We start from the raw sequence: 96,632 nt of genomic DNA, 5'->3' as shown, positions 1-96,632 counted from the left end.
AATGTGTATAAGTCATAGTGAAAAGTCTCCTTATTGATTGGTGTTGGAACCTCAATAATACACGATTTTTCACTAGGATGTTTTTTTATTTTTTAGGTGGCTAACTTGATTATAAAATTTGCGGATTTTATAAAGATGATAGATGGAGGGCGTATCTTGCATTCATTATCTTCTTTAATTGTTATTTTATCTTGATTAAATCCGCAGTTAAAAAGATGCGCATCTTCGTATTAGTGTATGATTCAAGCCTATAGAGGACACATTCTAATATCTTGATATGAATGTTTAGTGCTTCATTGGTAAGCTAGCAAGAGGGTATGCAATACTTTGATAAAATAAATGATAGTGTATTAAATCAGGAAAAATTTTCCGAAGCGAAAGAATAGTTGCCTGAGTCAATTCTTTTGAAGAAATTCAAGGTGGAAATCATGCAGAATTTGGAAGCTATGGTCAGTAAAACGAACCATTGAGCTTGAAATAAATAGTGATGAGCAGCAGAGAATTATCAGTAATTTACTTATTCAGCAGCGGTCTCAGTTGGTCGAAGCATAGAAATATAATTATTTAGCTGAAAACAATTCTAATTGAGTCCTCTTTATTTAATGAAGAAGAAAAAGACTGTCAAATTTCTTAAATCTATGAATACAAGTAAGTCTATTAAGCAAATTATATGGACAAATGTCAGTCTTTTTTTTCAATCTCTATTGCACGAACAGGACATTTGCGGTAAGCTTTGATCACGGCGTCCAGAGTAGCCTGGTCTGTGTTTGAAACATTTATTTCAAGCTGCTGCGGCTCATTTTTAAAAAGAACAATGCCTTCTTCTGTATAATCAAAAACAGAAGGAGCATAAATTTGGCAAAGTCCGCAGGCAATACATTTATCGGGGATAATTCTACACTTCAAAGAATCACACGTCCTATCTTATTTATTGGAGAGGCTGATCACTATGACAACTCTATTCATTTTATCCTTATTCAAGCAGGGATACAAGATAAAGATATCAACCCTTTTTCATCTTTTAAAAGGGAAACGAACTATTTCTGTTTTAATGAATGGATTTTTATATGAAAATTTAATTTTCTTTCAACTGTTTCCTGAACTGACAGAGGAAGAATTTCAAGCGACTCTTCAAAAGTTAGTTGCAGAAGGATTTTTAAGCCTTCAACAAGAAAATTTGGAAGCGGTTATCACTGAAAAAGGAAGAGATTGTATACAAAAATACAGCTTGCAGGCAGAAAAAGAAAGTCAATGGCTGAATAGTTACAGATATGGCAAAATCGATAACAAAATCTGGCGGCTGATTCAATTTTTTGTTCAGGTAACCTCTAATCTTTCTTATCAAAATAATACTTATTCTCCTTTGGAATCCTCTCCCTATTATCAATGGAAAATGAAGCAGCTTCTCAAGAATAATGACAGGAATACAATTGGCAACCGAGTAAGAGAGGAGCTGTTACTGGTGTTTGATCAGTTATCTAATGAAGAGAGTCAATTTTTCGCTTTGCAATTTTCTGGTTATCGCTGGAATGGGAAGGCTGAGCAGCAAGTAGTTGATTTATATCCTGCCTTTAAATCGGAATTAGTAAGAAGAAATGCTTGTCATCACTTTTTTAGAGTTATTGAATCAACTGATAAGGTCGTCATGCTAAAAAAAGTTGTGCTTGATGAAGTGGAAGCTGCCAATAATCAAAGTATGCTGGAGACAAAGAAGTTATTGCTTTCCGGAAATTCTTCTGAAAAAATCTGTGAAATACGTCAGATGAAGCAGAGTACAATAAATGATCATCTTCTGGAGCTGGCAATTCAGAATCCAATGTATTCGTTTGAACAATTGTTGTCAATTCAACATATTCATTTTTTTAAAGCTTTACCTGCAGCTTGTCAGGAATGGAGCTACACATCAGTAAAAGAAGAACTGCCTGATTTGGATTACTTCAGCTATCGAATGGCTCAGATTTTAACATTACATAAAGAACGTGGGAATCGATATGGATTTAAAAAAAATACTAAATCTGGAATTCGGGTTTTCGAACTTTAGAGAAGGCCAAGAGGAGATTATTTCTTCGCTGTTGCAGCAAAAGAACACCTTTGCCGTACTACCGACAGGTACAGGAAAGTCGCTCTGCTATCAGTTTGCAGGAAGGATGCTTGAAGGAACTGTACTTGTTGTTTCTCCTTTAATTTCCTTGATGGATGATCAGGTGAGACAATTACAAAAATCAGGAGAACGAAGAGTGATTGCCTTTAACAGCTCTCTATCATATAGCGAAAAGAAACATGTATCAGGTCGTCTTTCAGATTACAAATATTTGTTTATCAGTCCGGAATCATTGATGAATGAATCGGTAATGCAAAAACTAAAACAAATGAAGCTGGCTCTTTTTGTAATTGATGAAGCACATTGTGTGTCTCAATGGGGAGTGGATTTTAGACCAGAATATGTTAAAATAAAAGACGTGTTAAAAATCTTAGGATTTCCTTTGACTCTGGCATTAACAGCAACAGCTTCAGACAGTGTAAAAGAAGAAATCAGGCAGCACTTGTTTCAAGAAAATATAGAAATCCAACAATATTTTTATTCGGTAAATAGAAATAATATTTCATTAAGCGTGGAGATAACAGAAGATAAAGATGCTGTACTTTTTGAATTTCTGGATAAGTTTAACCAAAGCGGGATTATTTATTGTACCTCCAGAAAAACGACGGAGAGAATCAGCTGCTTGATAAATGAAAAGTTGGGAATCAGAACAGCATTTTATCATGGAGGACTTCCAACTGCTGAAAGAGGAAAAATCCAACAGCAGTTTGTTGATAATGATATTCAGCTGCTTTGTGCAACCAATGCATTTGGAATGGGAATAGATAAACCGGATATCCGGCTGATACTTCATTATGATTGTTCTGCAAGTCTTGAAAATTATGTTCAGGAAATTGGTCGGGCCGGAAGAGACGGAATGTCAAGTCAGGCTGTTCTTTTATATAGGCACGGAGATGAATTTATTCATCATTTTTTTCAAAATGAAGTAACTGAGGAGTTAAAAATACTGCAACGGCTTGTTCAGTCAGAAATGGATTTCTCTGAAGGACTTTTCAACTCATTAAGTGAGATTCAACAAAAATGGCTGGAAGGGTATCTGAATGGTTCATATACATTTGATCAATTAAGAAAACGACTAATTGAAAAAAGAATAGAGAGACAGTATCAGCTTCATCAGATGCTTGAATACATTCAGACGAAAAACTGTAGAAGGATATTTGTAATGGATTACTTTTCTGAAAAAGGAAAAGTCGGTCAAAAAGATAGCTGCTGTGACAACTGCGGACTGGAATTTCCAACTGCTGAAAATGATCAGAAATTGTCTGAATCCCCTGCAAATACTGAGTCTGGATGGCAGGAAATATTAATAAGATTATTTAAAGTTAATGAATAATTTAACTTTATCTCAGCAGATCCGAGGAAGCTGTGTTATAATAGCAAACGATATGATTTTAGGAGGAAATAGAGTGAGTAAAAAAGATAAATATAAGAAATCTGAAGCACGTGAACCTTGGGAACAATCGATTTATGACACTAAGGAAGACAATGGGCATTCAAGAATTGAAAAGAGACAGCATAGAAAAGGAAATACCGTCTTTTTAACTATTTTGGTTATCTTATTATTATTGATTATTGCTTTGCCTATAGGGACTTATTGGTGGGTAGCAAGAGATAAACCAAGCAGCAATGGAACAACACCTTCCTCCTCAATAGTAGTGTCATCAACAGAACAAAGTACGACTACAGCGCCTCCGGCAGAATCAAGTGTGCAATCTTCTGAGGCTCCGGCGGAAAGTACAGCACCTTCAGGTGAAGGCGAACAAACAGATACACCAACTGTTGATACAGTCGAACCATTATATACAGAGGTATTTGCTGGAGAAGGATTTAAGCAGGTTGCTGAGAGAAACGGAATAACTGTTGAACAATTAATGGAACTGAACGGATTAAGCGCAGATGCGATTATTCATCCCGGTGATTCATTACGTGTGCAATAAAAGTAAAAACTGGGACAAGGTTTTATTGTCCCGGTTTTTTTGAGAGAAAAATGAACAGTTGATTGAGCAGAAATGGTTGTTTCTGCATAATATTAAAAAAAGTCTGAAATAATAAAGAATATTTTTTTCAGTCGGCAGGAATGGAGAGAAAAATGAAAAAAATAAGTATTGCAATTGATGGTCCGGCATCATCAGGGAAAAGTACAGTAGCAAAAATATTGGCAAAAAAATTAAACTATATTTATTGTGATACAGGGGCGATGTACCGCTCTCTGACGTATCTGGCTCTTATTAACAATGTAACAATAGATAACGGCACTAAATTATGCGAATTGCTTTCAACACACACAATTTCCTTTAAGCAGGAGGAGAATGGTCAGCTGGTTTTTATTGATCAGCAAAATGTGACCGATTTGATTCGCCAGCCAGATGTTACCAACTCCGTTTCAGTCGTTTCAGCACACCGCGAAGTTCGTGAAAAACTAGTTGAGCTCCAACAGGACATTGGCAAAAAGGGTGGTATCGTAATGGATGGTCGGGATATCGGAACAACTGTACTGCCGCATGCTGAAGTGAAAATATTTCTTGTTGCCAGTGCAGAAGAACGAGCACAAAGACGATACAAAGAGAATGTTGAAAAAGGGATTGCTACAGATCTCGAGACATTAAAAAAAGAAATCGAACGTCGAGATGAGATTGATTCAACAAGAGAAGTTTCTCCGCTGGTTCAGGCGGCAGATGCAGTACGAATTGATACAACTGGAATGTCAATCTCGCAGGTAGTTGAACGAATTGAGTCGATTATTCGTGAAAAAGCGAATTAGAATCAATAAAATATGATTATTTAAGAGAAATCGCTTTATTTTTTCCTCCAAATCCCTTAATATTAGAGAAACGAGACTTTTTTTACGAATTTTTGTTGGCATAGGAGGATAAGTATTCATGACAGAAGATAATCTAGTAGAAAACAGCAATGAAACAATGGAAGACGCAATGAATAGCGTTCAGGAAGTTAACGTGGGGGATATCGTTAAAGGCGAGGTTCTTGCAATTGAAGACAAACAGGTAATTGTCGGAATTGAGGGAGCGGGTGTTGAAGGTGTTGTACCTGCGAAAGAACTTTCTACTTCTCAGGTAGAGGATATCAATGATTTAGTAAAAGTACATGATATTCTGGACTTGGTTGTTATTACTTCAATTGGCAAAGATAAAGAGAACGGCAGTTATCTATTGTCTAAGCGCCGTTTAGATGCAAAAAAAGTTTGGGAAGAGATCGAAACAGATTTCCAGGCAGGCAAAATTATTGAAGCACCGATTACAAACGTTGTAAAAGGGGGCTTGGTTGTTGATGTTGGGGTACGAGGATTCGTACCGGCTTCAATGGTCGAAGATCATTTTGTCGATGATTTTTCTGAATATAAAGGAAAAACAATGAGATTCAAAATTATTGAAATTGAACCTTCTGAGAATCGGTTGATTCTATCTCATAAAGCTGTAGTTGAAGCAGAGAAGGAAGAACACAAAAAAGAAATTCTTGCTGATCTGCATGACGGAGATGTTGTAGACGGGAAAATTGCAAGATTAACTGATTTTGGTGCATTTGTTGATTTAGGCGGAATTGACGGTCTGGTTCACGTTTCAGAAATCGCTCATCATCATGTTGATAAACCAAGCGATGTACTGAATGTAGGAGACGAAGTGAAAGTTAAAATTCTTTCAATCACTCCTGATGAAGAACGTATTTCATTATCCATCAAAGAAACGCTGCCTGGACCTTGGACAGATATTGAAGAAAAAGCTCCTGTGGGTGCTGTTCTTGATGGAATTGTAAAACGTTTGACAAGCTTTGGCGGATTTGTTGAAGTATTCCCAGGTGTGGAAGGACTTGTTCATATTTCTCAAATTTCTCACAAACACATTGCAACACCACATGAAGTTTTACATGAAGGTGACGAAATTAAAGTGAAGGTGCTCGATGTAAATGAAGAGGAGCATCGTATAGCTTTGAGTATTAAAGCATTAGAAGCGAAACCTGAAATGCAGGAAGAGCCTAAAGAAGTACAGGAATATGAATTACCTGAAGAAAATACTGGCTTCACCATGGGAGATATACTTGGTGATCAATTAAAAGCTCAGGAGACAGAGGACGAGTAATAGTGAAATAAAAGCTGCAGGAAACCCGATTGGTTTTCTGCAGCTTTTTTGTTAGTCAACTATCAAAATTGGATTTGGATGATTTTTGATAAAAAGTCAAAATTGAGCCATCCACTGTAGTTAATTCCACGTAATTTATTCCATCATCAGTACGTTTGATTACACAAGGCGTATTGTTAGAGGCTCTATTTACAAATGCAACTAGTTTATCTAATTTTATCGTAGGAATAATAGAGACAAGTTCTTTTCTTGGCTCTCCTTTAAATATATGGATTTTCACCGATTTTTGTGACCTATCGTAAAAATACTGGAAGGGAATCGTATAGGCTAAACCGTAAGCAGCTAAACCAGATGCATCTCTTTTTTCCACTTTTGTCAGCCAGCCGAGAAATGTATCAAACCAATGTAATGTCTTTTCTATATCAGAAGAATAATAGACCGCCTCTATACCTAGAGAAAGAGGACCTTCTGGCATGGTTGAATTTTCATCATTATTATACATACAAAACGCCCCCTTACTTAAAGTTTCTTTTATACTATCATTATAAGTAAAAAGCAACCTGTTTTCAAACAAGTAGAAAAAACTGACTTTTTTTTAAAACTGATTAGAAGTATTATTGATTAAGGATTTATTTTAAAAATACGATAAATTAATCAAATTAGTAAAATAAATTTTTGGAAATTGGTAAAAAGTATATATGAAAATATGTAAAATGAAAACAAACTAAAGATATTCATAGCATTCAATTAGAATGTTTTCGCATTCAAAAGAATGTGCAGTAAAAAAATAAGCTGGTGGTGAAATTAGCCTTCCTTTATAGCATGTCTGTGGCATCATCGATGAAATAGATAGAGATATTTGCTTTCTTTCAGAAATGGCATCAGGAATATTAATTTTAAGCTTTTTCCATTGGAAAAAGCTGTAACTTACTTACTAAAAAAATATTAGTTTTTTTTGATCATAAATATATAAGTGTATTCTATACCAGAAGAAATATAAAAAAATTTCTTGCATTTATTGACGATTATAATCTTTCAATTCATAATCTGACATGTTCTTTGAGTTTTTCTTGCATAATCATTGAATTATGAGGTAAACTAGACAAGATTGAAAACTGTCAAGGAGGTAGTTTTATATGGCAAATCCTACAATAGCAATTGTTGGTCGACCTAATGTCGGCAAATCGACAATTTTTAACCGTATAGCTGGTGAACGTATCTCAATTGTAGAAGATACTCCAGGAGTGACAAGAGATAGAATTTATGCAAAAGGTGAATGGCTTGGTCGTGAATTCAGCATTATTGATACTGGTGGAATTGATTTAGGTGATGAGCCTTTCATGGAGCAGATTAAGCATCAGGCTGAGATTGCGATCGATGAAGCAGACGTTATCATTTTAGTCGTCAGTGGTCGTGAGAGTGTCACAGATGCAGATGAAATGGTGGCAAAGATATTATATAGAAGCAATAAGCCGGTTATTTTAGCTGTTAATAAAGTTGACAACCCTGAAATGCGGGCAGAAATTTATGAGTTTTACGCTTTAGGACTTGGGGAACCGTTTCCTGTATCAGGCAGCCATGGCTTGGGAATCGGAGATGTTTTAGATGAAGCAGTGAAGCATTTCTCTACGGAAACGGAAGAAGAGGAAGAAGGGCTGATCAAATTCAGTTTGATTGGACGTCCAAATGTTGGAAAGTCTTCTTTAATCAATGCAATTTTAGGTGAAGATCGAGTAATAGTTTCAGAGATAGAAGGAACAACTCGAGATGCAATTGATACGTATTTTGAATCAGAAGATGGTCAGAAATTTTTAATGATCGACACAGCAGGTATGCGTAAACGCGGCAAAGTGTATGAGACAACTGAAAAATACAGTGTGATGCGGGCAATGCGGGCAATTGAACGGTCAGATATTGTTTTAATGGTTCTGAATGCCGAAGAAGGAATTAGAGAACAGGATAAAAAAGTTGCAGGCTATGCACATGAGGCTGGTCGCGGCATTGTGATTGTTGTCAACAAATGGGATACGGTTAAGAAAGAAACAAATACGATGCGTGAATTCGAAGAAGAAATTCGTGACGAGTTCCAATATCTTGATTACGCACCGATTATTTTTGTCTCAGCACTTACAAAACAACGGCTAAACAAATTGCCGGAGCTGATTGAAACAGTCAGTATGAATCAAAATCTGAGGATTCCATCAGCTTTACTGAATGATGTGATCATGGATGCGATAGCAATTAATCCAACACCAACAGACAAAGGCAAAAGATTGAAGATTTTTTATGCGACTCAGGTTGCGGTTAAACCGCCGACTTTTGTTATTTTTGTAAACGAAGAAGAACTGATGCATTTTTCATATGCTCGTTTTTTAGAGAATCAAATTCGAAATGCGTTCACCTTTGAAGGAACACCGATTAAAATTATCCCAAGAAGGCGAAAATAGTGCATTTTACCATAATGTCATCAAATGTTCAAACATATTGGAATATTTGATGATTTTTCAAAAAAAACTATTTAAATAGCGTTAAATCCCTTGCTATTACTAGTTTCCTATGATATCTTGTTAACAGAATATTGATCCGATTCAATATTTATATTTTGTCTTTGGACCACTCAAAGTCAAAATACATTTGATGTCTATTTTAGATATCCTATCCTTATGGAGGAGGTGAAATAATCCATGGCAAACAAAGCAGAATTAATCGAAAATGTTGCATCTTCAACTGGCTTAACAAAAAAAGACGCAACCGCAGCGGTAGATGCTGTATTTTCAACAATCCAAGAAACTCTTGCTAAAGGTGAGAAAGTTCAATTAATCGGTTTTGGTAACTTTGAAGTCCGCGAACGTGCTGCACGTAAAGGACGCAACCCACAAACTGGTAAAGAAATCCAAATCGCTGCAAGTAAAGTACCTGCGTTCAAACCAGGTAAAGCGTTGAAAGATGCTGTTAAATAGAGCAGTTCGGGGAACCCTTGATTTTCAAGGGTTCTTTATTTATTTCCGGGGAAAGTCAGTATCTGAACAAAATGATTAGAAAAATATTCCCTGCTTATAACCCAAATGATTTAAGTAATTTTTTCTCTCTATCCTGAAATAACTAGTTATTTAATTCTTAAATTTCATAATGATATCTATTGGTTTATTATTTTATTTGCTACAATAAATTTAAGCGTTTTCAACTAATCGATAATAAAAGTGACCAGTACTGAAGCGGCTGATCACTTTTTTATTTGCAGCAGGAAGCTGATTTTCCAGATTCAAAAAATAAATTCATTTTTTCTGTAACCATTTCAACACTGAGACGTATTTAGAGTGAAGGGGGTCAAAAGGTGGATGGGTTTGACGGGGATTTTACAAAGGAATTTAAAAGCTGTCAGCAAGAGCTTTTTCGCTATGCTTTTCATCTGACAAAAAACAGAGAACAGGCGGATGATTTAATTGGAAACGCCTGGTACAAGTATCTTTTGAATATTGAAAAGATCAACAGTTCCCAGAGAAAATTCTGGCTGCTTCGAGTGATTTATAACGAATTTATTGATTCTCAACGAAAAAAGAAAAGATGGCGGTTAACATCTCTTTCTAATAATAAAAAAAACAGTTTACTACAGACAGAATCAATTGAAGAAGCATTGGAAAAGAAAGTTGAGAAAGAGAATCTGTTGGCAATTATTGCCAGTCTGGAGTTTCCTTATCGCGAAGTTTTTTCATTTTTACTTTTCAGAAATGTCGGTTACGGAGCTCCAAGCCTTTTTTGGAATGAACAGCAGTCAAATAAAGACAATCTTGTACAGAGGACGCAAAAAGATAAAGGAGAGGATACTAAATGGGTGAACATGAGAATTTTAAAATACTTTTAGAAAAATATCAATATGGTCAGCTTTCTGAAGAAGAAAAATAATATGTAGAGGAAGAGTTGAAAAAAGCAGAAGCGATTCAGGACTACCTGTTTTCTTTGGAAGATTTACCGAAAAATAAAGAAATTCCGATTTTTGAGACGGAAGATGTTAAACATATTCAAAAAGTTATTCAAAAAAAATGGCTGAAGCAAGGGATAATTACAGGAATAATTGTTCTATTTGTCCTGTTGGGAGGATACTTTTTAGGGGGACCGCTGCTTAACCAGTTATACTTCAATCCATTGAAGGGGCAAAGTGAGAATACCTATAGTGATTTTGAATTGTATGAACGAATTAAGGATAGTCTGTCTCCGGATGGGCCTAATTTAACAAGTGTTAATATTCAACAGACTGGAATTGGTACCTATCAAGTAGATGGGCAGTATGTTGATGTTTTCAGAAATAACTATCAGCTGCAGTCCATCACAATTAAAAAAGATGAAATAGATTACCAGCCGGTAACCTCATACTATCATTCTTTTCTCCCTTCAAGCTGGATTTCAACAGAAAAGATGTTTGGCAGTAAACCAAACCCTGACTTAGCGGAACTAAAAGAACGAATCAATGGTATGCCTAAAAGCAGCTATTTAAAAATCAAATTGTATTTTGAACCTTATAAAAAAGTTGAATTGAATCAGGTTCAGTCGCTTGTAAAACAAAATGAGCTTGAGTATGTGCTGGGAGCTGGAATATTATCTACTGATTATTCCTATCTAGGTACTTCTAATTTTGGACTCAATTTTGGTAAAAGCTACTTGAGAATATTCAATCAGGAAGACGCAGTAAGTCATAGAGAACAACTGGAGCAGCTGAATGAAAAATATCCGGAGCTTTTTCCGTCAAATAATATCAGAATCAGCATGGATTCTGATAAGTTGGAGCAGCATTATTTATCCATGCTGAGTTATTTGATTGATCAGGAAGAGTTGGGAACCGAAATTGAAAAAGTCTACTTCCCTCAAGTATATAATCCTTCAACTGAGGAAGAAAAAGAGCTTTATGCCTCATATCCGAAATATATTGACAGCCTTAAAGAAGCAAAAACGATTGTTGAGAAAAATGGTCTGATTGTCAGTACCTTAACCATTGTTATTCAGCCGTATCAATTTGAATCCTTAATTGACGATGAGATAATTTCAGGAGTTGGACTTGAAGGTGTTGAAATTGAGAACAATTTTTTGTGGAGCGATTTATAGGGATAGCGTAATAATTACTCATAAAAAATGAAGCGTACAGTAGGGATGAGAACAAACTGTTTTCGCTTCATTTTCTTTTTATTCTATTATCCAAAGCATTTTGAACAAGGAGTCAACCCCATACTTTGAGCTGCCTCCAGACTAGCAGGTGTATATGTTCCGTTGCCGCATTTTCGTGTATGATAATGTGCGCCGGTTTTCGTTACTAAAACGGTTTGTTCATTGGTTTGTTCCTGCAGAGCCTCTTCTTTCTGCATTTCGGCTGCTGCCTGAACTTCCTGATTCCTAATATTTTCATCAATTGCATTTAGTCTGGCTGTCAAATCTGAATTGTGCGCAGGTAGTCCATTCACAGAAGCTAACGCAGCCTCATAATTTTCTCTCGTAAGATTTGCCTCTGCGGCAGCTACCGCAGAAAAGGCTTCAGCTGTCTGAGCTGCAAGTTCTTCTGCTTTTTTAGCCTCTTCATCTGCAATTCTTATTTCTTCTGCTTTCTTTGAAATGAAGGGGCCTGATGCAATTAGATCAACATAACTATAGTTGCCGATCCCATCTTTATCGACAGAAACTTTTACACTTGTATTCGAAGTGTTTGTGAGAGCATAATTATATTCAAAGTAGCCTTCTGAATCAGAAGTTATTTCGCTGATTGTTCCAATTTTGACAGTTGCATTGGGTTTTGTTGTACCACTTATTAAAATCAGACCCTCTTCATCTGATTCCAGCCTGCTTTCAATGACCAGTTCAAGGATTTTTGGCTCAGATAAACTTGACCTGGTTGTCGAAATAATCGTAGAATTTTTCCTGGATATATCTGGATTTTTCTCAACAGATTCATTTTCTTTTGGAACTGTTATTCCCAATAAAATAAAAGAAATAATCAGTATGCCGATAGAAATATTCCTCGATCGTTTATTCGGTTTTTTTCGAATAAAGTACCATGTAGCAAACGCACTGCAAATAATTCCCAACGCAAATAAATTATCCATTTTCTTTCCCCGTTCCGTGTTATAATACTAGTGCTCTGATCAAATTATAAATTACTATAAAAGATAGTCTGCAAATGATGTCAATGACAAGAGCAAGCAACTTCAAATAGCTTGACTCCAGTTAGGGATAAAATCGGTGTTTTCTTCCGAGTTGCTCCTGTGCTGGCTGCACGTTTCTTGAATTAGAAGCCTAACTTAGCTTTAAACTGGTCAACACAATAGCTGCAATCTATTCATTTATTTGTTATTCAAAATGCACCTCCTGTGATTCATTCCAACAGAATGTTTTTTTGCTGAATAAAATGGTCAATGTGTATCCTTTGAGTTTTTATTTCTGCTCCAAAGTATCTTATTGATGTACATTTGTATGTATAGCTTAACATAAATTGGAAATAATAGGAATAAAAAATAAGAAACTAAGATAATTGCGTATCTTTTAGCTTATAGTGAATACTCAGCAGAAAAGCAATCTCTGATTAAAAAATCAGTCTATTTACTTTTATTTCCTGCAGATTCTTTTTGAAAGAGCCTGGAATAACAATTTTTCGGGTGTTTAAAATATCTGTTGAAGGGGAAAGATGGTAGAATAAAATCAGGGAGGTGCTCTATGGAAGTTCTTTACGAAAAAGATGAGCAGCAAAGCCTGGTTGTTTATGGCGAGACAGTAGCATCATTATTAAAAGAAGAGCAGTTTGAAGAAAAGCATATTTTGCTGGTAACAAATCAAAAATATTACGACCTTTTTTCAGATAAGCTGATTCGTTTATTTAATCATCGTCAAAACCTTGACTGGTACATATGCAGTAATGATGCCCACTGTAATAATTTTAGTGAATTGGCATCTTTGTTGGCTTTTATTGGAGCATTTCCAATTTCAAAAGACTATATGCTGATTGGAATAGGAAATGAAGGAGTCATGCATCTTTCTTCTTTTATTGATCGAACAGCACCATTTAAAATAAATACATGGCAGCTTCCGCTTTCTCTGCAAGCCTTAAGTAAAGCAATTTCAGGTTATGGGCTAATAGAGCTGAATCGTCAGAAAGCATTGCAGTCTATTTCACTGGCAGAAAAAATTATCTATGATCAAACGATGATAAAAAAAGACGGTGATAGTCAGTTGGCTGATTTTATGGTATTTATTCAGTGCGGGATTGTTTGCAGCCATAATTTCTTAAGGGATCTGTTTCGGAATTTTTCTGACAAACAACGGTTGAATCAACAATCCTTTAACGGACTTTTAAATCCATTGCTTCAGTTTTATGAAAAGCAGGGGAATTCAATTCAGGAATTTGGCTATATTTTTGAAAAAGCATTTTACGCTGTAGATGGCGGACATCTTCTTTCGAACTACATGAAGCAGCTGCTGGGTATCTTATTACAGCTATTATGGTCCCAACAAAAAAATGGATTTTCGTTTCATTTTGAAAATTTCCTAATCTGGCTGATGCGTTTAGGCTATCCTGTTGAATTTCCGAAGCAAATATTTACCAGTGATTATGTGCAGGAGCTTTTGACCTGCAGCGAGAATTTTGGGAAATCTTTATTATTACAGGATATAGGGGTTCCTGAAGAGAAAGTAAACTTTGATGCAGAACAACTGCTTCTGACAGTAGAGGAATACAGGAAATTGATTGACAAGATAGAAAAAGGACAGTGAAAAAATGACATATAGTGAAAAGATGTTGCAGGCTCTGCATGCAGAAAATCTGGCAGAAGCACAGCTGATGCTGATAGAAGCATTGAAAAATGATGATGAAGATACCTTAGTTCAACTTGGAGAAGAATTGTTGTCTATTGGTTTTTTAGAAGAGGCAAAACTGATTTTTGAACAATTGCTTTCAAAATTTCCGAATGCAGAAGGTCTGAATTTACCATTAGCGGAAATTGCTGTAGAGAATGATCAGTTTGATGAAGCTCTTGCTTATCTGGAAAAAGTACCTGAAAACAGCCCAAGTTATCCTCAGGCTCTATTGATTTTAGCAGATCTTTATCAAGTGATGGGAATTCCGGAAGTTAGTGAAGCCAAACTCAGAGAAGCACAGCAGCTTCTTCCTGAAGAACCGCTGATTCAATTTGCGTTGGGTGAGCTGTATTTTGTGAACGGACAGTTCGCTGAAGCCGCAATACAATATGCAGAGCTGTTGGAACAGGGAGAGGAAAATGTTTCTGGGGTTTCGATCAATGAACGTTTAGGTACCAGTTACAGTATGCAGGGACATTTTGAAGAAGCTGTCCCTTTTCTGGAAAATAGTTTAAAAGAACAACAGACAGATGATCGTCTGTTTCAATTGGCCTTCACCTACATTCAGATGCACGAAAACCAAAAAGCTATTATTTTATTCCAGCAGCTCAGAGCCCTAAATCCGCATTATCAATCTCTTTATTTTTATCTGGGAGAAGCTCTTCAGGAAGAAGAATTACTGGAAGAGGCGCAGGAGGTCTTGGAGGAGGGAATCCACGAGAATCCGTTTCAGGTCGATCTCTATCAATTAGCTTCAGAAAATGCTTATCGGCTGCATGATATTGAAAAATCAGAAAAATTGTTGAAACAGGCAATTGAATTGGGAGAAAAATCAGATGAATCATTACTGACACTCAGCAATTTATATAGAACAGAAGAGCGTTTTGACGAAGTCATTCAGACTCTTGAAAAAATGGAAGAAAAGGGACACCCATACGCAGAATGGAATCTTGGGAATGCCTACAATGAACTGGAAAAGTTTGATCAGGCAAAACGCCATTACCAGCAGGCATATCAGGAATTGGCACATGAACCGGACTTCTTAAAAGAATATGGACTTTTTCTAAGAGAGGAAGGAATGCTTTCAGAAGCCAAAGATTTGTTCCAGCGCTATCTGACAATAGAACCAGGTGATAATGAGGTTTTATCTTTACTAGATGACATCGGGGAAGGTTAGGCGATATTATGGAAATTAATGTAGCAGAAAAAAAGAGTTTTTTGGTTTGGCTGGTGAACAATATTTCCTTTCCAAAACGTGAAGTAATCTGGATATTGAATTATTTGATTAATCATGAAGTGATTTTAAATAATGTATCATTTGTAGAGTATGCAAATAAAACAGATCGCGGGATTCAAATTGCTTCAGCAAGCGCAGATTATGAACCGATTATATTATATCTTCAAGGAAAAACCTTTACGGATACGGATCAGATTTTTCATGAGATCCGAATGAACTGGAAAGATCGTCTGTACCTTGAATGTATTTTTGATAAGGCATTCCAGAATACGGAGTATCTTTCTATACTTGAAGACAATCCTTTTTCCCCTTGGAAAGAGAATATCAGCGATGAAACGGTTCAAAAAATAAATGCTTATTTTGAGCATCAAGAACATACTGCCCGTATGGCGCTGCTTCGTTCACAGATTGATCAGTCATTGGAAGATGGAAACCACGAAGCCTTTCTAGAATTGTCTGATGAACTGAATCGAATGAAGCAGTTGTATCATTAAGAAGCTTTGATGTTTACAATACTAAAAAAGGAAGAGTTTGGGACAGAAATAAAGTTCCAAACTCTCTTCATATCTACACCCGAATAAACGGCGGTACAAAAGCAACTCCTTCGGAATTAAGCCGAACTATCCTGAAAATATGAGGAGCTATTTTCGGATATTCCTTCTTAATTCTCGGAGCTGATCGTTTTTGTCCCGACCTCTTCTTTTTTAGGCATTTTTCTAAATAGTTTCTTTTCAGGCTTTGCATAGGTAAAGCCTTCGCCAATCGCCTCGTGTACATTTGTAACGGAAATAAATGCTTTTGGGTCCAGTTCGTGAACGATTCGTTTAATCTCTATAATTTCACTTGGGCTGACAACAACATATAAGATCTTTTTGTCGATTTGAGAATAACCGCCTGTTCCGGAGAGATAGGTTACTCCCCGTTCCAGCATTGCCATAATCACTTCACCAATGTCTTCTGAACAGTTTGAAATGACTAACATTCCTTTGGCTGAATAAGCACCATCCAGGACTGAGTCCACAATTTTGCTGAAAACAAATGAAACAATTAGCGTATACATTATTCGTTTTACATCCAAATAGGTTAAGGATAATGTTAATACAAAGACATCAAAGAGAAGTAGAGAACGTCCCATACTGACTCCGAAATTCTTCTCTAGTATCCTCGCAATAACATCGCTTCCTCCAGTAGTTCCACCCACTCGATAAATCAAACCGCTGCCTGCACCTCCCGCCAGTCCTGCCAGCAAAGAAGCAATTAGAAGATCATGGTCTAAATTAATGGAAACTGGAAAGCGTTGAAAAATCCACAGAAAGGCAGAAAGTGAAAGTGTCCCGATAATCGTATAATAAAAGGCGTGCTTTCCCAATATTTTTCCGCCAATTAGAATCAGCGGGATATTAATAAGCAAAGTAGAATAGGCTGGATCAATGTTGAAGAGTGCCAGTAAAATCAGTGTAATACCGGTAACACCGCCTTCAGCAAGATCATTTGCGATATTTATATTTACAAGACCAAAAGCATAAAGTGCCGTCCCAAATAAAATAATAATACTATCTTTAACATAAAAACTTTTTTCTTCCATATGCTCACCTCCTTTTCCTTCATCACTGTATCACTCAATACAAAAAACAACAAGAAGAATCTTTTCAACTGAAAAAGTTTTTGATAAGATGTCAAAGAAGGAAGGTTGTGAATGAAATGACAGAAAAGTCAGAATCACTAAGAGCCATGCAGAAAGAAGTAGATACGTATATTCAACAGTTTAAAGCAGGTTATTTTTCACCGTTGAGCCAGATGGCCCGTTTAACAGAAGAAGTGGGAGAACTTGCCAGAGAGATCAATCATTACTACGGAGAAAAACTAAAAAAAACGGATGAACAGCTAAAAACAGTGGAAGAAGAACTGGGAGACGTCTTATTTGTCACAATGATTATGGCCAATTCTCTTGATATTGATCTGACAGAAGTGTTTAATAGAAATATGGATAAATTTAACAAACGGGACAACTACCGTTTTGAGAGAAAGGATGGAAAAACACATGATTAAAATAACAATAGCCGGATTTAAAGGGAAGATGGGGAGTACTGCACTGAATATGGTGTTAAATGACCCGGAGCTGGAACTGGTAAGTGTGTTGGACCCTTTTGCAGAAGAAAAAAATATTAATGAAATCCCTGAATACCGTTCGTTGGACATCCCTGTTTTTAAGACAAAAGAGGCATTGCTCCCCACAAAACCAGATGTCTGGATTGATTTTACAGTTCCGGCTGTTGCCTACGAAAATACGCTCTTTGCCGTTGAAAATAAGATTGCTCCAGTTGTTGGAACAACAGGCTTTACAGAAGAACAAATTGAGACCTTGAAAAAAAAGTCAGGAGAACTTAAAGTTGGCGGTTTGATTGCGCCTAATTTTGCAGTCGGAGCTGTTTTAATGATGCAGTTCGCCCAGAAAGCAGCTGAATATTTTCCGGATGTGGAAATTATTGAACTTCATCATGACTTGAAACTGGATGCACCTAGCGGAACAGCAATTAAAACAGCCGAAATGATGGCTGAGGTTCGCCAGGAAAAGCATCAAGGTCATACGGAAGAAAAAGAGCTGATTCCAGGAGCACGTGGAGCAGATTATGAAGGAATGAAGATTCACAGTGTACGGCTGCCAGGACTGATTGCCCATCAGCAAGTTCAATTCGGAGGAACTGGAGAAGGACTGCTGCTTCGTCATGATTCATATGACCGCAGCTCATTTATGACTGGCGTTGCACTGGCTTGTAAAAAAGTCGTTGGTTTAAATAAGTTGGTTTACGGATTGGAAAATCTATTATGAAATTGGATATCATGCCAGAAGAATTTGTCAAAGCACTTGGTGTTATTAAAGAAATTGAGCTTCATGGATTTGAAGCTTATTTTGTAGGCGGCAGCGTAAGAGATGCCTTGCTTGGGAAAAAAAGTCATGATGTCGATATTGCTACAAGTGCGTATCCTGAAGAAATCAAGAGAATTTTTAAGCGGACTGTAGATGTAGGTATTGATCATGGAACAGTATTAGTCTTATATGAAGATTCTCAATATGAAATTACAACCTTCAGAACGGAATCAACCTATCAGGATTTTCGAAGACCAGATAAAGTGACATTTGTCCGATCACTCGAAGAAGATCTAAAAAGAAGAGATTTCACGATTAATGCCTTGGCACTAGACAAGGAAGGTACAGTGATTGATCTGTTTCATGGATTGGATGATTTGAAAAATGGGGTTATTCGTGCAGTTGGGAATCCCAAAGAGCGATTTCATGAAGACGCGCTGCGTATGATGAGAGGGCTTCGCTTCGCCAGTCAGCTTGATTTTACGATTGAGACAGAAACGCTCAAAGCAATTTATACCTTCCATGCGCTGCTTTCCAAGATATCTGTAGAACGTATTTCTGTAGAGTTCTCAAAACTATTGTTGGGAAACAACAGACAAAAGGGGTTTAGCCCGTTTATAGAAACTGAATGTTATCGAAATTGTCCCGGTTTGGCAGAACATCTGAACGGCCTGCTTCGTTTTTCAGCGCTGCCGAATTTTCCAATAGAAGAAGAACGTCAGGCATGGGCGCTGCTGATTAAGGAGCTGCCAGTTCCCAATAAGGAGATTCGTCTGTTTCTAAAAAAGTGGAAGCTGTCGAATCAAATGATTCATGAAACAGCAGAACTGGTCTGCTTTTTGAATAAGAGGTTGGAAGGAGATTGGTTGCCGGAAGCTCTTTATCGTGCCGGTCTTGATCGGGCATTAGCGGTTGAAAAGCTATTGTCTTTTTATAATCTGAAAGGTAAACTAAAAGAGACGGAAGAACAATTTTTAGCGTTACCAATCAAAGAAAGAAAGCAGCTGGCAATTACAGGGAACGATTTAATGACAATTATTGACAGGAAGCCTGGAAAATGGCTGGGTTTATTGATTGATTATCTTGAGAAATCTGTTATCAATAACGAGATTTCAAATGATAAAGAGATGCTAATTTCTTGTTCAAAAAAAATTATTGAGCAGCAGGATTTTCAAGGCTGAGTATTTATCGCTTCAATTTCACCTTGAAAATTATTTTGTTGCCAATTTTACAGGTAATGAAACAAATTGTTTTTGAAAATAAAAGGAGTGGAAGAAATGGATACTTTTTCCAAAAAATTTGTTGTTAAAGAAGAACACACTGCTAAAAATGCTGGGTCCGGTGATCTGGATGTACTTGCAACACCGGTAATGATTGCTATGGTAGAAAATACTGCAAAGGATTTTCTGGGAAAAGAATTGGCTGACGAAGAAACAAGTGTTGGGACTTCAATTAATGTGAAACATTTACATCCATCAAAAGTAGGGACTGAGATTACTGTTAATGTAAAATGTACAGAGCAGGAAAAAAATAAAATCGGCTTCTCTTTTGAAGTGATGGATGAAGATAAGCTTGTTGCAACAGGTGAGCATTATCGTGCAGTGATATTAACAGAAATTTTTCTGAGCAAACTGGGTTAGCACAACAAAGCGTTTTTTTAGTCACTTGTCCGTAAATATGCTAAACTGAAAAGTGTGTTAAGACTATTTTTTAAGGAGATAATATTATGGCAAGAGAAATGACCGGGTTAAAATTTTATTTTAGAAATGGCGAGACTTGGACAATTAACCGCCGCTACATTGGAGATTTGTGGATCAAACAGATAACTACAAGCTTTGGACGTATCAATGGCAGTGAATTTGTAGAAATTCATCCATGTGCCGGTTTTAAAATCGAGATTTTTCAGGAAGGCGATCATGTTCAAACCCATGATATCAACATGGGCGGCTTAGAATCAGGAATGTTCGCACGAGCTTTGAAATACGAAGATATCGAACGTATGGAAATTTTATACAAAAGCGGTACGCCTGATTTAGTTTACTTCCCATACAAAGACAAAAGTGATGAAGGCTTGGATAATGTTTATCAATCAACAAAAATCAGTGAAAAAACAAACAGTCTGTACATTGTAATTGATCCAACTCAAACGGTTGATGATATTTACGCATCTGAATTATAATTCAATATTCTATTTGGACACCTCTTCTGACGGAGGTGTCTTTTTATTAACGGTTTTAGTCGGTTTTAATCAATAAAGATGCTGAACAAAAATATGCGTAACTGCATGTGGTAAAGTGTTAAGTCATCAACAGTTAATCGGAAATTATATTCTTAGACAGTTCATACACTAACCCTCTGAATTTAAAAGCATAATTAAAAAGAACTTTTCTTTTTTTAATTTATTTGTTGACAATGGTTATAGATAAGCTTATACTTATTTCAATTCTTAAAAACAGTAGTGGAGTGATTGACATGAAAAAAGCAATTAAGAAACATTCACAACTGAATAAGTATTACTTTAGCTATTTTAGATGAGTTTGTATTCATGAGTATCATGGGTGCAAACAGTGCAAAACGCAAGTTTGTATCTATGATGGCTAAAGAATTTCAACATGACTTTCAAGCCGCGTAGATGAAAATCTATAGTGGCTTTTTCTTTAATTTTTTTTGCGAGGTACTCACTGTAGATTTTCTGTAAAATTTCAGTGGGTATCTCGCTTTTTATTTTGATTTTATGGAGGTTGAAGGATGGAGAACAAGATTACAGGACACACCCGATTGGTCGGATTATATGCAACTCCGATTCGACACAGTGTTTCACCTATGATTCAGAACACAGCATTCCAGGCACTCGGGATCGATGCAGTATATCTGGCATTTGAGCTTGGAACGGATCGTCTGCCGCAGGCGATTGATTCAATACGTAATTTAGACATGCTGGGTGCAAACCTGTCCATGCCGAACAAAATGGCTGCAGTTCCTTTGATGGATGATTTAAGTGAAGCAGCCAAGCTGGTTGGCGCTATCAATACGATTGTTAATGTGAACGGTAAGCTGACTGGTCATATTACAGACGGTACTGGATTTATGCGAAGCTTAAAAGACATGGACATCGATATCATCGGACGAAAGATGACACTTATAGGAGCAGGCGGGGCAGCAACAGCAATTATTGTACAAGCTGCACTTGATGGTGTGAAAGAAATTGCCGTTTATAATCGCAGAGATGAATTTTTTGAAAAAGTAAAAGAAAAGCTGACTTATATAAAGCAGCAGACAGACTGCAATATTCATTTGCATGATTTGGAAAATGAAAGCGAGCTGGCAGCAGACGTAAAAGACAGTACATTGCTGGTTAATGCTACAGGGGTAGGAATGAAGCCGGATTTGGAAGCTGCTCCTATCAGTGATTTTTCAATCATCACAAAAGATCTGGCGGTATTTGATGTCATCTATACTCCAAGAGAAACTCGATTGTTGAAAGAAGCAAAAGCCAGAGGCGCAAAAACAGCCAATGGACTTGGGATGCTTTTGTATCAGGGCGCCGCAGCATTTGAGCTTTGGACGGGTAAGGAAATGCCAATAGAAACAGTAAAATCTATTATTGAAAACAGCTAATAAAACATACAAAGAAAACTCAGGAGGAATTTAATTATGATTGTTATTATGAAAGCTAATGCAACGAAAGAACAGGTAGATTCAATTATCAATAGAGTCAAAAAAGAGGGATTGGATGTTCAGATTAATCAAGGAAAAGACCATGTAGTTATCGGACTTTTAGGAGATACCAGAAAAATGCAGGATGTTGCTTTTAACAGCTATGAAGGGGTAGAAAACACCGTTCGTATTTCCAATACTTACAAACTGACATCAAGAGAGTTTCATCCACAGGATACAGTTGTTGATGTAGATGGTGTTAAGATCGGAAATGGCGAATTTGTCACAATGGCCGGTCCTTGTTCCATTGAAGGATTGGATCAGATTAGAGAATGTGCAAGAATTGCTAAAGCAGGAGGAGCTCAGATTTTACGAGGGGGAGCTTTTAAACCGCGGACGTCTCCATACGCTTTTCAGGGACTGGAAGAAGAAGGGTTGAAATTCATTCGTCAGGCAGCAGATGAGCTCGGAATGAAGGTTATTACAGAAGTAATGGATGAAGCCCATATTGACATGGTTGCTGAATACAGTGATATTTTGCAAATTGGCGCCCGCAATATGCAGAACTTTAAACTGTTGGCATCTGTCGGGAAGACAGGAAAACCAATTGGCTTAAAACGCGGAATTTCAGGTACAATTGATGAGTGGCTGAATGCAGCGGAATATATCGCTGTTCAAAACAATAATAATGTGATTTTTATTGAACGGGGAATCCGCACCTACGAAACAGCAACACGAAATACATTTGACTTAAGCGCAGTTCCATTAATAAAAAAACTGAGCCACTTCCCAATTATTGTAGATCCAAGCCATGGAACAGGAATTTGGGATCTGGTGCCGCCTATGGCTCGCGCAGGAGTTGCAGCAGGAGCAGACGGTATGATTGTGGAAATTCATCCAGATCCGGCAAATGCATGGTCTGACGGACCTCAGTCATTGAACGAAAAAACTTACCTGCGAATGATGGCAGAAGTTCAAATAATGGAAAAAGCGATGAAAGAGATTCGAAATCTGGACAAATAAATCAGCATCGCTTCAATGAATGAGTATAAAAGAAAGCAGGGATTATATGTTAACAGTTACCCTTCCAAATCACAGCTATGAGATTATCATTGAAAAAAACAGTCTGTCTCGTCTGGGAGAGTGGGTTCAGCAATTATGGAAACCTCAAAAAATCGCAGTAATCACAGATCGTACAGTAGATAAAATTTATAGTTCAACGGTACTTGAGCAATTATCAGTTGCAGGGTTTGATGTTACTAAATTTGTAGTACCGGCAGGAGAACCCAGTAAAAATTTAACAAATACTGAAAAAATCTATGATCATCTGGCTGAAAATCAGTTTACTCGAAGTGATGGAATTATTGCACTTGGAGGTGGTGTGATTGGTGACCTGGCAGGTTTTGCTGCTGCGACATATATGCGTGGTATTCATTTTCTGCAGGTACCAACTACACTACTTGCTCAAGTTGACAGCAGTATCGGAGGAAAAACGGGTGTTAATACTAACCGAGCAAAAAATTTAGTTGGTGCATTTTGGCAGCCGGACGGTGTCCTGATTGATCCTGAAACATTGAAAACGTTAGAAAACAGACGTTTGAAGGAAGGGATTGCTGAAATCATAAAATCTGCAGCAATCGCCGATAAAGAGCTCTGGGGAAAACTGCAGCAGTTAAAAGATGAACAGGATCTGCTGCAGCATGCTTCTGAAATTATTACTGATTGTTTAAAGGTAAAAAGAAAAGTTGTAGAAGAAGATGAACTGGACAATGGCATTCGGCTGATCTTAAATTTTGGTCACACGATTGGTCATGCCATTGAAAATACAGCTGGTTATGGTGTTGTCAGTCATGGGGAAGCCGTAGCAATAGGAATGGTTCAGATGAATCAAATTGCTGAAGAAAAAGGGTTGACTCCAAAAAATACGACAAACCAGTTAATTGAGTTAATAGAAAAATTCGGTTTACCTGCTACTTATGACAATTGGCAGGAAGAAACATTGTTTCAAGCGCTGACTCATGATAAAAAAACCAGAGGTACATCAATAAAGATTATTTTACTTGAAACAATTGGTCAGGCAAAAATTGAAACAGTTAGCATTGAAGAGATGAAGGACTATTTGAAAAGGAGCTGAGCTTAGTGAGATTTATTACAGCAGGTGAATCACACGGACCTGAATTAACAGCAATTATTGAAGGACTGCCTGCAGGGCTTCCTTTAAGTGCAGAGGATATAAATTTTGAACTCGCCCGTCGTCAAACCGGCTATGGCAGAGGTGGAAGAATGCTGATTGAAAAGGATATGGTGCGTATCACATCAGGTGTTCGTCACGGAAAAACTCTGGGATCTCCAGTTACTATGATTGTGGAAAATAAAGACTGGAAAAACTGGCAGTCTGTAATGTCGGTTGAACCGGTGTCTGAAAAAGAAAAAAATATTCGCAGAGTCAATAAGCCAAGACCGGGGCATGCGGATCTGGTAGGGGGGATTAAGTACGAGCATGATGATTTGAGAAACGTACTTGAACGATCTTCAGCAAGAGAAACAACGATGCGTGTAGCAATTGGCGCTGTTGCCAAGAAGCTTTTGAAAGAGCTTGATATCGAGGTGGCCGGGCATGTTGTAGTACTTGGAGGAATTAAAGCCGAGATCCCTGAAAATATGACGATATCTGAAGTGAGAAACAGATCAGAGCAGTCAGAGGTACGAGTCGTTGACCCTTCAGTCGAGGAAAAAATCAAAACACTGATTGATCAAACTAAGAAAAATGGCGATACGATTGGTGGGGTTGTCGAAGTATTAGTTGGCGGTGTCCCTGTCGGATTGGGCAGCTATGTCCAATGGGATCGAAAACTTGATGCCAAAATTGCACAGGCAGTTGTCAGCATCAATGCATTTAAAGGTGTGGAATTTGGTATCGGCTTTGAAATGGGGCATAAACCTGGCAGTCAGGTGATGGATGAAATCATTTGGGATAAACAAACCGGTTATACAAGAACATCTAATAATCTGGGTGGTTTTGAAGGCGGAATGACCAATGGCATGCCCATCATTGTGCGTGGGGTAATGAAACCTATTCCTACACTGTACAAACCACTCCAAAGCGTGAATATTGATACTAAAGAAGCCTATAAAGCAAGTGTTGAACGATCAGACAGCACCGCAGTGCCTGCTGCCAGCGTCGTTTGTGAAGCAGTAGTAGCAACCGAGATTGCTCAAGCAGTGCTGGAAAAATTCGGCAGCGATTCATTCGACCAAATGAAAAAGGAAATAACGGATTATCGTCTTTACACTCAGCAATTTTAACCAACTACAAAAATCGGGGTGTGAAGAGAAATGAAACAAAATGTATTAATCATTGGGCTAGGACTGATTGGCACGTCACTGGCACTGGTAATCAGAAAAGAACATCCCAAAACAGTTATTATCGGAATGGATATCGAAAAAAGCTCAGAAGATTTTGCTTTGAAAAGAGGACTAATAGATAAAATTGCGGCTTCAATTGAAAGTGAAGCTCCGAAGGCTGATGTAATTCTGCTGTGCTCTCCTGTTGAAGTAGTTAAGAAGCAGCTGTTGATACTAAGCAAGCTTCGGCTGAAAGAGGAAGTAATCATCTCTGATGTGGGCAGCACCAAACAGGAAATTGTTGCCGAGGCAGAAAAGCTGAAGCTGCATTCATTTATTGGCGGCCATCCCATGGCAGGTTCACATAAGTCGGGGGTTACAGCAGGAGATGAGCGGCTCTTTGAAAATGCGTATTATATTTTAACCCCTAATGTTCTGACAAAACCGGAATATATAAGTTCATTAAAAGAGCTTTTGAAAGGGACAAATGCGAAATTTGTGATATTGACGACAGAGGAGCATGATAAAATCACAGGGATGCTAAGCCATTTACCGCATATTATTGCTGCAGGACTTGTCAATCAAAGCAAGGACTTCACCACCCGACATCCAAGAGCAAAACAATTGGCTGCCGGAGGGTTCAGAGATATGACACGAATTGCATCTTCTGATCCTGAAATGTGGACAGATATATTGATGAGCAACAGAGAAAAGCTTTTGGAGCTGATTTCAAGCTGGCAATCTGAAATGAATCAGGTTTCTAAGTGGCTGAAAGAGGAAAACAGATTGGCTGTTTTCCAGTTTTTCCAGGAAGCAAAAGAGACACGAAATCAAATGCCGATCCATAAAGAAGGTGCTATTCCAGCCTTTCACGACTTATTCATAGACATTCCAGATATTCCAGGAGTTATTGCGGAAATTACGGGAATTATCGGAAAAGCAAATCTATCTCTAATTAATTTGAAAATTCTTGAAACCAGGGAAGATATTTTTGGAATTTTGCAGCTGACATTTAAAAGAGAACAAGACTTGACAAAAGCAAAGGAAGTTATTGAAAAAGAAACGAATTATCTATGTTATGAAAAATAATAAAGGAGGGATATTTTGAAATTAGTAACGAATAAACAGCAGCTATCCGGAACAGTTCATGTACCCAGCGACAAGTCCATTTCACATAGAAGTATCATGTTCGGTTCGATTGCTTATGGTAAAACCGTGGTAAAAAATTTTTTACGAGGGGAAGACTGTCTCAGTACAATTGAAGCATTTAGAGCATTAGGTGTGAACATTGAAGACGATGGAGAAACTATTATTGTTCATGGCGAAGGTTTTGAAGGCTTGAAAAAACCTGCTAGGCAGATTGACGTGGGAAATTCAGGAACAACTATCCGCTTAATCAGCGGAATTTTAGCTGGCAGACCTTTTGCCTCAGAACTTTCAGGGGATGATTCAATTGCGAAACGTCCTATGGCCAGAGTGATGAACCCGCTCAATCAAATGGGAGCAGTATGCTCAGGTCATGAAGGAACAGAATTTCCTCCGCTGACAATAAATGGATCGGAGAAACTTCAGCCTATTCATTATGATATGCCTGTTTCAAGTGCCCAAGTCAAATCAGCTGTTCTATTTGCAGCATTACAGGCTGAAGGAATGACAACTGTTGTTGAAAAAGAAAAAACAAGAGACCATACTGAGGATATGATTCGCCAATTTGGAGGAAGCATTGCAGTAAATGATAGAGAAATTCAAGTGACTGGTCCTCAAAAACTGACTGGGCAGGAAGTTACTGTACCAGGAGATATTTCCTCAGCAGCATTCTTTTTAGCAGCTGGATTAATCATACCTGGAAGTAAAATTACATTGACAAATGTCGGCTTAAATCCTACACGAACCGGAATAATTGATGTTATTAAGCAAATGGGCGGAAAGATTACAATAGAAGAAGTGAGCAGCGAAAATAATAAGGCTGGTACACTCACCGTGGAAGCAAGCGAGTTAAAAGGGATCGAGATCAGCGGTGAGATTATTCCTCGTCTAATTGATGAACTGCCGATCATTGCTTTAATGGCCACTCAAGCAGAAGGAATCACCGTTATTCGCGATGCAGAGGAACTAAAAGTGAAAGAGACAAACCGTATTGATGCGGTTGCCAACGAGCTGAATAAGCTTGGAGCGGATATTACACCAACAGATGATGGTCTGATTATACGCGGAAAAACATCATTAAACAGCGGTCGTGTAACAAGCTATGGAGACCATCGAATTGGAATGATGCTTCAGATAGCTGCATTACTGGTAGAAAATGGATCAGTTGAATTAAACAGAGCAGAGGCGATCTCTGTATCTTATCCGAATTTTTTCAATGATTTGGAAATTTTATTTAAGTAGGAGGAGAAAAAATGCAGGGAATCACTCTTATTGGGTTTATGGGAGCCGGTAAAACAACTGTAGGGAAATTATTGTCTAAGTCTACAGGAATGAACCATATAGATTTTGATGACAAAATAGTAGAAGAAATTGGAATGACGATTCAGGAATATTTCGATTTATATGGAGAGAATGCATTTCGTGAAAAGGAAACCACTGTCTTAAAAAAATATATTGATCACGGCTTTATCATTTCTACCGGCGGAGGAATTGTTATGCGGCCGGAAAATCGGAAACTATTAAAGCAGATGAAGCCGGTTGTTTATCTGGAAACAGCTCCGGAGGTATTTATACCACGACTAAAAAATGATCATACGACAGTTCGTCCTTTGGTTGTATCTAAATCTCCGGAAGAAATAAAACAGGTGTTTGAGCCTCGAATTTCTTTCTATAAAGAATCTGCAAGTATGATTGTCAGTACCGATCAGCGAACACCGGAAGAAATTACAGAAGAAATACTAACTAGGTTAAAGCAGAGGTGAAAAAATGAATGTAGGTTATCTCGGTCCGGAAAGCTCATTTACCCATACAGCAACGAAAACAGCGTTTCCAAAAGATGCATTAATTCCATTTCGTTCAATTCCTGCATGCATCAAAGCAGTTGAATTCGGGGAAGTTGATCTGGGTGTTGTTCCAATAGAAAATACACTTGAGGGCTCAGTGAATACTACAGTGGATTATCTTTTTCATCAAAGCAGGATTCCTGTGGGCGCTGAAATTGTATTGCCGATTTTTCAACAGCTGATGGTCAGTAAAAAAAATCAGGACGACTGGCAAAGTATAACTAGGATTTTATCTCATCCGCAGGCATTGGCTCAATCTCAGGAATTTATCAATCAGTATTTTCCAGATGCACTATTAGAGCCGACACCTTCAACTGCTTATGCAGCAAACTTTGTTTCCGAACATCCAGACCAGAAGATTGCTGCCATAGCACCTAAACTTTCTGCCGAGACATACGATTTGGTTATTGTACAACAGAATATTCAGGATGTTGCAATAAACCGCACCAGATTCTGGGTAATTGGCTCTGAGCAGGTGGAACTTGAACATATTCCAGTTGAAAAGGAAAAAATGACACTCGCTATTACAATGCCTAATAATATGCCGGGGGCACTGCATAAGGCATTATCTGTGTTTAGCTGGCGGGAAATTGACTTAAGCAAAATCGAATCGCGGCCTTTAAAAACAACGCTGGGAGAATATTTCTTTTTAATTGATGTAAATATAAATAAACCAAAAGAACTTATAGAATTTGCTTTGGAGGAAATACGCTTGTTGGGCGGTTCGGTAAAAGTATTCGGAACCTATCAAATTCATCCGATACATGGAATTTAGAAAACAGGAAGCAAGTATTCAACTAATGATAAACACAGTTGGAGCTTGCTTTCGTGTGTAACAAGAAACTAGTACAGTATCTGTTTTTGATCTGTTCTCATGTTCGTATTTTGCAGAAATATAATCTATTGTTCGCCAGGTATCGAAAATTATTTCTCTGATTTTAGTCATTAAAATTATTTTTATATTTCGGAATTATTTAAGCAAAATTTTTACATAAGATAGTTTTTGAAGGAGATTCAAGATACTTTACTTACAGATAACAATAGAAAAAATAAATGTTCATTTTTATCAGAGACCTTTTAAAATATTCGTTAATTTAGAAATATATGATAAAGCAATAGAAGAGCTTTACAAATACAGAAAAGTGATTTAAATTGTATATTTTTCATGTTTTATTTGGAAATTCGGGAGTGTTTATTACAAATAAACAGAGATAATCTTCTTTTTAAAAAGGTTATTTTTTCTAAAAAATGACTGTTGAACAAAGACATTTACTTTAAAATAGAGTATGCTTATTCTTGACAGTAAAAATGAGGTGGATACGAAATGAGTCGAATGGACCGATTTAAGCATATACATGAAGATTCCCAAAAATCTGAAAATAAAGGAAGCTTTAATCCAAGACGAGAAAAGAATGGACGGAAAACAGAAAAACAACCAGTTGAACAGGACTATCAGGATCAGGAAACGAGATTGTACAGTGATTCGGAAGATAGTGGCAATATTCCGGATCCCGGTAAGCCTCCAAAAGTTAAGAAACCTAAAAAGAGAAGAAAAATAAAGCTGCTGCGTTGGCTGCTCATTATGTTGATACTTTTGATTGTCCTTCCTATTGTTTTCTTTTTCAAAGGGAAACATGCTGCTGAAAATGACACATCGATTCCTCAAGAAGAAGCAGAGATATTTAATGGGGTGACGAGTTCAAATGGAGCAAATAACATTCTGATTCTAGGAAGTGATACTAGGGGAGAAGATTCAGGAAGAGCGGATACTATCATGGTTTTGCAATTGGACGGGCCATCTGGAAAGCCGAAATTGATTTCATTCATGAGAGATACATTTGTTAACATACCAGGATATGAAACAAATAAGATCAATGCTGCTTATGCATATGGCGGTGCGGAGCTTGTCAGACAAACTCTTGCACAAAATTTCGGTATTGATTGCAAATACTATGCTAAAGTAGATTTCCAAAGCTTTGAGAAGGTGATTGATTCTCTATTTCCAGGAGGAGTTGAAATTGATTCAGAAAAAGATTTAAATTTGGATGGCGTTGATATTGCGCAGGGAAATCAAAAGATGGATGGACATGTTCTGTTACAATATGCTCGTTTCAGAATGGATGAAGAAGGAGACTTCGGGCGGGTTCGGAGACAGCAGCAGGTGATGACTGCTGTCATTTCTCAACTGAAATCACCACTGGTTTTAATTCGTACACCCGAATCTGCAGGTAAGCTTATCGGATATATGGCCAATAATATTCCGATGTCATTTATTTTAAAGAACGGACCTTCACTGGCTTTGAAAGGAACAGCAGGTATTGATCGTTTAACAGTCCCTGTTGATGGTTCCTGGTGGGATGAGTACTATGATTATGCAGGGAGCGTTTTAGCGACTGATAATGAGATGAACCAGCAGGCTATACAAGCATTTTTGGTCGATTAGTATAAAAAATACAGTTTTCATCTATTTAAGAGTATGTTATATTTAATAAAGTTTAGAATTATGAAACGAGGGTTTTTATATGAAACTTGCTGTTGTAACTGATAGTACAGCTTATTTACCAGATAGAATTAAGGAACATGATGATTTGTTTGTTATCCCTATTCCAGTAATTTTAGATGGAAAAATTTACAATGAAGGGATAGATATAGAGGCAGATGAATATTACGATCTGTTAAACAGCAGCTCGGAATTCCCAACTACTTCGCAACCAGCATTGGGAGAAGTGATTGAATTATATGAGTCTTTGGCAGCTAAGGGCTATGACACTATTCTAAGTATTCATTTATCCGCTGGAATTTCCGGCTTTGTCACTAATCTGTCTTCTGTTAAAGACAGTGTTAAAGGAATAGACATTTATCCGTATGATTCGAAAATTACAAGTATGCCCATGGGTAACATGGTAGAAACGGCATTGAATTTATCTGAGAATGGCGAGTCTATTCAGAAAATTATCAATAAACTGGATATAATGAGAGATAATACTTATGTGTATTTAGTTGTTGATGACTTAAATAATCTTGTTCGAGGCGGAAGATTGACGAATGGGGTTGCTTTAATTGGCGGACTGCTTAAAATTAAACCGATTTTAACATTTGAAGATGGAAAGATTGTTCTGTTTGAAAAAATCCGTTCGATCAAAAAAGCATTTACCCGAGCAGAAAAAATAATCGGTCAACGTGCTTCTGAGATTAATCATCCTGTGAAGCTGTATGTTATTCATGCGAATAATCTTGCTGTTGCAGAAGAAGAAAAACAAAAGCTTCAGGAACAGTATCCAAATGCAGAAATTGAGATTGGTCATTTTGGTCCGGTTATTGGTACACACTTAGGAGAGAAAGCAATTGGTCTGGCCATTTCTGCCTACTAATTTTTCAGAACTTATTCATTTTATTTTTTGACCGAGGCAGGTGTGCAAAAACTTTCCTCGGTTTTTACTTGAACATTTCCTGTCTAAAATCAATTGTCGGCTAAATATTTCAACAGTTGAGTAGTCTGTGATACACTGTTACAGTGTGCTCAACGGCAATCATTTATTAAAGGAGATATATTCGTGACAGGAAAAATAGAGCGATTGCAGAAAGAAAAAATGCAGCAGGTTCAACTGCTCGCAGTATACTATCAGGTGGTTAACCGTTTACCTCGAGGAGATAGGCGTGATCAAATCATTCGAGACATACTAGTTAGTAAAAATAAGATCAAACAAATAAATCAGCAGCTGCTGGCTTTTAATTGTAATAACAGAGTTTTATAAAGAGAATAAAATATATAACATTTGATTTGAGACATAATAGATCGTTCGACTTAAAGAAAAGAGATTTTCTGTTGTTATCTTGAGGTTGACACTGAGCCTATTCAGTAAAAAAACGGACTGTTTTTTCATAATCATTGCAGGTTTAAAGGAGCACAAAGGAGGGTATTCCCATTATTGATTTTTTCACAATCATTTTTATTGCATTTATAGTAACACTGTATATTTATTTGCTCTTAGTCCGTAAAAGTATTGGCATGTATGCTAAACGTTCCAACATTCCAATTATTATCGGAATTGTCCTTGGACTGGCATTTCTCGGTTTGGGAATTTTTACACCGCAGACATTAAATGACAAGCTGCTGGATATCTTTACTTCCTGTCTGTTGTTTAGTTTTATGATTGATTCTAAAGGATTGGCAGAAAATAAAATCATTGTGAATTCATTTGATAATAAAGGGATCAGCTATTCAGATCTTGAAAAGATCGTTTTATCAATAAAAGGTGAAGAGATTCGAATGAATTATTTTAGGAATGGCCGGAGAGGCTCATGTTTAGTCTTTAAAGTACCATTGGATCAGCTGTTGACATTCCTTGCAGATAAGGTTGCAAAAGATTTGGAAATAGATATCATTATTGAAGAAAATGAATAAGAAAGACAGGACAAATTACGACTCCAGGTCAATTTGTTCTGTCTTTCTTATTATGAGCTTTTTAAATCGTTCAGGCTTGTAAGCCGGCTTGGATTCTCTTTCCAGTGATTGATTATTTTCAGTGTTTGATTCAGTTTTTTTCCATTTTGATGAGTCCATAAGATTTTCGGGATATCTCTTAATTGAATATAAAAAGAGTACGTTGCGCTAAATCTGTTAAATTGTGTCCTGAAATCAGCATCCAAAATATCAATTTTCCGATAAATCTTTTTTTCATCACCAGTCTGAATATAAAATCGAAATTGATCAATTTCACCAATAGTAGTTGTTTGAGAAAAATAATTATTAAGAATATATTTAGGGTGTGTCTGAAAACTCAAGCGGCGAATATTTTGGTAATTTTTATCGAACTCATCGTCATAAATACTCGCTTATGAACCACATAAGCTGTGTTTTCTTCCTTGATTTCAACAAAAATCACTGAAAAATTCGAATGCCACTAACTTTTCAGACACGCCCTAGTTATTTTCTTCGACAGGAAGACCATTAGAATCCCAGAGATAGCAGATAAAAATTGATCAATGGAGCTAAAACTTAGAAATTTATTAATTGCAATCAAAACTGGCAACCAGAGTAGTAAGAATATACAGCCATCCAACAACCTTCTAAATACGACAAAATTGTTATTAATCCATTTCTTCTTTGAGAAATAGATTGGAATGGAAAAGTGAAAAAATTCTTGATGATTCATTCGAAACCTCCTTTTTTACTTTATAATAACATAAGAAAGAAATATTGTATTTATGAAATTTTATTTATATCTTTTTGATTAGCCTTTTCTTAGCAGTCAATCTCAAAATACGAAGCTCTATTTTCATAGTTTAACTTATTGCTGCTGAAAACGTTGATTCTCGAGATTTGTAACACTCATAAAAATATTTAAGTTCAGCGGATGAGCTTGATATTAACTACGCAAAATCCAGATGCCGATATTTATAAAGAAGCACGACTTCTTTTTTTAGTCGTTTTTTGTTACAATGTTCAAGATGAAAAGGATGTGAACTTGTGAAAGAATTAAGAGTTGAACAGTTGACCAAAACTTTTGGTGAAAAAACATTATTTGATCGATTATCATTTTTGATTCATGAAAAAGACAGAATTGGTTTGATTGGTATCAATGGAACTGGGAAAACAAGTTTACTCAATATTTTGGCAGGAGAGGACTCCGGCGAGGGAGATGCCAACCCCATTACTGTGATGAGGGATTACCGAATCGGTTATCTTTCACAGGCTCAGGAATTTGCTCCCGAACTAACTGTACTGGATGCGGTATTTCAAGGGAATACACCCATTGTTCAGGCAGTCCGAGAATATGAGCGGGCACTTCTGGCATTAAACGAAAACGGCTTGGATGAAACAATTCAAAAACAGTACAGCCGAGCAGAAGAAAAAATGAATAAGGAGGATGCCTGGACTGCTGACACCAATGCAAAAATAATTCTTCAAAAGCTGGGAATTGCTACTTTGGAAAAGAGAATTGGAGAATTATCTGGTGGACAGAAAAAGAGAGTCAGTTTGGCTCAAACCTTGATTGAAGCACCTGACTTACTGCTTTTGGATGAGCCTACCAACCATTTAGATTACGAAGCGATTAACTGGCTTGAAAAATATTTGAAGAATTATTCCGGTGCGTTAGTAATGGTTACCCATGATCGTTATTTTTTGGATCGTATTGTCAATCGAATTTTTGAACTCTCACACGGAAAATTATATGAATATAAAGGAAATTATGAAGCTTATTTACGTTCGAAGGCCGAACGAGAACGTGTTGAGATAGAGCAGGAAGAAAAAAGAAAGCAGCTTTTCAAGAAGGAATTAGAATGGATGCGTGCTGGTGTACAGGCGAGAGGAACAAAACAGCAGGCACGTCAGGATCGTTTCCATGAGCTGAAAGAGAATTTGAATCAGGTACAGAGCAAAGAATCAGTTGAGCTGAATCTTGCTTCGCAACGTCTGGGTAAGAAAGTTTTGGAGATAAAAAACGGTTTTTACAGTATTGAGGGAAAACAATTGCTTCGTGATTTTTCATTACTGATTCAGTCGAATGATCGAATTGGAATTACTGGAAAGAATGGTGCCGGTAAATCAACACTGTTAAATATTCTTTCCGGCAGGCTTGAACTGGACAGCGGTTTTTACAGTATTGGCGAAACAGTTCGATTGGGCTACTATACGCAGCAAAATGAAGAAATGAATCCGGAAAAGCGCATGATTGCTTATCTTCAGGAAGCAGCAGAGGAAACCAGAACAGCCGATGGACAGACAATAGGGGTTGCTGAGCTTCTGGAACGATTTCTTTTTCCAAGATCTATGCATGGAACAGTCATTGGAAAATTATCGGGTGGTGAAAAAAGACGGTTATACCTTCTAAAATTGCTGATTAGTCAACCCAATGTTCTCCTTTTGGATGAACCGACAAATGACTTGGATATTGATACACTCACTGTTTTGGAAGATTATATTCAGGGATTTAAGGGCACTGTAATTGCTGTTTCTCATGATCGCTATTTTCTTGATAAAACGATAGATAAACTGCTAATATTTGAAGGAAATGCACAGATTTCCAGTTATTATGGCTCAATGAGCAGTTATTTAGAAAAAAAGCTCGTTGAAGAAAAAGTTGAAATTAAAAAAATAAAGTCTCCCATGATAAACGGAAAAACGGAAAAAGAAAAAAAGAAGCTGACCTATATGGAACAAAAAGAATGGGATGTTATCGAAGACGAGATTGCAGAGTTGGAGGAAAAGCAAGAGCAGATCATTGCTGAGATGAATCGATCCGGTGAAGATTTTACCCGTTTGCAGGAATTGCAGAAGGATCTTGAAAATACAGAAGAAAGACTGGAACAGAAAATTGAACATTGGGACTATTTGAGTCAGTTTTCAGAATAAAGCAGGAGGATTTTGTATGGAAAAAGCGTATCTTGATTTAGGAAAGAAAATTTTAACAGAAGGAAATTACAAGGAAGACCGGACAGGGACAGGAACAAAAAGTATTTTTGGTTATCAAATGCGATTTGATTTATCTGAAGGATTCCCTTTACTGACAACTAAACGCGTCCCTTTCAGTTTGATTAAAAGTGAGCTGTTATGGTTTATCAACGGGGATACCAATATCCGCTATTTACTGGAGCATAATAATCATATCTGGGATGAATGGGCATTCGAACGTTATATTAAGAGTCCTGAATACAACGGCCCTGACATGACTGACTTTGGTCATCGTGTGCTGACAGATGAAGCGTTTAAAAAATCTTATGATGAGCAGCATCAGCATTTCTGTAAAAATATTCTTGAAGATTCGGCTTTTGCTGAAAAATTTGGAGAGCTTGGAAATATCTATGGAGCGCAATGGCGACATTGGGAAACAAAAGACGGCAGCTTTATTGATCAGCTCCAATCCGTTATTGAGATGATTAAAACAACACCTGATTCACGAAGATTAATTGTGTCTGCCTGGAATCCGGAAGATGTTCCTTCTATGGCTCTGCCTCCATGCCATACAATGTTTCAGTTTTATGTAAATGATGGGAAGCTAAGCTGCCAGCTCTATCAGAGAAGTGCGGATGTTTTTCTTGGCGTTCCTTTTAATATAGCCAGCTATGCATTATTGACTCATTTGATTGCTCATGAAACAGGTCTTCAAGTCGGAGACTTTGTTCATACTCTGGGAGATGCTCATTTATACAGTAATCACTTTGAACAAATGAAGGAACAGCTGTCTCGCGATATACGAGATGCACCTAAACTCCGTTTAAATACGGAAAAGAAATCTGTATTTGATTTTGAAATGGAAGATATCACTTTGGAAGGGTACAATCCCCATCCAGCGATAAAGGCACCAATTGCGGTTTAAAGTTGAAGGGAGTTAAAAAATAATGTTAGCAGCTATTTGGGCTCAGGATGAACAGGGGAATATTGGTAAAGAAAATGTCCTGCCATGGCACTTGCCAAATGATTTGAAATTTTTTAAAAAGATGACTGAGGACAATACGATTGTCATGGGAAGAAAGACATTTGAAGGAATGGGGAGCAAAGCACTGCCCAATAGAAAGACGATCATTCTGACTAGAGACAAAGAATATCAAGCTGAAAATGTTGTTGTAATGAACAGCATAGAAGAAGTTATAAACTATGCAGAAGAATTTTCAGGTATTACTTTTATTGCCGGGGGAGCAAATATTTATCAGGATTTTCTGCCTTACTGTGATGTTCTATATCGGACTGTTATTCATGGCGATTTTGATGCAGATACATCCTTTCCTTTTGTCGATTGGGAAAAATGGACGCTGATCAATTCAAGCGAAGGAGAAACAGACGAACTAAACAAGTACCCTCATGAATTCGAAACCTATCAGCGGACAGGTTCATGAATTCTGTGTATAGGAAAGGCTGGCTCCACAGTCAGCTGACGAGATAATTTTACTTTGTCCGGGTGTTGTTGCAAAAAGGAAAAACAGAACTTTACCGTTACGACAGCTTTTGGAAAAGTAAAATTATTGGATGACCCCATTTCTGCAGAAGAAAGAGAAGCAGGTTCTGTTTTTTTGAAATGGCTGTAATAGCAACGACTTCTACTTGGACCAGATATCAGAATGAGGTAAACTTAGCTATATAGACCTGTAATATTTCTCATTGGAAAACAGGATGATTGTGTTGGCTATAAAGAGATGTTTCATCTATTTGCTTCTTTTTTCCGAGCAATTTGAACAGCCCGCTCTGTTTTATAACACTTTCAGCACATGAAGCAATCATTTTGAGTAAATAGCAGAGACCCGTCAGGCCGAATTTAAAGAGCTCGACTGGTCTTTTTGTAAAAAAGATCCAAATTCCTTCGATTAAAGGAATTCAGACCCAGTAAATGGTTTAATTAAATATGATTTCTGTATAGACCAACTACTTTACCCAGTATGGAAACATTGTCCAAAAGAATGGGTTCCAAGGCATCATTTTCCGGTTGAAGACGAATATAATCTGTTTCCTTAAAGAATCTTTTACAGGTAGCTTCATCTTCATCTGTCATAGCTATGACAATATCTCCATTTGTCGCATCAGCCTGTTTTCTGACAATGACCTGATCACCATCAAGGATACCGGCATTGATCATACTTTCTCCTCGAATTGTCAGCATAAATAATGCATTTTGCTCAAATTGAAGGTCAGGAGGCAAGGGGAAGAAGTCTGACGCTTCCTCAACAGCCAGTATTGGTTCCCCGGCAGTAACAACACCCAGCATAGGAATAGTTGTAGGCTGAACCCCAATTTTTTCCAACCCCTCTGCTGTTAACTCAATTGCCCGAGGTTTGGTTGGATCTCTTAAAATCAGCCCTTTTTTTTCAAGTCTGGCTAAATGGCCATGCACTGTTGACGTAGAGGAAAGATTCACAGCTTTTCCAATTTCGCGAACGGTTGGCGGATATCCTTTTAGCTCTACTTGTTCATATATATATTTTAATACTTCTACCTGTCTTGTCTCGGTACGTTTTGCCAATATCCACACCTTCTTTCAAATTATAGTTACAGTCTAACATATTTCTCTCATGAAATCAAACAAGCGTTCGTGTAAAATCAATAGGAAAGACAGTTGTTTTTTCAAGCATGTTCTTATAAGATAAAAGGGATTGATAAAGGAGGGAAGACGATGCTTTCAAAAGAAAAGATGGAACGTATCAACGCTCTGGCACGTAAAGCCAAAGAAGGTCCGCTTACAGATTTGGAACTCAATGAGCAGAAGAAACTGCGTGAAGAATATCTGCAGACATTTCGTAAAGGAATGCGGCATCATATTGAGGGAATGAAAGTGGTAGATCCAAAAGGCAATGATGTAACACCTGAGAAGCTGAAACAGATTCAAAAAGAAAAAGGGCTGCATGACCGCAAATAATTAGAGTTAACTTTACTAAAAGTAATTGCTTTCATAAATGAATTAAGGTACAATGTGAGTAATAAAGGTAAAAAAAACCTAAATAGGAGATGATATTTTTGTTCGACAAAACTGATCAACTAGGTGTGAATACCATTCGTACGCTCAGCATCGAAGCCATTCAACAAGCAAATTCGGGACATCCAGGACTACCTATGGGTGCAGCGCCTATGGCTTATGCGCTTTGGACCAAGCATTTAAAGGTTAACCCAAAAACCTCAACAAACTGGGCAGATCGCGACCGTTTTGTTCTTTCTGCCGGTCATGGTTCTGCCTTACTTTACAGTCTGCTTCATTTATCATGCTATAACGTGACAATAGACGATTTAAAGAACTTCCGCCAATGGGACAGTAAAACACCAGGGCATCCGGAAGTCGGTCATACGGACGGAGTGGAAGCAACAACAGGACCATTGGGTCAGGGAATTGCCATGGCTGTCGGAATGGCAATGTCTGAGGCACATTTAGCTGCTGTTTATAATAGAGACAGCTTTAATGTTGTTGATCATTATACGTATGCACTTTGTGGTGACGGTGATTTAATGGAAGGAGTTTCTCAGGAAGCTGCTTCAATGGCTGGTCACATGAAACTGGACAAACTAATCGTTCTTTACGATTCCAATGACATCTCCTTGGATGGGCCGACTTCAAAGTCCTTTACTGAAAATGTCGGCCAGCGCTTCGAAGCCTATGGCTGGCAGCATATTCTGGTAAAGGATGGAAACGATCTGGAGGCTATTTCAAAGGCAATCGAAGACGCCAAAGCTGAGACAGGCAAACCAACCTTGATCGAAGTGAAAACAGTGATTGGATTTGGCGCACCGAAAGAAGGAACATCTGCGGTTCATGGCGCACCGCTTGGTCAGGAAGGAATCGATGCAGCAAAAGTTGTTTATGGTTGGGAATATCCAGATTTCACAGTTCCTGATGAAGTAGCAGAACGCTTTACTGAAAGAATGATTGAAGACGGCGAAAAAGCTGAAGCTGAATGGAATAAACTGTTTGAAAATTACAGCAAATCTCATCCGGATCTTGCAAAACAATTTAAAGATGCCTTTGCAGGAAAATTACCTGAAGACTGGGACAAAGAATTGCCAAGTTATGACGTTGGTTCAAGTGCAGCAAGCCGTGTGACAAGCAAAGATACGATTCAGGCTATTTCAAAAGTTGTTCCAAGCTTCTGGGGCGGCTCAGCCGATCTGTCTGCTTCCAACAATACAATGGTCGCTGGTGAGAAAGATTTTGAACAGGGGCAATATGAAGGTCGAAATATTTGGTTTGGCGTGCGCGAATTTGCGATGGCGGCAGCAATGAATGGCATTCAGCTGCACGGCGGCTCAAAAGTTTATGGCGGGACTTTCTTCGTATTTACAGATTATCTGCGTCCTGCAATTCGCTTGGCGGCTTTGCAAAAAACGCCAGTAACTTATGTGTTGACACATGACTCTGTTGCGGTAGGAGAAGACGGACCAACACATGAACCGATTGAACAGTTGGCAAGTGTCCGTTGCATGCCAGGTGTTCAGGTGATTCGTCCGGCAGACGGCAACGAAACAGTTGCAGCCTGGAAGATTGCCATGACGACAACCGACAAACCGACGATTTTGGTGTTAAGCCGACAAAATCTCCCTGTAATTGAAGGAACAAAAGAACATGCACACGAGACAGTCCAAAAAGGAGCGTATGTAATCTCTCCTCAAAAAGGGGCAACACCTGAAGGAATTTTGATTGCGACAGGCTCAGAAGTGAACCTTGCGATTGAAGCGCAACAAGAGCTTGCCAAACAAGGAAAAGATGTCTCTGTTGTATCTATGCCAAGTTTTGACTTGTTTGAAAGTCAATCTGCAGGATACAAGGAAACAGTCCTTCCAAAAGCTGTTACAAAACGTGTAGCAATCGAAGCAGCTTCTCCATTTGGGTGGGAGCGGTATATAGGAACAGAAGGAGCAACCATCACAATTGATCATTTTGGCGCTTCTGCACCAGGTGATGTAGTTCTAGAAAAATTTGGGTTCACAGTTGATAATGTGATTTCTACCTATGAAAAACTTTAGTTCATAAAGCAACCGATAAACTTCCTGTAATTAAGAAGTTTATCGGTTGCTTTTTTTTACTTGTAAATACAAATTAGTTAAAGTAATGTATTTGTCATGAAAATAAAATGAAAACGAGCAACAAATCATTTCTAAACCTTAATTATATGCTGTACATACGGAAAATATTCAAAAAAATCAATTTGAAACAAAAATTATTTTTATTACAGTAAAGTTTCAAATAGTTTAAATTTCTTTTTTTTAAAACTAGATTGTTGTTTCTTTTATAAAATACACATAAACTATTACTATGACAATCGTTAGGGAGGAAAAAAGTGAATGGAAATTTATGAAACTCGGAGCAGCAGACATATAAAAAAAGCCGACAGACAAAAGAAGAATATGAACCGTTTTGCATCCAGCATGGGTATTGCTTTACTATCCGTTCCGGTAATGAGCGGAGCCTTTGTTTTTTCTGAAGAAGCTGAAGCAACTGATTATGAACAAATTTCCTCAGTATCTCCTCAGGACTTTATTGAATCGATTGGTTACTCAGCTTCTGCTGTAGCAGGTGCAAATGATTTATATGCTTCCGTTATGATTGCACAGGCTTTGCTGGAAAGCAGCTACGGAAATTCTCAGCTGGCTTCTGCACCTAATTATAACCTATTCGGTGTGAAAGGAAGCTACAATGGTCAAACCGTTTATATGTCAACCACAGAATATCTTGAAGGACAGTGGCTTGTTACTTCAGAGCCTTTCAGAGTATACAGCTCTTATTATGAATCGTTTTTAGATCACGCAAATGTTCTCTTATCAGCGGTTTCAAGCTATGGAGATTATCATTATTCCGGTGTCTGGAAAAGTAATACAACCAGTTATTTGGACGCTACAGCAGCTTTGACTGGCGTGTATGCGACAGACCCAAGCTATGCGCAAAAACTAAATTGGCTGATTGATGCCTATGGATTGACACGTTTTGATTCAGGAAGTGATTACAGCTATTATACCGATTATTCTGCCGGAGAAGCAGTTGATTATACTGCATCAGGGCTTTCAAGCTATACGGTACAATCTGGAGATACGTTATGGGGAATCGCTGAAAGCTATGGCATTACAGTGGATCAGCTTATGTCTTTAAACGGTCTATCCGGGGATATGATTACAGTTGGTCAAATCATTGAAGTTCGTTAATACTGATAAAGCAGAAAATACGCAGAGAAGCTGGAAAACAGCCTTTCTGCGTGTTATTTTTTTGATGTTCTGAAAGCTAGGGGTTCCAGCGAGGGAGTAAAAAAGCCTCCTAAACAGTTAAGATGAGGTTGGTTTCCCTCTAATGAACTTCTTCAGGAAAATGAAGCATTGAAACAAAGAATTAAAGAAAATAATGAAACGATAGAAGAGTATCGTAAAAAATTGAACTGGATTCATGATATAGGAAGAGGGGAAAAAGATGAAGGATTACTTTTGTTAATTGCTGTCATCGGTTTGTCTGTAGCAGCACCATTAGGATTATTACTTGCGCCAATTATTGTGAAATGAAATAAAAAAAGCAACACATTTTATAGGCTAATTAACGTTGTATGTACGTGTTGCTTTCTGATTAATTTGTATTTCACATTTATTATGATCGGTGACTATCTTTTGTGGGCTCAAAAAATTGAAGTAAACTATATGTTAGGTTCCTAAGTTAGAACCGAAACATTCAAGTTAGAGCTATTGATTGTTGCACGAAATTTGATATTTGTTGTAGATGTTCCTGCCTTTCTTTTTAAATAGTAGGTTGCTTGTTTTGAATGGTCAATTCGCAAAGATTTACGAGTAAATGAACCGGAGATAGCGGTAGCACTCGCATTTTTTGTTGAAGTAATTGAGTTATTTTTTACAATCACCTGATAGCTGGCTTTCCAAGAGTCCTTTCTTTCTGTTGAAACGGTATACGTACCATTTCCCAACACTCAAAAAAGAGAGGGCTCTTTTTCTGCTGAAAATCTATTTTTGCGTGTTGTATAACGAATAGGTAACCGATTTTTGATCTTTTTCAGCATGAGTAACTGAGCTGTTTCCAACAATGCAAAAAAATATTGAGACGCCTAAAATTAATACTTTTTTTCATTATTATCACTCCTCATTCTTTATAATTCAACAGTACAAAAGAAGGGGGAAAAGTAAGCACTGTTCTTTTTACAGTGTGTCAACTCATGATTGTTTTCAGTATTAACAAGAATATTTTAGATAAGAGCAATTAGATTAGGGAGTAAAATAATTTCAATGACAGCAGGGATGTGTATTCCTAAAAACAAGGCTTAAAAAGAAATCCGCATATCTTTCTCAAGTAAAGACGATAAAAACTGAAAATTTCATTATTTTTATCGCGATACCGTAGTTGATTAATCTAAATTCTATTTCTTCCAACTTTTGTTGTTCAAAAATATTAATTTAAGAATGAAGTATGATATACTATTTCTTTCGAAAGGATGTGAGTAAAATGAATAAACAAAAAATAACCTATTGTGGTTCGTGTGGGAAACCAATGAAAAAACAAGAAGATTTTGGGAGTGAGCAAGATGGAGTACTATCAGGAAAATTTTGTGCCTTATGCTATCAAAATGGAACATGGACAGACCCCGACATAAGCTTCAATGAATTTTATGAAAAATCATATCAAGGATTTTTAAATTCAGACATGAAACGAATCGAGAAATTTTTCTTGAAAAGAATGTACACAAAAAAATTTGTAGCGAAATTAGAACGTTGGAGTAAATAATTTCGAATGTTTGGATTACTCTCTAATTAAAAATAATTTCAAAGATGCTGTTGGTAAAAAACTACAGTGTCTTTTTTTGTTTACTACTAGGCTTGGTGATAGAGTATCGTTATGACAAAGTGGGTAATCAGATAAAATCGCTTATGATAGGGAGCAGCCATGCAAATCACCCCTTTTCTTTTACTGTAAAAGATTTTGGGAGAAAAGAAAAGAGAAACTCCAATTTTTTTCGAAGTTTCTCTTAGGTTGACGATGTTACCTACCTGGAGTTTCTTATATTTTCAGGATCGTTTGGCTTAATTCCGAAGGAGCTGCTCCTGCGGTTACTCGTCGCAAAAAGAATTTTTGCTTTTGTTCTGCTATTTATTCGGGTTTAGATATAAAGAGAGTTTGGAATTTAAAATTAGTTCTGATTACCGTTTCCCCTGACGCAGCTCTTCTAAGCGTCGTTCTCTTTTTTTGTCTATTTCTTTTATTCTTGGTCGGGGAAGTATCGCTTCGTCCGCAACTTCAGATTTTTTAATATGGGTAGTTGGATTCAAATAATCAAAATTCTCCAAATAGTCAAGAACTTCTCTGACAATTGGTGTGGGAGTGGAAGCGCCGGCAGTGACTGCTATTTTTTTTACAGTCTTAAGCCATTCCGGACGGATTTCGGAAACGTCTGAAACACGATATGCCTTCACACCCGCCTGAGATTCAGAAACCTGTGCCAAGCGGTTGCTATTATTACTTTTCGGATCACCAACCACTAAAGTCAAATCACAGCCCTGAGCCTGTTCCACAACTGCTTCCTGCCTTACTTGTGTTGCCTTGCATATATCCTGATGAACACGGATAGATGGGAATTTACTTTTTATTAACTCAATCAAATCCAATACATCCCATTGACTCATCGTTGTCTGATTAGTTAAAAATAATTTTTTATCTTCAGTGAACGATAACTCATTGATATCTTCAACAGTAGACACCAGATGAACATGCTCCGGTGCGACGCCTACAGCCCCTTCTGGTTCAGGATGATTTTTTTTGCCAATATAGATAACATCGAAACCTTCATTTACCTTTTTTTCGATTAATTCATGTGTAATAGTTACATCCGGGCAGGTTGCATCAATGACAGTCAGTCCTTTTTCAGCAGCCAGCTTTTTTATTTTCGGAGAGACTCCGTGAGCCGTCAAAATCACAGTTCCTGTGTCGACTTGATCAAGAATATCTTCCCGATTTTCTCCGTCGAGTGTTTGGATACCAACACTGGCAAAGGCTTCCGTCACATGTCTGTTGTGAACAATCATTCCCAATATATAGATAGGTCTCGGAAGCGACTCATCTAGGGAGACATTCCTGGCAATTACCATTGCATCAACAACCCCATAACAGTAACCTCTTGGACTTATATTTATAATTTCCATTTACCTAGCTCCTAATTATTGTTTTCTTTACTATACACTACTTTTATTAAGGATTTATAAATTTCAGTGGACAACTATATAACTATAGCAAATTAATGGCGTGATTTCAAAAAATGCGCTATGATTAGAGAAATCTAATAATTATGAACGGGGGAAATCACATGACAAAAATTGCTAAATCTATTACACAATTAATAGGGAAAACACCTATTGTTCGATTAAACAATATTGTTCCGACTGATGCAGCTGAAGTTTATGTGAAGCTGGAATTTTTCAATCCTGGAGGGAGCGTAAAAGATCGCATTGCGTTAAGTATGATTGAAAAAGCAGAAGCTGACGGCAAATTAACTGCAGGCGGTACGATTATTGAACCGACAAGCGGGAATACAGGTGTCGGCTTGTCAATGGTCGGCGCTGCAAAAGGCTATAAAGTAATCATTGTTATGCCGGATACAATGAGTGTGGAACGTCGCCAGTTAATGAAAGCTTACGGAGCAGAATTAATTTTGACTCCCGGTACTGAAGGAATGAAGGGCGCAATCGCCAAAGCAACTGAACTAGCTGAACAAAATGGCTATTTTATGCCTCTTCAATTTGATAATCCAGCAAATCCATCAATTCATGAAAGAACAACGGCAAAAGAAATTGAAGACGCATTTGGCAATTCCGGTGTGGATGCTTTTGTTTCCGGTATTGGTACTGGCGGGACAATTACCGGAGCCGGTCATGAATTAAAACGTGTTTATCCTTCTATAAATATTATTGCAGTTGAGCCAACTGAATCACCGGTTTTAGAAGGGGGTACCCCTGGTCCGCATAAAATTCAGGGAATTGGCGCTGGATTTATTCCTAAAGTGTTGGATACAGAAGTTTATGATGAAGTGATTGCTGTATCAAGTGATGATGCAATAAAAACTGCAAGAGCAGCAGCTTCACAGGAAGGAATTTTGGTAGGAATTTCAGCTGGTGCTGCGATAAAAGCTGCGATTGAAACCGCCCAAAAGCTTGGGAAAGGCAAAAAGGTACTTGCTGTCATTCCTGATAATGGTGAAAGATATCTGTCGACTGCTTTATATCAAACAGAAGAATAGCTGACCGCAGGCAATAAAAGAGCCTTGTGTTTCTGTTCAACCGTTTACTCGGATTTTCCAAATAGTATTGGTCTGGGAATTATTTATGTACCAGACCAATTTTTAAATGTTTTTCATTACTAATGAAACTTTTATTTAACATAAACAGGAAGAATTCCCGGTTTTACAACATTTTCAGCCAATATTTCTTGTAAAGCTTGTTTAGAAATAGTATTATTTAAGAAAAGGAGGGATTTTTCAATGGATAATGTATTGGTCAAAAATGCAATGGAAGAATTGAAAGAAGCCAATATTCGGATTACTCCCCAACGTTATGCTATTTTAGAGTACTTAATAGAAAATCATACGCACCCAACAGCGGACGAAATCTATCGGGCATTGGAGGGGCGCTTTCCTAATATGAGCGTTGCTACTGTTTATAACAACTTAAGACTTTTTACAGAAATTGGTTTTGTTCAGGAAATGAATTATGGAGATGCTTCCAGCCGATTCGACTTCGGATCAAAAAAGCATTATCACGCAATCTGCCAAAATTGTGGAAAAATAGTCGATTTTCACTATCCTGGTTTGGAAGATGTAGAGATGGCTGCCAGCAGGCTTACTGGTTTTGAAATCAATGAACATCGTTTGGAGCTATATGGCGTATGTCCGGATTGTCAAAAAATAAAGAAATAGGAGTACCTTATGATCAAAAAAATACATACTGATCGTGCACCGAAAGCAATTGGACCTTATGTACAGGGAAACATATACAATGGATTTCTATTTGCATCTGGTCAGGTACCGCTTCATCCTGATTCGGGAGAAGTTATTGGAAACACGATAGAAGAACAAACAAAACAGGTACTCAAAAATATTCAGGCTATCTTGGACGAAGCAGAAACTTCATTTGATCAAGTGATTAAGACGACTTGTTTTTTGAAAGATATGAATGATTTTGCTGCATTTAATGAGATTTATGCCACAGCATTTAACGAACACCTGCCGGCACGCTCTGCAGTTGAAGTGGCAAGACTCCCAAAAGATGTGCTAATTGAGATTGAAGTAATTGCTGCAGTACCTAATTAAGTTTGATTTCACAAGCTGAGAGAGTTGATCCTCTCAGCTTTTTTTGTTGCTATAAGGGAATCCTAGATAAATCTGTGAACAATATAGAAAATATATTATACTTTCATCTTGGATATTGTGAAAAATATTCTTTCGATTCACAAGCACAAGAATCGAATAATGATTCTCAGTTTGTTATAGTTCTAATTGTAACCTGTATTAGAACCTTTTAGGTCCTATGCAGGAAACAAAATTTAGAAAAATTGAAAGTAGAGGGGAACCATATTATGAAAGTGGTAGTTGTAGGATGTACTCATGCTGGTACAGCGGCTGTGAAAAATATTCTGGCCCATCATCCAAATGCAGAAGTGACTGTTTATGAAAGAAATGATAATGTATCCTTCCTGTCTTGCGGAATTGCTCTGTATGTCGGAGGCGTTGTAAAGGATCCTAAGGGACTGTTTTATTCCAATCCTGAAGAATTAGCATCTCTTGGTGCAAAAGTACACATGGAACATGAGGTGGAATCTATTGATGTTGACAATAAATCTGTTGTTGCAAAAGATTTATTGTCTGGAAAAGTTGAAACTGTCTCATATGACAAATTAGTGATGACAACAGGCTCTTGGCCAATCGTTCCTCCAATTCCCGGGATTGATTCAGAAAATGTTTTACTTTGCAAAAACTACAATCAGGCAAATGTAATCATCGAACAAGCAAAAAATGCTAAGAAAATTGTTGTCGTTGGCGGCGGCTACATTGGGATTGAATTGGTTGAAGCATTTGTAGAATCCGGGAAACAAGTAACCTTGATTGACGGGTTGGATCGTATTCTAAATAAATATTTAGATAAAGCCTTCACAGATGTTCTTGAAAAGGAATTAGTTGACCGAGGAGTAACTTTAGCTTTAGGAGAAAATGTTCAGGAGTTTAAAACTGATGCTTCTGGTATTGTAACTAAAGTTGCTACACCAAGTCAGGAATTTGATGCAGATATGGTGATTATGTGTGTAGGGTTCAAACCTAATACTGTATTGCTTGACGGTAAAGTTGATATGCTTCCTAATGGTGCTCTGATTGTGGACGAGTATATGCATACAAGCAATCCAGATATTCTTGCTGCGGGTGATAGTGCAGTGGTACACTATAATCCAAGCGGAACGAATAATTATATTCCTTTAGCAACGAATGCTGTTCGCCAAGGAATGCTGGTAGGCTGCAATCTAACAGAAAATAAACTGGCTTACCGCGGTACACAAGGGACTTCCGGATTGTATTTATTCGGTTGGAAAATCGGTTCTACCGGAGTGACATTAGAAAGTGCAGAAATGAACGGACTTGAAGTTGAAGCGACATTTTTTGAAGATAATTATCGTCCGGAGTTTATGCCCACGACTGAAAACGTGATGATGGAACTGGTTTATGAGAAGGGAACGAATCGGATTGTTGGAGGTCAGTTGATGTCCAAGTATGATATTACACAATCTGCGAATACCCTATCTTTGGCTGTTCAAAATAAGATGACTGTTGAAGATTTGGCAATCTCTGATTTCTTCTTCCAGCCGCATTTTGACAGACCTTGGAACTATTTGAATTTGCTTGCTCAAGCAGCATTAAACGATATCAACAGCAAATAAAAAATGTTGACTAAAAACGGGCAGATTAGTTCAACAGTCCATGGAAATCAGTGAGAAGTCAATAGTATGATCAAGTGAATGATCTATAACTTTACAAAATCAAGTTTTAATAAGATTACAACACATACGGTTGGTACATTATAGTGTATCACTGAGCAGAATAAAAAGAAGCGATCGACTATGAATCAATCATTTGTCATACTAAGCAAGAGGACAAGTGAGGGAGGCAGGTCGATCGCTTTTTGAGGTTTTCTACTTATTTTCGAGCAGCTCATTAGATTGAAAAAAATGCGTATACTTCTGGGAATAGACGATCCTCTTTAGCCTCTTATTTCAAGGTGTGATGGGAGTTGAATGGTAGTGTTTTAGATTGTTGTACCGGATTAGATATTTATTTGAAAGAAATTATTGCTTGTGTTCTGGAAACAAGCGACTGGCCGAAAACAAAATAGAGTCCCTCAAGTCTTACAGAAAGCGGGGATCAAATGAGATTAAAGATATCTATGGCGAAATATTGCTCAGGTTCCTTTCTCTTGACTTATATGAAAGGATTAAAAGCTTAATATACTTTTAAATGCTCCTCATTAAAATTTTTCTCATATTCATTACAAAATCCTCATAGACATGGTAGTATAGCTGAGGATTAATCAGAGAGGAATTTGCAGATGAAAAACAGTATACTAAAGAATTTCATAAAGGATACATTATATGTAATTATTGGATCATTTATTCTGGCACTTGCAATTAACAGTATTCTTTTACCTATGTCAATTGTTTCCGGAGGTATTTCAGGTCTTACTATAGTATTAAATCATTTATTTGGCTTTAATCCAGCATTGGTCTTATATGCTATTAATATTCCAATGCTCATTCTTTGTTTTATATTTTTAGGAAAAGAGAATGGCTTAAAGACCGTTTTCGGAAGTTTAATTTTTCCTTTTTTTGTGGGTACTACAGCTGGTATCCCTGTTTTAACTGAGAATGCACTTTTGGCAGCTGTCTATGGCGGGATAGCTGTGGGGATTGGTTTGGGACTGGTTTGGGACTGGTCTTTCGAGGAAATGCTTCTACAGGCGGTACGGCAATTCCCGCACAGATCCTTCATAAATACCTGAAAGTACCTTTGGGACTCTGCATTTCTATTGTGGATGGTTCCATTATTCTAGCTGGACTTCTTGCATTCGATGTGGATAGAATTCTTTTTTCAATGATCTGTCTTTTCTTAACTGGTCGAGTAATCGATTTGATTCAGGTTGGAGTAGTAAGATCAAAGAATGTTTTTATTGTTTCTCCAAAATATGAAGAAATCAAACTCACATTATTGAAAGAGCTGGATAAAGGTGTGACAATGATTCCTGTAAAAGGCGGATATCACGAACAGGAAGGAATGCTCTTAATGACAGTTATCAAGGAAAAGGATTTTCCGAAAGTAAAAGAGGAGCTGCTTCGGATTGATGAACATGCATTTATCATTTCAATGAATGCAAGTGAAGTCTTTGGCAGAGGGTTCAGCCTGCAACGTATGTTTGAGTATATGGAATAAGAAAAATTTATGAAAATCTTTGGAGAAGTCTCTCTGAAGGTTTTTTCTGCACTGTTTTATTATTGATAAGTGTTTATGTATAATGAGAGAGTAACAGTTGAAATACCACTTTAAGTATACAATAATATTGTTATGTAAACTAAAGAGAGGAAGCAAGTTATTTCATGGAAAAAAAAGCTCTTTTAATTATTGATTTGCAGGTAGGTCTTGAATCTGCAGAAAAAAAACTCTTTCAACTGGAGAGAGTTCTAAATGAAGTAAATGATCGAATCGCTGTTTATCGAAAAGAAAATCGGCCGATTATCTTCATCCAACATGAAGATGAAGAGCTGATACCAGACTCTCATGCCTGGCATTTATTTCCTGAGCTGCATGCAGAAGAAAAAGACTACTATATTTCCAAGACACATGCCAACTCCTTTTTTCATACAAATTTAACTTCACTCCTAGAAACATTGGGGGTTACTCAGCTGGAAATCTGCGGTGCTCAAACTGAATATTGTGTTGATACAACGATACGAATGGCTCATGGGCTTGGATATAATTGTTTTATGAAAAAAGGATTAACAACAACGCTGAATAACAGCAGGTTGAAAGCTTCTGAGATTATACAACATCATGAAGCAATCTGGAATCTGCGGTTTTTAACTTTTTTTTCTGAGTAAATAAATTCTATTCTTAAGACAGGGTGTAAACTTAAAGCAGAAATTTCTGTCTGAATGAAAAGGAGGAAATACTAATGTCTGGTATTACGGCAAAGCAGATTTTGACAAAAACGAAAAATACTGACTGGTTTGGTACAGACTATAACATGAATGTTTATCGTGGATGTAATCATGGATGTATTTATTGTGATTCAAGAAGTGAGTGTTATCAAATTGAACAGTTTGATCAAGTAACCTACAAAGAAAATGCTTTGGTGCTTTTAAACCAAGAATTGCAGGGGAAACGTAAGAAGGCGGTCATCGGTTTTGGCGCCATGTCAGATGCGTATAACCAGCTTGAAAAAAAGAAATACTTAACCAGACAGGTACTTGAATTAATTGATATTCATGGCTTTGGCATATCTTTAGCCACAAAGAGCAGCCTTCTCACCAGAGATATTGATTGTTTCAAAAAGATTCAACGTCATTCACCTGTAAATCTTGGCTTCTCATTCAGTACATCGCATGATGGGCTTGCACGAAAAATTGAAAGAAATGTGTCATTACCAAGTGAACGATTTAGAGCTATTGAAGAGTGTAAGCTAAATGGACTATACTGTGGTTTGTTAATGATGCCGATTTTGCCTTACATAACAGACAATTGGAAGTTAATGGCAGACTTAATCTATAAAGCCCATGAGGTTCAGGCAGATTATATCTATCCGTTGTTTGGGATGACATTAAGAGATCGTCAAAAAGACCATTATATAGCCAGCTTGCATAAATTGTCACCGGCATTGGCAGAGAAATACCAACGAAACTATAAAGAAACTTACTTTTTCCCAGCCCAAAACTATGAAAGACTTGTAGATAATTTTAAGAATCTATGTACTAAACTTGGTATCGTTTACGAGATGGCTGAGATTATAAGTAATTATCAGATGCCTTATGAAGCCGAACAAAGTACATTATTCTAAAAAAGGAGATAAGCTCTTATAGAGGTTAGACAAATTGAAGAGAGGGGTGCTGGAGTCTTCTTGCAGATGCAGCATCAATAGAAAAGATAAACATGTTGCTTATGTTATTATTGGTTTGCTAAAAACAGCACAGAGAAAAGGGCTTGGCACACTATTTTTCTCAAAACTTGATTGTTGGGCTGAAAAAAGGAAAGTTAGACGGCTGGTATTAACTGTTATAACAGAAAGCCAGGCAGCAGTAAATCTATATAGGAAGCTGGTTTTGAAATAGAAGGCATTAAAAGACAGGCAATTTTTCAAAATAACAATTATATGGATGAATACTACATGTCCAAAACCCTTTAATAACAGATTTTGGACATGCTTCTTTTATTTGACCGTTAAAACATCACCAATAATAACCGTTGTATCGACCATATTATTTTTAAGCATAATTTCTTCCAAACTTAAACCGTGCTGTTCAGCAATCAATGATAGGGCATCTCCCGGCTGAACGATATACGTAGTTGCTTCAGCTTCAGCAACTTCAATGACATCTTGGACCTGATCCGTTTCTTGTCCTTCTGCGACATCTACATCGGAAGCAGGTATGCCAGTTTCAGGCGGAGTAGAAGAGTGAACTGTTTCGCCCAGTGCAGTCTCCTGTGAGTCAGATGTATTCGTTTCGGCAGCAACACTTGAAGAAGTTGAACTGTTGGTTGTCTTGGCAGTTGAAGCGACCGAGCCTATTTTATCAATCTCCTTTTCAAGACGGACAATTTGCTCGTTAAAATAACTTTTTTCAGTGCTTGCCTGGTAGGTTTGGTATGCCAGATAACCTAACCCCAGCGTATTTATTAATAATAAAAGAAGAAGGATAACCAGTAATGCTGATGTCCCTGAATCTCTTCTTGATACACGACTTCTGTACTTTTCTCCCATAGATAAAAACCCCTTTTGTTTATTTTCATTAGCAAGTATAGCATATTTGTTTAAAAATAACTTCTGTTTTTTGTTAAAATTATGTTATTAAATCACAAAATAATTATTTGAGTGTTATAACCAGTGGGCATCCATAAAGGAATGGCAGAACAGGTATACCTGACATTTGATAGAAATATATTTCTAAGAAAAGAATAGGATTTTAATGTAATTAAAAGAAGTACATTCCGCTAAATACTTTCAAACCTGTTCAGCAATTTCAATCAAAAGAAGTGTATAGACTGGGAAGTACTGTGATCAATCATTTTTATAAGAAGCTGGTAAAGCTTGAAGAACGCTTGCATACAGACTGCACTAAAAGAATTGGAAAGCAAAGATATGAATTTTTACTAAATTTTTTAGAAGAGTTTTATTTGTAGATGGTAGGATGAATGATTCCGTATTAAAGAAAATAATCAGACATTTGTACCATAAAAAATCCGTCGCAGGACTTATGCTTACTAACAATTAATTCGCTATACTAAAATTATGAGTAAAAAATGAATGTGAGGTAAAATAGAATGAATATGAAAAGAACACGATTGGCGATTATTGGAGTAAGTGCTTTTCTGTTATTGTCAGGATGTCAGGGATTTGGTCGTTCATCTTATGATGAAAAAGAATATGTAAGTGAGAATCTGGTAGAGGTACTGGAAATAGAGGATAAAAATATTCCTGTTACTGTTGTTGGAGTGGATGAGAGTCAACCAGTAACAATCACCTATTATGAGAATAAAAATGAAACCTACACAATTGATGACCAAAATAATAAACTGGTTATCAAAAAGAATGAACCGAAGAAAGGCTGGTCAATTTTTTCATGGTTCAATTTTAACTTTGGCAAAGGAGCTGAAGTGATGGTGGAAGTTCCTTCAAGCCAGTTAAGCTCTTTAAATGTAAAGACAAGCAACAATAAAATTTCAGTCGAAAATATAAGTACTAACAACGCCAAGCTTGAATCTTCAAACGGAAAAATTCATCTGGAAGATATTCAAGCAGCAAACAAAGCTGAAGTGATGGTGGAAGTTCCTTCAAGCCAGTTAAGCTCTTTAAATGTAAAGACAAGCAACAATAAAATTTCAGTCGAAAATATAAGTACTAACAACGCCAAGCTTGAATCTTCAAACGGAAAAATTCATCTGGAAGATATTCAAGCAGCAAACAAAATAGAAGGCAAGACAAATAACAGTAAGATAGAGTTGGATGACGTCAATGCTAAAGAAATTGACTTTAAAACATCCAATGGAAAAATTGATTTATCGGAACTATCATTTTCAGACGGAAGATTCGAAACAAGTAACGGAAAAATTAGTTTTGACGAACTTTCGGTAAAAAGCTACTTAAGCATTAAAAGTTCAAATGGTTCAATTAAAGGGACGATTGCAGGAAAACAAAATGATTTTAGTGTTGAATCGAAAACATCGAATGGCAAGAATAATCTTAGCAATACAACATCCGGAAATAAAGAGTTAGTCGTTAAAACTTCTAACAGTGAAATAAAAGTAGATTTTTCGATGGATTAGCAAGGTCGTGCCGCCATCAGAGGTTTCAGACTGATTAAAAAAAGAGAAGCTGTTATAAAAATGATAGCTTCTCTTTTTTGTGCAGTTATTTTTAAATCAGCTCCAGCTTAACCTCAATGTTGCCTCTGGTTGCTTTTGAATATGGACAAAAGTCATGTGCTTTTTCAAGATATTCTTTTGCTGTCGCTTCATCCAGATCTTCAATATGCACATCCATAATGACACCAATCTGATAGCCCCCATCATCCGTTCCGTAGAGTGAAACTCTGGCTTTTACTGTACTGTCAGCTTCAATGTTTCCTTCTTTTAAAACATGCTGCAATGCTCCGTTAAAGCAAGAAGCATAGCCGGCAGCAAACAGCTGCTCTGGATTTGTTCCTTCTGCGTGAAGACCGGGAGGTGTAATTTTCATATGCATTGTTCCGTTTGGCGCTTCGACGTAACCATCTCTTCCACCATGATTGGTCATGGCAGTTTCATACATTTTTTTCATCTTATTTCCTCCGTTCATGTTTACACTTTTAATTGTAGTGCTTGTTGTCTTTTTGTTCAATTAATTTGATTGGGTCATATTTGGATTTTAAAGCTGGAGGAATAATATAAAAAAATGGATAGTTTTCTCCCGCATAGTTTGATACGATAAATAAAGTACACTTCAGAGAAGCATTTAAATACATTTAACTAAAAATTGAAAATACAAGACATAAACAGAAAATAGACTTGGCAGGGAGGCAGCGCAATGAAAAAGGAACTTCAGGGAGGAAGAGAAGGACAAATTTTTAGAGAAGGGAACGCTGTCATACGGCCGATGAATTCTTGGTCAAAAGAGGTACATGATTTTTTGAGTTTTCTGGACAAGCAGGGGGTTGAGTCTGTTCCAAGACCACTTAAATTGACGGAAGCATCAGAGTATGTTTCTTTTGTACCAGGAGAAGTATTCAACGATCCGCTTCCACAAATTTTTTTCACAGATCAAATGATTATTTCTGCCGCTGAATTATTAAGTATTTTTCATGAAAGAGGCAAAAATTATATTTATAACTTAACAGGATCGGAGAAATGGATGCTGAAATCAGGTGATAAAGCAGAAATCATGTGCCACGGTGACTTTGCCCCGTATAATGTAACTATAATTGATAACAAAGCATTTGGTATTATTGATTTCGATACTCTTCATCCAGGTTCAAAAATGGAGGATGTGGCATATGCTGTTTACCGCTGGTGTCTATTAGATGGAGGTCAGGCTGGTGAGATTAGCTGGAGTGAGAAAATTAGAAAAATAAAGCTTTTTCTTGATATCTATGGATTTGATGAAAAGGATCGGGTGCAACTGCCGGGGGCTATCACTAAAAGGTTGCTGAATTTGGTCTCTTTTATGGAAAAGGAGGCAAGTAAAGGAACACCCAATTTTCAAAAAAACATAGAAGACGGTCATGTAAAGAAGTACTTGACAGATATTGAACAGATTAATAAACGCAAGAAGCGGATTATTTCCGGCATTAGAAATACAAAATTTTAATCTAAAAACTGGTTCAGTCAAAAGGAGTGCTTTTTATGAAAATTTCCGATGAATTATATGGTGAATATGAGCTCAAAGATCAGGTCCTTATAGATTTAATTCAAAGTAAAGAACTGCAGCGTTTAAAAGAAATTCATATGGCCGGTCCGGCATATTTGTTAAATCCAGTCTGGAACGAAACAAGATATGAACATTCAATTGGTGTGATGCTGCTGATTAAAAAACTTGGTGGATCATTGGAAGAGCAAATTGCTGGGCTTCTTCATGATGTTTCGCATACAGCATTTTCTCATCTCATTGATTTTGTATTGGATAAAAAAGAAGAAAATTTCCATGAAGAGATTAAATTGGATTTCATTTCTAAAAGCGGCATTCCGAATATTTTAAAAAACCACGGGTATGATTATAAAAAACTGCTGCTGGATGACACGCAATGGGCAATTTTAGAGCAGTCAGCTCCAGCATTATGTGCGGATCGAGTGGACTATACACTTCGGGAAGTTCATCGATATTATGATGTTCCCCTTCATGAAATTCATTCATTTCTTAATAGTTTAAAGCAGTTGAAAGGACAGATGGTTTTAGATGAATTGATTTGGGGCGAATGGTTTGTTGAACAGTATAATAAAGTTGTTGTTGATTTTTTTTATGAACCCTTGAATATTTACAGCAATTATTTGCTGAAACAAGTAATCCATTACGCAATGAACCAAGAAATAATTTCAGAATCAGATTTTCTTCTGACAGATAACGGACTCCTTCAAAAAATACAGTCAGCTGATAGCTGGGAAATAAAATGCCTGCTTGACTTTTTACAACAGCCGCCTGATTTAAAGATTACCGGAGCAGGGGAAGACTTCGACATTTTTCATCAGACCAAATCACGTAGTGTCGATCCATTTATACTTGTTTCAGAGGAGATAGTCACGACCTCCGAAAAATCAATACAGGCAAAAAGACAAATCCAAAAGGCTATCCGGCGAGGTGAAGAAGGACTTTATTTGAAAATCCAACAGTAAAATACAGAATAAGTTGCTGAAAAACGATTCCGTACCAGGCGAATAATCTGATAGAAGATGTTTCTTTACAAAAGCACTCTCAATATGCCAGTTATCATTAAGGGCGTGTATTTCAATAGAATTAGTTTTGTACCGTAAAGAAAGAATGGCTGACAGGTGTTTGGAAAAATAAGTAGTATTTTCTAATTTGCCAGTGGATGCAATTCAGAAAAATATCCAAACATATACCCAGCTTGTCTCTTGGATAAATCTCAGCAAAATCTACTGGTCTTTTTGCTGCTTCATGAAAAAGAAAGAGCAATACCTTGTTCTTCAAATGAAAACAGCATTTTACTTCGAAGTTTTCAGCTATATAAGAAAATATTTTCCAAATATTAACGAGTGAAAAATCAAATGCTTGTTATCAAAAATATGATACAGACCGTTCCGATGGATTTGAGTCGCTGGCTAAAGTAACTGAGGAAAACTGGTTGTTTTAAGCTTAATTACTTCAAAATCAGGCACATCGCATTCATGAGGCACTGCAATATATCAGCTTAGATCGGTTGTATTTGAGTCCAGTTCAACGGAAGAAGGAAATATCCTGGCAGAAGATAAGCAATGGGAGAAACTAAGTTTCATTTGCCCAATCGCTGAAGAAGTCTGGGCGTAGTTGTTTAGTGAAGAAACGAAATAAGAAACAGTCAGAGCATCTTTTTTATTGATGTTCTGGCTATTTTTGTAGAACCGTTTTCTTTTGAATAATATAAAAGCAAGCGAGAAAAGTATGGGGTATACGAACAGAACTTTACCTAAAGAGGAAAGAAGAAATTATTTTTATTGGAGAACGGAACAATGGACTGTCATATTTTTGGAGTGCTGCTCCTTCTGATCAACTATTTAAATATCCAAGTGGAAATCTTGAGTTTATACCCCGAAAACAAGAATATCGAACGAAATTTTTGTTAATTTTTCCATTTTTCTGAATTATTTTTTCATATATTTTTATTATTTTATCATTTTATGTAAAAAGGTGATTATTATAATTAATCTAAATAAAAAAAAGGTAATTACTGTTAATAGAGGGATTGCAATATCTCTAATTTAAAGATATCCTTTAAATGGGTTGAGTAAAATTGTGTAAATATTTTGGAGGAAAATGAATTATGAGCTTTTATATAGAAGCACAGTTGATTAAGAATTTAAATAGTAATTCATCTGAAAATAAAAAAAGAAATTTTGAAGTAACTTTTTCAAATTATACAGAAGATGACAAGAAAATAGAGCAAATTATTTCTAAAGGATTGAATAGCTTTCAGAAAAGAAATAGTACGGTTCGAATTGATGATGGATTTATAGAATTTTTTGAAAATAACTCGGTGAAATTAAATCTTGAATGTTCGTTTATCCACGTAATAAATGATAGAGAGCTAGAGCATTTAAGACAGGAGCTTATTACTGTTTTTCAGCCTTCAGAAAATAGTCAGGCTGCTGTACCCGCTGTTATTCCAACAAATCAGCCTGCTTTGACACCAAATCTTGCATTGGAAGTTGAGGAGATGAAGCAGGATCTCGAAGCGGCATTTGTCTCAACCGTTAACTCAAATATCAAAAGCTTCCAACATGAGTTAAGAAAAGAACTTAATGCTCAATTAGATGGTTTTCGAACTGAGATAACAAATGAAATGACCAGAATGTTAGTTGACATTAAAAATGAGACAGAAAAAAGCAGCGCTATTTTAAGTGACGATTTGTTGATGTCTCAGGAAACAAATGTTGAACTGATTCAAACAGAAATAAGACAACTCTCTCAAAAGGATAAAGGAAACTATTCCAAATTGAAGAAAAAACTAGAAAAGCTGGAGTCTGTAATTTCTTCACAGGGAATACAGAATGAAGGCTTGAAACAGTCTCTGATTGATGCGTATACGGAAACAGCAGATGATAATGAAGAAAAACTTGCATTTTTTAAAGATCAGATATCAAGCGAAATAGAAGAAAATAATCTTATTCTTAGTGAAGAACTGCAGCAAACAGAAAAAAAATTTAATGAGCAGCTGACAACAGAGACAAGAGAAATTAAGAAGAGGATTCAACAAGTTAACTTGCTTGTAACAGAAGCAAATGATTCTTCAGCAGATGCCATTGAATCTGCTGAGCTTGAGAAACATTTTTCAGCACTGACAAAACTGATCAGAGAAAGAGAAGGACAGACAAACGCAATTTTAACAACGATTCAAGAGCACAGCATTCATTTGGAAAAACGAATTGATGAAGTGAACAAACGGTCTGCCAAATTGGATCATATAGAAGAGTCTGTTTCAAAAGTAGTTTTTGATTATCAGAAGGAGAGTCAAAAGGTTTCAAAAATTGTTGAAAATCTTCTTCTTTCAACTGATGGTGAGCTCAAAATGACTAATCTACTGGATGCTATCAAAGAGAATAAAACAGAATGGTCTTCATTGTATACAGGTATTGAACAAAATCATGAAGAACTAAATAAAAAGATAACTCAGCTTGAACAAAATATACACGAAATTCAGAAAAATATGAGCCAGATTGGCACTTCTGTTTCAAGGTATAATGACGAGCATAATAAAACAGTAACGATCATAGATAAGCTTCTGAAAGAACAAAAAGCAGACATGAAAGCATTACTTCTAAACGACCAATCAAATACAAATAACAAACCACACATTGAAAAAATAGACATCCAGGCTCCTGTTGAAGAAACGAAAAAGCCTGAGCGAAAGATAGAAGCAACAAAGAGGGAAGAGCCTGAAAAGAAACAAGTCCAACAGAATGAACCACAAAAAATAGAAGCTAAAGTGGAAGTACAAAAGCAGGAAGAACCTAAAAAAGTAAAACCTAATGCTGAATTACCAAAAAACACGGAACAAAAAACAGTTGATACTGCACCTGAGGGGAATGTTGCTGAAAGTCAGAAACTAGCAAAAACAGAGCCTGTAAAAAAAGAAGAAATAAAAGTATCCGTTATTGCTCCTGAAACTAAGCCAGCTGTTGAAAAGGCTGTGGCACAGTCCCAAAGTAATTCAACGGAAAAGAACGAAAAATCTGCAGAGAAACCAGGTCATCCCAGCGCATTAAAAACAGCTGTCATGAAAGAGATCAATAATGCTGAGAAGAAAAGACTCTCAGTCAATAGAAATCAAGTTAATCCCCTGATAGATCATTACGATAAGGCAACAGATCTATTTGCGGAATCCTATACACTTCAAGGTGCAAATAAAATGTTGAAAAAGAATAAGTCTGACTACCGGGAAGCAATTATGAATGCAAATTATATTGAATATCGCTGGACTAGTATACAGCCTGATTCATACCTGTTTGAGAAATATAAGCTCAATGATTTCTTAAAAGAGGTTCAGCAGCTTCCGGAATTTTTATCACAATTGAATGCTGAAAGTAAAAAGGAATCCAGATTCAATCAAAACGTTATAAAGATAAAAAATTCTGTTTGGCAGAAACTTTCTGGATATCTTTGGCTAAGCATTTATCTTGAGAAGATCCTTGCTTTGGAAACACCACATGAGTAAATAATTAACTGCTTATAACGATTGAACCGGGACTGAATGGCGTCTCGGTTTTTTACTTTCTTATACAACCCTGAATTGTCAATTAGATGCTGAAAGTGATATCCTAGAAAATCAATAACTATCAATCCTTCATCCATTCACCAAGTATTAACTTATTTATTAGCTAAATCATGAAAACTGTGCTATATTATTTTGTTACACTTATTTAACGTGTCTTTTGAAAAGGGGAATGGTTATGTCAGATGAACAAAAGCTGGAAGAGAATTATTTGAAGGAAGTATACGATGAATTGACTGCATCTCATGAAGAGCTTAGTAATAAAGTTAAAAAATCAACAGAAGAAGGACGTTCGGCACTTCAGACAATAGACGAGGATGTTCGTTTAAATCATGATAATATATCAGATAATCTGGAGACCTATGCTATGCTTGAAATGAAGAACAGAGAAATCGATCAAATGAACATTCGTATAAAAACTGCCGAAATAGAGTTGAAAAAGGTTACCTCATTATTAGATTCACCTTATTTTGGAAAAATAAATGTTGATTTTTTAGATGAAGAGCCAGCAATGGATTTTTATATCGGCATCAGTAATTTTACTAATAAAGATGGAGAAATTCGTATATATGACTGGCGTTCTCCAGTTTCAGAACTTTTTTATAATAATAAGCTGGGTAGTTCAACATACATTGCAAATGGGAACTCCATTCATGTATCTATTAATAATCGTAGACAATTCATTATTGAAGAGGATCGGCTGATTAAATTCTTTGACACCTCAATTGCCATTCAGGATGATATTTTGTTGGAGGCGCTGGAACGAGATTCACAAAGCCTGATGAGAGATATTACCTCGACAATTCAAAAAGAACAGAATGTTATTATTAGGGACACGGAGAATCCAATTATATTAGTAAATGGGATTGCCGGCAGCGGGAAAACATCAACGATTATGCAAAGAATCGCTTATTTACTGTATCTTCTGCAAAAAAAAATTACCTCTGATGATATACTAATTCTATCTCCAAACCATCAATTTATTCAATATGTTTCAGATGTGCTGCCTTCTCTTGGGGAGAAAAATCCTTTGAATTTAACGATGATTCAGTTTGTTCAGAAATATAGTAATATCCCCTTAAATCTGGAAGAGGAGGAGCAATATTTTTCCAGAATCAATAAGAATAAGGTTGACGAACAGACAAAAATTTTAAGAGAAAAAAAGTTTGTAGATTATCTTAGAGGTTCAGATGAACTACTGCTTTCAAATTTAGATTTCTTCAAAGAAATTCGATTTAAAGGCAAAGTAATCATTACCAAAGAAAAGATTCTAGAAATCTATCATTCTACACCTGATTATCCTCAGTTGATAGATAAGCTGCAGGCAACTAAAAAACGATTAAGCAGTTATTGGGAGAGCCAGCTTACGACTCAGGCTAAAAGCAAACGAATACAAAGCCAGATTTTATCTCTTACAGAAGATGTGCAAAAGAAATACTTTGGGGAACTTATTGCTGATGATTCCGAAGCGGGTGTTATTCGATATGGAAGAACACTGCTAAGAAAAAAATATCAGCGAATTACCAAAGCTATTCAACAGATTCAGTGGATAGACAATCAAAAAATGCTGTATTTGATTTATTCGGCATATACTGAAAAGAATGATTATTCTTCTGCTGATCAAAAGTCGCTGGATGAAGCAGTTATTCTGATGATGATCTCTCAAATCTTTATTGAAAAGATAAATCTGCCTAAAATGAACTTTGTATTAATTGATGAAGTTCAAGACTATACTCCCGCTCAGCTTTCCTTGTTAATTGATTTGTTTCCTCATACAGCATTTACAATGGTAGGCGACGAGAATCAGGCGATTTTCAATTCATCCATTGATTTTACTAATATTATCCGACTATTCAAGGAGAAAAATCAGGATGTAAAACAGTATAATTTATTGAGCAGCTATCGATCAAGCGGAGCAATTACAAAAACATTTAGACAGCTAGTTACAAATGATGAGAAGATGGAAATTATTCCTATCCGACCTGATGGAGATCAGCCAAAGCTGTTTAAATTCACTCAGCAAACTGACTTACTCAGTATCTTGGAAGGAATTTTTTCTGAGTTATCTGGAAGCCTCACGATTATTACTAAATCAGAAGCAGAGGCAAAAGAAGTTGCTGGGCTCATGAAAAAAAACTTTATAGAAGGAAATAATCAATTTCAGGTGCTGCCCATCAGTCTATCTAAAGGACTGGAATTTGATCAAGTACTGATTTACGATGTTTCAAGCAGCAACTATCACACAGATCGAGATAAAAAGATTCTATATACGAGCATATCAAGAGCCATGCAGAAGCTGTTCATCACTTATAAAGGGGAGAAAAGTCCTTTTATCTCAGAATTTAGTGAATAGATTTGATGGAATACAAATAAACCAGCGGGGAAATTAAATTACTCCGCTGGTTTTAATTTTTATTATTTCTTACTTGAAAATAGCAGAAGATCGTATTTCTTTTTCTGAGATTATGGAATAATAATAAACAAGTATTATAATTGTTTTACTGTATAATATTTTTAAATAAAAGAGTCCGTAATCGGAGCCGACAGCGTGATTCGGAAGCAGAGATAATGAATAATAGCCAACAATGTGTCCCTACGTAAAGATAAGCTTTGCTGACGAGGAAGAATAATATGAATTTTGTAAACAAGAATATACTGGGCAGAAGATTAGAGAAAGTTTGTCCCAAAAACGATTATTGAAGATAACATCAATTCTCTTAAAAATAAAGGGGGACTATCTCTTCCTTTACAGAATATGAGATTACGTAGATAATCAAATTATTAGTACTGATTATTTAAGCAACTATTCTGAAAGAGGTAATAGAAGTCAGTATTTATTCTAGCACTCTTCTAAAAATAAAATTGAAATAAGTAAACCAAGCCTATTCCAATTATCTGATGGAAACAAAGCCCATAATTTTTTTGAATCCAGAAAGAATATTGGTAAAGTGCTTCTTGTACTCTAACAAAAAATATAAATGAGGTGAATATAAGATGAACCAGTTAACCGAAATACAAAAACTTCAGGATTCTATTTTTGTAAAAAAAGAAGAAGGAACTGAAGTGAACTATTTTCTGTATCCAGAGTTTGAAGTACACAAAAATGTTCTTCCTTCCAGAGCTATTCAGGAATGGCATGCGCATACTGTTGTTGAAGAAGTCATCGTCGGCATAGAAGGAATATTTCATGTGGAATCTGTTGAGAATCAGAGAATTTCAATTTTAGAAGTGAACAAAGGTGACGTAGTTCGTGTTAATAACAGTATCCATCGTTTAACAAACAGAAATAATGAAGCAGCTGAATTTCTTGTGTTTCGTTTTGTTAAAACAGATGAGGATCAGTCTGAAATGATTAAGCAGGATAAAACTGTATATAGCAAGGAACAGGTCAAGCAACTGGTTAAAAATGATAAATAAGCATTAATTTAGGAAGATAAGCTTTTGGATTTCTATTGATTATTTTACGCAGAAATTTCAAAAAATGAAGAGCATCAGTTGTTGGTAACGAACTTTGACAGCTCTTCTATGAAAAAAATTTTTGATTCTTTAATAAAACACTTTTCCCGAAAAAATTGTGGAAAAAGTGCTTTTAGTTTATAGGGTATATTCATCTATTAATCAAGGATTTTACAAAAATGGTCTTACCTGATTTCTATTTTCAGGATGCCTTTCAATTTCTCGTTCAGAAATTTCTCCGATGATATCTCGGAGTGTGATTTTTTTCATCTCATTTTCAACAGATTGCTGGAGCAAATCGTATTTCTCCAAGAGGACGTCTTGAATATTCCCTCCAACAATACAGCCGGGAGCAGTTTTGGTATCGACATGGAAGAGGTCAGAATGACTTTCCACACTTCTATAAATATCATAAAAGCTGATCTTTTCAGGCTTTCGGGATAGCTTTGGGACCGCTTTTCCACTATGACTGATAATCAAACCTGATTTTTTTAGCTGACTCATAATTTTTCTGACAGAAACCGCATTTGTTTCCACACTGGCCGCAATAACTTCACTTGATAGATCTGTTCCTTTAAATATTTCTATATACGCCAAAATATGTATGGCATCACTAAATTTCACTGAATATTTCATCAGACTTCTCCTTTCCGGATTTTTCTCTTGATTTATAGTACCACATATTATAGAATAAACCTGTAATTTTAAAAAGAACAGGATTGAGATTGGAGGAATAAGAATGAATTATTTAATCACAGGTGCAACAGGAGAATTAGGCGGACATGTTTTAACGTATTTGAAAGAATTAGTTCCCAAGGAAAACATCTATGGTCTGGCAAGAAATCCAAAGAAAGCAGAAACCTTAAAAGCTAAGGGTTTTAAGGTACGCTTAGCAGATTATGAAAATCAAGAAGCTTTGTCAGAAGCATTGGAAGGGATTGATCGGTTACTGCTGATTTCAGGAGTTCCCGGCAATCGACAGCAGGAGCATAAAAATGTTATTGATGCCGCAAAAAAGGCCGGAATTGAATTTATCGCCTATACAAGTTTGGCAAACGCCATGAATGCAAACAGCCAGCTCGCTGAAGATCACGCCTACACAGAAAGGGTGATCAAAAAATCAGGACTGAAGCATACGATTCTTCGGAATAACTGGTATCTTGAAAACGAACTTCCTGTTATTGGGGCTGCATTATCTAGTGGAAAATTTGTTTATAGTGCTGGAGAAGGAAAAGTCGGCTGGGCTTTGCGTCGGGAGTATGGAGAGGCAGCCGCAATTGTTTTATCAGGAAAAACAGAATATCCTGAAATTTTAGAGCTGTCAGGAACGCCTGTTGATTATAGAGAACTGGCGAGAGCTGTTAAAGAAGCCTCCGGAAAAGATTTTGATGTGTCGAATGGAGGAGACAACGAATTTATCGAAAATCTTACCGCAAGTGGTTTGCCGGAGAAAGCAGCTGAGGTGTTTCTGAGTTTCCAACACGATATTAAAAATAAGAAACTTGATGTATCTTCAGATGATTTTGAAAAAGTGCTAGATAGACCATTAACACCATTGGCAGCAGCTGTAAAGGAACTTTTGGACTGAATGAATAAATAAAAAAGGCTAAAAGCTTTGATTTTGGAATTGGTCCTAACAGACTGGGCATATCCCTTCAATCAAAGCTTTTTCCTGCATTAAAACATAATAATATTATATGAGTAGCAATAAAAAGGAAATAATCGATTGGTAAATACAGTAACAATTTTATCAGATGGACATTTCATGTTATTATTAGTGGAAATAGAAAAATATTACATCAAAAAATACTAAATTATACAAAAGAGAGGTGGGTTTAATGAAACTGGCAGAAGGACTATTGCTGCGTTCAGAATACCAGCAAAAACTCGAAGGCATCCAACAACGAATTTTAAAGAATCTGAAAGTTCAAGAAGGGGACGAGCCCGGAGAGTATCCAGAAACATTACTGAAAGAATATTCAAAAATAAATGAGGAGCTGAGCTTTTTGGTTACTCAGATTAATGCATGTAATCAGCAGAAAATACTGGATGATGGCCGAACGATATCAGAAGCATTGATCGCTCGAGAAGAAATGGTTCGTAAGAGAAAATTATTGGTATTGATTCAATCAACTGCCACAGATTCAAATTTTAGAAGGACAAGAGCAGAAATAAAAATTAAAACAACAGTAAATATTTCAAGGCTTCAAAGAGAGATTGATCACTTATCCAAAGAATTCAGAAAACTGGATACACTTATCAGAAAAACAAATTGGTCAGTTGATCTGTGATGCAGTAGTCCGTCGGCAGTTCATTTTCATTGAAAGCACAAACTTATAGTAAACTGGTGGGACATACATTTACTTGTGAACAATCTAACTATCATAGATCAAAAGATCAAAGAAAATCTGTAAATGCGGATTTTATACTTATGTAGATATTATTAACAGAAAAGAGGAAACAAAAATGACTAAGCCAAGAATTTATACCATGAGTTTCGCCAGTGTTTACCCTTTATACATTACAAAAGCAGAGCGTAAAGATCGTACAAAAGAAGAAGTGGACCAAATTATTTACTGGCTGACTGGCTATAACGAAGCTGGCTTAAAAAAACAGATTGATACCAATATTGATTTTGAAACATTTTTCAATGAAGCGCCTAAACTTAATCCTGATCGCTCGTTGATAAAAGGAGTTATTTGTGGTGTTAGAGTAGAGGAAATTGAAGAGCCGCTTATGCAGGAAATCCGTTACTTGGATAAATTAATTGATGAGCTGGCTAAAGGAAAAAAAATGGAGAAAATTTTGCGCAGTTGAATATGTCTGAGCTATTAGGCTTGAAAAACTGAATAATTCAAAAAACACTCGGATATGATATCGGGTGTTTTTTAATATGGACGATACTGAATTTTATTGAGATAATAAACATAATTAATGAATGAGCAGCATTTTTACTTATCTTATTATTAATGAGATGAAAGCTAAAATATTTTGTAAAGGTTAGTGAGAAGTTCTATTATTTTTGAAGGAGCAGTATAATTTGAAAAGGGGAAGTATTTTCTATGGGGAAAAATGAGTTGTTTTACGATCGCTTAATTGAAGCATTCACTTCGGTTGGGAAAGTGCAAAAAGATATCAAGGCGGCTTATGTTATCGGTTCGAGAGCTAAAAAGGAGCAGCTTACTGATCAATGGTCTGACTTGGATTTGTTAATTTATACAGAGGAGCCTGAAAAATATTTGGAAACACCAAAGTTTATTTCTCAATTTGGGACGATTTGGAGTTCCATTAAGGTTAAGACAATGAATGATGAGCAGAAACGTCTGACTCTTTTTGACGGTGGCTATCAGGTTGATATTGTGGTAAAAACCAATAAGGAATATGCGGAACAGGTTAAATCAGAAAAAGTGCCCGAAATGTTTAATCAAGGTGTTCAATTAATTGTAAACAATGCTGGGAATGGGGAACAACTGCTGCCGAATCAAGAAAATCAACTAGAGAAAATACCTTTGACAGAAGAAAATTTTGAACAGTTAAATCAGCTTTTCTGGTTTATGACCCTGTCTATCAGCAAACAATTGCTGATAGAGGAAAATTGGGCGGTTAAAGCTAAAGAACAAGCATATAAAAATGTCACATTTCAAATGATCGAATGGTACGAACTTTCTCTTAAGGACAAGAATGTTGAAGAAAAAAGCAGCGGCAGATTTATCAATGAATGGACAGAACCCTCTGTTTACAAGGCTCTTTTCAATGTTTTAGGGCAGTTTGGAATGGAAAATAACTGGGAGGCATTGCAACAATCCATTGATTTGTTTTTGAATCTGTCAGAGCCTTTGCAGAAGCTTACCGGGTTTATTATTTCTGACGACCTGCAATTGAAAGTTACAGACTGGATTGAAACCAATAAAGGGTTGAAGCAGTCAGAGAGCAGCTAAGGTGAGAGTTTATTAAAATGGCCAATATTCTCTAGCTGTCACAGGAGCAGGTGAAAGAAATGACTGCATAAAACTAGATTTAAGATAGTTTGAGTTTATCTGCATTGCTGCTGCTTTTCTCAAGAAGCTTAACAATTGATTAATGCTGGATAATCAGAGAAAATCATTAATCAAACCAAGTTATTTTAACAGGGGTTAGTGAAAATGGGGTATGATTGATTTCAAGGAATGATGTATAATAATTGAGAATTTTTATGCAAAAAAAGTCTAATTAAATATATTGTAAAGGATGGCGACAAGTGCAGCTCACTTTTAGATCAGCAAAATTAAATGATTTAGATAGAATTATGGAAATTGAACAGTCAGGTTTCTCACCAGAGGAAGCAGCAACAAGAAAAGCGATGAAAGAAAGAATTCAAGTCATTCCAGATAGTTTTATTGTTGCCACTGATCCACGAAGTAAACTTTTGGGCTATGTTGTAGGTCCGGTTATTAATGAACGATGTTTGTACGATGACCTATTCAAAAAAACTGTTTTGAATCCTCAAACAGGCGGATATCAGTCAATTCTAAGTCTTGCAGTTGCTCCAGAATATTATAGGCATGGTATTGCAGGGAAATTGCTGAAAAAATTATCAGAAGAAGCAAAAGGCCATAAAAGAAAAGGGATTACACTAACTTGTTTGGAGGAACTGATCCCTTTTTATGAAAAAAACGGGTATAAAATTGAAGGGATCTCTAGTTCACAACACGCCGGAGAAACTTGGTATGATATGATTTTAGATTTTTAGAAAAACTCTAAAAAAGGGAATACGAAAAGATGTTAAGTAAAAGATTGAAAATTAGAAGATTTGAATCAGAGGATTTAGCAGATGTTCACGACTACTTATCTGATGATGTGGTGGTAAAATATGAGCCATATGCTGTACATACTTATGATGAAAGTCATAGAGCTTTGGAAAAAATGAGTTATTCAGTAAATTTTTGGGCTATTTGTCTCAAAGAAACCGGTCAAGTAATCGGACAGATTTATCTTTCCGAGCAAGAGCAAAATAGCTGGGAACTTGGCTATGTTTTTAACCGAAAATTTCAAAAGCAGGGATATGCAAGTGAAGCAGTATCCATCTTGCTGGATGATGTTTTCATTTTCAGGATTGCACATCGAATTTCAGCAATGTGCAATCCTGAAAATGAAAACTCATGGAAGCTTCTGGAAAGAGCAGGCTTTAGAAAAGAAGGCCATCTTCTCAAGAACGTGTATTTTAACAGAGCAGTAAATGGTGATCCGCTATGGCAAGATACGTATCTTTATGGAATGTTGAAAAATGATTTTATTCACAATAATTATCAAAATCAAGGATTATCCGATTTTTAAGAATAAATTTTTTAAGGAGTACGAATGAATATTTTAGTAATTAATGGACACCCAGATAAAGAAAGCTTTTGCACCGCAATTACTGAGCAATATTTATCATCTTTAGATACAGCTAAACACACGGTTAAAAGTATTCACCTGTATAAAATGAGCTTCGATCCTGTATTAAGGCTTGGGTACAGAGAACGGATGGCTGTCGATCGATCTATTGAATACTCACAGGAGCTATTGCTGTGGGCAGATCATCTGGTCTTTATTTACCCTATTTGGTGGAGTTCAATGCCCAGTTTAATGAAGGGATGGATCGATAGAGTATTCACTCCAGGTATTGCCTATTCTTCAAATAATAAAGGCTCTTTCCTTTTAAACTTTTTAACGGGTAGACAATTTAAAAAATATCTGAAAGGAAAAACTGCTGAAATCATCACAACCTCTATGGCTCCAAACTGGTGGTATAAAATATTTAGCGGTTTTTTAAGTGTCCCTGACAGTTATGGTGTAGCTGTACTGAAAAATGCGGTATTGAATCATTGTGGGATAAAGACGAAGAAAGTTATGGTCTTGGGAGAAATGGGAAGAGAAACGAACACGTTGGAAATAAGAGAAAAATTTCTGGGAAAAGTCAGCCAGCGAGCATTAAGCTTGTAGATGTTACGGCTTAGAATGAAGAAAAAAGAAAGGCATCTTTCAGGCGATGATTCTACTTCTACAGGAAAAGAGCTTTGACAAGATTACTGTGAAAAAGATATTTATACTTGAGCAAGTATAAGTCAAAGTATTTTTATTTACACTCACTATGTAGATAAGTATGATTTTGTAGAAAGCTGTCAAAGAGAATTAATGGAGAAGGGGATTGTGATTTTTTTAAAGTATATTGATAAATGTCTAAAAATACTCATGGATTACTTATTCCTAAACCAATAAGTTAGATGTTCAAAAGGAAAGAGACGTGTCATGGAAATACCAATTCATAAGCTAGGCGATATTGTTGAACAATATTATAAGCTAGGCTATTTCAATAATGATTCATTAGAATCTGCTATCAAGAAAATGGAGGCTGATCTAGAGACAACAATAGGAATTACTTTACAGCACAATGAAAATGAGGCAGAAGAAAATTCTAGAGTTAAGCCGTCAGCGTTACAGCTTATGCTATGCTTGCTGAACCATACGTATTTCACAACTTTGATCGTTCTGTATGTGGGAGCTCCTATACACCGCCTGTATATCCATAAACCCACGGAAGGTTGACATATGAATAATATAGCTTGAACCAAATCCGCCCCTTGTATTCATGCTGTAAATTGGAGAATGTCCAGAAGCGATCACATAGGAAGTATGACCCAACCAGTTTTTTAATAATAATCAAACCGCTTTTCTCTGCTTGAAGGACTTTATATAATATATGCTTTTTAAACCATTTTAGAATTTATTATTTTATGATATAATCATTTCAAAATGTAAAGTAAGGTGTGATTGGTTTGTGGATTACTAACAGTAAAGAAATGGTCAATTTATTTTTTATTGAATTGTCCTTTATTGTTATCATCGGAATACTCATATTTTCGATTTTAGGCAAAAGAAAAAAGGCTCAATATTCTTGGGACAAGAAAAGAGGGGCAAATGTTTTTCTTGTTTCAATTGCTATTCTTCTTCTTATTGTACTAGCTATCTTTATAGGTATTTATTTATACGATAGGAATACTATTAGATTTTAAGTATGAGCATATGTTCCACCAGTTAGGTGCAAAAAATGTGGAGAGTATATTGAATGTGGGTAGCCGTGTCTTAGGAGAGTAGGCAATGAAAAGCTTGATTACCACTTGGCATTAAAATGATTCAATAAACATTGAAAGGTGGTTTTGTATGGGCATTGAAGATAGGGATTATTACAGAAAGCGATACTCGAATAAGAGCGTGAAGAACTCAAAGAAAAGCAATAGTTTTTTGCTACTTGGTGTTTTGTTGGCTGTTGCTGCGACTGCTGCTCTTATATATTTTTTCATCTGACAACCAAAAAGACTTGAACATTCTAATATGCTACCCCTGTCTAGGACACTTAATTATTTCAGTGTCCTAGACAGGGGTATTAGTTATAGGAAAAAGAAGAATGAAACTGACGAGAGAACAACGGCTCGCTTGTTGAAATGCTGATAGAAAATGATATGGTAATCCGAAAAAGCGAAGGGAAGGAGCTATAATCATGAATATTTTACTTATTACGCTACTTGCAGTTTTTCGATTGTAATCATAATGTATGCATATATCATTATTTCGTATATGAAGTTACAGAATATTAAAAATATATTTTAATTTACTAAAAATATTTAAAGGTGGTAGTATTTTGGCATGTCTTAGATTTAACAGAAGAAAAGAAACTCCCCAACAATACCATGCTCGGAGAAAAAGAGAAACTATATTGATACTTGTAATTATGGTTATAGGTTCTCTAGTGCACTTCATAAGCTGGCTATTTCAATAGAGATTTAAGTCGAAAACACAGCACTCAGAGGTTCAAAACAGGTACGAAACAAGTACAAAAGAACTTTGAATAATATATATTATGTAAACTAGAAAAATAAGGAAATTAGATACCGCTGTACTGGCTTGCTACCTGCAGTTTTTCGGCTCTATAAAACATGGGGCTGCCAAAAGTATTTTTACTTTCATCAGTCCCATGTTCATTTTTAGATAAAAAACATATTGTTTATTGTAGCCTGTCTATACTCCCTTCATTAAGATATGGTTTGACAAATTTATAAATATTCTTTCCCGGCTCTCCGTAAGTTTGGACAAGCTCGTTATGTATGTCCGATACTTTTTTATTTTTCCCTTTGACTATTTTAACGACATTCGCGAAGGATTTTTGATAAATACTAGGGAATTCTTGTTTAAATTTCTTTTCAAATTCAGTAAGTTCACTACTCTTTTGGGAAACTGACTCTCTTTTTATTTTGATAGTGATATTCATTTTTTTCCAAAAATTAACGACAAAATTATACCCACAATCATTACTAACAATCGTAAATTTTTGTTTTTCTTTTGTTTCCTTTGCGATTAAGTAGCCCAAGTAGCTGCTTAACTGAAAGTCTAGTGCGTTTTGTCCAGAATTAACTTTAATAAGATACCAATCAGCTGGTGCTATTGCTTCTAGTTGATCCAATGATATTTTCTGGCATTTATCTGTATAAAAAATATAAATTTTGTCTTGAACAGTAAGTTCTCCAATTAATTCATGGAAAGTCGCAGAGACGTTTTCAAAATCAATTAAATAGTTCATATAAAATCACCTCATATAAAAAGTATGTTTTAAAAATAGCACTTTAAGTATATCACACAATTTCTAGAGATATTTCATATTTATATAGTTTTTATATCTTTTCTCGTTACATATATGTTCTTTGAAACTAAAATCCCTCTATAGTGAATTCAGAATTGCTGAAAAATAATGGCTTACAAGTAAAGTATTAAGACTGTGATAAAACTTCTCAATTAACTGGCACATATCCGCTTTCTTCAACAAGTCGTTGTCCTTGATTGGTGAGCAGCCAATCCAATAATTTTTGTGTATTCTCATTGGCTGTTCCGGCAGTAATCCCATAGACCTCTACTGTAAATGGATAACTTCCGTCTTGAATATTTTCTTTCGAAGGTTCGATTCCATCCACTGCCAGGAGCTTAATTCCTTTATCCGATTTCATATCTGTTGCATAAAAGCGGAATGAATAGCCGACTGCAGACGAATAGTTTCTATAAGCAGCAACTCCACTGATAATACTGCCCATTCCCGCAGCGTATTCTTCTTTCATCGGAGCAAGTAGTTCTTGTCCCTCCATTACTTTTGTCAGCATAGTTGTCTGGCTGCCAGAATTTTCCGGACGTTGAAAAGCTAAGATTTTTTCGTTTAGTCCACCAATTTCTTTCCAGTTGGTTATTTTTTTCAAGTAAATATCCTGAATTTGACTCACAGAGAGCCCATCAATTGGATTCTCCTCATTTACAAAGAAAATAAAGGCTTCTTTAGCAATCGGTGTTAATACTAGTTCTATCCCCTGCTCTTCTGCCAATCTCAAATGTTCTTTTGACGGCTGAGCGGCAAAAATAATGTCTGTTTCTCCGTTGATCAAACGAGTATATGCTTCGCTTGTTTTAGAACATCTGACATAATCCCAGATGCTTTCTTTAATTATCCCACGATAGACAAATTCAGAAATGGCAGAATAAACAGGAAATGCTGCTGTAGCTCCATCTAGTTTGGGATAATCACTGTCTATAATCAGTTCAGGTTCTTCGGCAAGTCTGGCGATATCAGATTCTTCGTTGAATGGAGCATAATCATAAATATTAATTTCATCAGATATTTGAGTTACTGTATAATCTTGTTCAAGAAAAATCGTCTTTTTCCTATAGCTTTGATAAAAAGGAAGTGCCAATAACAGAGCTGCCATGAGAATCAATGAATATGCTGATCCTGTCCAGCGGCTTTTATTGCCCTTTTTCCAAGTGAAAATGGAGACCAGTACAACAACGATTGAATAGGTAATGAGAATCATAAATGGAAAAAGAGAATAATCCCCTGCAAATGAAAAAAGAAAATTAGGGACTAAAAAGGGAAATGTTAAGAACATAGCATTACTGATGTAACTACTGTCATAGCTGTAGCCGCCAAGTACCAGTGAAACTGACCAGACTACTAAGTAATAGCCTGAAACTAGAAGAAATGGTAAATATTTTTGTGTAAAAGTTTCAGGAAACACTGTTTTTTCAGTAAACCTATACCAAAGAAATACCAATAAGGCTACTCCTGCTATCAATAAAATAGGGAAAAATATCCATAAAATGATACTGAGATCAATAATCAGCGGAGTGAGAATTCCTCCATATACCAAGACTTTCGTATAATATCTTTTATTCTCCATTTTATATTCCTCACAATCAATTTCTTTTATTCAAGTATAATGGTTATTTTTTATCATTACCAGAGTAATTCAGCCTAAAAAAACTACTGCCTATTTGTCCAAGTTTCTCAGGGAAAATAAACAGCAGTCTTTCTAATTATTCATCAAAATCTCGTAATTGATCTTCTGCAGGAGCCATATGCGTATGATAGGTATCTATTTTGAAATTTAAACGATCCAGTGCTCCCTGCAATGTCTGTATTCGATTTTCCAGGATATCTTTCTGATCATCTAAAAGGCTCAGCCTGGCAGGAACCGTTCTCTTCCCTTCTTTAAACAAAGTCAGATATTCTATGAGTGCGTCGATAGAAATGCCAGCATTACGCATTTGTCTGCTGAAAGAAATCCAGCGCAAGTCTTCATCATCAAATATTCTGATCCCGATCTCACTTCTTTTAACTGGTGGAATCAGTCCAATTCGTTCGTAGTATCGAATGGTGTCTGCAGAAACACCTGTCGCCTCACTTGCTGCTTTAATGTTCATAATGATCGCCTCCTTATTTATATCGGACGACAAACTTCAACTAATTTGAATGACTCAGCCTCTGATTCATACTCATATTTCAAAATCATACAGTTAGGAAATCCCCCTTTCAATATTTCTGAAGGGTCCTGCCAATGACTTAAAAAGTGCAAGCAGGCACCTGCATGTGAAACAGCCAGTACATTTTGATGATCTCCTTTTCGCATAATATCCTGACAGGTTTTAACCAAACGTTTTCTCACTTGCTCTCTTGATTCCCCGCCATACTGAAGGAAGAAGGTACTCTTGTCTTCTGGATTTAAGTCTTCACTTTCTCCTTCAAATGTTCCAAAGTCCATCTCCTTTAATCCTTTTATTCTAGTGTAATTCAGCTGATTATGTGTGACAATCTCCAGCGTATCGCACGCTCTTTCAGATGTAGAGCTGTAAGCATGATCGATTGTAATGCCATCAAAATAGCGACTGGCTTCCTCTGCCTGCTTAATTCCTTCTTCTGTTAATGGAGAGTCGCACGCTCCCTGTATTTTTCTTCTCACATTAAACAATGTTTGCCCATGCCTCATCATATAGAATGTTTTCTTCAAAAAATTTCCTCCCAACATTTTTTCTCATTGTTATCTATTTACAGTTTACTTCTTGAAGCTCACTCTAAGTCAATTATTTAAATGTACGAATTTATAAGGTATAATACTTATACAGCTCAGGAGGAGATCATATGGGAAAAAAGATAAAACACTTTTCTTTTATTGGGATCTTTATAACCCTTTTTACAGTTACTTTGGGCTATTTTCTTCAAACAATTCTATTTCCTATACAGGACTTAAATACTTTGTCAAAAGAAGAGCTGCTAAAAACACAAAAAGAAGCTGCCCTAAATTATGATTTAGGTATTGTACTAATGAACATATCCGTAGTCCTTATAATCATTTTTGTATTCATTTACTTGTTTTTGTATATAAAAAATAAGTAAAAATATTTTTACTCAGCAACCTTCAAAAACCAAACCAACTTTGCAACAGCAATTGTCAGTGATTCATTAGCTTATCAAGGTTTATTGTGATGTTTAGACTATAGTTAATCTTTAAAATCTGTCGTCTCTTCGTTGTTTCATCTCTTTATCCAATTTCTTCTGTGCCTTCTTAGCTCCTCTGTCCAAATCTTTTCGCAGTTTGCGAGCAGCAAATGATTCAAAGAGCGAATCAAGATCATAGCCAGATGGATAAAGTTCATCTGCAGTACGAAGCAAGGTTAATCTTCGCAGAGGAACTTCAATCATTTCTTTGTCTACATAAACAAGTCCATTGTACTCATTTTCTGTTTCAAAATACAGACCGATTTTCTGTGAATCATTCAAGCATACCCGATCACCTTTTGAAAATTCATAATTCGCAGCTTGGGTAACTGATTCAGGTTTTGCCTTTGTGACAGAATGAAACGCTTGTTTGCTTCGATTATAAGACCGATTTTTTAGATACTCGGCTGCCTGAGTTAGTACACGAGCATTTATCTTCATTTTTTCAGCAATCCAAAATGCATGACTCTCTCCTGTTTCTCCTAGTAACAACCTATATTTAGGCGTTAATGTATCCGTTTCAAAGGCCATCCCTGCGGTAGTAAAGTCCTCATGCTGAAGAGCAAATTCTTTTATTTCTCCGAAATGGGTTGTTGCTATTACTAGGCTTCCTTTTCTATACATTTCTTCCATTAAAGCGATACCAAGTGCTGCTCCTTCATTAGGATCTGTCCCGCTTCCTATTTCATCCAGAAGCACCAAGGTATGACGATTTACCTGTTTTAAAACATCAGACAGATTCTGCATATGACCAGAAAATGTACTTAAAGAATTTTCAAGACTCTGCTGATCACCGATATCAATAAAAATATTATCGAATACAGCTATATCTGTCCCCTCTTCATTTGCGATCAAGATGCCAAACATCGTCATCAATGACACTAAAGCAACAGTCTTCAAAACAATCGTTTTTCCTCCCGCATTCGCACCGGTAATAATTAATGCCCGGTTATCCACTCCCAAATCCAGAGTCAAAGGTATCGGATCTGTTAACAGCGGATGTGTCACATTCTTTAAAATGATTCGTTCTTCTTTATTAATCAGAGGCTTCTTTCCATTAATTGAACGACTGTATTTTCCTCTGGAGAAAATGATTTCCAGTTCGGTAACAACGTCCATACAATAACTGATTGTTTCCATTTGTTCGCCAATCAGACCTGTCAGATACGCCAGCAGCTGATATACTTCACCTACTTCTGCTGCACGTTCCATAATCAGCAAATCATTGTATTTTCTGACAGTATCCGGCTCAATAAAAACGGTAGTTCCTTTTGAGGACTGATCAATAATTGTACCGGACACCTGTTGCTTGAATTCGATTTTGACAGGTACAGTATAGCGTTCATCCTTCATCAGAATCAGACGATCCTGCAGCTTTTTCTGATTTTGCCCGTTAGCCATAAACTTACGCAATCGCTGATCTATTTCTTTTTCCAGTTTGGCAATTTGTGACCGAATACGTTTTAGTTCCTTCGAGCTTTCGCTATTCACCCGGTTTCCTTGTATGAATTCATAGATAACGGAAGCAATATCTGAAAAGTCAGTCAAATCATTTGTGTAAGAATACAGGATTGGTGTCTGATATTGGTTTTTCTCAAATAGCTTGGCAATCAGCCGAAAACTTCTAAGGAAATCAGCATATTCAACCAGCTCCCCAGCTTCAAGAACCATTCCTTTATTAATTTGATTAGTCAGCTGTTCAATCCTGCTTAAGCCCATAAAAGGAACGTGCTGACCGCTGGATAAAATAGTTACAGCTTCTTCTGTTTCATCCAGCCATCGTTGAACAGCAGCTTCTGAAGTAGACGGCTCTCTTTTATCTATCGTATTTTTAGCAAATTGACTAAAAGCATATTTTTTTAGTTCATCTTTTATTATATTAAATTGTATAGCATTATAAATATTTTTATTCATGATATCCATCCCTTTCAGATAAGATACCTGACGATCAGTCAATAAAATTGTTCAAAAAAAGACGGTATGATTCTACCGTCTGCATCATTCTTAATTATAAATTCGACAGGTATCCATGCGCACAACAAATAAGCTTCATTTTTTACTTACTTGTTTATTAAGTTGCTTAATTAGATACCTAGGACACTCACCCAAAGCCCTCGTTTCTTTTTCTGAACAATTTCATTCACATACACTATTATACTGAAATTAAGCGGAATTGCAACTAGGATTTTTCAGCAATATCCTCAGCTATCATTTCAGCTTTGGACTTCTCAATAAGTACATTTTTTCCTGTTAAGATATACGCTGAGAAAATTCAATTTTTTTCGTAATAAATTTCACTTTTGCGAAATTTGTAAATTGAAACCGCCACGCCAGTACTGCTTTTTTCTCGCTGTACCTTTTTGTAATCGTATTAAAAGCTTTATTTACTAGATCACCATTCAGCAGGATTGCCTGACCATTTAGAAAAAGTTCAAGCTTCTTTTCCAGTATAAGGGAGTAATTGCTGACTGCAGTATCTGATTTTAGTATCTTACCGCAGCTGAAACACTTCTTCTGATGTTTCAGACAGTACATTTCGAATATTCGTTAAAATAACTCCTCTCTTATACAGTTAATTTTTATTATGAAAGTGAATGCTCAGACTATCAAACGTAAAATAGAATACGTCCCACTCTCAGAAAACTTTCATTTACCTAATTTCTTCTATGATTTCTTCAATATTTATACTATAATTGCTAAACATGATTGGTTGAAAGGAGGATTGGTAATGATTGATTGGAGTATCTTACTGAAAATTTTTGTGATTAATTTTGCTTACATCACATTAAACACAATACGTTTTATGCTGACGATGAAGGGGTACAGAATCCTTGCGCCAATTGTGAGCATGGCTGAAATAACAATTTATGTCCTTGGACTCAGCTTGGTTTTAAATCGATTGGATGACCCCTTAAACCTGGTTGTCTATGCATTGGGCTATGCTGTCGGGATTAGTGTCGGGATTAAAATTGAGGACTATCTTGCCCTTGGCTACATTATGGTTACTGTTATTCTACCCTCCACAACGAAAGAGCTTAGTCTCCCTGAACAGCTGCGTGAACATGGTTATGGTGTTACAGAAAGTGCTGCGATGGGCAAAGATGGTGAGCGAATGGTACTGGAAATCCTTTCTCCCAGAAAAAATGAGCGGAAGCTGTATAAGCTGATCAATGAAATAGAACCACGGGCATTTATGATCTCCTATGAACCAAAATATATTTCCGGTGGTTTCTGGACGAAAAAAATTAGAAAAAGAAACTGAAGAGTTTGGGACAGAAATAAAGTTCCAAACTCTCTTCATATCTACACCCGAATAAACGGCGGTACAAAAGCAAAAATTCTTTTTGCGACGAGTAACCGCAGGAGCAACTCCTTCGGAATTAAGCCGAACTATCCTGAAAATATGAGGAGCTCCAGGAAGGTATCAATTCACAGCTATTCATTCTATGAATAGTGTTCCTTGACAATTTTCGGATATTCCTTCTTAATTCTCGGAGCTGATCGTTTTTGTCCCGACCTCTTCTTATTTATATCTAAACTACTCATATTAACTTTAGTTTACATAATATTTTTATGGTTAATTATATTTATAATAAGTCAGATAATCCTGATTTTCTAAATATAATTCCAAACAAGTCTGATAAAATAATCGTTTTTTCAATAGCCGTTGATTCTTATCTATAATTTGTTGAAATTTATCCGTATAAGCACTTAAACTTATTGTCAGCGGAGGATTCTCCTCAGTTATAATCGGTACTTGAAGCACCCAACCATCTTCTGTTCTTGTCAAATCATTTGTAACAACGAGTGACTCCAAGAATATATTTCTCTTGTCAGCAATTTTTCTCTTCTTTAAAACAGCACGAACGATTCGATAAGCTTGAGCTGCAAAATACTCACTGTCTACATCTCCTATAAGCTCCTGTAAAGGCTGATACACGAAGGGTAAACCGTCTCCGCTTGTAACCGTCATGGTATCAAAATAAGCAGCAAGATTAAGCGGAACAGCTTCTTTTTTGTGGACAGAAACAAATGTCAGTTGGCCATTTCCTGTTTCTACTCTTTTATAGAATGATGGGGAGGCAGTTTCGTTTATTCCGAAGAAATAGTCTTCTTCGTTTGAGAAAAGAATCTCCCATAAAATATCTCCATAAAAACGTACTTGTTCAGCTGGTGTCTGGCTTTTTAAAGACTCTTTTAGCTGGCTTGCCAGTTCCAGTGGTTTTATTTGAAGCTCTGATTGTTGGAACAGAGGGAAATTTAGTGAGTACCGTCGTTCTTCTCGGTTAACTAATCCAAAGCGAATCATTTCTTCCAGAAACTGTTCGAATTGCTTTTCATTGATAAATACTTTTTTTAATTCCCTGAGGATGATCTCTTCTCCTTGATGATCCAGTAAGTAAAGGCTGATTTTCTCAAAAAGAGGGTTCTTAACTAGCTTATCCAGTTTTTTCTGTTCTTTATTCTGATAATAATAGATTATTTTTGTCATTTAGCTACTACTCTCCTGCAGTTCTTTCCATTAAATGTGTCTTTCCATGAAACGAAGAGACTGAGATAAAAATCCCAGCCTCTAAAGAAATTAATTGAATACTTCCGTTAATTGAGGAACAATCTGTTTCTTTCTAGATACAACCCCTTTTAAGAAAGCACGGTTATTTTCAAGTTTAACATTGAATGCTTTTTCTACCTGATCCATAGAATTACCAATAACCAGAAGTTCAGAATCGCTGCCTAGGATATCCGTAACGATTAGAACGAACAGCTCATAGCCGTTACTCTCATTTTCCGCTTTCATTGCTGCTTCCAGTTCTTTCTGACGACTTAATACTTCATTTAAATCAACTGTATTTACCTGTGCAACTCGTACGTTTTTATCCCCCATAGGGAAGCTTTTCGCATCAAGGTCCAGTAATGTTTCAGCCGATTTATCACTTAGGTTCGTACCGGCTTTCAACATGTCCAGTCCATATCCCTCTAAACTGATTTCAGCAATATCTGCCAGTTCATTTGCCGCTTTTATATCTTCTTCAGTACAAGTTGGTGATTTAAACAACAGTGTATCTGAAATAATTGCAGAAACCATCATTCCGGCAATTTGATTAGGAATCTCTACACTGCTTTCTTTAAACATTTTAAAGATAATTGTACTTGTGCAGCCTACTGGCTCAGCACGATAATATAGCGGATCTGCTGTTTCAAAATTTGCAATTCTATGGTGGTCTACTACTGAAAGAATTGTAAGATCTTTAATATCTGAAACACTTTGCTGAAATTCATTATGATCAACAAGCATTACTTCCTTTGTTTCCCCTCCTGCTGTTTCAATAATTTTCGGAGCAGAGACATTGAAATAATCCAAGGCATATTGGGTTTCCTCATTAGGTGTTCCCAAAGCCACGGGAACTGCATTTTTTCCTAATTCCTTTTGCAGGTAAGCAAAACTGATAGCCGCACCGATCGCATCTGTATCGGGGTTTTGATGGCCGAAAACAAAGATTTCTGACATAATTCTTTTCCACTCCTTATCTATCATTCATTATTAATAATAACAAAAAACTGAAAAGAAACAACACTTTTATAAGTGTTGGCGGACGTTCGATATAATTTTTCCAAATATTTGGAATTTTTCAGTAAAAAACAACCGAATACTGAATTTTCGGCTGTCTTCTGATTATTAAAAACTACTCTTCTATAGCAAGTTCCGTGGTCTAACGAGTTAAATAACCTTTATAGTCTTCTACATGCAACAATTTCTTTGCATTTTCGACACGGTCATCTGTTGGCGGATTAATCCCCTCTAATGGATAAGCCAGCCCCAAGTCATCCCATTTATATTTCCCCATTGTGTGATAAGGTAAAATTTCCAGTTTGTCTACATTATTCAGTGTCTTTACAAAATCATTTAGACGAATCAGATATTCGTCATAGTCACTTCGTTCTGGTACCAGCACATGTCGTATCCAGACTGGCTGATTAATCTCTGAAAGATACTCAGCCATCTCAAGAATATTTTCATTCCCCAAAGACGTCAGCAATTTATGCTGTTTATTATCAATATGTTTAATATCAAATAAAATCAGATCTGTATACTTCATTAACTCCTGAAACTGACTAAAAAATGGTTCTTCTCTTGTGAAAGGTTTCCCACAAGTATCCAGCGTTGTATTAATGCCCAGAGCTTTTGCTTTCTTGAATAAATCGATCAGAAAATCCATCTGCAGTAAAGGTTCACCACCGCTTACAGTAATACCGCCCTTTTCGCCCCAATAAGAACGATATTTAAGTGCTTCTTCCAATACTTCATCGGTTGTGACTTCTTTACCTCCGGAACCAATTTTCCAAGTATCAGGATTATGACAAAATTGACATCTCATACGACAACCTTGTGTAAATATAATAAACCGAACACCAGGACCATCTACAGTCCCGAAGTTTTCTGTAGAATGAATTCTACCTTTTACTGCTTCAGTCATAATTATCTTCTCTCATTTCTTTTAAAAGGTTGTAATAAGGAGGAAAAACAACAACAACCTTTACTTTATGTATTATATATTAAATGTTTGAATAAACGGCGGGACAGAAGCAGCCCTTTCGGAAATAAGCTGAATTCTTCTGTCCCGACCTCATTATTAGTGTCTTAAATTACAGTTTGTCATGTGAAGTTCTTGAAATAACATCTGCTTGCTGTTCAGGTGTTAAGTCACGGAATTTCACTGCGTATCCAGATACACGGATCGTCAGATTTGGATATTTTTCAGGATTCTTTTGAGCATCCAACAACAATTCATTTGTGAATACGTTAACGTTCAAGTGATAGCCGCCTTTGTCAAAGTAGCCGTCCATTACATTACGCAAGTTGTCGATACGTGTAGAATCATCTTTACCTAAACCGTTAGGATTGATTGTTTGTGTATTGGAAATACCATCTAATGCACATGTATATTCTAATCTTGCAGTTGAGTTCAATGAAGCCAACAGACCATTTTGTTCTCCCAGGAATTTACCGTCACGATAGCTTGGGTTTGCTCCTGGTGCAAGAGGCTTGCCTGCACGACGTCCATCAGGTGTGTTACCTGTTGCTTTCCCATAAACAACATTAGACGTAATAGTCAGTAATGAAGTTGTTGGGCGTGCATTGCGATACGTGTGCTGGCGTTTAATTTGAGTCATGAAGTACTCAAGAATCCAGTTAGCCATCTCATCGGCTTCTTCATTGTCGTTTCCGTATGTTGGGAATTCATTTTGCGGAACATAGTCTACAGCTAATCCATTTTCATCGCGGATAACTTGAACATTCCCATGTTTAATCGCCATTACTGAGTCAGCAGCATGTGAAATACCCGCAATACCTGTAGCAAACGTGCGTTTTAAATCACTTTCCATAAAGGCTAACTGTGGTGCTTCATATGCATATTTATCATGCATGAAGTGGATAACATTTAATGTATTTACATACAGTTCGGCCAACCAGTCCATGATATCTTTAAACTTATCGATAAATTCGTCAAAATCCAGTGTTTCACCAGTCATCGGACGGAATTTAGGAGCTACCTGCATCTTAGTCTTTTCATCTACACCACCGTTGATTGCGTAAAGAACAGCTTTAGCCAAGTTGGCACGAGCACCAAAGAATTGCATGTCTTTACCCATTACAGTTGCAGAAACACAACATGCGATTGCACAGTCATCAGAACCCCAGTTGGCACGCAATAAATCATCATTTTCAAATTGGATTGAAGAACTTTGTTTTGCGATCTTAGATGCATATGTTCTGAATCCTTCTGGTAAATGAGAAGAATACAATACTGTCAGGTTTGGTTCCGGAGATGGTCCCATGTTTGTTAGTGTATGAAGAATACGGAAGTCATTTTTAGTAACCAATGAACGTCCATCCAAGCCCATACCTGCAATAGATAGTGTTGCCCAGATTGGGTAACCTGAGAACAACTGGTTGTATTCAGGTGTACGTGCAAATTTCACCATACGAAGCTTCATAATCAAATGATCAATCATTTCCTGTGCGTCGAACTCAGTAATTGCACCATTGTCCAAATCGCGTTGGATATAAACATCAAGGAAAGCAGAGATACGTCCAATAGACATTGCTGCTCCATTTTGAGATTTGATTGCACCAAGATATCCAAAGTATAACCATTGGATTGCTTCTTGTGCGTTTGCTGCCGGTTTAGAAATATCACATCCATAAGTAGATGCCATTTTCTTCAAGTCAGCCATTGCTCTGATTTGTTCAGAAATTTCTTCTCTTAGACGGATTACATCGTCAGTCATTACTTTGTTGCCGGTATTGCTCAAGTCTTTCATTTTTTCTTCAATCAGACGATCCATACCATAAAGTGCAATACGACGGTAGTCGCCGATGATACGTCCGCGACCATAGGCATCAGGAAGACCAGTAATGATTTTATTTTTACGTGCAGCTCTCATTTCTGGAGTGTAAGCATCGAATACACCTTGGTTATGTGTTTTTCTCCACTCAGTAAAAATTTTAGTCATTTCATCATCAACTTCGTAACCGTTTGAAGTCAAAGAATTGTTGGCCATATTAATTCCGCCAAATGGCATGAACGCTTGTTTTAATGGAACATCTGTTTGAAGTCCTACGATTTTTTCTTCTTCCTCAATCAAATAACCTGGTGCATGTGAGGTAATTGTTGCAGGAATGTTTGTGTCCATATCGTAAACACCATTTTTATCATGCTGTACTTCAAATAGTTCCTGTAGTTTTGTCCATAGTTTATCAGTACTTGGTGCGATTGGTTCTAGGAAACTGTCATCACCTTTATATTCTGTATAGTTTCTTTGGATAAAATCACGCGTGTCTACTGAATTTTTCCACTTGTCGCCTTTAAAGCCTTTCCATTGCTCCATGTTGTGCCTCCTTATAATATGCTGTTAATAAACTATAACAGCTTTATGTGATAAGTATAACACATAACTGGATTTATGCAAGCCTTTACTTGTTATAATTTTAGCTAAACTAAATAAAATCCTCAAAAAACATTGATTACACTGGGTTTCATACGGATGTTTTTCTGTGATTTCTTTCACTTATTAGATTGATATTAAATTACAACTGTCTTTTTCTGTCCTAAAAAACACCCCTATCTGTATTAGTACAGATAGGGGTGTTTTTTATTTTTATAGAACAGAATCGTCTTCTATTGTTAGATTAACCAATGGATGGACTGAATGAATACCCAGCTCATCTTTTTCATTGATAATAAATGAACCGTTTGAATTTCGGTCATTAATTGGTGCTTTCTCAGAATCAATAATTATTCTGGTTCCTTTTTGTGTTTCAATCAACAGTTGTTTATCTGGAATGCTTTCACCCATATAAACAACCCTGTGAGGATTGCTTTTCAACTCACGCAATACCATAAGACCTCTTTTGGCTCTGCCCAGCTGATTTAATTCCTGCGCCAGCATTCGCTTCAAACTACCTCGTTGAGTCAGTATTGTAATCGATGTATCTCCTTCTCTGTATACGAGTAATCCATTAACCACAAAATCATTTTCTTTGAGATTCATTGATTTGACACCGGCAGCCTTTGCCCCCACAATTGGTACTTCAGATAAAGAATAACGCAGACCAAATCCCCGATGACTGACTAGGAAGACATCCCATACGGCCTGATTATCGGTATGACAAACGTTAACTACTTCGTCTTCAGCTGATTTAAGTTTCATACATGAAGCCGGCCGACTTCGATAGGTTCTCCAAGGCTCGAAGTCTGTCATTTTGGTTTGCTTAATCATTCCTTCTTTTGTGATGAAAACAAATGAAGAGTTTTCATCCAGTGCTTTATACGGATATACAGATATAATGGATTCATCAATTGCCATGCCTGCGATTGTTTGAGAAATATGCTCTCCGATATCCTTCCATCTCAGATCAGGCAGCTCATGAATTGGCCGATAAATGACATTTGCCTTATTGGTAATCAGAAGAAGGTGGTCAAGTGTATTCACTTCACCGACAAATATTGGAAAGTCCCCTTCCTTCATTCCAAGCTCTTCTGGTTTAGAAGCTGCGTATGAGCGCAAGCTGCTGCGCTTAATATAGCCTTCCTTTGTCACGGAGACAACAACATCCTCTTGTGAAACCAGTACTTCTGTCTCAATTTTAATCTCTTCTATTTCATCCTCTATTCGAGTGAAACGATCTGAGCTGTACTGCTTCTTCACCTCGCGTAATTCTTTTTTCATCACGTTCAGCAACATTTTTTCATCTTTTAAGATTGTAGACAACTCTTCTATTTGCTCATTCAATTCTTTTGCTTCTGACTGCAGCTGAGTGATGTCTGTATTAGTCAAGCGGTACAGTTGCAATGTCACAATCGCCTCAGCCTGCGCTTCAGAAAAGTCAAATGCCTTTACCAAGTTATCCTTTGCATTTTTTTTATCTTTACTGACCCGAATCGTTTCAATCACCTGATCGAGAATTGATAAGGCCTTAATCAGTCCATCAACTATATGTTGTCGCTTCTTCGCTTTTTCAAGCTCAAAACGGCTTCGATTGGTAATAACTTCCTTTCGGTGAGTGATGTAGCTCTCTAAAATACGTAAAAGCCCCACCTGATGAGGAGTCATCTTGTCAATAGCAACCATATTGAAGTTGTAATTGATTTGAAGCTCCGTGTTTTTAAACAGATAGTTTAGGATTCCCTCTGCATTTGTATCCTTCTTCAACTCAACGACAATTTGTAATCCTGTACGGTCTGATTCATCTCTTACTTCAGCAATACCGTCTATTTTTTTACTTAAACGAATTTCGTCCATTTTTTTCACTAAAACTGCCTTGTTTACTTCATAAGGAATTTCAGAAATAACGATCTGTTGTTTACCGCCCTTTAATTCTTCAATCCTGGTTTTAGATCGAAGGATCACTTTTCCTTTACCAGTTTCGTAGGCTTTTTTGATTTCATCTTTCCCCTGCAAAATTCCACCAGTTGGAAAATCCGGTCCGGGGATGTATTCCATCATTTTTTCCAGCGAAGCTTTTGGATGATCAATCAAATAGATTGTTCCGTCAATAACTTCAGTTAAATTATGCGGAGGGATTTCTGTAGCATACCCAGCTGAAATACCTGTAGAGCCATTTACCAGCAGATTGGGATATCTGGCAGGCAGAACAGTGGGCTCTTTTTCTGTATCATCAAAGTTCCAGACAAAATCCACTGTTTCCTTTTCAATATCCTGCAGCATTTCACCACTGAGTTTTGATAATCTTGCTTCCGTATAACGCATGGCAGCAGGCGGATCACCATCCATACTCCCATTGTTTCCGTGCATTTCAATCAGTACTTCCCGCAGTTTCCAGTCCTGACTGAGACGTACCATTGCTTCATAAATACTGCTGTCGCCATGAGGATGGTAATTCCCCATGATATTTCCGACAGACTTGGCTGATTTTCTAAAGCCTTTATCAAAGGTGTTTCCATCTTTATTCATTGAAAAAAGGATTCTTCGTTGTACAGGTTTTAAACCATCCCTGATATCCGGAAGGGCACGTTCTTGAATAATATATTTGGAATAGCGTCCAAAGCGGTCGCCCATCACTTCTTCAAGGGTTAATTCCTGAATTTCCTGGCGTTTTTCCAAAAAGGTCACTCCTTTTATTTGTTGAGAGTAATCGACTGTTTTTTCCTAATGGTCGATTGCTTTCATTCTGGTGGTCCGATGTCCCCATTCCTAGGCCAATAAATTGGCAAGGACTGCGGCACTCCTTTTAGTTTTTGACATCAAATGATTTTAATCATTTGCTTCTCTTTCATGGTCCGATGTCGATTTCTTCTACGTCGCTGCGCTCCTAGATCAATCGCACTCCTTTTAGTTTTTGACATCAAATGATTTTAATCGTTTAATTCTCTTTTATGGTCCGATGTCGATTTCTTCTACGTCACTGCGCTCCTTCATTCTGATCGAGGAGCGCAGTGAAACGAGAACCGTAGAGCAGCTTGTAGGAACATAGTGCTATGCCTCGAGTAACCGCAAAGGCAACATAATAGTGTATTTTAATTCAGTAGATTGTTCGACGCTAGTCTCAGCTGAACATTCAATCATAACACATGTTATTCGCACTTAACATAGTACGTTTCTATCAAGGATTGCAATGTAGCAAAAAAGACTGGATACACTGATACATATCTTGACATAGTACCTTTATTTTGAGCACTGCATGTAGTTTTACTGAACATTCTAATACAGTTCAGATATAAGAATAGTCACTATTCGTTATGACTCCATCAGCATTATTTTCTGCTTCCATTTTTATCAATATATGATATAGAAGCTTTGATTAATCTAAATCAAACAGCGTAATTTCTTCTCCTACAGCTGCTTCTGCTTCCTCTGGCTCTTCAGATGTATTTCCTTGTTCAACAACTACTGGTATTTCTTCATCTTGCTTATCCAATATGCTGCCTTCTTCTTCCAGTGTAAACTGTACATGCTTTTCAATCCATTCTCTACGGGGGGCCACTTTATCACCCATCAATGTAGAAACACGTCGTTCGGCCTTATCATCTTCATCAATATTTACACGAATTAAGGTTCTAGTCTCAGGATCCATTGTTGTTTCCCAAAGCTGGTCAGCATTCATTTCACCAAGACCTTTGTAGCGTTGCAGCATATAGCCTTTTCCAACTTTTTTGATTGCGTCTTCCAACTCATCATCTGTCCAGGCATATTCGATTACTTCTTTTTTTCCAGTACCTTTTGAAACTTTATATAGAGGCGGTAATGCAATATAAACTTTACCGGCTTTAATCAGCTGTTTCATATAGCGATAGAAAAACGTCAGAAGCAATACCTGAATATGTGCACCATCTGTATCCGCATCAGTCATGATAATTACTTTATCATAGTTGCAGTCTTCAACTGAGAATTCTGCGCCAACTCCTGCGCCAATCGTATAAATCATTGTATTAATTTCTTCATTCTTTAAAATATCCTGCATTTTAGCTTTTTCTGTATTTAAAACTTTACCTCGTAATGGCAGGATTGCCTGAAATTTCCGGTCTCGTCCCTGTTTCGCAGAGCCTCCGGCAGAATCCCCCTCCACCAGATAAAGTTCATTCCGTTTTGGATTGCGTGACTGAGCAGGCGTTAGTTTTCCGGAAAGAAGAGATTCTTTCTTCTTTTTCTTGCCGTTTCGACTCTCTTCTCTGGCTTTTCTGGCAGCTTCTCTGGCTTCTCTGGCTTTGATTGCCTTACGAATCAGCATCTGACTTAAATCGTTGTTTTCCTGCAGATAAAAAACCATCTGCTCGCTGATCACTGTATCCACTGCATTACGTGCTGCGGGAGTTCCCAGCTTTTCTTTTGTCTGACCTTCAAACTGAAGCAGATTTTCGGGGACACGTATAGACAGCACTGCTGCCAAACCTTCTCTAAAATCACTACCCTCCAGATTTTTATCTTTTTCTTTTAAAAGCCCGACTTTTCTGGCATATTCGTTGTAGGATTTCGTCATTGATGTCTTCATCCCGACTTCATGTGTTCCGCCATCTTTAGTTCGCACATTATTAACAAATGAAAGTACATTTTCAGAAAATCCATCATTATATTGATAAGCAAGCTCAACTTCAATCCCATCTTTTTCGCCGGAAAAATAGACAACCGGTGTCAGCGGATCTTTCTCATCATTTAGATATTCAACAAACTCTTTGATCCCTTCCTCATAATAGAACGTCTCTTCTCTCACTTCATCTTCTCTTAAATCGGTCAGAATAATCTTAACTCCTTTTAAAAGAAAAGCAGATTCGCGTAAACGTCCGGCCAAGGTTTCATAAGAAAATTTGATAGTTGAAAAAATACCTGTATCCGGAAGGAAGGTAACTGTCGTTCCATTCTTTTTCTTGGTTTTTCCGACTTTTTTTAATTTTCCGACTGGTTTTCCGCCATCTTTAAATCGCGCAGCGTATTCAATTCCGTCACGGTTAATTCGAACTTCCAGCCATTCAGATAGTGCATTAACAACACTTGCCCCCACTCCGTGGAGTCCTCCGGAGGTCTTGTAGCCTCCTTGTCCAAATTTACCGCCGGCATGAAGTACAGTGAAGATAACCTGAACTGTTGGTATTCCGGATGCATGCATTCCGACAGGCATTCCCCGTCCTGAATCTTCTACAGTAATACTGCCGTCCTTGTTAAGCGTTACTTTAATTACATCTCCAAATCCGGATAGAACTTCATCCACTGCATTGTCAACAATCTCGTAGACTAAGTGATGCAAGCCTCTGCTATCTGTAGAGCCGATGTACATCCCAGGACGTTTCCGAACTGCTTCAAGCCCTTCCAAAACCTGAATCGATGAATCATTATATTCATTATTTACTTTCTTCACCAAAGAAAAAACTCCTTATACTTGAATTATCACGGCTCTAAAGCCATATCATTACAATAATACTCTAAAAGCTCTCAAAAAAAAAGAGCTTTCCGAAATGGGGGCTCTTTCTTAATAATATACACTAACAATTAAGAAAACATTTTTGACAGTTCGATCTTTATACACCGATTCATGATAATATCATTTCGACCGGCATTTTTCAACAATTCAGCAGCTTCTTCACTTTCGAGTCCCAATTGTGCCCAAAAGACGCTTGCATCCGTCTGAATAAACTCCTCAGCAACTTCCGGTAAAAATTCGCTTCTTCTGAAAACATCAACGATATCAATTTTGCCTGGAACTGACAGTAGATCCTTGTATACTTTCTCTCCCAGAATTTCCTGACCTTCAAGGACGGGATTTACAGGAATTATTTCATAACCATTTTCCTGCAGCAGTTTTGCAATTTGGTAACTCGTCCGTTCTTCTTTATTGCTTAAACCTACAACCGCAATTCTTTTCGCATCCTTCAAATAAGCAACTATCTGTTCCTGCTTCGGATTATGAAAAACCATGTTTGATCAACCTTCTCTTGTTTTATTTTTTTATGTATACACATTTATTAATTCAACATATATAACATAGCATTTTTTCAGCAAATTTGGAATATTTTGGGCTTCAAAAAGATGAAAATACCTACTATCGGCAGCCGTTTTGCAGTTTTTGGTATTGTCTTTCTCTTTTATTTAGTCAAAAACCTGATTTTACCTACCTGTTGTTTCCTGATCGTTTTTATAAAATTACTTGAATCACTCGACTTTTACTAATCGAATTCGTTTAAATAAATTCAGGATTGTTCCTGAAATTCTTTCATGATAAAATGAACCTTAGTTTGAGTAAAGAAAGGGGCAAAGGTATGAAACTGGTATTATTACTGTTCATCGCCTATCTATTAGGGTCCATTCCATCAGGAGTCTGGATCGGAAAAATCTTTTTTAAAAAAGACATTCGTAATTTTGGAAGTGGAAATATGGGAACCACGAATACTTTTCGTGTATTGGGAAAAGTTGCAGGAACCGTGGTGCTCTTAATGGATATTTTAAAAGGAACCTTGGCAACAAGTCTTCCAATTATTTTTTCACTGTCAGTGAATCCGCTGATTTTTGGTGTTGCAGCAGTACTTGGACACACATTTCCGATATTTGCCAAGTTTAAAGGTGGAAAAGCTGTCGCTACTAGCGCAGGGATGATTTTGGCTTATAATCCGCTCTTTTTTATTTATTCAGCAGCTATTTTTGTTGTCTTGCTGTTTACTTGCAGCATGGTTAGTCTTACAAGTATGATCAGTGCAGTTTTAATTACACTTTCGACTATTTTCCTGCCATATGTCTGCCCGGCTATACTGCCCCATTTCGACTGGCTTCTGACAATAATTGCTGCTAGCTTGACAATTTTTATTTTTATTCGTCATAAAGCGAATATCAGCCGAATAAAAAATGGAACTGAAAGCAAAGTACCCTTTGGTTTAAATAAGGAAAAAGAACAGTGAGATACTGCTGTTCTCCGGAAGCAGACAATACATCTGTCATCCTTGGAGAGCAGCGTACTCACTGTTTTTGTTATTTTACAGAAATGACGTAATTCGTTTTGAATTCTTCTGCAGGTTTCAACTGATTTACAGCAAATTTATCTTCCAGCTGTCCATCACTGTTCACCGTATCAGCGATTCCCCACCAAGGTTCAATACAGACAAACGGAGCTTCTTTCTCATAGGGAGACCAGATACCAACGAACGGAATATCCTCGTATTTCAACGTAACACTGTGTTCACTTCCATCACTTTTAATTGTAACAGCCGTTTTTCCCGGAGTTTCATAGATCAGCGCATCATCAACAAAAAGCTCCCGGTTCAAGTCTAAATCAGCGACTGTCTGACCTAATGTTTTATGTTCTAAATCAGCAAACGGTCCTGACAAAGGAATTTGAATACGATTCATTTTAGGTGCCAATGATAAATAGTAATCATTAAAAGTCAGATGCTTTTCCAATGGAATGTTAAATGCAGGATGTCCGCCAATCGAAAATAACATCTCTTCTTTTCCAGTATTGATTACTTGATAGCTGACAACCAGTTCTGTTCCCTCTATTGCATAGGACAGTACCAGTTCAAAATCAAAGGGATACACTTTCTTTGTTTCTTTCGTACTTTTCAATGAAAGTGAAACTGAGCCTTCTCCTTTTTCAATCACATCAAAAACCTGATCACGAGCAAAACCATGCTGTCCCATGGAATAAGACTTATTTTTGTAGCTGTACTGATCGTTTTTCAGTCGCCCGACAAAAGGGAACAGTACAGGCGCATGTCTGCCCCAAAATGCAGGATTCCCCTGCCAAATATATTCAATTCCTGAATCTCTATCCTTCAGACTAACTAGCTCTGCCCCTTCTTCGGCAATTACTGCAGTAAGCTTCTCATTTTCGATAATAACGGTCATTATTTGTCCCTACTTCCGTTTTTTGTCTAATTCTTTACTAAACTGTTTGTTTAAAATCTTGAGGTATGTTCCTTTCATTCCCAAAGAACGTGATTCAATAATACCAGCAGATTCCAATTTTCTCAAAGCATTTACAATAACTGAACGAGTAATACCGATTTCATCTGCAACACTGGAAGCAGTTAAGCGTCCTTCTTCCCCATCCAATGCCTGAAAAATAGCTTGAACTGCTTTTAATTCACTGTAGGAAAGGGTGTTTATTGCCATTTGAACGGCTGTTGCACTTCGTACTTCTGCCTCAATATTTCGTGACTGCTGATAAAGAATCTGCATACCGACAACAGTTGCACTGTATTCTGCCAGCACCAAATCGTCATCAGCGAATGATTCTTCCACTCTTGCAAGGATCATTGTTCCCAGTCGTTCTCCTGCTCCGAACACAGGAACAACTGTTGTCCAGCCTTGAGGGTATTTATCCCGTAATTCAACAGGGAAAGCAGTCAGATCACTGTCTATTTGAATATTCGCTTCTGTTTTCTGCAGGATAGCTACTGCATCTGTATAACTTTGAGGAAATTTCTTCTCTTCAAACATATGCTTTACTCTCGCATTATTCACATCAAGCTTTTCTGTATAGCCTAACAATTCCCCACTGCTGCTGATAATATAAACATTACTTATTAAAACATCCCCCAAGCTGATAGCCATTTTATCATAGGGCAAATCGGTTTCCGAATCAAAGGTATTTTTTTGTTGCAGCAAACGGTTAATCTGGCGTGTTCTATCCAATAATGTATCCATTTTCCTACCCCATTTCCTTTTTTATTTATAAAATATAACGACTTAAATCTTCATTTTTAGCTATATCTTCCAGCTTATCATTCACATAACTTTCTGTAATGGCGATTTCACCCATCTGCATATCAGGAGCCTCAAAGAGCAGGTCTTCCAGCAAACGTTCTAAAATTGTATGAAGTCTTCTGGCACCAATGTTATCTGTTTCACGATTCACATTAAAAGCAATATGAGCAATGCGTTCAACCGCCTCTTGTGTAAACGTCACTTTAACATTTTCTGTACCAATCAATGCCATATATTGTTTAATCAGCGCATTGTTGGGTTCAGTCAGAATACGAATAAAATCTTCAGAGGTTAAATCCTCCAGCTCCACTCGAATCGGGAACCGCCCTTGAAGTTCAGGAATCAAATCACTTGGTTTTGATAAATGAAAGGCCCCTGAAGCGATAAAGAGAATATGATCTGTTTGTATGACGCCATATTTTGTATTAACCTGCGATCCCTCCACAATTGGTAAAATATCTCTTTGAACACCTTCACGGGAGACTTCTCCGGAATTTTGCTGATTTTTCGTAGTAATCTTGTCAAACTCATCAATAAAGATAATTCCGCTTGATTCAGCAAGCTTAATTGCTGCACTGTGAATATCTGCATCATTGACAATTTTTGCTGATTCTTCTTTTATCAGCAGCTCCTGCGCTTCCTTTACTGTGACGGTCCGCTCAACTTTTTTTCTTGGAGATAAAGCACCTAATGTCTCATTCAAATCTATCCCCATTTGTTCCATTCCAGCATTCATCATCGGCATAGTTTTCTTTGGTTCATTCATTTCAATGGTTACTTCGCGTTTATCCAACAGCCCTTTTTCCAACTGCTCCAAAATAGTTTTACGATTTATCTTGATTTCTTCTGTTACTTCCTCCTGAGGCTCTTCCGGCTGCTGAGGTGCACTGAACATTTTCATCATCTGATCGAACTGATTGCCTGATTGTTTTTGTTCCTTTTTAATTCCCGGCACAAGAACTTTTACCAGACGCACGTTTGCCCGTTTCAATGCCTGTGAATAAACATTACTGTATTGTTGTTTTTCGACAATTTTTATTGCATTTTCCACCAAATCTCTAACCATGGATTCTACATCACGACCCACATAACCGACTTCGGTAAATTTTGTTGCCTCCACCTTAATAAATGGTGCATTAACAATTGTTGCCAGACGGCGAGCGATTTCTGTCTTCCCCACACCCGTCGGACCAATCATTAAAAGATTTTTTGGTGTCACATCCTGCTGCATTTTTTCATCCAGCTGCAACCGACGATATCGGTTTCTTAATGCAACCGCTACCGATTTTTTCGCTTTATTCTGACCAATAATATATTCATCAAGTTCTTTAACAATTTCTCTTGGCGTTTTATTTAATTCAGTCATTCGTTATCCCTCATTTTATATTTCTTCTACAATGATATTATGGTTCGTAAATACACAAATGTCTGCTGCAATATTCAAGGCATTTTCAGCAATTTCTTTTGCGGTCATTTTATCGTTCCCATAGGTTTTCATCGCCCGAGCAGCGGATAAAGCAAAATTTCCGCCGGAGCCAATTGCCAGTATTCCGTCATCAGGTGTAATAACTTCCCCTGTTCCGGATACAAGGAGCATTTCCTTTTTATTCATGACAATCAGCATAGCTTCCAGCTTCTGCATGGATTGCTGTGTTCGCCATTCCTGAGCCAGCTCTACTGCAGCACGAGTCAGATTGCCGTTATATTCATTTAATTTTCCTTCAAATTTTTCTTCAAGAGTAAATGCGTCCGCAACGCTTCCGGCAAACCCCACAATGACTTCATCATTATAGATTCGTCTTACTTTCTTTGCGCTGCCTTTCATAACTACGGACTCTCCCATGGTTACCTGACCATCTCCGGCCATGGCAAATTTTCCATCTTTTTCTACTGCACAGATTGTTGTTGAATGAAACTGTGATTCTACCATTCTATTTCCTCCTTAACCGACATCCTAAGCACGAGGATGAAAGTTTCGATAATTCTTTTGCAGGCTTTCCCGTGTAACATGAGCATATATTTGTGTGGTAGACAGGTTCGCATGTCCAAGTAATTCTTGGACTGTCCGCATATCTGCACCGTTGTTCAATAGATGAGTGGCAAATGTATGCCGCAGCATATGCGGATGAATGTCTGTATTCAAGCTGCTTTTTTTCATCAGCTGATTCAGAACATACTCAATCCCTGTTGGCGTAATCGGATCACCATGGTGATTGACAAATACAAAGTCATGTTCTTTCCCGTATTTTTCCATCAAGGGTTTCCGTCCATTTTCCAGATAGTTTGTCAGAGTGTCAGCAGCAAACGATCCAAACGGTACATAACGGTCCTTATTACCCTTCCCTGTAATAAACAGAGTACTCATCGGGAAATCTATTCTTTGCAAAGTCAGTGAAGCACATTCGCTTAAACGAATTCCAGTACCATATAAAACCTCAAGCAAGCTCTGGTTCCTTAATTCAAGCGGTTTATCTCCCTGCGCACTGTCGAACAGAGCCGTCATTTCTTTCTCATAAAAAAAACGAGGCAGACGCTGCTGCTTCCTTCTTAAATGGACATAGGAAAACGGGTTTTCAGTCAGTTGTTCATTTTTTAACAAAAATTGGTAAAAAGAACGCAGACTAGCTACTTTTCGACCTACAGAATTTCTGCTGTACTGCTCATCATAGAGTTTCCCAAGATAAACGCGAACATCCAGATGATCAACAGAAAAGTAATTTTCATTCCCTGTTTCTTTCAAAAAGTGCATGAAGTGGTTCAAATCACTCTCATAAGCAATCTTCGTTTTTTCGGAATATCCTTTCTCAACAATCAAATAGTTTAAAAAAAGTTCCGGCCAGTTTTTCTCTGTCATGAAACCCCCTCCAATAATTACACTGTTACTTTAGCATAACGAATTTTAAAAGACAAATAAATTGTCAGAATTTAATCAATATTTCTAAATTTTTTCACAATTCTAATCCTTTCCTTAATAACAGTTGATTTTCTATAAAATATAAGTATATAAAAAACTGCTCCTTATTCATAAGAAACAGGCTGAGTATATGTCTTTGAGAGGTACCTCAGCTTTAAACAGATTTGATTTTTTTCAGAATGACTCTTTTCAAATTACTGCTCTAATTTTAAAAGCGGTTCCAATTCTTTCTGCTAATACTCATTAAACAAATATTTATTCCATGAATGTTCTTCCTAAATCCAGTAGAACGTTCCGATACAAAAAATAAATACTCGGATTTAACTTGGCTCTATAATTTATTGGACTGATAGAAAAAAATCTATCGGTCCTATTTTCTCATTAAAAAACAAGGAAGACACACAACATTTCCGCTAGAATAGAATCACCACAAAACCAACTAGAAAGGAA

88 protein-coding genes and 1 pseudogene are annotated in these 96,632 nt (G+C 36.8%); 62 read left to right on the top strand and 27 right to left on the bottom strand.

Annotated elements, in window-relative coordinates:
* Nucleotides 1–681 precede the first annotated feature (681 nt).
* Nucleotides 682–906: a ferredoxin gene (locus LI954_RS11960; protein WP_229444585.1), complete on the bottom strand. Its 225-nt coding sequence runs from the start codon at nucleotides 904–906 to the stop codon at nucleotides 682–684.
* Between the two features lie 43 nt (nucleotides 907–949).
* Here LI954_RS11960 and LI954_RS11955 point away from each other — a divergent pair, with 43 nt between their 5' ends.
* The 5 genes from LI954_RS11955 to rpsA all read left to right on the top strand — a co-directional run bounded on the left by LI954_RS11955 (nucleotide 950) and on the right by rpsA (nucleotide 6,192).
* Nucleotides 950–2,041, top strand: a complete 1,092-nt coding sequence (locus LI954_RS11955) for a helix-turn-helix domain-containing protein (protein WP_229444584.1) — start codon at nucleotides 950–952, stop codon at nucleotides 2,039–2,041.
* A complete protein-coding gene (locus LI954_RS11950) occupies nucleotides 1,992–3,434 on the top strand; it encodes a RecQ family ATP-dependent DNA helicase (protein WP_229444583.1) in 1,443 nt (480 codons plus the stop codon). Before LI954_RS11955 ends, LI954_RS11950 begins: the two co-directional genes overlap by 50 nt.
* Nucleotides 3,435–3,507: 73 nt before the next feature.
* Nucleotides 3,508–4,038, top strand: a complete 531-nt coding sequence (locus LI954_RS11945; protein WP_202066177.1) for an SAG1386/EF1546 family surface-associated protein — start codon at nucleotides 3,508–3,510, stop codon at nucleotides 4,036–4,038.
* A gap of 152 nt (nucleotides 4,039–4,190) precedes the next feature.
* The gene (gene cmk, locus LI954_RS11940) at nucleotides 4,191–4,862 is read left to right on the top strand and encodes a (d)CMP kinase (protein ID WP_202066179.1); all 672 of its coding nucleotides are present in this window, start codon (nucleotides 4,191–4,193) and stop codon (nucleotides 4,860–4,862) included.
* A gap of 118 nt (nucleotides 4,863–4,980) precedes the next feature.
* Nucleotides 4,981–6,192 (top strand): 30S ribosomal protein S1, encoded by a 1,212-nt coding sequence (gene rpsA, locus LI954_RS11935; RefSeq protein WP_202066181.1) that lies wholly within the window; start codon nucleotides 4,981–4,983, stop codon nucleotides 6,190–6,192.
* Nucleotides 6,193–6,247: 55 nt separating this feature from the next.
* On the opposite strand, the gene LI954_RS11930 is transcribed toward rpsA, so the two are convergent.
* Entirely contained in the window at nucleotides 6,248–6,694 is a 447-nt protein-coding gene (locus LI954_RS11930; RefSeq protein ID WP_229444582.1) for a hypothetical protein, read from the bottom strand.
* Between the two features lie 634 nt (nucleotides 6,695–7,328).
* Between LI954_RS11930 and der the strand changes: the two genes are divergently transcribed.
* The 4 genes from der (at nucleotide 7,329) to LI954_RS11910 (ending at nucleotide 11,289) form a co-directional block, all read left to right on the top strand.
* Nucleotides 7,329–8,639: a ribosome biogenesis GTPase Der gene (gene der, locus LI954_RS11925; protein WP_202066185.1), complete on the top strand. Its 1,311-nt coding sequence runs from the start codon at nucleotides 7,329–7,331 to the stop codon at nucleotides 8,637–8,639.
* A gap of 237 nt (nucleotides 8,640–8,876) precedes the next feature.
* Complete coding sequence (locus tag LI954_RS11920; protein ID WP_069698339.1) at nucleotides 8,877–9,152, top strand: HU family DNA-binding protein; 276 nt, start codon at nucleotides 8,877–8,879, stop codon at nucleotides 9,150–9,152.
* A 374-nt stretch (nucleotides 9,153–9,526) separates the two neighbouring features.
* Nucleotides 9,527–10,054 carry an RNA polymerase sigma factor gene (locus LI954_RS11915; RefSeq protein ID WP_229444581.1) on the top strand — a complete coding sequence of 176 codons (528 nt, stop codon included), beginning with the start codon at nucleotides 9,527–9,529 and terminating at the stop codon, nucleotides 10,052–10,054.
* A 56-nt stretch (nucleotides 10,055–10,110) separates the two neighbouring features.
* Nucleotides 10,111–11,289, top strand: a complete 1,179-nt coding sequence (locus LI954_RS11910) for a hypothetical protein (protein WP_229444580.1) — start codon at nucleotides 10,111–10,113, stop codon at nucleotides 11,287–11,289.
* Between the two features lie 86 nt (nucleotides 11,290–11,375).
* On the opposite strand, the gene LI954_RS11905 is transcribed toward LI954_RS11910, so the two are convergent.
* Nucleotides 11,376–12,278 (bottom strand): hypothetical protein, encoded by a 903-nt coding sequence (locus LI954_RS11905; RefSeq protein WP_229440974.1) that lies wholly within the window; start codon nucleotides 12,276–12,278, stop codon nucleotides 11,376–11,378.
* A 607-nt stretch (nucleotides 12,279–12,885) separates the two neighbouring features.
* Here LI954_RS11905 and LI954_RS11900 point away from each other — a divergent pair.
* The 3 genes from LI954_RS11900 to LI954_RS11890 are packed head-to-tail and all read left to right on the top strand — an operon-like array spanning nucleotide 12,886 to nucleotide 15,753.
* Nucleotides 12,886–13,938: a hypothetical protein gene (locus LI954_RS11900; protein WP_229444579.1), complete on the top strand. Its 1,053-nt coding sequence runs from the start codon at nucleotides 12,886–12,888 to the stop codon at nucleotides 13,936–13,938.
* A 4-nt stretch (nucleotides 13,939–13,942) separates the two neighbouring features.
* Nucleotides 13,943–15,199 carry a tetratricopeptide repeat protein gene (locus LI954_RS11895; protein ID WP_229444578.1) on the top strand — a complete coding sequence of 419 codons (1,257 nt, stop codon included), beginning with the start codon at nucleotides 13,943–13,945 and terminating at the stop codon, nucleotides 15,197–15,199.
* An 8-nt stretch (nucleotides 15,200–15,207) separates the two neighbouring features.
* Nucleotides 15,208–15,753, top strand: coding sequence for a YpiB family protein (locus LI954_RS11890; RefSeq protein WP_229440977.1), 546 nt, complete (start codon nucleotides 15,208–15,210; stop codon nucleotides 15,751–15,753).
* Between the two features lie 167 nt (nucleotides 15,754–15,920).
* Here LI954_RS11890 and LI954_RS11885 read toward each other — a convergent pair whose 3' ends face one another.
* Nucleotides 15,921–16,844 (bottom strand): YitT family protein, encoded by a 924-nt coding sequence (locus tag LI954_RS11885; protein ID WP_229444577.1) that lies wholly within the window; start codon nucleotides 16,842–16,844, stop codon nucleotides 15,921–15,923.
* A 116-nt stretch (nucleotides 16,845–16,960) separates the two neighbouring features.
* Here LI954_RS11885 and LI954_RS11880 point away from each other — a divergent pair, with 116 nt between their 5' ends.
* The 20 genes from LI954_RS11880 to LI954_RS11785 all read left to right on the top strand — a co-directional run bounded on the left by LI954_RS11880 (nucleotide 16,961) and on the right by LI954_RS11785 (nucleotide 36,958).
* A complete protein-coding gene (locus tag LI954_RS11880; protein WP_229444587.1) occupies nucleotides 16,961–17,308 on the top strand; it encodes a nucleotide pyrophosphohydrolase in 348 nt (115 codons plus the stop codon).
* Complete coding sequence (dapB, locus tag LI954_RS11875; protein ID WP_229440979.1) at nucleotides 17,301–18,089, top strand: 4-hydroxy-tetrahydrodipicolinate reductase; 789 nt, start codon at nucleotides 17,301–17,303, stop codon at nucleotides 18,087–18,089. The genes LI954_RS11880 and dapB overlap by 8 nt, the downstream gene beginning before the upstream one ends.
* Complete coding sequence (locus LI954_RS11870; RefSeq protein WP_202069053.1) at nucleotides 18,086–19,309, top strand: CCA tRNA nucleotidyltransferase; 1,224 nt, start codon at nucleotides 18,086–18,088, stop codon at nucleotides 19,307–19,309. The genes dapB and LI954_RS11870 overlap by 4 nt, the downstream gene beginning before the upstream one ends.
* A gap of 96 nt (nucleotides 19,310–19,405) precedes the next feature.
* Nucleotides 19,406–19,768, top strand: coding sequence for a thioesterase family protein (locus LI954_RS11865; RefSeq protein WP_229440981.1), 363 nt, complete (start codon nucleotides 19,406–19,408; stop codon nucleotides 19,766–19,768).
* Nucleotides 19,769–19,854: 86 nt separating this feature from the next.
* The gene (locus LI954_RS11860) at nucleotides 19,855–20,307 is read left to right on the top strand and encodes a hypothetical protein (RefSeq protein WP_202069050.1); all 453 of its coding nucleotides are present in this window, start codon (nucleotides 19,855–19,857) and stop codon (nucleotides 20,305–20,307) included.
* Between the two features lie 569 nt (nucleotides 20,308–20,876).
* Nucleotides 20,877–21,746 (top strand): shikimate dehydrogenase, encoded by an 870-nt coding sequence (aroE, locus tag LI954_RS11855; RefSeq protein WP_229440982.1) that lies wholly within the window; start codon nucleotides 20,877–20,879, stop codon nucleotides 21,744–21,746.
* A gap of 36 nt (nucleotides 21,747–21,782) precedes the next feature.
* Nucleotides 21,783–22,808, top strand: coding sequence for a 3-deoxy-7-phosphoheptulonate synthase (gene aroF / locus LI954_RS11850; protein WP_202069048.1), 1,026 nt, complete (start codon nucleotides 21,783–21,785; stop codon nucleotides 22,806–22,808).
* A 46-nt stretch (nucleotides 22,809–22,854) separates the two neighbouring features.
* Nucleotides 22,855–23,919 carry a 3-dehydroquinate synthase gene (aroB, locus tag LI954_RS11845; protein ID WP_229444576.1) on the top strand — a complete coding sequence of 355 codons (1,065 nt, stop codon included), beginning with the start codon at nucleotides 22,855–22,857 and terminating at the stop codon, nucleotides 23,917–23,919.
* A 5-nt stretch (nucleotides 23,920–23,924) separates the two neighbouring features.
* Nucleotides 23,925–25,091 (top strand): chorismate synthase, encoded by a 1,167-nt coding sequence (aroC, locus tag LI954_RS11840; RefSeq protein ID WP_229444575.1) that lies wholly within the window; start codon nucleotides 23,925–23,927, stop codon nucleotides 25,089–25,091.
* Nucleotides 25,092–25,121: 30 nt separating this feature from the next.
* A complete protein-coding gene (locus tag LI954_RS11835; protein ID WP_229444574.1) occupies nucleotides 25,122–26,219 on the top strand; it encodes a prephenate dehydrogenase in 1,098 nt (365 codons plus the stop codon).
* A gap of 15 nt (nucleotides 26,220–26,234) precedes the next feature.
* Nucleotides 26,235–27,518, top strand: coding sequence for a 3-phosphoshikimate 1-carboxyvinyltransferase (gene aroA, locus LI954_RS11830; protein ID WP_229444573.1), 1,284 nt, complete (start codon nucleotides 26,235–26,237; stop codon nucleotides 27,516–27,518).
* Nucleotides 27,519–27,529: 11 nt separating this feature from the next.
* On the top strand, nucleotides 27,530–28,039 hold the full coding sequence (locus LI954_RS11825; RefSeq protein ID WP_229444572.1) for a shikimate kinase: 510 nt from the start codon (nucleotides 27,530–27,532) through the stop codon (nucleotides 28,037–28,039).
* A gap of 4 nt (nucleotides 28,040–28,043) precedes the next feature.
* A complete protein-coding gene (gene pheA / locus LI954_RS11820) occupies nucleotides 28,044–28,895 on the top strand; it encodes a prephenate dehydratase (RefSeq protein ID WP_202069039.1) in 852 nt (283 codons plus the stop codon).
* A 549-nt stretch (nucleotides 28,896–29,444) separates the two neighbouring features.
* On the top strand, nucleotides 29,445–30,563 hold the full coding sequence (locus tag LI954_RS11815; RefSeq protein WP_229444571.1) for an LCP family protein: 1,119 nt from the start codon (nucleotides 29,445–29,447) through the stop codon (nucleotides 30,561–30,563).
* 79 nt (nucleotides 30,564–30,642) lie between these two features.
* Entirely contained in the window at nucleotides 30,643–31,491 is an 849-nt protein-coding gene (locus LI954_RS11810; RefSeq protein ID WP_202069036.1) for a DegV family protein, read from the top strand.
* 183 nt (nucleotides 31,492–31,674) lie between these two features.
* A complete protein-coding gene (locus LI954_RS11805) occupies nucleotides 31,675–31,875 on the top strand; it encodes a hypothetical protein (protein WP_229444570.1) in 201 nt (66 codons plus the stop codon).
* 254 nt (nucleotides 31,876–32,129) lie between these two features.
* Nucleotides 32,130–32,525 (top strand): hypothetical protein, encoded by a 396-nt coding sequence (locus LI954_RS11800; protein WP_229440989.1) that lies wholly within the window; start codon nucleotides 32,130–32,132, stop codon nucleotides 32,523–32,525.
* A 1,089-nt stretch (nucleotides 32,526–33,614) separates the two neighbouring features.
* The gene (locus LI954_RS11795) at nucleotides 33,615–35,477 is read left to right on the top strand and encodes an ABC-F family ATP-binding cassette domain-containing protein (protein ID WP_267491485.1); all 1,863 of its coding nucleotides are present in this window, start codon (nucleotides 33,615–33,617) and stop codon (nucleotides 35,475–35,477) included.
* A gap of 16 nt (nucleotides 35,478–35,493) precedes the next feature.
* Nucleotides 35,494–36,441 (top strand): thymidylate synthase, encoded by a 948-nt coding sequence (locus LI954_RS11790; protein ID WP_202069030.1) that lies wholly within the window; start codon nucleotides 35,494–35,496, stop codon nucleotides 36,439–36,441.
* Between the two features lie 22 nt (nucleotides 36,442–36,463).
* Nucleotides 36,464–36,958, top strand: coding sequence for a dihydrofolate reductase (locus tag LI954_RS11785; RefSeq protein WP_229440992.1), 495 nt, complete (start codon nucleotides 36,464–36,466; stop codon nucleotides 36,956–36,958).
* 497 nt (nucleotides 36,959–37,455) lie between these two features.
* Here LI954_RS11785 and lexA read toward each other — a convergent pair whose 3' ends face one another.
* Entirely contained in the window at nucleotides 37,456–38,076 is a 621-nt protein-coding gene (lexA, locus tag LI954_RS11780) for a transcriptional repressor LexA (RefSeq protein WP_229440993.1), read from the bottom strand.
* A gap of 150 nt (nucleotides 38,077–38,226) precedes the next feature.
* On the opposite strand from lexA, the gene LI954_RS11775 reads away from it, so the two are divergent.
* The 4 genes from LI954_RS11775 (at nucleotide 38,227) to LI954_RS11760 (ending at nucleotide 42,083) form a co-directional block, all read left to right on the top strand.
* Complete coding sequence (locus LI954_RS11775) at nucleotides 38,227–38,469, top strand: DUF896 family protein (protein WP_202069023.1); 243 nt, start codon at nucleotides 38,227–38,229, stop codon at nucleotides 38,467–38,469.
* Nucleotides 38,470–38,567: 98 nt separating this feature from the next.
* Complete coding sequence (tkt, locus tag LI954_RS11770) at nucleotides 38,568–40,562, top strand: transketolase (protein WP_229444568.1); 1,995 nt, start codon at nucleotides 38,568–38,570, stop codon at nucleotides 40,560–40,562.
* Between the two features lie 318 nt (nucleotides 40,563–40,880).
* Nucleotides 40,881–41,735, top strand: coding sequence for a glucosaminidase domain-containing protein (locus tag LI954_RS11765; RefSeq protein WP_229440995.1), 855 nt, complete (start codon nucleotides 40,881–40,883; stop codon nucleotides 41,733–41,735).
* Nucleotides 41,736–41,903: 168 nt separating this feature from the next.
* Nucleotides 41,904–42,083, top strand: coding sequence for a dioxygenase (locus tag LI954_RS11760; RefSeq protein WP_202069419.1), 180 nt, complete (start codon nucleotides 41,904–41,906; stop codon nucleotides 42,081–42,083).
* Between the two features lie 143 nt (nucleotides 42,084–42,226).
* On the opposite strand, the gene LI954_RS11755 is transcribed toward LI954_RS11760, so the two are convergent.
* A complete protein-coding gene (locus LI954_RS11755; RefSeq protein ID WP_229444567.1) occupies nucleotides 42,227–42,496 on the bottom strand; it encodes a DUF5626 family protein in 270 nt (89 codons plus the stop codon).
* Between the two features lie 533 nt (nucleotides 42,497–43,029).
* Between LI954_RS11755 and LI954_RS11750 the strand changes: the two genes are divergently transcribed.
* Entirely contained in the window at nucleotides 43,030–43,308 is a 279-nt protein-coding gene (locus tag LI954_RS11750; protein ID WP_202069422.1) for a zinc ribbon domain-containing protein, read from the top strand.
* Between the two features lie 413 nt (nucleotides 43,309–43,721).
* Here LI954_RS11750 and LI954_RS11745 read toward each other — a convergent pair whose 3' ends face one another.
* On the bottom strand, nucleotides 43,722–44,720 hold the full coding sequence (locus LI954_RS11745) for a 4-hydroxy-3-methylbut-2-enyl diphosphate reductase (RefSeq protein ID WP_229440998.1): 999 nt from the start codon (nucleotides 44,718–44,720) through the stop codon (nucleotides 43,722–43,724).
* 161 nt (nucleotides 44,721–44,881) lie between these two features.
* On the opposite strand from LI954_RS11745, the gene cysK reads away from it, so the two are divergent.
* The 8 genes and pseudogenes from cysK to LI954_RS16370 all read left to right on the top strand — a co-directional run bounded on the left by cysK (nucleotide 44,882) and on the right by LI954_RS16370 (nucleotide 51,930).
* Nucleotides 44,882–45,811, top strand: a complete 930-nt coding sequence (gene cysK, locus LI954_RS11740; RefSeq protein ID WP_202069018.1) for a cysteine synthase A — start codon at nucleotides 44,882–44,884, stop codon at nucleotides 45,809–45,811.
* Nucleotides 45,812–46,051: 240 nt separating this feature from the next.
* Nucleotides 46,052–46,486, top strand: coding sequence for a peroxide-responsive transcriptional repressor PerR (perR, locus tag LI954_RS11735; protein WP_229444566.1), 435 nt, complete (start codon nucleotides 46,052–46,054; stop codon nucleotides 46,484–46,486).
* 9 nt (nucleotides 46,487–46,495) lie between these two features.
* Nucleotides 46,496–46,879: a RidA family protein gene (locus LI954_RS11730; RefSeq protein ID WP_229440999.1), complete on the top strand. Its 384-nt coding sequence runs from the start codon at nucleotides 46,496–46,498 to the stop codon at nucleotides 46,877–46,879.
* 266 nt (nucleotides 46,880–47,145) lie between these two features.
* Nucleotides 47,146–48,495, top strand: coding sequence for an NADH oxidase (locus LI954_RS11725; RefSeq protein ID WP_202069011.1), 1,350 nt, complete (start codon nucleotides 47,146–47,148; stop codon nucleotides 48,493–48,495).
* Between the two features lie 665 nt (nucleotides 48,496–49,160).
* Nucleotides 49,161–50,038 (top strand): annotated as a pseudogene (locus LI954_RS11720) (YitT family protein).
* Between the two features lie 164 nt (nucleotides 50,039–50,202).
* Complete coding sequence (locus tag LI954_RS11715) at nucleotides 50,203–50,703, top strand: cysteine hydrolase family protein (protein WP_229444565.1); 501 nt, start codon at nucleotides 50,203–50,205, stop codon at nucleotides 50,701–50,703.
* A 74-nt stretch (nucleotides 50,704–50,777) separates the two neighbouring features.
* Entirely contained in the window at nucleotides 50,778–51,659 is an 882-nt protein-coding gene (locus tag LI954_RS11710) for an SPL family radical SAM protein (RefSeq protein ID WP_229441002.1), read from the top strand.
* A gap of 46 nt (nucleotides 51,660–51,705) precedes the next feature.
* Nucleotides 51,706–51,930 carry a GNAT family N-acetyltransferase gene (locus tag LI954_RS16370; RefSeq protein WP_420705982.1) on the top strand — a complete coding sequence of 75 codons (225 nt, stop codon included), beginning with the start codon at nucleotides 51,706–51,708 and terminating at the stop codon, nucleotides 51,928–51,930.
* A 98-nt stretch (nucleotides 51,931–52,028) separates the two neighbouring features.
* Here the strand turns inward: LI954_RS16370 and LI954_RS11705 are convergent, their stop codons facing one another.
* Entirely contained in the window at nucleotides 52,029–52,580 is a 552-nt protein-coding gene (locus LI954_RS11705; protein ID WP_229444564.1) for a LysM peptidoglycan-binding domain-containing protein, read from the bottom strand.
* Nucleotides 52,581–53,140: 560 nt separating this feature from the next.
* Here LI954_RS11705 and LI954_RS11700 point away from each other — a divergent pair.
* Nucleotides 53,141–54,142, top strand: coding sequence for a DUF4097 family beta strand repeat-containing protein (locus tag LI954_RS11700; protein ID WP_229444563.1), 1,002 nt, complete (start codon nucleotides 53,141–53,143; stop codon nucleotides 54,140–54,142).
* Between the two features lie 91 nt (nucleotides 54,143–54,233).
* Here the strand turns inward: LI954_RS11700 and LI954_RS11695 are convergent, their stop codons facing one another.
* Nucleotides 54,234–54,635 (bottom strand): organic hydroperoxide resistance protein, encoded by a 402-nt coding sequence (locus LI954_RS11695; protein ID WP_229441004.1) that lies wholly within the window; start codon nucleotides 54,633–54,635, stop codon nucleotides 54,234–54,236.
* A 246-nt stretch (nucleotides 54,636–54,881) separates the two neighbouring features.
* On the opposite strand from LI954_RS11695, the gene LI954_RS11690 reads away from it, so the two are divergent.
* From LI954_RS11690 to LI954_RS11665, 5 genes are all read left to right on the top strand, one after another.
* A complete protein-coding gene (locus tag LI954_RS11690) occupies nucleotides 54,882–55,661 on the top strand; it encodes an aminoglycoside phosphotransferase family protein (RefSeq protein ID WP_229441005.1) in 780 nt (259 codons plus the stop codon).
* Nucleotides 55,662–55,696: 35 nt separating this feature from the next.
* Nucleotides 55,697–56,680, top strand: a complete 984-nt coding sequence (locus LI954_RS11685; protein ID WP_229441006.1) for an HD domain-containing protein — start codon at nucleotides 55,697–55,699, stop codon at nucleotides 56,678–56,680.
* 1,145 nt (nucleotides 56,681–57,825) lie between these two features.
* Entirely contained in the window at nucleotides 57,826–60,216 is a 2,391-nt protein-coding gene (locus LI954_RS11675; protein WP_229444562.1) for a hypothetical protein, read from the top strand.
* A gap of 229 nt (nucleotides 60,217–60,445) precedes the next feature.
* Nucleotides 60,446–62,626 carry a HelD family protein gene (locus LI954_RS11670; RefSeq protein WP_229444561.1) on the top strand — a complete coding sequence of 727 codons (2,181 nt, stop codon included), beginning with the start codon at nucleotides 60,446–60,448 and terminating at the stop codon, nucleotides 62,624–62,626.
* A gap of 641 nt (nucleotides 62,627–63,267) precedes the next feature.
* Complete coding sequence (locus LI954_RS11665; protein ID WP_229444560.1) at nucleotides 63,268–63,690, top strand: cupin domain-containing protein; 423 nt, start codon at nucleotides 63,268–63,270, stop codon at nucleotides 63,688–63,690.
* A gap of 210 nt (nucleotides 63,691–63,900) precedes the next feature.
* Here LI954_RS11665 and LI954_RS11660 read toward each other — a convergent pair whose 3' ends face one another.
* On the bottom strand, nucleotides 63,901–64,365 hold the full coding sequence (locus LI954_RS11660) for an Rrf2 family transcriptional regulator (protein WP_229441009.1): 465 nt from the start codon (nucleotides 64,363–64,365) through the stop codon (nucleotides 63,901–63,903).
* Nucleotides 64,366–64,468: 103 nt separating this feature from the next.
* Here LI954_RS11660 and LI954_RS11655 point away from each other — a divergent pair, with 103 nt between their 5' ends.
* The 8 genes from LI954_RS11655 (at nucleotide 64,469) to LI954_RS11620 (ending at nucleotide 70,293) form a co-directional block, all read left to right on the top strand.
* Nucleotides 64,469–65,317 (top strand): SDR family oxidoreductase, encoded by an 849-nt coding sequence (locus tag LI954_RS11655; RefSeq protein ID WP_229444559.1) that lies wholly within the window; start codon nucleotides 64,469–64,471, stop codon nucleotides 65,315–65,317.
* 250 nt (nucleotides 65,318–65,567) lie between these two features.
* Complete coding sequence (locus LI954_RS11650; protein ID WP_202068986.1) at nucleotides 65,568–66,020, top strand: DIP1984 family protein; 453 nt, start codon at nucleotides 65,568–65,570, stop codon at nucleotides 66,018–66,020.
* A 175-nt stretch (nucleotides 66,021–66,195) separates the two neighbouring features.
* A complete protein-coding gene (locus LI954_RS11645) occupies nucleotides 66,196–66,546 on the top strand; it encodes a DUF2200 domain-containing protein (RefSeq protein ID WP_229444558.1) in 351 nt (116 codons plus the stop codon).
* Nucleotides 66,547–66,791: 245 nt separating this feature from the next.
* Nucleotides 66,792–67,667: an aminoglycoside 6-adenylyltransferase gene (locus LI954_RS11640; RefSeq protein WP_229441011.1), complete on the top strand. Its 876-nt coding sequence runs from the start codon at nucleotides 66,792–66,794 to the stop codon at nucleotides 67,665–67,667.
* Nucleotides 67,668–67,966: 299 nt separating this feature from the next.
* Nucleotides 67,967–68,458 carry a GNAT family N-acetyltransferase gene (locus tag LI954_RS11635; RefSeq protein ID WP_229444557.1) on the top strand — a complete coding sequence of 164 codons (492 nt, stop codon included), beginning with the start codon at nucleotides 67,967–67,969 and terminating at the stop codon, nucleotides 68,456–68,458.
* Nucleotides 68,459–68,487: 29 nt separating this feature from the next.
* Nucleotides 68,488–69,042 carry a GNAT family N-acetyltransferase gene (locus LI954_RS11630; RefSeq protein ID WP_229444556.1) on the top strand — a complete coding sequence of 185 codons (555 nt, stop codon included), beginning with the start codon at nucleotides 68,488–68,490 and terminating at the stop codon, nucleotides 69,040–69,042.
* Between the two features lie 24 nt (nucleotides 69,043–69,066).
* Complete coding sequence (locus LI954_RS11625) at nucleotides 69,067–69,690, top strand: NAD(P)H-dependent oxidoreductase (protein WP_229444555.1); 624 nt, start codon at nucleotides 69,067–69,069, stop codon at nucleotides 69,688–69,690.
* A 306-nt stretch (nucleotides 69,691–69,996) separates the two neighbouring features.
* Nucleotides 69,997–70,293 carry a hypothetical protein gene (locus LI954_RS11620; protein ID WP_229444554.1) on the top strand — a complete coding sequence of 99 codons (297 nt, stop codon included), beginning with the start codon at nucleotides 69,997–69,999 and terminating at the stop codon, nucleotides 70,291–70,293.
* A 1,456-nt stretch (nucleotides 70,294–71,749) separates the two neighbouring features.
* On the opposite strand, the gene LI954_RS11615 is transcribed toward LI954_RS11620, so the two are convergent.
* The 4 genes from LI954_RS11615 to LI954_RS11600 form a co-directional block, all read right to left on the bottom strand.
* Entirely contained in the window at nucleotides 71,750–72,322 is a 573-nt protein-coding gene (locus tag LI954_RS11615; protein WP_202068858.1) for a PIN domain-containing protein, read from the bottom strand.
* Nucleotides 72,323–72,530: 208 nt separating this feature from the next.
* Nucleotides 72,531–73,961 (bottom strand): PstS family phosphate ABC transporter substrate-binding protein, encoded by a 1,431-nt coding sequence (locus LI954_RS11610; RefSeq protein WP_229444553.1) that lies wholly within the window; start codon nucleotides 73,959–73,961, stop codon nucleotides 72,531–72,533.
* A gap of 136 nt (nucleotides 73,962–74,097) precedes the next feature.
* A complete protein-coding gene (locus LI954_RS11605; RefSeq protein WP_229444552.1) occupies nucleotides 74,098–74,484 on the bottom strand; it encodes a MerR family transcriptional regulator in 387 nt (128 codons plus the stop codon).
* A gap of 17 nt (nucleotides 74,485–74,501) precedes the next feature.
* Nucleotides 74,502–75,047 (bottom strand): histidine phosphatase family protein, encoded by a 546-nt coding sequence (locus tag LI954_RS11600; RefSeq protein ID WP_229444586.1) that lies wholly within the window; start codon nucleotides 75,045–75,047, stop codon nucleotides 74,502–74,504.
* Between the two features lie 152 nt (nucleotides 75,048–75,199).
* Here LI954_RS11600 and LI954_RS11595 point away from each other — a divergent pair, with 152 nt between their 5' ends.
* On the top strand, nucleotides 75,200–75,454 hold the full coding sequence (locus LI954_RS11595; protein ID WP_229444551.1) for a hypothetical protein: 255 nt from the start codon (nucleotides 75,200–75,202) through the stop codon (nucleotides 75,452–75,454).
* Nucleotides 75,455–75,565: 111 nt separating this feature from the next.
* On the opposite strand, the gene LI954_RS11590 is transcribed toward LI954_RS11595, so the two are convergent.
* Nucleotides 75,566–77,470, bottom strand: a complete 1,905-nt coding sequence (locus LI954_RS11590) for an endonuclease MutS2 (protein ID WP_229444550.1) — start codon at nucleotides 77,468–77,470, stop codon at nucleotides 75,566–75,568.
* Between the two features lie 814 nt (nucleotides 77,471–78,284).
* On the opposite strand from LI954_RS11590, the gene LI954_RS11585 reads away from it, so the two are divergent.
* Nucleotides 78,285–78,818: a DUF2179 domain-containing protein gene (locus tag LI954_RS11585; RefSeq protein ID WP_202068865.1), complete on the top strand. Its 534-nt coding sequence runs from the start codon at nucleotides 78,285–78,287 to the stop codon at nucleotides 78,816–78,818.
* A 315-nt stretch (nucleotides 78,819–79,133) separates the two neighbouring features.
* On the opposite strand, the gene LI954_RS11580 is transcribed toward LI954_RS11585, so the two are convergent.
* The 7 genes from LI954_RS11580 to LI954_RS11550 all read right to left on the bottom strand — a co-directional run bounded on the left by LI954_RS11580 (nucleotide 79,134) and on the right by LI954_RS11550 (nucleotide 90,487).
* On the bottom strand, nucleotides 79,134–80,048 hold the full coding sequence (locus LI954_RS11580) for a DUF1803 domain-containing protein (protein WP_229444549.1): 915 nt from the start codon (nucleotides 80,046–80,048) through the stop codon (nucleotides 79,134–79,136).
* Between the two features lie 90 nt (nucleotides 80,049–80,138).
* Complete coding sequence (locus LI954_RS11575; RefSeq protein ID WP_202068868.1) at nucleotides 80,139–81,065, bottom strand: manganese-dependent inorganic pyrophosphatase; 927 nt, start codon at nucleotides 81,063–81,065, stop codon at nucleotides 80,139–80,141.
* Nucleotides 81,066–81,267: 202 nt separating this feature from the next.
* Nucleotides 81,268–82,032: a pyruvate formate-lyase-activating protein gene (pflA, locus tag LI954_RS11570; RefSeq protein ID WP_202068870.1), complete on the bottom strand. Its 765-nt coding sequence runs from the start codon at nucleotides 82,030–82,032 to the stop codon at nucleotides 81,268–81,270.
* A 169-nt stretch (nucleotides 82,033–82,201) separates the two neighbouring features.
* Nucleotides 82,202–84,448, bottom strand: coding sequence for a formate C-acetyltransferase (gene pflB, locus LI954_RS11565; protein WP_229444548.1), 2,247 nt, complete (start codon nucleotides 84,446–84,448; stop codon nucleotides 82,202–82,204).
* Nucleotides 84,449–84,718: 270 nt separating this feature from the next.
* Nucleotides 84,719–87,184, bottom strand: coding sequence for a DNA topoisomerase IV subunit A (gene parC, locus LI954_RS11560; protein ID WP_229444547.1), 2,466 nt, complete (start codon nucleotides 87,182–87,184; stop codon nucleotides 84,719–84,721).
* A 697-nt stretch (nucleotides 87,185–87,881) separates the two neighbouring features.
* Nucleotides 87,882–89,933 (bottom strand): DNA topoisomerase IV subunit B, encoded by a 2,052-nt coding sequence (gene parE / locus LI954_RS11555; RefSeq protein WP_229444546.1) that lies wholly within the window; start codon nucleotides 89,931–89,933, stop codon nucleotides 87,882–87,884.
* A 128-nt stretch (nucleotides 89,934–90,061) separates the two neighbouring features.
* Nucleotides 90,062–90,487: a CoA-binding protein gene (locus LI954_RS11550; protein WP_202068878.1), complete on the bottom strand. Its 426-nt coding sequence runs from the start codon at nucleotides 90,485–90,487 to the stop codon at nucleotides 90,062–90,064.
* Between the two features lie 341 nt (nucleotides 90,488–90,828).
* Here LI954_RS11550 and plsY point away from each other — a divergent pair, with 341 nt between their 5' ends.
* On the top strand, nucleotides 90,829–91,461 hold the full coding sequence (gene plsY / locus LI954_RS11545) for a glycerol-3-phosphate 1-O-acyltransferase PlsY (protein WP_202068880.1): 633 nt from the start codon (nucleotides 90,829–90,831) through the stop codon (nucleotides 91,459–91,461).
* A gap of 70 nt (nucleotides 91,462–91,531) precedes the next feature.
* Here plsY and LI954_RS11540 read toward each other — a convergent pair whose 3' ends face one another.
* From LI954_RS11540 to xerC, 5 genes are read right to left on the bottom strand one after another with little or no spacing between them, the layout of a single operon-like run.
* The gene (locus LI954_RS11540; protein WP_202068882.1) at nucleotides 91,532–92,407 is read right to left on the bottom strand and encodes an aldose 1-epimerase family protein; all 876 of its coding nucleotides are present in this window, start codon (nucleotides 92,405–92,407) and stop codon (nucleotides 91,532–91,534) included.
* Between the two features lie 9 nt (nucleotides 92,408–92,416).
* Nucleotides 92,417–93,208 carry a GTP-sensing pleiotropic transcriptional regulator CodY gene (gene codY / locus LI954_RS11535; RefSeq protein ID WP_202068884.1) on the bottom strand — a complete coding sequence of 264 codons (792 nt, stop codon included), beginning with the start codon at nucleotides 93,206–93,208 and terminating at the stop codon, nucleotides 92,417–92,419.
* Between the two features lie 25 nt (nucleotides 93,209–93,233).
* Entirely contained in the window at nucleotides 93,234–94,634 is a 1,401-nt protein-coding gene (gene hslU / locus LI954_RS11530) for an ATP-dependent protease ATPase subunit HslU (protein ID WP_229444545.1), read from the bottom strand.
* A gap of 15 nt (nucleotides 94,635–94,649) precedes the next feature.
* Nucleotides 94,650–95,198: an ATP-dependent protease subunit HslV gene (gene hslV / locus LI954_RS11525; RefSeq protein ID WP_202068886.1), complete on the bottom strand. Its 549-nt coding sequence runs from the start codon at nucleotides 95,196–95,198 to the stop codon at nucleotides 94,650–94,652.
* Between the two features lie 24 nt (nucleotides 95,199–95,222).
* Nucleotides 95,223–96,122, bottom strand: coding sequence for a tyrosine recombinase XerC (xerC, locus tag LI954_RS11520; RefSeq protein ID WP_202068887.1), 900 nt, complete (start codon nucleotides 96,120–96,122; stop codon nucleotides 95,223–95,225).
* Between the last annotated feature and the right edge of the window lie 510 nt (nucleotides 96,123–96,632).

The sequence above is a fragment of the Enterococcus sp. CWB-B31 genome (assembly GCF_020567645.1).
Taxonomy (GTDB): Bacteria; Bacillota; Bacilli; order Lactobacillales; family Enterococcaceae; genus Enterococcus_L.
The sequence above is the reverse complement of the archived record's forward strand: the minus strand, read 5'-3'. Positions and strand labels throughout refer to the sequence as shown.

Excerpts from the sequence above, each read along its gene's own strand:
- cmk (WP_202066179.1), top strand. The coding sequence starts at position 4,191 with ATGAAAAAAATAAGTATTGCAATTGATGGTCCGGCATCATCAGGGAAA.
- LI954_RS11815 (WP_229444571.1), top strand. The coding sequence starts at position 29,445 with ATGAGTCGAATGGACCGATTTAAGCATATACATGAAGATTCCCAAAAA.
- pheA (WP_202069039.1), top strand. The coding sequence starts at position 28,044 with ATGAATGTAGGTTATCTCGGTCCGGAAAGCTCATTTACCCATACAGCA.
- LI954_RS11630 (WP_229444556.1), top strand. The coding sequence starts at position 68,488 with ATGTTAAGTAAAAGATTGAAAATTAGAAGATTTGAATCAGAGGATTTA.
- LI954_RS11645 (WP_229444558.1), top strand. The coding sequence starts at position 66,196 with ATGACTAAGCCAAGAATTTATACCATGAGTTTCGCCAGTGTTTACCCT.
- LI954_RS11625 (WP_229444555.1), top strand. The coding sequence starts at position 69,067 with ATGAATATTTTAGTAATTAATGGACACCCAGATAAAGAAAGCTTTTGC.
- LI954_RS11590 (WP_229444550.1), bottom strand. The coding sequence starts at position 77,470 with ATGAATAAAAATATTTATAATGCTATACAATTTAATATAATAAAAGAT.
- hslU (WP_229444545.1), bottom strand. The coding sequence starts at position 94,634 with ATGACTGAATTAAATAAAACGCCAAGAGAAATTGTTAAAGAACTTGAT.
- LI954_RS11905 (WP_229440974.1), bottom strand. The coding sequence starts at position 12,278 with ATGGATAATTTATTTGCGTTGGGAATTATTTGCAGTGCGTTTGCTACA.
- LI954_RS11690 (WP_229441005.1), top strand. The coding sequence starts at position 54,882 with ATGAAAAAGGAACTTCAGGGAGGAAGAGAAGGACAAATTTTTAGAGAA.
- LI954_RS11890 (WP_229440977.1), top strand. The coding sequence starts at position 15,208 with ATGGAAATTAATGTAGCAGAAAAAAAGAGTTTTTTGGTTTGGCTGGTG.
- LI954_RS11650 (WP_202068986.1), top strand. The coding sequence starts at position 65,568 with ATGAAACTGGCAGAAGGACTATTGCTGCGTTCAGAATACCAGCAAAAA.
- LI954_RS11665 (WP_229444560.1), top strand. The coding sequence starts at position 63,268 with ATGAACCAGTTAACCGAAATACAAAAACTTCAGGATTCTATTTTTGTA.
- LI954_RS11670 (WP_229444561.1), top strand. The coding sequence starts at position 60,446 with ATGGTTATGTCAGATGAACAAAAGCTGGAAGAGAATTATTTGAAGGAA.
- pflB (WP_229444548.1), bottom strand. The coding sequence starts at position 84,448 with ATGGAGCAATGGAAAGGCTTTAAAGGCGACAAGTGGAAAAATTCAGTA.
- LI954_RS11660 (WP_229441009.1), bottom strand. The coding sequence starts at position 64,365 with ATGAAATATTCAGTGAAATTTAGTGATGCCATACATATTTTGGCGTAT.
- LI954_RS11810 (WP_202069036.1), top strand. The coding sequence starts at position 30,643 with ATGAAACTTGCTGTTGTAACTGATAGTACAGCTTATTTACCAGATAGA.
- LI954_RS11725 (WP_202069011.1), top strand. The coding sequence starts at position 47,146 with ATGAAAGTGGTAGTTGTAGGATGTACTCATGCTGGTACAGCGGCTGTG.
- LI954_RS11615 (WP_202068858.1), bottom strand. The coding sequence starts at position 72,322 with ATGAACTATTTAATTGATTTTGAAAACGTCTCTGCGACTTTCCATGAA.
- LI954_RS11870 (WP_202069053.1), top strand. The coding sequence starts at position 18,086 with ATGAAATTGGATATCATGCCAGAAGAATTTGTCAAAGCACTTGGTGTT.
- LI954_RS11860 (WP_202069050.1), top strand. The coding sequence starts at position 19,855 with ATGGCAAGAGAAATGACCGGGTTAAAATTTTATTTTAGAAATGGCGAG.
- LI954_RS11605 (WP_229444552.1), bottom strand. The coding sequence starts at position 74,484 with ATGAACATTAAAGCAGCAAGTGAGGCGACAGGTGTTTCTGCAGACACC.
- LI954_RS11700 (WP_229444563.1), top strand. The coding sequence starts at position 53,141 with ATGAATATGAAAAGAACACGATTGGCGATTATTGGAGTAAGTGCTTTT.
- der (WP_202066185.1), top strand. The coding sequence starts at position 7,329 with ATGGCAAATCCTACAATAGCAATTGTTGGTCGACCTAATGTCGGCAAA.
- dapB (WP_229440979.1), top strand. The coding sequence starts at position 17,301 with ATGATTAAAATAACAATAGCCGGATTTAAAGGGAAGATGGGGAGTACT.
- LI954_RS11800 (WP_229440989.1), top strand. The coding sequence starts at position 32,130 with ATGTATGCTAAACGTTCCAACATTCCAATTATTATCGGAATTGTCCTT.
- LI954_RS11865 (WP_229440981.1), top strand. The coding sequence starts at position 19,406 with ATGGATACTTTTTCCAAAAAATTTGTTGTTAAAGAAGAACACACTGCT.
- LI954_RS11595 (WP_229444551.1), top strand. The coding sequence starts at position 75,200 with ATGGGAAAAAAGATAAAACACTTTTCTTTTATTGGGATCTTTATAACC.
- aroE (WP_229440982.1), top strand. The coding sequence starts at position 20,877 with ATGGAGAACAAGATTACAGGACACACCCGATTGGTCGGATTATATGCA.
- LI954_RS11580 (WP_229444549.1), bottom strand. The coding sequence starts at position 80,048 with ATGACAAAAATAATCTATTATTATCAGAATAAAGAACAGAAAAAACTG.
- LI954_RS11745 (WP_229440998.1), bottom strand. The coding sequence starts at position 44,720 with ATGGAAATTATAAATATAAGTCCAAGAGGTTACTGTTATGGGGTTGTT.
- LI954_RS11685 (WP_229441006.1), top strand. The coding sequence starts at position 55,697 with ATGAAAATTTCCGATGAATTATATGGTGAATATGAGCTCAAAGATCAG.
- LI954_RS11575 (WP_202068868.1), bottom strand. The coding sequence starts at position 81,065 with ATGTCAGAAATCTTTGTTTTCGGCCATCAAAACCCCGATACAGATGCG.
- LI954_RS11880 (WP_229444587.1), top strand. The coding sequence starts at position 16,961 with ATGACAGAAAAGTCAGAATCACTAAGAGCCATGCAGAAAGAAGTAGAT.
- xerC (WP_202068887.1), bottom strand. The coding sequence starts at position 96,122 with ATGACAGAGAAAAACTGGCCGGAACTTTTTTTAAACTATTTGATTGTT.
- rpsA (WP_202066181.1), top strand. The coding sequence starts at position 4,981 with ATGACAGAAGATAATCTAGTAGAAAACAGCAATGAAACAATGGAAGAC.
- LI954_RS11675 (WP_229444562.1), top strand. The coding sequence starts at position 57,826 with ATGAGCTTTTATATAGAAGCACAGTTGATTAAGAATTTAAATAGTAAT.
- LI954_RS11695 (WP_229441004.1), bottom strand. The coding sequence starts at position 54,635 with ATGAAAAAAATGTATGAAACTGCCATGACCAATCATGGTGGAAGAGAT.
- aroF (WP_202069048.1), top strand. The coding sequence starts at position 21,783 with ATGATTGTTATTATGAAAGCTAATGCAACGAAAGAACAGGTAGATTCA.
- hslV (WP_202068886.1), bottom strand. The coding sequence starts at position 95,198 with ATGGTAGAATCACAGTTTCATTCAACAACAATCTGTGCAGTAGAAAAA.
- LI954_RS11750 (WP_202069422.1), top strand. The coding sequence starts at position 43,030 with ATGAATAAACAAAAAATAACCTATTGTGGTTCGTGTGGGAAACCAATG.
- LI954_RS11620 (WP_229444554.1), top strand. The coding sequence starts at position 69,997 with ATGGAAATACCAATTCATAAGCTAGGCGATATTGTTGAACAATATTAT.
- aroB (WP_229444576.1), top strand. The coding sequence starts at position 22,855 with ATGTTAACAGTTACCCTTCCAAATCACAGCTATGAGATTATCATTGAA.
- perR (WP_229444566.1), top strand. The coding sequence starts at position 46,052 with ATGGATAATGTATTGGTCAAAAATGCAATGGAAGAATTGAAAGAAGCC.
- LI954_RS11775 (WP_202069023.1), top strand. The coding sequence starts at position 38,227 with ATGCTTTCAAAAGAAAAGATGGAACGTATCAACGCTCTGGCACGTAAA.
- LI954_RS11825 (WP_229444572.1), top strand. The coding sequence starts at position 27,530 with ATGCAGGGAATCACTCTTATTGGGTTTATGGGAGCCGGTAAAACAACT.
- LI954_RS11540 (WP_202068882.1), bottom strand. The coding sequence starts at position 92,407 with ATGACCGTTATTATCGAAAATGAGAAGCTTACTGCAGTAATTGCCGAA.
- codY (WP_202068884.1), bottom strand. The coding sequence starts at position 93,208 with ATGGATACATTATTGGATAGAACACGCCAGATTAACCGTTTGCTGCAA.
- LI954_RS11835 (WP_229444574.1), top strand. The coding sequence starts at position 25,122 with ATGAAACAAAATGTATTAATCATTGGGCTAGGACTGATTGGCACGTCA.
- LI954_RS11920 (WP_069698339.1), top strand. The coding sequence starts at position 8,877 with ATGGCAAACAAAGCAGAATTAATCGAAAATGTTGCATCTTCAACTGGC.
- pflA (WP_202068870.1), bottom strand. The coding sequence starts at position 82,032 with ATGACTGAAGCAGTAAAAGGTAGAATTCATTCTACAGAAAACTTCGGG.
- LI954_RS11790 (WP_202069030.1), top strand. The coding sequence starts at position 35,494 with ATGGAAAAAGCGTATCTTGATTTAGGAAAGAAAATTTTAACAGAAGGA.
- LI954_RS11600 (WP_229444586.1), bottom strand. The coding sequence starts at position 75,047 with ATGAGGCATGGGCAAACATTGTTTAATGTGAGAAGAAAAATACAGGGA.
- LI954_RS11640 (WP_229441011.1), top strand. The coding sequence starts at position 66,792 with ATGGGGAAAAATGAGTTGTTTTACGATCGCTTAATTGAAGCATTCACT.
- LI954_RS11900 (WP_229444579.1), top strand. The coding sequence starts at position 12,886 with ATGGAAGTTCTTTACGAAAAAGATGAGCAGCAAAGCCTGGTTGTTTAT.
- LI954_RS11955 (WP_229444584.1), top strand. The coding sequence starts at position 950 with ATGACAACTCTATTCATTTTATCCTTATTCAAGCAGGGATACAAGATA.
- LI954_RS11715 (WP_229444565.1), top strand. The coding sequence starts at position 50,203 with ATGGAAAAAAAAGCTCTTTTAATTATTGATTTGCAGGTAGGTCTTGAA.
- LI954_RS11895 (WP_229444578.1), top strand. The coding sequence starts at position 13,943 with ATGACATATAGTGAAAAGATGTTGCAGGCTCTGCATGCAGAAAATCTG.
- plsY (WP_202068880.1), top strand. The coding sequence starts at position 90,829 with ATGAAACTGGTATTATTACTGTTCATCGCCTATCTATTAGGGTCCATT.
- LI954_RS11585 (WP_202068865.1), top strand. The coding sequence starts at position 78,285 with ATGATTGATTGGAGTATCTTACTGAAAATTTTTGTGATTAATTTTGCT.
- LI954_RS11550 (WP_202068878.1), bottom strand. The coding sequence starts at position 90,487 with ATGGTTTTTCATAATCCGAAGCAGGAACAGATAGTTGCTTATTTGAAG.
- LI954_RS11885 (WP_229444577.1), bottom strand. The coding sequence starts at position 16,844 with ATGGAAGAAAAAAGTTTTTATGTTAAAGATAGTATTATTATTTTATTT.
- LI954_RS11730 (WP_229440999.1), top strand. The coding sequence starts at position 46,496 with ATGATCAAAAAAATACATACTGATCGTGCACCGAAAGCAATTGGACCT.
- cysK (WP_202069018.1), top strand. The coding sequence starts at position 44,882 with ATGACAAAAATTGCTAAATCTATTACACAATTAATAGGGAAAACACCT.
- LI954_RS11610 (WP_229444553.1), bottom strand. The coding sequence starts at position 73,961 with ATGGAGAATAAAAGATATTATACGAAAGTCTTGGTATATGGAGGAATT.
- LI954_RS11705 (WP_229444564.1), bottom strand. The coding sequence starts at position 52,580 with ATGGGAGAAAAGTACAGAAGTCGTGTATCAAGAAGAGATTCAGGGACA.
- LI954_RS11710 (WP_229441002.1), top strand. The coding sequence starts at position 50,778 with ATGTCTGGTATTACGGCAAAGCAGATTTTGACAAAAACGAAAAATACT.
- LI954_RS11765 (WP_229440995.1), top strand. The coding sequence starts at position 40,881 with ATGGAAATTTATGAAACTCGGAGCAGCAGACATATAAAAAAAGCCGAC.
- LI954_RS11930 (WP_229444582.1), bottom strand. The coding sequence starts at position 6,694 with ATGTATAATAATGATGAAAATTCAACCATGCCAGAAGGTCCTCTTTCT.
- LI954_RS11655 (WP_229444559.1), top strand. The coding sequence starts at position 64,469 with ATGAATTATTTAATCACAGGTGCAACAGGAGAATTAGGCGGACATGTT.
- LI954_RS11785 (WP_229440992.1), top strand. The coding sequence starts at position 36,464 with ATGTTAGCAGCTATTTGGGCTCAGGATGAACAGGGGAATATTGGTAAA.
- LI954_RS11950 (WP_229444583.1), top strand. The coding sequence starts at position 1,992 with ATGGATTTAAAAAAAATACTAAATCTGGAATTCGGGTTTTCGAACTTT.